Here is a 110,206-nt window from a genome sequence, read left to right on the forward strand (position 1 = left end):
GGAATAATCCTTCCGCGGGCCGGTGACCTCCCACGTCGCGCGCCAGTCGGGCCAGAGGGTGAAGTCATAGGCCACGCGGTAATCGTCCGGGTCGCACCAATGCTGCGCGACCGGGGCCTGATCGGGTCCGATCCGGTGAAAGAAGCGCCCGTCCTCGAAGTAGACTTCGATCCCCCGGTCGCCCTGCCGCCACAGATAGGTGCGGGTCGCGGCGAACGGCGTGCCGCCCTTGAAGGTCAGTTCGCCCACTTCGCGGCAGGTCAGCCCTTCGCCGTCCGGCGCGAAGGTCACGACGCCCTCGAACCGGCCCGCCCTGCCCGCCATCCGGTCGTCGATCCGGCGCGCCACGCGCCAGCGGCCCTCGAAGTCGAAAAGCGTAGCCATGCTCACCTTGCCCCTTCCGGAACGTCAGTCTATGACGCGCGCGACCCGCCCACAAACCGAAAGGCCGCCCCATGATCCCGCGTTATGCCCGCAAAGAAATGACCGACATCTGGGAGCCGGCCACCAAGTTCAAAATCTGGTACGAGATCGAGGCCCACGCCTGCGACGCGCAAGCCGACCTTGGCGTGATCCCGCGTGAAAACGCAGATGCGGTCTGGAAGGCCAAGGACGTGGATTTCGACGTGGCCCGGATCGACGAGATCGAAGCGGTGACGAAGCATGACGTGATCGCGTTCCTCACCCATCTGGCCGAGCATGTCGGGTCGGACGAGGCGCGCTTCGTCCATCAGGGGATGACGTCTTCGGACGTGCTCGATACCTGCCTCAACGTCCAGCTCGTGCGCGCCGCCGACATCCTGATCGAGGATGTGGAAAAGGTGCTCGCCGCGCTGAAAAAGCGCGCGATGGAGCACAAGATGACCGTCCGCGTCGGTCGCAGCCATGGCATCCATGCCGAGCCGACCACGATGGGCCTGACCTTCGCGCGCTTCTACGCCGAGTTCGACCGCAACCTCGCCCGTCTGAAAGCGGCGCGCGCCGAGGTCGCCACCGGCGCGATTTCCGGCGCGGTCGGCACCTTCGCCAACATCGACCCGGCGGTGGAAGAACACGTTTGCGAAAAGCTGGGCCTCAGCCCCGAACCGATCTCGACGCAGGTGATCCCGCGCGACCGTCACGCCATGTTCTTCGCCACGCTGGGCGTCATCGCCAGTTCCATCGAGAATGTCGCGATCGAGATTCGCCACATGCAGCGCACCGAGGTGCTGGAGGGGGCCGAGTTCTTCTCGATGGGCCAGAAGGGCTCGTCGGCCATGCCGCACAAGAAAAACCCGGTCCTGACCGAGAACCTCACGGGCCTCGCCCGGCTCGTGCGGATGACCGTGATCCCGGCGATGGAGAACGTGGCGCTCTGGCATGAGCGCGACATCTCCCACTCCTCCGTCGAACGCGGCATCGGCCCGGACGCCACCGTAACGCTCGACTTCGCGCTGAACCGTTTGGCGGGCGTGGTCGACAAGATGATTATCTATCCCGAGAACATGCTTGAAAACATGAACAAATTCCCGGGTCTGGTGATGTCGCAGCGCGTGCTTCTGGCGCTGACCCAAGCCGGTGTCAGCCGCGAGGACGCCTATTCCATGGTTCAGCGCAACGCGCTCAAGGTCTGGGAAGAACGCCTCGATTTCCAAGAGCTTCTGCTGGCCGATGACGAGGTCGTGGCGGCACTTGGCGAGGACGGCATCCGCGCCAAATTCGACATGGATTACCACACCAAGCACGTCGACACGATCTTCGCCCGCGTCTTCGGCGCATGATCGCGGGCGCGTGAAGTCGGGCGGCGAAAAACCGTGATACCCTCCTGTCAGTCGAACAGGAGATCATTCATGAACGCCAAAGCCTTTTTCGCCGCCGCCTGCCTTGCCCTCTTGCCCGTCACGGGCTTCGCCATGTGCGCGGGCCACGAGGAAACCGCCTCGTCCTGCATGGAAGGCTATTCCTGGGACGCCGAAAAGGGCGCCTGCGTCGAAGTCGTTTCCGGCTGATCGAACACTGTTTGCGCACCGCGTCGCCCGCATGGCTGCGCGGTGTTTCCTCGCGTCCACCCCACCCCGGAGTCCAGCCATGAAAGCCAAGACCCTGCTCGCGTCCGCCATCCTCGCCTTTCTTCCCCTTGCCGCCATCGCGCAGGAAAGCCGGTCCTGCGAAGAGGCTCATGCCAATTGCAAGGAAGGCACGATCTACGACGCGGAAACCAAGGCCTGCGTCATCGTTTCCAGCTAGTCGGACCTGTGACACCATCGTGACCGGGCTTGCGCGCGGCGCATGTTAGGCTCGTGTCACGGGATTATTTTTTCGGAGTTAGACATGCGTACCACATTCCTCGCGGCCGCCCTTGCCCTGCCCGCCGCGGCCTTCGCCGCCGGGTCGGACAACGACAGCACGCCGACCACGACCGAAACCACCACCCAATGTTCCGAAGGCATGGTGTGGGATGCGAACCTCGGCCAGTGCGTCGCCCCCAAGGAAAGCTCGCTCACCGATGATGCGCTTTACGAGGCCGTGCGCGAGCTGGCCTATGCCGGGCGCTACGCCGACACGCTGCACGTGCTCGCCGCCATGTCCGACCAGTCTGACGACCGGGTTCTGACCTATCGCGGTTTCGTCGCCCGGAACATGGGCGATCTCGAAGGGGGCGAGGCGTTCTATCGCGCCGCCATCGAAGCCAACCCCGACAACCTGCTCGCCCGGTCCTACATGGGTCAGGGCTATGTCGTGGAAGGTCGCGTGGACGAGGCCTATGCACAGCTCGTCGAAATCCGCGCGCGGGGCGGCGAAGGCTCCTGGCCCGCACGGGCGCTGGAGACGGCGATCCGCACGGGTGTGACCACCAACTACTGATCCGGCGGAACCAACCGTTAACACCTTGACCCTATGGTTTCCGGGGAACCGGGGAAGAGGTGAGACGTGTCGACGGAGATGGCCCTTTCGGATTTCGGCATGGACCCCATGCCGCTGCGCCGCCTGACCAAGCGTCAGAAGGCGGCCGTCATCGTGCGGCTCCTGCTCGCCGAAGGGATCGAACTGAAACTCGCCGACCTGCCGGAAGAATTGCAGACCGAACTGGCGCAGCAGATGTCGTCGATGCGCTTCATCGACCGGGTGACGCTGAAGTCGGTGGTCGACGAATTCGTCGAGGAAATCGAAAGCGTCGGCCTGTCTTTTCCCGGTGGGCTCGAAGGGGCGCTGAACGTGCTCGACGGCACGATCAGCCCCGCGACCGTCGCGCGCATCCGCAAGGCCAAGGGGTTCAACTTCACGGGCGACCCTTGGGAAACCATCGCCGGGCTGGACCCTTCCCGCCTTCTCCCCGTTCTCGAAGAGGAAAGCGTCGAGGTGGGCGCGGTGCTCCTGTCCAAGCTCAAGGTCTCGACCGCCGCCGACCTGCTCGGGCGCCTGCCCGGCCCGCGCGCGCGCAAGCTGGCCTATGCCATATCGCTGACCGGATCGGTCGAACCCGCCGTGGTCGACCGGATCGGGCGCGCCATCGCCGAACAACTCGACGCCCAGCCGCTCAAGGCGTTCAGCGACGGGCCGGTCGAACGGGTCGGCGCGATCCTGAACTTCTCGCCCGCCGCCACCCGCGACGATGTGCTCGAAGGGCTGGATGCCGAGGATCAGGCATTCGCGGAAGAAGTGCGCAAGGCGATCTTCACCTTCGCCAACATTCCCGACCGGATCGACGCGCGCGACGTCCCCAAGATCACGCGCGACGTGGACCCCGCCGTTCTCATCACCGCGCTCGCCGGTGCGATGGGCGGCCCGTTGGCGCCCGCGGCGGAATTCATCCTCGGCGCCATGTCGAAACGCATGGCGGATCAGTTGCGCGAAGAGATCGCCAATGTGGGCAAGGTGAAACCGAAGGAGGCGGAGGAGGCGATGGGCACCATCGTCTCGACGATCCGGGAACTGGAGGCGGCCGGCGAGGTTCTGCTGCTGGCGGGCGACGACGACTGACCCGGAACGCCGCGCGCCATGCCGCCGGTAAGCAATGCCCGAGATTGATGGACGCGCCCCCACAACGGCCTTATGCCCGGTGGGACCAAACTGCGACCGGACCCTTCCCTTGACCGTCACACCCGCGATGCAGCCCGCCAGCCAACCCGGCAAGGGCATCCTGCTTTATATGGCCGCCTTCTTCTTCATGTCGACGATGGAGCTGATGGCGAAGCTGCTCACGCAGGATCTGCACGTCGCACAGGCGGTCTGGGCGCGCTATGCGGGCCAGACCGTGATCGTCGTCGTCTGGCTGTTCCCGCAACTGGGTCAGGTGGTGCGCACCCGCTATCCCGGCCTGCAATTCGCCCGGTCCGTGCTGCTTCTGATCGGGACCGCCGTGTTTTTCACCGCGCTCACCTATCTCGGGCTGGCCGAGGCATCGGCGGTCATGAACATCAACCCCGTGCTCATCACCGTGGGCGGCGCGATCTTTCTGGGCGAGACCTTCGGGGTGAAACGCGCCTTCGGGGTCGGCGCGGCGCTGATCGGCGCGCTCATCGTGATCCGGCCGGGCACGGACGTCTTTTCGCCCGCGACCCTTCTGCCGCTGATCTCGGCCTCCTGCTACGCCGGGTTCATCCTGCTCACCCGTAAGGTGGGCCATGACGAAGACCCGCGCACATCGCTCCTGTACGCGGCCCTTCTCGGGGCGATCATCACGTCCATCGTCGTGCCGTTCTACTGGCAGACCCCGGATTTGCGGCAGGTCGGCCTTATGTGCGCCATCGGCATCCTCGGCGCGTTGGGCCAATTCCTGATGATCCAGTCGGTACGATACGCCGAGGCCAGCGCCATCGCGCCGTTTTCCTACATCGCCCTGCTCGTCGCCGCCTTCTGGGGCTATGTCGCGTTCGGCGACGTTCCCGACCTCGCCACATGGATCGGGGGTGGCATCATCGTGGCCTCGGGCATCTACATCTGGCACCGCGAGCGGTCCGGCGTCGTCCCGATCCGCTGAGACGCCCCGTTGCCAATCCCCGCCCCCGGGCATAGAGCGACGCCATGACCGCGATCGCCTCCCCCCTCAACCAGCCGGGCAAGGGCATCCTGCTTTATATGAGCGGGATCTTCTGCATGGCGACGATGGATCTTCTGGCCAAGATCCTGTCGCAGGAGGTGCATGTCACCCAGACGATCTGGGCGCGCTACGCCGGGCAGACCATCATCGTCACGATCTGGCTCCTGCCCACGCTGAAGACGGTCGCGCGCACCAAATACCCCGGCCTGCAATTCGTGCGCTCCATGTCGCTTCTGATGGGCACCAGCCTGTTCTTCCTGTCGCTCACCTACCTCGGTCTGGCGGAAGCGACGGCGATCATGGACATCAATCCGATCTTCATCACGCTGGGCGCGGCGCTGTTTCTGGGGGAACGCTTCGGGCCGCGCCGGGCCTTCGGCGTGGTCGCGGCACTTGTCGGCGCGCTGGTCATCATCCGACCGGGGACCGAGGTGTTTTCACCGGCAGCCTTTCTGCCCCTGATCGCCGCCACCGGCTATGCCACCTTCATCCTGCTGACACGCAAGGTCGGCCATGACGAAGACCCGCGCACCTCGCTGCTCTATGCCGCCCTGCTCGGCGCCATCGTGACCAGCGTCATCGTGCCGTTTTTCTGGACCGTCCCCGGCCCCAAAGAGATCGCGCTGATGCTGGCCATCGGCGCGCTTGGCGCGTTGGGACAGCTTTTCCTGATACAAGCCGTGCGCTTCGCCGAAGCCTCGGCCATCGCGCCGTTTTCCTACGTCGGCCTTCTGATCGCGGCGATCTGGGGGGCGCTGGTGTTCGGCGAATACCCGGACCTCGCCACATGGATCGGTGGGGCGATCATCGTCGCCTCGGGCCTTTACATCTGGCATCGGGAACGGGCGGCGCCCTGAACGCCTAGTCAGACACTGACGATCAACGAGAAATCCGCCTCGGGACCGTCGGGTTTGCGGTTGAACAGCCGATCGAGCGATTCCTGCGAGGATGACCGCCGGGTGAGGTTGTTGCGGGGGTCGTATTCGGTTTCGACCCGATGGGTCATCCGCTTGGCCGCAGGACGTTCGCCGATCTGCGCACGCCAGCGCGAAAGGTTCGGAAAATCCTCGGGCGCAAACTCATGCCGCTCGAGGTAAAGTGTCCACGGCCAGATCGCGATATCGGCGATGGAATAGCCGTCGCCCGCGATCCAGTCGCGGCTCGCGAGCCGGTCGTCGAGGTGCCGATAGACGGTTTCCGACTGGTTGCGATAGCGTGCCGCGGAATAGGGCTCCGAGCCATGCTTAACGACGAGGTGGTAGTGGTTGTATTGCCCCAGCATCGGCCCCACCAGCGCGGTTTGCACCATGAGCCAGCGCATCACGTCGCGCCGGGCCGCGCCCGCCGCCGGCAGAAAGGCCGGGCCGTAGGTTTCGGCCAGATAGATCAGGATCGCGTTGGATTCGAACAGCGGCTCATCGGCGCCCGGATCGGTCAGGACCGGCACCTTGCCAATCGGGTTCATCGCGAGGAAGTCGGGCTCGAACTGCTCTCCGCTGAAGACCGCCACGTGTTTCATGGCGTAGTCGAGCCCGAGTTCCTCGAGCAAGAGCCCCACCTTGCGCACATTCGGGCTGCCGGTGCCAAAGAGAATACGCTCGGTCGGGTCCGTCATGTCGTCGTCCTTTTCTGAATACCACGTCGCGCGCCGCCGACGCGGCGGTGGGCCGTGGCAAAATCCGACGATATTTTCCCGGACGCCAGCAATACGGCCCATTGCTTCAGGCAATGAGGGCGTGCGGTTGACGAGTCAGTTGATCCGATAGGCGGCCAGCACGCGGCCCGGCCCCGGTTCTTGCAGGATCAGCGCCATCGGCCCATCCCCCGCCATCGCGGTATCGAGTTCAAGCGTTTCGCGGCCGTCCCAGATCGCGACGCGCTCCCAATCCGTCACGATGTTCGTGTAGGCGATCGTTTCACCGGCGTTTTCACCATGCTTGATGTCGACGGTTTCCGACGGGTTGAAGCGCACGATATCGACGTTGATCTTGGTGGGCAGCGTCGTGCCGTCCTTGACGAGACATTTGATCCGCATCTTGCCGTCGACGATCTCGGCCCGGACCTCGACATCCGCAAGCGTCGCCTCATGGGCCTTCATGTAATCGGCGACACGCATCGGTTTGTAGCCGACCACGTGATCGGTGCCGCCCACGACCATCTGCGGCGTATAGATCGTCGAGGCGCCCGCGACATGGGCATAGGCCTTTTGTCGTGCCGTATGTTCGGGCCGAGCGAACTTGTCCTTCCACCCGATGTAATCCCAGTAATCCACGTGAAGCGCGAGCGGCAGAACATCGTCGCGCACCGCAAGCTCGGCCAGAAGGGCGTCGGCGGGCGGACAGGAATTGCACCCTTGCGAGGTGAAAAGTTCGATCAGAACAAGCGGTTTCTCGTCTGCATATCCAGCGCCACCCGTAAGCGCCGCGGCTGCAACGAGCCCTGCCCCGATCCAAGATTTCATCACGCGCTCTCCGTCTGTCCGTGCAAAGCGTGATAGACCACCCCCCTCTCACCCGCCAATCAAGGTTTTGAGAGTGTCCTGCAACGTGGCAGATGTGCCATGTCCGTAGGCAGGCACCCCTCGCGTCCCGACGTGTGTGCAATGGTATACAAAAACTGCTCTCAAACCCTTGCAGGAATCCCTCTACAGTCTCACATGGAGAGTAAACGTTAACCGGATGTCCCCGTTCGAGGGGCACCGCGTGGTCCAGCGAGAGGAGCCAGACATGCCCATCGAAGTCGGCAAAGACACATCCAAAACGCGCAAGACACTGTCGGCGGGCGGATCGACCGTCGCCTATTATTCTATTCCCGCTGCCGAAGAGGCCGGGCTTGGCACGTTTTCCAAGCTCCCCGCCTCGCTCAAGGTGGTTCTGGAAAACATGCTCCGCTTCGAAGACGGCGGGCGCACGGTGTCGACCGACGACATCAAGGCCTTCTCGGAGTGGGCCGACAAGGGCGGGCAGAACCCCCGCGAGATCGCATACCGTCCGGCCCGCGTGCTGATGCAGGATTTCACCGGCGTCCCGGCGGTCGTCGATCTCGCCGCCATGCGCGACGGGATCAAGGCGCTTGGGGGGGATGCGGAAAAGATCAACCCGCTGGTGCCCGTCGACCTCGTCATCGACCACTCGGTGATGATCGACGAATTCGGCAACCCGCGCGCCTTCCAGATGAACGTGGACCGTGAATACGAGCGGAACATGGAGCGGTATCAGTTCCTCAAATGGGGTCAGACCGCGTTCGAGAATTTCCGCGTGGTCCCGCCGGGCACCGGCATCTGCCATCAGGTGAACCTCGAATACCTCGCCCAGACGGTCTGGACCGACAAGGATCAGAACGGCGAAGAGGTCGCCTACCCGGATACGCTTGTCGGCACCGACAGCCACACCACCATGATCAACGGCGTCGCCGTGCTCGGCTGGGGTGTCGGCGGGATCGAGGCCGAGGCGGCCATGCTGGGCCAGCCGATCTCGATGCTCATCCCCGAAGTCGTGGGCTTCAAACTCACCGGCGCGATGGTCGAGGGCACGACCGGGACCGACCTCGTGCTCAAGGTCGTGGAAATGCTGCGCAAGCACGGCGTCGTGGGCAAGTTCGTCGAATTCTACGGCGACGGGCTCGACAACCTGCCGCTGGCACAACGCGCGACCATCGCCAACATGGCCCCCGAATACGGCGCGACCTGCGGCTTCTTCCCCATCGACGGCGAAACCCTGCGCTATCTGGAACAGACCGGGCGCGACAAGGACCGGATCGAACTGGTCGAGGCCTATGCCAAGGAAAACGGCCTGTGGCGCGATGCGGATTACGATCCGGTCTATACCTCGACCCTGCATCTGGACATGGGCGACATCGTTCCGGCGATCTCCGGCCCGAAACGCCCGCAGGATTACGTGGCGCTGGATCAGGCCGCCGGTGCCTTCGACAACGTCGTTGCGGACTACAGGGGCGTGGATATGTCCGACGACGCGCAGGACATGGCCGCCGAAGGCCCCATCGCGACCAAGCCCGCCGTCTATGCCAAGTCGGGCAAGGTCGAGGGCGAGAACTATGAACTCAAGGACGGCAGCGTCGTGATCGCCTCGATCACCTCCTGCACCAACACGTCTAACCCCTATGTGATGATCGGCGCGGGCCTCGTGGCGCGCAAGGCCAACGAACTGGGCCTGAACCGCAAACCCTGGGTCAAGACCTCGCTCGCCCCCGGGTCGCAGGTCGTGACCGAGTATCTCGAAGCCGCCGGGCTTCAGGACGACCTCGACGCCATCGGCTTCGACCTCGTGGGTTACGGCTGCACCACCTGCATCGGCAACTCCGGCCCGCTCCAGCCCGAGATTTCCAAGTCGATCGCGGACAACGACCTGATCGCCGTCTCGGTGCTGTCGGGCAACCGCAACTTCGAGGGCCGGATCAGCCCGGACGTGCGGGCCAACTACCTCGCCTCGCCGCCGCTCGTGGTGGCCTATGCGCTGGCCGGCGACATGAACATCGACATGGCCAACGACCCCATCGCGCAGACGCCGGACGGCAAGGACGTCTACCTCAAGGATCTGTGGCCCAGCGACGCCGAGATCGCCGAACTGGTCGAAAAGGTCGTCACCCGCGAGGCGTTTCAGGAGAAATACGCCGACGTCTTCAAGGGCGACGAGAAATGGCAGGCGGTCGAGGTGTCGGGCGGCGAAACCTATGACTGGCCGCCGCAGTCCACCTACATCCAGAACCCGCCCTATTTCCAAGGCATGTCCAAAGACCCCGGCACCATCGCCGACATCAAGGACGCCCGCGTTCTGGCGCTTCTGGGCGACATGATTACGACCGACCACATCTCGCCCGCCGGGTCGTTCAAGGCTGACTCGCCCGCCGGCAAGTATCTGACCGAACGGCAGGTCGCGCCGCGTGACTTCAACAGCTACGGCTCGCGCCGGGGCAACCACGAGGTCATGATGCGCGGCACCTTCGCCAACATCCGCATCAAGAACGAGATGCTGGATGGCGTCGAAGGCGGCTATACCAAGGGCCCGGACGGCGAACAGACGTCGATCTACGACGCGTCGATGGCCTATCAGGAGGACGGCACGCCCCTCGTCGTCGTCGGTGGTATCGAATACGGCGCAGGCTCGTCGCGCGACTGGGCGGCCAAGGGCACGAACCTGTTGGGCGTGAAGGCGGTGATCGCGGAAAGCTTCGAGCGCATCCACCGCTCGAACCTCGTCGGTATGGGCGTCGTTCCGTTCGAGTTCACCGGGGGCGACACGCGCAAGACGCTGAACCTGACCGGGGAAGAGACCTTCACCATCACCGGGTTGTCGAAGGATCTGAAGCCGCTTGCGGTGCTGCCCTGCACGATCACCTACCCGGACGGCACAACCAAGGACATCGAGCTGAAATGCCGGATCGATACCGAGGTCGAGATCGATTACGTGGCCAACGGCGGCGTGCTGCACTACGTGCTGCGCAACCTCGCCAAGAGCTGACAACCGCTTGAATCGACTGGAAAGCCCCGGGTTCGCGCCCGGGGCTTTTTCGCGTCGGGGGCTATTCGCCCAGCATCCAGTCCCCGTCCGGGTAAAAGGCGTGGAAGGCGAAGGCGAACATCAGGTCGTGGGGCAGATCGTCGCCCGCCGCATCGCGCACCCGGATCGCTCCGACCGGCGCTGCCTCGCCCATCACCGCGGCGCCGAGCGCCGAGGCCTGCTCATGCTCCCACGTCAGGGTCACCCCGGCTTCGGTGATCGTACCCGCCTCGGCCAGCCGTGCCATCGGCCAGGCCCGCTCTCCGACCCGCACCACGCGGGCGAGCGCCGGGATGTCATGCGGCGGCATCTCGCCCGTGAAGAACGGATAGGGTCGCGCCCGGTCGTCGTAGCCCGCATATGGGTTCTGGCCATAGGGGCGGCGGTGGTCCGGTTCGGCCATGACCAGCCCGTCCGGGTTGCGCGCGGCGAAGACCGACCAAGCCTCCATCCATGACGGCAGGGGCGCCAACTCGTCGCCCGCATAGTCGCCGACGATCCCCTGACCCAGCGCCTGCTGCCACCAGCTTTCGGTTTCGCGGTCATACATGATCATGTCGCTGTTTCTGAGCTTGCCCGACACGCCGAAGGTCAGCACGCGGCCATCATGCCGCCGGTCGAAGGTCAGCGCCGAATTGCACAGCGGGCAAAAGGTCACCGCGACCGGCACGTCGCCCACGGTATCGTTCACGATCTCATGCCAGATGAGGTAGCGGATCGGATAGGCGCGCGGGGTTTCCCCGTCGAGCTCCAGCGCGATGATCGGCTCCCGCTCCGGCAAGGATGCGTCGGCCACGCCGATCATGTCGGGGTCGCTCAGGGCCGGGATACCGTCGCGCGGCGGCCCGCCCGACAGCACTTCGGACCAGCTTTCGATGGTGCGGTTCGAGAAGTCGGTGAGCGGAAATTCGTTTTTCCAGAACTTCGGGTCGGCAAGCGCCAGACCGGGAAGGACGATCAGGAACAGGATCAGGCGTGTCATGGGGTCAGCATGGCATCGCCGGGGGCACCTGTCACGCGGCGGCGTAGGTCTCGTCGCTCATCGGAACGAGGTCGATGTCCTCAGCGCCGATCCCCGCATCGCCGTCGAGCTCCGCCACCGCCGCACCGTCCAGCGCGATGGTCGTCTGGTCGAAGTCCGGGTCGTAAGCCACTGAAACCACAGGCTCCACCGGCTCTCCCGTTTCGGGGTCGAAGCTCGGCAGGTATTCGATACGGACCATTTCGGCCTCCGCATCGAAGTCGTCCCAATGCGGCACGTCGGCCTCGGGATCGGTCAGGTCGTAGACCGCGATCGGTGCGGTCATCCTTGCCTCCTCGGCCGCTTCGTAAAGCGAATCCTCCGCCGTCGCGGTCACGTCGCCGAATATGTTGTCGTCTTCGAACCCCGTGTCGTCCGCCTGCGCGAGATCGGGCGCGGCGGCCTCCTCCGAGGCTTCGGCCTGGACCAACTCGGTGTCCCCGGAGTCATCGTCTCGCCCGGAGACGAGGTTTTCGTGTTCTTCGTCGAGGAAGAAGGCGAGTGTCGATTGGTATTCGTTCTGGATCGGGTTGACCTGTTCCGCCTCGGCCTTGTGTGCGTCGGCCTCTTGCGGCGTCGCCCCGTCCTCGGATTTGCCTCCGAAAAGGCCGCTGAAATCCACAAGCCCCGACACGCCCACCACGACGGCGGCGCCCAACCCGTAGAAAATCACATCACTCAACTGCATCGATCCGTCCTTTGTGGCGGTTTCCGACACAATTCACGCGGATCGGGGGGTTTTTATGATCTTTTGAGGGTATTTCGAGGCAATTTCACCAAAACGCACGAAAACGCTTTGTTTACCGGGTATGGATTACCATAGTGCCTGTCGACCTGGGGAGGCACACATGATTTCGACGCTCAAACGATACCGGACTCCGGCCTTGGAATGGCTATTGTTCCTCGGCTTCATTCTGATGCTGGCCGGGGCGTGACGGCCCGCGCAGGGGCGGGCCACCACGATTATTTTACGACATCCACGTTGGTCATGACGTCCGGCTGACCGATGACGGCGCCGTTCGGCCCTTCGCCGCGCTTGATGTCCATGACCACGTCCATGCCTTCGATCACCCGCCCGACGACGGTGTATTCGCCGTCGAGGAACGGGGCTTCGTCGAACATGATGAAGAACTGGCTGTTGCCGCTGTCCGGGTTCGACGACCGCGCCATGCCGACGACACCGCGCACGAACGGCTCGTTCGAGAATTCGGCGGGCAGATCGGGGTAATCCGATCCGCCGATGCCCGCGCGGCTCATGTCACCGCCTTCGAGGCCAAAGGCCACGTCGCCGGTCTGCGCCATGAATCCGTCGATCACGCGGTGAAAGACGACGCCGTCATAGGCCCCCTCGTCGGCCAGACGGGTGATCCGCTCGGCGTGCTGCGGGGCGAGGTTGTCGAACAGTTCGATCAGCACCTTCCCGTTCGCTTCGCCCGCGACGGTGATCTCGATCTGCGGACCGCCAGCCTGACCGGGCGCATCGTTCACGACCGCCGGGTCAGACCCCGGCACGGTCGCGAAGTAGTACCAGACGACCAGCCCGACCCCCGCAAGAAACAGGAGCCAGGCGACCAACGTGGCCTTACGCATCGGCGGCGACCTTGACGGAAATCATCTTGTCCGGGTTCGCAGGCGGCTCGCCCCGCGTGATCGCATCGACATGCTCCATGCCTTCGATGACCTGACCGTAGACCGTGTATTGCCCGTTCAGGAAATCGTTGTCCTTGAAGTTGATGAAGAACTGGCTGTTCGCGCTGTTCGGGTTCTGGGTGCGGGCCGCACCGATGGAGCCACGCGCGTGCGGGATCTTCGAGAATTCGGCCGGCAGGTCCGGCAGGTCCGAACCGCCCGTGCCCGCGCGGCGGACGTTGCCGCCATCGGCCTGACCGTGCTCGACATCGCCGGTCTGCGCCATGAAGCCCTCGATCACGCGGTGGAACACGACGCCGTCGTATTTCCCGGCCCGCGCCAGCTCTTTCATCCGCTCGACATGCTTGGGGGCCACGTCGGGCAGCAGTTCGATCACGACGGTCCCATCCTTCAGTTCCATGAGGATGGTGTTCTCGGGGTCCTTGATATCGGCCATCTGGCGCTCCTTTGACTGTTTGGCGGGGAAACTAGGCGCCGCCCCCCGCCCCCGCAAGAGCGGAAATCCCGGGCGGGCCAGCGGCAAATCGCCATTGAATTCCCGAACACGAGCGTGTTTGTGGAGTTGAGGCACGAAGGAGAGACCGATGAGCTGGAAGACACTCGACGACATGGACCTTGACGGCAAGACCGTGCTGGTCCGCGTGGACATCAACGTGCCGCTCGACGATCAGGGCAACGTCACCGACGCGACCCGGATCGAACGTATCGTGCCGACCGTGAAGGACATTCTCGACAAGGGCGGCAAGCCCGTGCTCATGGCCCATTTCGGGCGGCCCAAGGGCAAGGTGGTGCCCGAGATGTCGCTGAAACCGCTGGTGCCCGCGCTCTCCGCCGCCTTCGACGCCCCGGTGAAATTCGCGGACAACTGCATCGGCGGACCCGCCAAGATCGCCGTGTCGAAGCTGGAGCCGGGCGAAGTGCTGCTGCTCGAAAACACGCGCTTCCACCCGGAAGAGACCGACAACGAAGCCTCGTTCGCCGCCGCACTGGCCGCGCTTGGCGAGGTCTATGTCAACGACGCCTTCTCGGCCTCGCACCGCGCCCATGCCTCGACCGAAGGCGTGGCCCGGATCATGACGAACTGCGCCGGACGGCTGATGGAAGCCGAGCTCAAGGCGCTCGAAGCCGCACTATCGAACCCGGTGCGCCCGGTGGTCGCGGTGGTCGGCGGCGCCAAGGTGTCAACCAAGCTGGAACTGCTCGGCAACCTCGTGGAAAAGGTCGACAACCTCGTGATCGGGGGCGGCATGGCGAATACCTTCCTCGCCGCTCAAGGCATCGACGTGGGCAAATCGCTGTGCGAGCACGACATGGCCGACACGGCGCGCGAGATCATGGAAAAGGCCGACGAGGCGGGGTGCAAGATCATCCTGCCGACGGATGTGGTCGTGGCCCGCGAATTCAAAGCGGGGGCCGAGAACGAAACCGTCGCGGCCGACGCATGCCCGTCCGACGCCATGATCCTCGATGCCGGTCCCGACACGGTCGACACCATCGCAAAGGCGTTCGAGAACGCCTCGACCCTGATCTGGAACGGCCCGCTCGGCGCGTTCGAGATCGAGCCGTTCGACGCCGCTACCAACGCCGCCGCGCAGAAAGCGGGCGCGTTGTCGAAAGAGGGTCGCCTGACCTCGGTCGCGGGCGGTGGCGATACGGTGGCCGCGCTGAACAAGGCGGGCGTGGCCGATGATTTCACCTACATCTCCACCGCTGGCGGGGCATTCCTCGAATGGATGGAGGGCAAGACCCTGCCCGGCGTCGCCGCGCTCGAGGGCTGAACGGTGGGCTGGGCGCTCATCACCGGCGCGTCCTCGGGCCTTGGCCTCGAGTTCGCCAAGCTCGCCGCCGCCGATGGCTGGAACCTCGTGATTTCGGCCCGTCGCGAAGACGAGTTGCGCGCGCTCGCCGACACCCTTCCGACCGAAGTGGTGGTGGTGACGGCCGATCTGGCCGAACCCGGCGCCGCCGACAGGCTCTGGCAGGCTGCGAACGACGGGCGTTCCATCGACCTCTTGGTGAACAACGCGGGCTTCGGCGTGCATGGGCGTTTCGCCACCTGCGGCGACGATCGCGAACGCGGATCGGTGACCGTGAACATGGTCGCCGTCACCGAGCTGATGCAGAACGCCCTCAAACAGTTCCGCGCGACGGGCACGAAAGGCAAGGTTCTGAACGTCGCCTCGCTCGCCGGCTACATGCCCTCGCCCAACATGGCGATCTATCACGCGACGAAATCCTACGTCCTGACCCTGTCCGAAGCGGCGCACTACGAATGCAAACGCGACGGCATCACCGTCACCGCGCTCTGCCCCGGCCCGTCCAAGACCAACTTCTTCGGCGCGGCGGGCATCGACAGCGCGTGGCTCACCAGTTTCCTGCCGATGCTCGCCCCCGATGTGATCGCCCGCGCCGGCTGGCGTGCCCTCGAGGCCGGGAAGCGGGTCGAGGTGCCCGGCTTCGTCACCAAGCTCGTCGTGCTGTCGGCCAAGATCACGCCCCGCGGTCTACTGGCCCGCATGAACGGTTTTTTCTGGTCCGGTCGCGGCTGACCCGCGCAATCGCGATGCGTTAGCGCGACCAGAATTGCGCAGCGCCGCGCGACACCTTACCAAGTGGCGGACACGCGACCACGGAGGGAATTGAGATGTCGGATTCGAAACAACGCGAGCAGATGACAAGCGGCAAGGGCTTCATCGCCGCGCTCGACCAATCCGGCGGTTCGACCCCCAAGGCACTGCGCCTCTACGGCGTCGATGAAAGCGCCTATTCGTCCGAGGACGAGATGTTCGACCTGATCCACGGGATGCGCGCCCGGATCGCGCAGGCCCCGGCTTTCACCCGCGAAAAGGTGATCGGCGCGATCCTGTTCGAGATGACGATGGACCGCGAGATCGGCGGCAAGCCCTCGGCCCGGTTCCTGTGGGAAGAGCGCGGCGTGGTCCCGTTCCTCAAGGTGGACAAGGGACTCGAGGCCGAGGCGAACGGCGTGCAGCTCATGAAACCTATGCCGGACCTCGACGCGCTGCTCGACCGTGCGGTCGCCGCCGGGATTTTCGGCACCAAGATGCGCTCGGTCGTCTCGGCAGCCAACCGCGAAGGGATCGCGGCGATCGTCGATCAGCAGTTCGAGGTGGGCAAACAGATCCTCGCCAAGGGTCTGGTCCCGATCCTCGAACCCGAGGTGACTATCTCGATCGACGACAAGGCCGAGGCTGAGGACATCCTGCTCGAAGAGATCACCAAGCACCTGGACGCGCTGGACGAGGGGCAGGAGATCATGCTGAAGCTCTCGCTTCCGACCAAGGCGAACCAGTATGCCAGCCTCATCGCCCACCCCCGCGTGATCCGCGTCGTGGCGCTGTCGGGCGGCTATGCGCGCGACGAGGCGAACGCGCTCCTCGCCAAGAACGAGGGCATGATCGCCAGCTTTTCGCGCGCCTTGACCGAGGGGCTTTCGGCCCAGCAATCCGACGACGAATTCAACGCGACCATCGCCGAGGCCATCGACGGCATCTATCGGGCCTCGATCACCTGATCGCCGCCCCCTCCTCTGAAACGGGCCGTCCGACCGGGCGGCCCGTTCTCGTTTGGCGGTGGCCCGCTTCATGTTACCCTTCCATCACAACACCTGGACATTTTGGGAGGAAACCATGTTCACAAGATCCATTGCCGCAGCCATCGCCCTTGGATTGGCCATCGCCAGCCCCGCCGCCGCCCAGATGATGGCGCCCGAGGGGGCCGGGGTCTATTTCGTCAACCTGTCGGACGGCGACACCGTGTCGTCCCCGGTCAAGGTCGTCTTCGGCCTGTCCGGCATGGGCGTGGCCCCGGCGGGCACCGAAAAGGAAAACACCGGCCACCACCACATCCTGATCGACCGCCCACCGCTGGGGGAAGGCCAAGAGGGCGAATTGACCTATGGCCTGCCCGCCGACGACAACCACAAGCACTTCGGCGGCGGCCAGACCGAAACCATGCTGGAACTCGCCCCGGGCGAACACACGCTGCAACTCGTGCTGGGCGACATGAACCACGTGCCGTTCGATCCGCCGGTCGCCTCGGACGTCATCACGATCACCGTGGAATAAGACCTGGCGCGCGGGTCTGTCCGGTCAGATCCGCGCGATCAAGGCGGCCGTGTCCAGACCGCTGACCGCGCCCGGCACCATGCCGCGCGCGCCGTCCACCTTGGTCGCGATCCAGCCGTCGGAAACCGCCGCGTTTCCGGCCCGCAGAAGGACCGAGGCGGCCAGCAGCACCGCAAGCCGTTCGGCAAACCACCGCGCCTCGCCCTCCTCCGGCACCGCAGGCCAGCGGTCGAAATGCGCCGCGAGCGCCGCGTCATAGCGACGGTCTGCGCCTTTCGCGGCCTCCAGCTCGGCCCGCAACGCCGCACCCGCCATCGGCTCGCGCGCCAGCGTGCGGAGAATGTCGAGGCAGATCACGTTCCCCGACCCTTCCCAGATCGAGTTGAGCGGCGCTTCGCGATACAGCATCGGCATCGGCGTCTCTTCGACGTATCCCATTCCGCCAAGGCACTCCATCGCCTCGAGGATCACCGGACCGCACCGCTTGTTCGACAGGAACTTGGCCAGCGCGACCGAGATCCGTGCGAAGGCCCGATCCTCGGGCGCGTCGCCGTCAAAGGCCCGTGCCGCCCGCATCCCGAGCGCCAGCGCCCCTTCCCATTCCAGCGCCAGATCGGCCAGAACCGACCGCATCAGCGGCTGGTCGATCAGCCGCTTCTGAAACGCGGACCGGCCCTCGACCCAGTGTTTCGCCTCGACCAGCGCCGCCCGCATCAGCCCGGCGGGCGCCATGGCGGTGTCGAGCCGAGTGTGATGCACCATCTCGATGATCGTCGCGACCCCGCGCCCGTCCTCGCCCAGCTTGTGCGCCAGCGCGCCGTGATACTCGATCTCGGACGAGGCATTGGCCCGGTTGCCCAGCTTGTCCTTCAACCGCTGGATCTGGATCGGGTTGCGCCCCTCGTCGGTCCAGCGCGGAACGAGGAAACAGGTGAGCCCGGCCTCGGTATAGGCCAGCGTCAGGAACCCGTCCGACATCGGCGCCGAACAGAACCACTTGTGCCCGGTAAGCCGCCACATCCCACCCGCCGGTTCCGCCCGCGTCGTATTCGCCCGCACGTCCGAGCCGCCCTGCTTCTCGGTCATGGCCATGCCCATCGTGGCCGCGCGTTTCCGACCCACAGGGGCGATGGACGGGTCGTAATCGGCCCCGGTCAGCTTCGGCGCCCAGACCGCCTCCAGCGCCGGATCGGCGGCAAGCGCGGGCACGGCGGCATAGGTCATGGTCAACGGGCAGCAGATCCCCGGCTCGACCTGACTGAGCATATAGACCATCGCGGCATGGGTCGCGTGCCCACCGGGCGCCCCGTCCCAAGCAAGGGCGGCATATCCGGCGGCCATGCCCACCTGCATGACCTCGTGATACCCCGGATGAAAACGCACCTCGTCCAACCGTCGCCCCGCCCGGTCGAAGAGCTTCAACTCCGGCGGGTTCGCCCGCGCCGCCTCGCCCGCCGCACGCAGGGCTTCGGTACCGAAAGATGCCCCGGCCTCGGCCGCCGCATCTTCGCGCCCCCCTGCCGCCAGCACGTGATCGCGCAGCGTGGCATCCGACGCCCAAAGGTCGCGCGCCGCCGGTGCGCCCGGCTGGTTCTCGACCTCATGGGTGGCAAGCGTGCTTCGTGGCTCCACCGTCATCGCAAGTCCTCCTCGCCCCCAGCCTAGCGCCCAGCCCCCGCGCAGGAAAAGCCATCCCGTCGCGGCATCCGCCGAAAATCGCCCAACCGAATCATTGGGGATTCACAGAGCGAATCACCTGTGTCATAAAGAGTTACAGCGCCCGGCAGAGGCGCATGAGGCAGACGTTCATACCGAGGGGTTTCCCTTGCGCGGTCCACGCAGACAATCCGGCTTTGGCGGCGTGCTCTATCTTCTGGGGCTGATTTCCGCTGGCACCTATTTCACCTTCGCCTCCGTGCAGGGGGATTACGGGCTGTTTCGTCGCGTGCGTATCGACGCCGAGGCACAGACACTCGCGAAAGAGCGCGACCGCCTCGCCGCCGAAATCGCGACGCTCGAAAACAAGACCCGCCGCATCTCGGACGATTTCCTCGATCTCGACCTGCTCGACCAGCAGGCCCGCGACGTTCTGGGCCTCGTGCGCGCGGACGAGGTCGTGCTGCGCTAACACCTTCTTCGTTTCAGGAAACCTCGGGGTGGACGTGTTTGCCTGCAAACGCGTCCGAAGGGGCAGCGCCCCTTTCCGCTTGGCCGCGCCCTGCGCGGACAAGCTTGACATGCGCGGCGCAAGCCGCACGATTTGACAACCTTCACGACGCCTCCATACTCGTGCGCATCGACGATGTGACGCACCGTCAAATCGATACTCGCAATCTTCGCCAGAATGGTTTATGAGATAGTTTAACACTAAACTATCTTTAGGACCGCGGAGGATAACGCCCATGGCGACCGCCAAAAGCGCCAAGAAATCAAACACATCCAAGGAAGAATTGCTCGAGCATTACCGCGAGATGCTGCTCATCCGCCGATTCGAAGAAAAGGCAGGCCAGCTTTACGGCATGGGTCTGATCGGGGGCTTCTGCCACCTCTACATCGGGCAGGAAGCCGTGGTCGTCGGGCTCGAAGCCGCCGCGGAAGAGGGCGACAAGCGCGTCACATCCTACCGCGATCACGGTCACATGCTGGCCTGCGGGATGGACCCCAAGGGCGTCATGGCCGAGCTGACGGGCCGCGAAGGCGGGTATTCCAAGGGCAAGGGCGGGTCGATGCACATGTTCTCGACCGAAAAGCATTTCTACGGCGGCCACGGCATCGTCGGCGCGCAGGTGCCGATCGGCGCGGGCCTCGCCTTCGCCGACAAATACCTCGGCAACGACCGCGTGACCTTCACCTATTTCGGCGATGGCGCCGCCAACCAGGGTCAGGTCGCCGAGACCTATAACATGGCCGAACTCTGGGACCTCCCGGTGATCTTCGTCATCGAGAACAACCAGTACGCCATGGGCACTTCGATGAAGCGCGCGACCAAGTCGCCGTCGCTGTGGGAACGCGGCGCGGCCTACGGGATCGAAGGCGAAGAGGTCGACGGGATGGACGTGCTCGCGGTCAAGGCCGCCGGGGAAAAGGCCATCGCGCACTGCCGCGCGGGCAAGGGCCCCTACATCCTCGAGATGAAGACCTACCGCTACCGCGGCCACTCCATGTCGGACCCGGCGAAATACCGGACCCGCGAAGAGGTTCAGAAAATGCGCGACGAGAAGGACCCGATCGAACACGTCCGCGACCTGCTGATCCAGGGCAAGCACGCCTCGGAAGACGACCTCAAGGCGGTCGACAAAGAGATCAAACAGATCGTCAACGACGCGGCCGACTTCGCCCGCGAAAGCCCGGAACCGGCGCTCGACGAGCTCTGGACCGATATTTACGCATAAGACCGAGGGACGGAGACTAAAGACATGGCAACCGAAATTCTCATGCCGGCCCTCAGCCCCACGATGGAAGAGGGCACGCTGGGGAAATGGCTCGTCAAGGAAGGCGACGAAGTCAAATCCGGCGACATTCTGGCCGAGATCGAAACCGACAAGGCGACGATGGAATTCGAAGCGGTGGACGAAGGCACCGTGGGCAAGATCCTGATCGAAGCCGGGACTGAAGGCGTGAAGGTGAACACCCCCATCGCCGTGCTGGTGGAAGACGGCGAAAGCGCCGACGACATCGACACCGGATCGAACAAGACCGCCGCCGAGGCGGATGCGCCGTCCCCCTCCGGCGACGCGCTCGACGACACCGACACCGCCAAACCGATGTCGACCCAGCCCGGCGCATCCGTGCCCGAGCCTGAGCCGGTCGAAGACCCCGAAGTGCCAGAAGGCACCACCTTCAAGACCCAGACGGTCCGCGAAGCCCTGCGCGACGCGATGGCCGAGGAAATGCGCGCCGACGAGGCCGTATTCGTCATGGGCGAGGAAGTGGCCGAGTATCAGGGCGCCTACAAGGTGACCCAAGGCCTTCTGGACGAATTCGGCGAGCGCCGCGTGATCGACACCCCGATCACCGAGCATGGCTTCGCCGGTCTCGCCACCGGGGCCGCGATGGGCACCTTGCGCCCGATCGTCGAATTCATGACCTTCAACTTCGCGATGCAGGCCATCGACCACATCCTCAACACCGCCGCCAAGACGCGCTATATGTCCGGCGGCCAGATGAGCGTGCCGGTCGTGTTCCGTGGCCCCAACGGCGCCGCCGCCCGCGTCGCCGCCCAGCACAGTCAGGACTATGCGGCATGGTATGCCCAGATCCCCGGCCTGCACGTGGCGATGCCCTACTCCGCCGCCGACGCCAAGGGTCTGCTCAAGACGGCGATCCGGGGTGACACGCCGGTCGTCTTCCTCGAGAACGAACTGCTCTACGGCCAGTCGTTCGAGGTGCCGGAGCTGGATGACTACGCCATCCCCTTCGGCAAGGCGCGCATCTGGCAGAAGGGCGACGACGTGACCATCGTATCCTTCGGGATCGGCATGAAATACGCGCTCGAAGCCGCCGAGGTTCTGGCGGGCGAAGGCATTTCCGCCGAGGTCATCGACCTGCGCACCCTGCGCCCGATGGACACCAAGACCGTCATCGAAAGCGTCAAGAAAACGAACCGCTGCGTGACCGTCGAAGAGGGCTGGCCCACACCGTCGATCGGCAGCTACCTGTCCGCGACGATCATGAAGGAAGCCTTTGACTACCTCGACGCCCCGGTTCTCAACATGACCGGCAAGGACGTGCCCATGCCCTATGCCGCCAACCTCGAAAAACTGGCGCTGGTCACCACCGACGAGGTGGTCGAGGCGGTCAAGTCGGTCTGCTACAAGTAAGGAGAGAGCGCGATGCCTACGGAAATCCTGATGCCCGCCCTCTCGCCCACGATGGAAGAGGGCACGCTGGCCAAATGGCTGGTGAAAGAGGGCGACACCGTTTCGTCCGGTGACCTGCTGGCCGAGATCGAAACCGACAAGGCGACGATGGAGTTCGAAGCCGTCGACGAAGGCGTGATCGGCAAGATCCTCGTCGAAGCGGGCAGCGAGGGCGTGAAGGTCAACACGCCCATCGCCGTTTTGCTGGAAGAGGGCGAAAGCGCCGACGACATCGGTGAGGCCTCATCCGGGGCCCCGGCACCGTCTTCGGACAAGGCCGACGCGGCGCCGAAGGCGACCGAGGAGGCCGCACCTACCCCGAAATCCACCGGACCGATCCCCGCACCCAAAGACGACAAGGGCGGGCGCATCTTCGCCTCGCCGCTCGCCCGCCGGATCGCCAAGGACAAGGGGCTCGACCTGTCGCAGATCAAGGGCTCCGGCCCCAAGGGCCGGATCGTCAAGGCCGACGTGCTGGACGCCAAGCCCTCGGCCGCCCCGGCCAAGGACGACGCGAAACCCGCTGCGGCACCGGCTGGTGGCGGCGGCGGAGCGATGCCTGCGGGACCGTCCACCGATGCCGTGCTTAAGATGTACGAAGGGCGCGAGTTCGAAGAGGTCAAGTTGGACGGGATGCGCAAGACCATCGCCGCGCGACTCACCGAAGCCAAGCAGACCATTCCGCACTTCTACCTGCGCCGCGACATCAAGCTGGACGCGCTGATGAAGTTCCGTTCGCAGCTCAACAAACAGCTCGAAGCGCGCGGCGTGAAGCTGTCGGTCAACGACTTCATCATCAAGGCCTCGGCGCTGGCGCTTCAGGCCGTGCCGGATGCCAATGCCGTCTGGGCCGGTGACCGGGTGCTGAAGCTGAAGCCGTCCGACGTGGCCGTGGCCGTCGCCATCGAGGGTGGGTTGTTCACGCCTGTGCTCAAAGACGCGGACATGAAGTCGCTCTCGGCCCTCTCCGCCGAGATGAAAGACCTCGCCGCCCGCGCCCGCGACCGCAAGCTTGCGCCGCATGAATATCAGGGCGGCAGCTTCGCGATCTCGAACCTCGGGATGTTCGGCATCGACAACTTCGACGCGGTCATCAACCCGCCGCATGGCGGGATCCTCGCGGTCGGGTCCGGGGTGAAGAAGCCCATCGTGAACGCCGAGGGCGAGATCGAGGTGGCCACGATCATGTCGGTGACCCTCAGCGTAGATCACCGGGTGATCGACGGGGCGCTGGGTGCCCAGTTTCTTGAGCAGATCGTCCAGAACCTCGAGAACCCGATGATGATGCTGGCCTGATCGGGCCATCTTGCCGGAATTGGGGCCGCGCGGGCGACTGCGCGGCCTTTTTCATTGAGCGGGGCCGCCCGCAACGGCAGGATCGCAGGCAGGAGGAACCTGTCATGTGGTCACTTGTCGGAGTATTCTTCGCAGCCGCCTTCGCCGTGAACGCGATCCCGCATTTCGTGGCGGGCGTTCAGGGGCGCGCGTTCCCTTCGCCCTTTGCGTCGCCGCCCGGCGTGGGCATGTCCGCCCCGCCCGTGAATGTCCTGTGGGGGGCGGCGAATGCGCTGGCCGCATGGGCGCTCTTCTGTCCCGTGGCGGGCTTCGACCCGGCGCGCACCGGACATCTGATCGCGGGCGCCGCCGGTGGCCTTGTCATGGCGCTCTTCCTCTCGCGCCATTTCGGTCGGGTGATGAAACAGGCCGGGCGGGACTGACCCAAAAAGAAAGGAGCGCGGGACTGCCATCCCAGCGCTCCATTTTCCTTGATCGGTGCTGCCCGGTTCAGGCCGCGATGGCAACCGCGTAAAGAGCCGCGAAACCGAGTACTGTGGCGATCCACAAACGAAGCATGGTGTTGTCCCCTGTCCTTTTCGTTGTGGCCACACTTTTAGACAAAATGATCCGCGTGTCATTGACACAGATCACGGGTGCGCGAGGTTTCGCCTATGAGACTCGACGACTCGTCTGTCGGCGCGTCTCGCGCGGCGCGGCGTTGCGGCTGGTTATCGGAAAATCACGAAGACTCAATCGCTTGCCGGACCCTACGCAGGCGGAGGGGCAAGGCCGGTGTGCCGGTCGAACGCAACCAGTCGCGCCTTCACCTGCTCCGCCCACTCACGACCCATGGTCCGCTGTCGGGGCACAGCGATCGCCGTTCTCGGTGATGTTCCTCTGCCTGCCCCGAACAGCCCCTCGGATATAGAAAGACCCGCGCATCGGCCTGCGCGGGTCTTTCCATTTAAGTCAGGTTTCGTCCGATCAGATGATGATCGCCAGCGCACCGCTGGCTGCGATCCAACCGATGGTGATGAGGGCAAAGGGCTTCATGACTTGGTCTCCCAGGGTTTCGAATGCCCGATCCTGCCGGGCTGTCCCTGAAGAAACGGTAAACGCAGCGCGAAAGTTCCCGTCCGATCCGACTATATGTTGTAAAAATGAAAGCGGCCTCCACAAAGGAGGCCGCATCCGGTCAACTTTAAGGTCGCGGTCACTCTGCGCCGCGGGTGCCCAGAAGCTGGTTCATCGAAACCGACGGGTGGTCGCAACCCGCCGTGCCCACCACCTTGGCCGGCACGCCCGCCACGGTGGTCGCGGGCGGCACGTCGGCCAGCACGACCGAACCGGCCGCGATGCGCGAGCAGCAGCCGACCTTGATGTTGCCCAAAACCTTGGCCCCGGCCCCGATCAGAACCTCGTCCGCAATCTTGGGATGCCGGTCCTCTTCCTCTTTCCCGGTGCCGCCCAGCGTGACCGAGTGCAGCATCGACACGTTGTCGCCCACCACCGCCGTCTCGCCGATGACGATGGAATGGGCGTGGTCGATCATGATCCCCTTGCCCATCCGGGCCGCCGGGTGAATGTCGATCCCGTAGACCTCGGAACAGCGCATTTGCAGGAAATAGGCCAGATCGGTGCGCCCCTTGGCCCAAAGCCAATGGGCCAGACGATGCGCCTGCATCCCCTGAAAGCCCTTGTAGTAAAGGATCGGCTGCAACATCCGCAGCGTCGCCGGGTCGCGTTCCAGCACCGCGTTCAGGTCGGCGCGCGCCGCCTCGACCAGCGTCGGGTCGTCGTCATAGGCCTCGTTCGCGACTTCGCGCAGGACCATCATCGACATTTCGTTGGAACACAGCTTGGCCGCGATGCGGTAACTCAACGCCCGTTCCAGCGTCTTGTGGTGCAGGATACAGGCATGAACCAGCCCGCCCATGAGCGGCTCTTTCGCCACGGCCTCATGCGCTTCCGAGGTGATCCGGTCCCAGACTGGGTCGATCGCCCGGGGTTTCGTTCGCGTTTCGGCCATGCGGGCCTCCATCATGTTGCTGGCTCGTCTTACCCCAGATAGGCTCGCAATTCCAAACGCAAAGAGGTGATGCAAAGGTTCACCGAGATGGATGAGACCACCCTCGCCCGTTACCGCGACGCCCTGATCGCAGCGCTCGACGCGCTGGACGCCGAGGATCGGCTTGGCACGGACGGGCAAAAGACCGTGACGCTGGACCAGCAGTCCGTGGGCCGCCTCAGCCGGATGGACGCGCTTCAGGGTCAGGCGATGGCGCGGGCGACCGCCGCCCGCCGCGAGGCCCAGCGCAGTCGGATCGCCGCCGCATTCGCACGGATGGAGGACGGCGAATATGGATACTGCACCGAATGTGGAGAGGAGATCGCGAAGGGCCGGCTCGATTTCGACCCTGCCGTGCCGACCTGTATTTCCTGCGCAACAGGCGGCTGAACACGACACGCCCCTTGGCCGGAACGCCGCGTGACGCTTGACCTTCCGGTCAGAAAAAAGGCACCTAGCGCCAAATTTGCCCGGGGGTTCCGAAACGCGGTCGCCACGTCCGCCCCTCAGCCCCGCCCACTCGGAAGGCTCGTCACATAAACGCGATTGTCGAACATATCGGCGCGGACCATCTGATCCCCGTCTACCCAAGGCCCGCGCCCGCGCAGCCCCGCCCGTCCGAATTCATTCGTCTGGCCCGGCGCGACCTTCTGAGCCTGTGGTGGAACGAGGCCTACGACTACAAGATCATGCCGACCCGCATTTTCGGGCGTCAGGTCACGATCCTGAACAACCCCCATGCCATTCAGCATGTGATGGTGAAGAACCACGACAACTACGAACGCAAAGCCCCGCAGCAACGCCGCGCGCTGGAGCAGCTTCTGGGCGACGGCCTGTTCATCTCCGACGGCGAGACGTGGCAGTTCCGGCGGCGCGAGGTCGCGGCGACCGTTCACCGCCGGAAACTCGACATCTTCGCGCCGGTCATGGTCGACGCGACCGAGGAATTGGCGCAGCACTGGCACCAGATGGGCGACGGGGCACAAGTGGACGCGCTGGTGGAAATGGCCGATCTGACGGCTGAAATCATCGCGCGCGCCGTGTTCGGCAGCAAGCTGGGGCGCGACAAGACGCTCGAAGTGATCCAAGGCTTCACCGACTACCAGAAGGTCGTGAACCAGATCAACGTCGCCTATTTCCTTGGTGCGGACGATGGCTGGCCGCTGTTTCCCGGCCCCCGCCGCCGCGCCTCGATCGCGCGTGTGCACCGGGTGATCGACGAGCTGATCGCGCATCACCTGTCGGGTCGCGGCGACCCGAATTCCATGATCGCCATGCTGATGAAGTCGGTCGATCCGCGCACGGACAAGCCGATGACCCCGGTCGAACTGCGCAACGAGGCCGCGACGATCTTCATGGCCGGGCACGAAACCACGGCGGCCACCCTGACATGGGCCTGGTATCTGCTGTCGCGCGCCGAATGGGCCGAAGACCAGCTTCACCGCGAGTTGGACGAGGTTCTGGGCGGGCGCGCCCCGACGCTGGCCGACGTGCCCCGGCTGAAATATACCCGCGCCATCATCGACGAAACGCTAAGGCTCTATCCCCCCGTCCCGATCCTCGGGCGGCAGGCGAAGGAAGCCGACATGATCGGCGAGTTCCCGATCGACGCCAAAAGCCTCGTCCTCGTGATCCCGTGGCTTCTGCATCGGCATGAGGAGTTCTGGGAGCGCCCGCATAATTTCGAGCCGGACCGGTTCCTCGACAAGCGGCCCAAGTTCCCCTTCGCCTACACGCCCTTCGCCGTCGGCCCGCGGGTCTGCGCCGGGACCGCCTTCGGTCAGGTCGAGGCGGTTCTGTGCCTCGCCACCCTCGCCCAGCAATTCCGGGTGCGTGTGCCCGAGGGTGCCGATGTGGTGCCCCAGTGCCGTCTGACCCTGCGTCCGCGCGGCGGTCTGCCCGTGACCATCCATCCGCGCCGGGACCGTGGCTAAGCCGGTCAAGAAAGCCGCCCGCCGGTGGCGCCCGGAAACGCCGCCGACCTGGGAAGACTTCAAGGCAGGCGGCGGCAGACGCGCGCGTTGGCGGCGCTATTGGCTGCGCGACACGCGGGACGGGATCGTCGATTACATCATGCACTACGGCCTGCGCCTCGCCCCGCTCGAACTGTGCTCGAGCGTCGGTGACACGCTTGGGCGCACCGTCGGGATGCGCAACTACGAACTTCCCGTGAACCGGTTCCGCGCGGTGCTGTCCGCGATCCGGCCCGACTGGTCACCCGACGAGGTCGAAGCCAAGGTCAAGGACGGGTTCGGGAACTTCGGGCGCCTGATGACCGAGTTTTCCGTGCTCGACCGCATCTACCCGAAGGGCCGCGTGACGGTTCACGGGCTGGAACATCTCGAAACGGTCAAGGGAGGGCCCCTGATCCTGCTCGGACTGCATCTGGGCAATTTCGAGGTTCTGGGCCCCACCCATATCGCCCACGGTGTGAACATCATGGGGGTCTATGAGCCGCCCGACAGCCGGTTTCGCCACGCGCTCGCCATCACCGCGCGTGAACGCTTCGGCGGCAAGGTGTTTCCGGCCGGTGTCGACGGAACCCGCCCGATGATGAAATGGCTGCGCGAGGGCAACGCGGTCCAGATTTTCGCGGACGAATTCATCCACGGCGGCGTGCGCGGCCCGTCGCTTGGGCGTGGCGTCCGTTTCGACGGCAACATCGCCTTCGCGGTGCGCATGGCGCGCAAGACCGGGGCGCAGATCCTTCTGACCCATGCGAAACGGCTCAAGGGCTGCCGGTTCGAGGTGCATTACATCCACGTCGAAAGCGTCCTGAGCGACGAAAGCCTCGAAGAGGCCGTGACCCGGATCGACCTTATCGCAAGCCGCCGGATCTTCGCGCTGCCCGAGCAATGGTACATGGGGCACGAGGTTCGCAATGCCGAGCCGATTGCCAAGGGGCGCCACCGCATCATCGGCGACGCCTGACCCCGGTCACCCGCCCACCACGATCCGTGCCCCCGGCCCCGGACCGAAGCTTTGCGACACCTGCGCGACCTCGATCTCGAACGGGGCGGTCACGCTGTCCGCCGCCTGCATCGCGGCGGAATAGGTCCACGCGGCGCTCGTCACCACGACTTCCCGCTTCACCGACCCGCCGTCGATGACCCGCAGGACGTAGGATTCGCTTTCCTCGCCCAGCGGCACTTCGACCCCCTGCCAGCTATCACCGTCGATCCGCGTGCGCCGCACCCATGTGACCGCGTAGTCGCCGCCTGATGCCCGCACGGAAACATGCGCGGGCGTATAGGGTCTGAGCCCCACGCCATAGGTGGTGACCACGCTGTGCTCATAGGTCTCGTCGTCGATGGTTTCCGACGCGGGTCCGATCCGGTAGTGCCGTTCCAGCCCGCGTGCCGACAGCGGCAGGTTGAGCGGCGTCACCGCACTGTCGAGGAACACCACCGTCGACCCCACCGGCCATTCGGCGGGCATCGCCCAATCGCTCCCGGCCTGTCCGCGCAGCCGGCCCGACAGCTCGTATACGTCCTCTTCGACCAGCACCGAATCCGAGAACTGGAACACCTCCCACCCGTCCGGGTCGCCGAAACCGATCGCCGCGACGTTGGACCCGCTCAGGATACCGTCCAAACCCATCGAAGACACCGCCCCCTGCGGCAGCCGCACGCGCAGGGCCGGCCCCCGGTCGATCAGGCCGGGGCGTGCCCAGCGCAGCGTGCTTTCGGTGACACCGATCCGGGCCGGCGCGCGGATCACCTGATTGAGCGAATAGCCGTTCTCCGAGGCCGAGGAATAGACCGCCACCGGCCCCGGCCACGGGTCCGACGCCACGGCAAGGCGCGGCAGATGCGGCGTCTCGTCCCCAGTCAGAAGCGGCAGGTCGAGGAACACGGGATAGACCGGCACGGCAGGTGTGAACTCCGCCAGCTCGATCTCGCTCTCGACTCCGTCCGAGGGGGTCAGCACGCCCGGTTCGACCCGCACCGCCTGAATCATCTGGACGCCCGCCTGTTCGACATGGTCGATGCGGAAATACCCGGTGCCGTCGGCGGTCTCCAATTCGACCACGTCGCCCGCCCGCCAACTCAGGTCGGACGGGGCCAGCGCAAACCGCGCCCGGTCCCGCGCCACCCGCGCCTCGGCCAGCCACCGCTCGGTGATCCCCCGCGCCTCGGCTTGCGTCAGGATCATCGGCAGGTCCGAGGACGAGACGGAATGCGTCTCTTCGTCCGGAAAGATCGCCTCGACCGACCGCACCTCATAGGCGGACTCGGATTCCGTGTGATTGAGCCGCACCCGCCCCACCATCTCAGCCTCGGGGGCGCGCGAGAACTCCAGATCGCCCTCGATCTCGTCGGTCGCCACGAACCGTGCCGGGTCAAGCGTGCCGTCAGGCGTGCCCTTGCGGGTGAAAAACTCCAGCACCCCTTCGCGCTCGGCCGCCTCGAACCCATAGGCCAGCATCAGCGGCTGAAGCGCCGTGCGCGCGTCGGTCACCTGATCGACCATGTAGCCGCGCACCAGACCATAGAGCCGCGAGACGTCGAAATGCGTGACGCCGGAGCGCGTGCAGATCTCGGACACGACCGAGGCGAGCGAGCGGTTCGACGCGCGACCGTTCAGCCAATGGCCCCTTTCGTAATTCTCCCAATCCCCCCAGGCGGCCCGCTTTTTCGGGAACCACGGAAACGGGCGCGCATCCCAGGCCCAGACATGGGCGCGATCCATGTCGATCATCTTGACGCCCGTCAGCTGGTGCACGGGGTTGTTCGCGGGGTCTTCCCAGAACTCGCGCACCGCCCGCAGATATTGCATCTGCATGAAATCGTCGCGGTGGCCGTTGGAATAGCGCGGCAGCGAGCTTTCCGAGCTTTTCGGGTCCAGAAACTTGTTCGGCTCGTTCGTACCCTTGTCGATGGCCGCGCAGCCATATTCGGTGAACCAGATCGGTTTCGATCCCGCCACCCAGTCGGTCGACGCGGTTTGGCGCACGCCGCCGATCCGGTTGTGGTGCTCGTTTTCCCACCAGCCCCGGATGTCCTTGTAACGCCAGACCCACGGCTCATTGTGCGCCCCGTCGGTGATCGGGGTGCGAAGCTGCACCTCGCGCGCCTCGGGCGCGTGGTAGTACCAGTCGTATCCCTCGCCCCCCATCACGTTCGATTTCAGGTAGTCGAGGTTGTAGATGGACCCCCAATGCGCGTCCGCGTGATCCCCCCCCTCGCGCCAGTCGGACACGGGCATGTAGTTGTCGATGCCGATGAAATCGATGTTCGGGTCGGACCACAGCGCGTCGAGGTGAAAGAACACGTCGCCCGACCCGTCCTGCGGGTGATATCCGAAGTATTCCGACCAGTCGGCGGCATAGCTGATCTTGACGCTCGGCCCAAGGATCAGGCGGACATCATTCGCCAGCGCCTGCAACTGCTCGACCACCGGAAAGCTGTTCCCTGCCCCCCGGATCTGGGTGAGGCCGCGCAGTTCCGACCCGATCAGGAACGCCTCGACCCCGCCCGCCTGCGCGCAGATCGTGGCGTAGTGCAGGATCATCCGGCGATAGGACCATTCATAGGGGCCGATATAGTTCACCGTGCCCTCGACCGGGATGAAGTGATGCGGCTGGGCATTACCGAAGAACGCCGCAACCTCGGCCTCGGCCGCCGCCGTCCCATCGGGCGAGCCTGCCTGCCCCGACGCCTTCGACGTGGTGATCCGCCCGCGCCACGGCAGTTTCGGCTGGCTTGCCGCACCCGACCACGGATCGGTCAGCCCATTGCCCTCCATCTGCTCCATCAGGATGAAGGGATAGAACGTGACCGCCTTCCCCGCCTCTTTCAGCCGCACGATGGCCTGATAGACCGAGAAATCGGTGGGCGTGCCGCCATAGACCGCGCGGTCCCCCTCATAGGGCACCAGCGACGCCCCGTCCCGGTCCAGTCCCGAGACCTGCCACGGCATCTTGATCCCGTCCCGGTCCTTCTGATCCACGCGCGGCGCGATCTCGCACTGGTCCGCGCGCAGATCGGTCCCGAACCATGACACGACCAGCGACACGGACTCGCAGTTGGGCAATTCGCCCTCGAGCATACCAAGCGACGCCTCGAAATCCGGTTTGCCCAGCGGTGTGTGCTTGTTCGCGGGCGTCCGTCTTGCCGGCTCGCCGCCGAAATGCACCACATCCGTCGCCAGCGCATATTCCCCGCAGCCGGGGATCATCGCGACCGCCTTGGTCCCGCGGGCAAGGTCCGGGGCCTCGCCGGGCTGTTCGGGGCGGAACACCTCGAAATTGAAGACCGGGATGCGATTGCCGTATTGCGTGATGTCGAGGTTTTCGATCACCACATAGGCGGTGCCGCGAAACGCGGGTGTCTTGCCCGCGCCCAGCGCGGCCTCGAGCGCGGGATCGGGCATCTGCGCCTCGTCCCCCGGATAGACGCGCATCGTCAGGTGCTTGGGCTTCACCTCTTTCCCGTCCGCCCAGATCCGGCCGACATGAGTGATCTCGCCCTCGCACAGCGCGATGGCGAGCGACACGGAATAGGAATACTCGGTCACCGTCGGCCCCTTGGGGGCGAGGAAGCCCTTGCCCGACCCCTGCGCCTCGCCATCCGTGATGGTCCGGTTCTCGCGCACCCTGCCCGACCAGATCACCTGACCGCCCGTCCGGTAGCGGCCATAGAGCTGCCCCACGGGCGCGCCTTCGGACACCCCGGTAATGCGCAGGCGGTCGACCTTGCCGGTTTCGACCGGCTCGGACCCGGTGCTCATCAAGCGGTTGTCGATCATGCGCCCGGCGATGGCGCCGACCGCGCGGCCGATCACGACCGAGGACAGGCCCAGAACCGAGCCGCCGATGGATGCGCCAAGGCCCGCGCCGATGGCGGACAGAACGATGGTGGCCATATGCTACCCCCTTTCGGGAAAACGGAACGTGCCGACGATGCGGCGACGCCACGGGGCGGAAAGCGAGCTTTCGACGACCCCGTGACCGGAATAGGCGTGGATGAAGGTCTCGGGCGTCGCGAGCACGCCGAGGTGCTTCGCCACCCCCTTGTCCCGCATCCGGAACAACAGAACGTCGCCGGGTTTGGGGCGCTCGACGCGGGTCAGAAGCGCGGTGGCGGTGCGCATGAGCACCTCGTCACGCGACGGCTCCGACCAGTCGGGCGTGTAGGGCGGGATCGCCACCGGCTCCCCCCCATAAAGCGCGCGCCAAATGCCACGAATGAGGCCAAGACAATCGGTGCCAGCCCCCTTGCAGGAGGCCTGATGGCGATAGGGCGTGCCGATCCATGTCCGCGCCTCGGCCAGCGCATCGGACCGGATCACTTGCCGCCCCCGGTTTCATCCACCGTCGTCCCCTGCACCGGGACCGACAACAGCCGATCCTCGCCGGGAATGTGGGGAAAGCCCCGGAAGTTCACGATATTGTCGAAGCGGTCGCGGCAAGTCTGGTGCCGCTTGTCGCAGCCCGCCTCGATCCGAACGCGGTCGCCCACGCGCATCGGCGCGCGCAGGGCCTGCCACAGTTCGACCACCCGGCCCCCGGCCCCGATCCCATCGTTCTTGATGACACCGACAAGACCCGCCGCGCCTCCGTCCAGCACGGCAAAGCGCCCTTTCTCGAACCACCGCTCAGGCTGTTCGTCCGCCCCGTCGAGGGTGAAACGCACATCGTCTTCGATGGCGACCACCGCCAGCTCCTCGGAAAATCCCGGCTGGTTCGTGTCGAAGCCGCAACGCCCGTTGCCCAGAACCGCCGAGCAGGCCGATTGATAGACCCGACCCTGCGGGCGGTTCAGCGTTTCGGTCAGCCCCAGCAATTCGGCCCGGAACGCCCCGCCCGAGCGTGTGATCTCGCCCAGAGATCCGCGAAACTGCAACAGCCGCTCGTCGGGATTGGCCCAGTTCACCAGCCACGCCTCGACCTCGGCCCCGTCGAAACGGCCCGCGCGAATGTCGGCCTCGGTCACAGAAGCGTCCGACAGAGCGCCCAGCGCCTCGGTGTTGTCGATGGCAAGCCCGGTGGTCTGCATCAGCGCATGCGCCGTCAGCCCCGTGTCGGCGCGAAACGTCACACCGGCAAAGACAACGTCAGTGTCGTGATCGGTGAACCCGCGCACCCAGCCATCCTTGCGACGAAGCAGCCAGCACCGCGCCAACGTGGTCAGCCCGGATTGCAGGTGGTCCAGAAAGTCTTCGGTCAATGCCATCAGACCCGCACCTCCACCACCGGCACGTTCGGCACGTCGCCCGCCTGAAATGAGGCGACCGAGGTCTGGATGCGGTCGGTGTCGAACCGCACGGGCACGTCGAACTCGAACCCCGCCGTGATCTCGGCCCCGATGGGGGGCGGGTTCATGAACGTCACCTCGCCAGTGGCGGTGTTCACGGTGTAATCGATGGTCTCGATCTTGGGATCGCCCGCCAGCCCGATCTTGACGCTGCCCGCCACCGGTTTGCGGATCGGGCGGGCGTAGTTGCTTGCCCCGCTCTCATAGGTCTTGATCACCTGAAAGACGGTCGTCTCGCCGTCGCCTGTGGCCAGACGTTGATCCATGTGCTCGGGGTCTTTCGACGGCAGGCTCGACTTGTAGTCGGACCAGTCTTTCCAGCGGAACCCGAAAAGCTGCCCGCGCCGCGCCTCGAAGAACGCGATCAGCACCTCGATATCGTCGAGCGAACGCATCCCCATCCCCGCGTCATAGCGGCGGCGGCTGTGCGCCCACGGCGTGTTCCGCTCTTCGAACCCGTTGGCGAGCGTGACGACCTCGGTGCGCCGCTCCGGCCCGCCGACCGAGCCGAAACTCAGGTTGGGGGGAAATCTAACCTCGTGGAAACTCATGGCACCCTCCTCAGCTATAGCGACGCCCGCGCCCGAGCATCCGGTTAACCTGTGCGGCGACCTGCCCCTGCGAACGGCGGAAACTTTCCGCATCCGGCGTCGTGATGTTCATGGTGACGTTGACGGATCGGCCACCCTCGGCGCGCACGCCCAGCTTGCCGTCGCGGCCACGGGTCAGCGGCATGATCGCCTCAGGCCCCGCCTCGCCCATGAGGCCCGTGGCCCCGCGCATGGGAAAAGACACCGGGCCGTTCACGATCCCGCCGTTGGCGAAAGGCATGACGCGGCCCTGGGCAAAGGCCCCGCCGTTGGCATAGGGCAGAAAGGCGTTCATCACCGTGCCCAGCCCCTGCCCCAGAATGCCGCCGAAATGGCTGACAAGCGGCGACACGGCGGCGTCGTAGACCGTGTCCAGCATCGACCGGCCCAGCGATTGCAGTGCCTGCTCGGCGTTCATCGACCCATAGACCAGCCCGTCCAGTGACTTGCGCAGCCCCCGTGTCATGCCGGAAGACAGCCCCGACACATCGGTATTGAGCTTGTCGAAGGTCGCGCCCACCCGTTCGATCTCGGCCGAGAAATGCGCGGTCAGCGCGGTCGCCCCCTGAAGCGAGCCTTCCAGCGCCGCCACCTGATCGTCGAATGCATCAAGGCTTTCAATGTCCGCCATCGGTCATCTCTCCTGTATCTGCGGGCGTATCGGGAAAAGCCCGCGCCAGATCTTCCAGCCGCGCCCGGTCAAGCGGCCCCGCCGCCCCGTCCCGGCCCAGCATCAGCGTGAGTTCGGCGGGCGTGAGCGCCCAGAACTCATGGGGGCGCAGGCCCAGCCCGCGCATCCCCAGCCGCATCAGGCCCGACCAGTCGAAGCCGCTCATTCCACCTCCGGCAGGCTGAAGGCGCGCACGATAAGTTGCCCGGCCACGCGGGCGGCCTCCATCGGGCCACCCGCGATTTCGGCGGCGGCAAGATCCATCGCCCCGTGTCCGCCACCGCGCAGGCCGGCGACCAGCACCGCGATCACGTCACGCGCCGAAAACCGCCCGCCCTCGAACCGCTCGACGAGGGCCAGAAGGCTGTCGGCCCCCAGCCGCTCTTCGAGTTCCGCAAGCGCCCCGAGCGTCAGCTTGAGCACCCGCCGCTCCCCGTCGATGGTCAGCGCCACCTCACCCGTCCACGGATTGGCCATGTCAGAGCGCCGTGAAGCTGAGTTCGCCCGCCGAGGCCATCGACATCTCGAACGTCGCCTCCCCGTTGTGGCTCCCGGCGTATTCGATGCCGGTAATCATGAAAGCGCCCTGAAGGATGCCGAAGTCGGGGACGATCACCTGAAAGTCCGGCACTTCGCCGTCGAAGAAGATCTGGCGCGCGCGGGCATCGGTCGCGTCATCCTTGAAGATGCCCGATCCGGCGATCGACGCGGATTTCACCCCCGCGCCGCCAAGCAGCTCACGCCAGCCGCCCTGGCTTTCGAGCGAGGTGACATCGACGCTTTCGGCGTTCAGGCTGATCCGCGTCGCGCGCAGGCCCGCGAGGGTCGAGAAGTTGCCGGTGTCGTCCATGTCGATCTTGATGAGTAGGTCTTTGCCGTTCTGTGCGGTCATGACAGGTCTCCGTTGGTGTGAGGTCAGCTATCTTCGACCCGCGCCCGAAAGCGCAGATCGATGCGCCGCATGTCGGCGTCCTGCACCCGGCGCGCCCGGGCACGGTGGAAATTGAGCGAGACGAGTTTGCCCCGCGACAGGATCAGCGAGGCATCGACAAGCGCGTCGGACACCGCCGCCGCAACCTGTTTCGCCGTGGTGAACCCGGCGGCATCCGAGACGACCGAGATCGTCACCTCGTGCAGCGCGCCGTGGTCAGACCCATCCGCCGCATCGCGCACGTCCTCGGGTCCGAGCGCCACGTAGGTCACCCCGGTCAGTCCCGGCGGCACCGCGTCGTAGATCGCGGTTCCCACGAGGGACGCGAGTGAACTGTCCGCCGTAAGCCTTTGATAAATCGCCTGTTGCAGCGCCAGCGCCGTGCCATAGCTCATACCGACACCTCCTCTTGCGCGAAGCAGGTCAGGTACCGTGCGGAATGATCCGCCTCGGCCACCGCGACGATACGGAAAAGCCGCGCTCCGGCCCGGAACCGCTGCTCCGGCTTGGGTCGGGATGGCGACCCATGCGGGGCGGCGCGCACCGTGATTTTCCACGAGATCGTGGAGGCGGTCATGCTCTCGACCGCGCGTTCGCGCCCGGTGCCCGCCTTGATATTCGCCCAGAGCGCGCCGAGCTCGACCCAGGTGCGGGTGAAGCCCCCGGCCCCGTCGGCCACGTCGACCGGCTCTTCCAGCGTGAGCCTGCGATTGAGAACCGGCGCCTTCATGCCCGCCCCCCGCCGAAGATACGCAGATCGCGGTAGCGTTCGGTCAGCGCGGTCACGTCGCTCGGCAGACGGTCGGCGGCGGGATCTGCGCGGTCCTCGTAATACTGGGCCGCCAACAGGATGATTGCGTGGCACAGATCGCCCGGCAGGTCGCCCCAGGTCGGGCCGAACCCGGCGTCGAACGAGATCAACGCCTTGCCGTTCACCGGGATCGGCGGCAGCAGGAACCCTGTGGACACCAGCCGGGGCCGATGCGTGTCGGGCACAAGCGCATAGCGCGCCGGATCGACCACCTCTTCGTCGCCGTAGCGGTCGACGATGGTCAGCGCATGGATCGCCGAGACCGGCGCGATGGGCAGCGTCTGGGAGGCAAGGTCGCGCCATGCGGTCGTCGTGAACGCGAAGGCCCGCGTCAGCGTCGCCTTGGTCGTGCGCGCCTCGATCGCCGCAATGGCCGCCCGCAGGTAGGACCCGAGCACGCTTTCCTGCACGTCGTCGTCGGCGAACCCTGTGCCGAGCCGAAGGTGCTCCTTGAACGCCCAGACCGGCAGGGCGCTGCTCTCGATCGTGGTCTGCTCGACTAGCATCATGGATTTACTCCGAAATTCGGGCCCCTCGCATCGATGGTAGGGCGCGCGCCTTCCAAGCCGCCCGGACGGAGGGGGAGCAGCAGGACGGCAAGGAGGTTTGGGCGCGCGCCCATCGCCGCACCCGCCCGGTCCGGACGGATGCGACGGTCCGCTGACTTACGAGGTCGCGAATTTGAGCAGCTTGATCGCGGCGAAATCGCTCACGTCGCCGCCGACACGCTTGGTCGCGTAGAACAGCACGTGCGGCTTGGCCGAGAACGGGTCGCGCAGGATGCGGGTGTCGGGGCGTTCGGCCACGGTATAGCCCGCGTGGAAATCCCCGAAGGCGATGGACATGGAGCCCGAGGCGATATCCGGCATGTCCTCGACGATCAGCACCGGATAACCCGCGAGACGCGCAGGCGCCTCGGCGGCCAGACCGTCGGACCACAGGAACCGGCCATCGGCATCCTTGAGTTTGCGCACCGCGCCCGCGGTCTTGGAGTTCATCACGAAGGACGCGCCCGCGCGGTATTCGGCATCCAGCGCGTAGATCAGATCGAACAGGCAATCCGCCGGGTCGATCCCGTTGAACGTGCCGTCCGCGCCGGACACGACATAGCCGATGTTGCCCCAGGTCCAGACATCCTCGTCCACCGTCGGGTGGGTGAGAAAGCCGGTGGGCTTGTCCACCCCGTCGCCCGAAACGAATGCCGCCGCTTCGGCACGCGCGAACTTGTCCGCGATCCGGCTGGCCAGCCAGGTTTCGATGTCGAAGGCGCTGTCGTCCAGCAGCCGCTGCGACGCCTTGGGCAGCGCCGAAAGCTCGTGCAACGGGATGGTGATGCGTTCGATGCTCGGCGTCGCGGTCTCGGACGACGGATCGGTCTCGGTCGCCCAGCCGGAGCCGAGGTCGCCGTGGTCGATCAGCACGTCATAGGACGTGGACTCGACGTTCACCACGTTGGCCACGGCGCGCAGCGAGGCGTTCGAGCGCAGCACGCTCTGGATCACGTCCGCCGTCTTGGGGTCGACCAGATAGCCACCGTCACCCGCAACGGCGGTCGACAGGCTTTTCTCTTCGATCACGATACCGCGCAGGGCATCGTCGTCACCCGAACGCACGTAGGCTTCGAAGGCTTTCTGGTGCGGGGCCTCGGTGTCGGCGGTCCGGGACAGAACCGGGCGCGCGGGGGAAAGGGATTTACGATCCAGCATGGTCAGTCGCTCTTCCTGTTGTTGAAGTCTGGTCTCAATGTCGTCGTTGAACGACCTGATTTCGCTCACGAAACGCGTCAGGGCGGTCTTCACCTCCCCAGCCGGGCCCGCCGTCTGCGGCATGTCCGACGGCGCGTGCGCCTTGGTCTCTTTCGTCATCATTCGGTCCTGTTGCGAGAGAGGGTGTGATCGCCGCCCGAGCTGTGCCGGGTCAGCATCAGGCGCGCATCGTCGATGATGTGCGCCAGTTGGCGAAAGCCGGCATCCTCGGGCGCATCGCCCTTGGCCCCGACCCGCGCACTGGGCAGCATGGGAAAGGTCACGAGAGACACCTCCCACAGCTCCAGTTCGGTGAGGAGCCGTTGGCCCCGGTCGTTCTTGGCGGCCCTGACGGTGCGATAGCCGATGGACAGCCCGTCGATGGCCCCGGCCTCGATCAGTCTCGCCGCCTCGCGCCCCTTGGCGATGTCGGTCAGAATGCGGCCCTTGACGTAAAGCCCGCGCGCATCCTCGCGCACCTCGTCCCAGACCCCGATGGGCTGGGCCGGATCGTGCTGCCAGAGCATCTTGACGTGCCCGCCGTCACGGGCGAGCGCCGTCAGGCAGGCGGCATAGGCGCCTTTCTGGACGATATCGCCACCCCGGTCGGCCTCGCCGAAGAAACTCGCGTAGCCTTCGATGGCGATGCCATCGGTGACCTCCTGCGTCTCGCCAAGGGCGACGAACTTGTGCTCCAACCAGAACGGCATGTGATAATCACTCATCCTCGGTCTCCTCGGTGGGGGGTGTGAGCGGCGGCAGACCCAGAAGGCTGCGTTTCTCGTCGTTCGTCAGGAAATCGGCCTGCGTCACCCGCGCCCATTGCTGGTCGCGCTCGGCGGCAAGCGCGGGCACCTGGTCGAGGTCGGGTTTCAGCGTCACGGTTTCGCCTGCGAAGCCCGACAGCCAATGCGACAGGGTCGCGGCGACCTTGGAGGCGAGCGGCAGCACCGTCAGGCGGTAGAACGCCCGGTTCGCTTCCTGATAATTCGCATAGGTCGCATCGCCGGGGATGCCGAGCAGCATGGGCGGCACGCCGAAAGCGGTCGCGATCTCACGCGCGGCGGCCTCCTTGGTCTTCTGGAATTCCATGTCCGACGGGCTGAACCCCATCGGCTTCCAGTCGAGCCCGCCTTCCAGCAGCATCGGACGCCCGGCATTGCGCGCGCCGATGTGATGCGCCTCCATTTCGTTCAGCAGCCGATCGTATTGATCCGGGGTCAGCGTCCCCTGCCCGTCGCTGCCCGAATAAACGATCGCGCCCGAAGGCCGCGCGGCGTTGTCGAGCAGCGCCTTGGACCAGGCGGTGGCCGAATTGTGCACGTCCAGCGCACTCGCCGCCGCCTGCATCGGGGACAGGCCGTAGTGATCGTCCTGCGGGTGGAACGTGCGCACATGGCAGATGGGCGACAGGCCCTCGCCGATGTTGAACCGATGTTTGCGCGCGCCCACGGTGTAGTCATAGGCCACCGGCCAGCCATCGGCGCCGGGGACGAGGCTCATGCGGTCCGAGCGCAGCACATGCAATTCCATCGGCACGCCGACATCGCCGCCCACCGCCTCGACATAGCCGTTGCCGGACAACAGCACCTGGCCGAACAGCGCCTCCAGCAGCTCGGCGCGGCCCTGCGCCGGGTTCGGCCGGGTCACCAGATCGAGCACCGGGTGCGTCTCGTAGCGTTGGAACGTGTCCTGAAGCACGAGCGGCAGGGCAGCGGCGGCTTCCGCGATCAGCTTGACCGCGCGAAAGCCGACCGGGTTCCCGGTGAAGCCGTTCTTCGTCAGGTTCACGGTGTCGCGCGGGCCCCAGACGACGCGGCCCGAGCCGCGATAGGCGATCACCGGACCGGTGGCCGAAGCCTTGGTCTCGGCGGGCGCAACCGGGCCCTTCTTCAGGAAATCGAATACCGCCATCGGCGCGTGCTCCTCGTTCCGTTCGCGGGTCTTGCCCGCACATCTGTCCCGTCCGCGTGGGGCGCTTGCCCCGTCACGGCGGATCGTTCCCTTTTAAGATCAGCACCTTACCCGGCGCGGCGTCGGCGAATTCCGACTTTGGACACCCTCGCAGAAAGGGTTAAAGAAGGGTTTAAAGCAGCGTACGCACCTGCGGCCGCCGCCATTTCGCGCCCGGTTCGACGACAAGATCGGTCAGCGCCCAGACCAGCGCATCTACCCGGTCCGGGCTGCCTTTGCCCTCGAAGCCCTGCACGGTCATCAGGCACATCTGGTCCTCGAGATCGCCCAGTCCCCGCAGATGCGACACGCGCCCCTGCTCATATAGCGCGGCCACGGGTTCGGCCCGCGCCGACTTACCCTTTGCCGCCCGCACACCGCGATAGGGCACCAGCGGGTCGATCTGGCGGATCACCGTCTCGACCAGATCGCCGCCCTGATTGACCTCGGCCACCAGCCGGTCCGCGCCATATCGCTCCATCGCGTCCAGCGCGGCGCGCGCCCAGTCGATGGGCTTCGCGGCCTTCACGCTCGCGTCTTCCAGCACCACCGCGCGCCACGCGCCCGGTGCGCCCTCGGTCACAGCACCGGCCACCACGATTCCGCATTCGTCCGATCCCGCGTGACCCGTGACAGGCGGGTCCACCGCCACCACGATCCGCGACAGCGGCGGCGGCCCGTCGATCCGGCAATCCTCCAGCATCGCGGTCGACCAGAACGCCCCCTCGCGGTCGTCGAGCAGAACGCCCTCCAGTTCCTGCCGCCCCAGCCGGGTGCCGCCATAGCGGGCCTCGATCTCTTCCAGAAAGCTTTTCGCCAGATTGGCCCTGTTCGCCGTCGTCGGCGCATGGGTCGTCACCGTCGAGGACAGGGTGAGCAGGCGCCGCAGAATCGGCACGTCGCGCGGCGTGGTCGTAACGACCTGCCGGGGATGGTCCCCCAGCCTGAGCGCGAATTGCAGCATGTCCCAGGCGTCATCGACCTTTTTCCACTTCGCCAATTCGTCGGCCCAAGCGGCATCGAACTGCGGCCCTCGCAGCCCCTCGGGTTCCGAGGCGGAAAAGGACGTCGCGGTCGCGCCGTTCGGCCACACGAGCCGCCGTTTCGTCGCTTCCCACGCCGGGCGGCGGTCGGGCGGCGCGCAGGCCACGATCCCGCTGTCGCCGAACACCATCACGTCGCGCACCTGATCGAAGGTCTCGCCGATCAGGGCCACGCGTCCGGCCCGCCCCGGCGACAGGGGCGCAGGCCCCTCGACCTGCGCGCGCACCCATTCGGCCCCGGCGCGCGTCTTGCCCGCACCGCGCCCGCCCAGGATGACCCAGGTGCGCCAATCCCCTTCGGGCGGCAGCTGATGATCCAGCGCCCAGAACTCGAACACGTAAGGCAACGCGACCAGCGCCGCGTCGTTCAACGTCTCCAGAAACTCAATCTGTTTCGAGGGAGTCAGCGATGCGAGCCAATTGGCGTTGAAGGTCGGTTCGGACCTTGTCGAGGTCGATTTCGGAAAGGTCATCGGCGGTATCCTTGAACAGGGCATCGAGACGGGCGCTTTCATCGCGCAGCGCAACCGCCGCCTTGGTCAGCAACTTCGACCAATCCACCGTGTCGTTGGCCGCCGTCACCTCGCCCGTCTTCAACGCTTCGGTCAGGTCGTTCATCGTTTTCAGCGCCCGCGCGAACTGGTCCGACGCGATCTTGTGGATCGCAACCGGGTCGGACGGATCGTCCGGGTCTGGCACATATCGCGTATTGTCGTCGGTCATGGACGGCTCCGGCATCGGCGCAGGTTCGGTCGGTTGCGCTCTGGACCGGCAGTCTGGCGAATTCGGGTGACGCTTGGGGAAACCCGCCGCACGGCGAATTAGGACGTATACAAGTGATTCTCTCCCCGACGCTCGTTTCGCGCCCGGAAAATCGCCGACAATCAGGCACATATCGGCGAAAACCCGCGTTCGGACACCAAATCCGCCGACCGCCTGACCCATCCCCGTGCTTTCCCTTCCCAAGCCCGCGCTCCTGCGATAGTTTCCCAAAAACTCCGGGGACTTGGCCCCGAGATCGACTGACATTGCACCGGGCACACCACAGGCCATGAAGCCGAATTTCGCGCTTGATTTCACCCATGACGGCATCCGCCTTCTGTTTCGCGCAGCGGGCGGCTGGGGCTATGTCGGGGAAGTGGCGCTGGACGATCCGAAGATGTCTGAGCATCTCAAGGCCCTGCGCGCGGTGGCCGAAGAGCTGGGCGAAGGCACCGTCACCTCCAAGCTCATCATCCCCGACAGCCAGATCCTCTATACGACGCTCGAAGCGCCCGGCCCCGACGATGCGGCGCGCGAAGTGCAGATCCGCGTCGCGCTCGAAGGGCGCACGCCCTACCCGGTGTCCGAGCTTGTGTTCGACTGGCGGGCCGAGGGCGATGTCGCCCGCGTCGCCGTTCTGGCCCATGAGACGATGGAAGAGGCCGAAGGCTTCGCGTCGCAATTCGGGTTCAACCCGGTCAGCTTCGTCGCGCGCCCCGCCAATGGGGCGTTCTCGGGTGAGCCGTTCTTCGGCAAGACCAAATCCGCGCCGCGCATTCTGGGTGGCAACGTGCGCGTCACGCCCGATGCGACCCCGGTGCCGCGCAATCCGCGCCAGATCGACTTGCCGGGCGGCATGTCCGTGCCCGCGCCGACGACGCGCCCCGAACCCGTCACGGCGCAGCCCGAACCCGAACCCGCGCCCCCCGAACCCGAGCAATCCGCACCCGCGCGCCCGATGCCGGACCCGACGCCCGCGTCGCGCCCTTCGGACCGTCCGGCGCTGGATGCCTTCCCGCGCGATCCCGGTGCGGACGAAACCGGAGAGGCCACCGCCCCCCGTGCGCCGGCGACGGCGCGCAAGCCCCGTGCAACCTCGGCCCCGCCCGTGCTCGCGCCGTTCCCGCCGACGCCGGACGACCCCACGGAAATCAGCGCCAAGCCGGCCTACAAACCGATCCAGCGGTCGCAGCCCGCCCCCGCACCGGACCGGCCAAAGGCGCCCGCCCCGGCGCGCGATCCCGAACCGGCCAAGACGGCGCCGACCCCCGCGCCCAGCGTCGCCGCGCCGGCCACCGAGCCCGAAACGCCGTCGTTCACGTCCCGCCGTGGCGCTCCGGCACCGGCGGCTCCTGCCCCGCGCCCCGCGCCGACCGCATCGGTCGGAGTGACCGAGCCGCGCATCTCGGACATCGACGACAGCGCATCGACCCCCGCCAAAGGCGACGATGCCGCCCAGAAGCCAAAGCCCCTCGTCATCGACGACACCCGCCCTGCCCCGCGCGGCCTGTCGGGCGAGGCCGAGACGCGCCGACAGGCGATGGCCCGTGCCATCAGCGCACCGACACCGACGCCGGGCGAGGAAAAGCCGGGCTTGTTGTCGCGGGTGTCCTCCGGCATCAGCGGCCTGTCCTCATCTGCCGGGTCGCGCCTGCGCCGCCCGACGAAGGACGAGGCGACGACACCGCTCGCCCCGCTCCCGGCACCGCCAGCGGACCTCGGCGACCCCGCCCCGGCCCCCGCCGCGAAAACACCCGATCCGGGCCCTGCAAAGCCTGCCAAGGCGGAGAAGCCGAAGCGTGCGCGCAAGGAAAAGCCGAAGGACAAGGAACTCGACGCGCGCTCGAAAGAGGCGGAATCGCTGACCGTCTTCGGCGCGCGCCGCAACCAGTCCACGCAACGCGGACGCCCGCGCTACATGGGCCTGATCCTGACCCTCGTCCTGCTGCTTCTCATGGCGGCCGCCGCGCTCTGGTCCACCGTCTTCCTCGACGACCAAGAGGTGACGCTGTTCAACCCGGACCCGGCCACGACACCGGCGGAAACCCCGGTGGCGACGGAAGACCCCGCTGCCACGACCGAAGCCGCCGTCGACCCTGAGCCAGAGCCTGAGCCGACCGTCGACACCGCCAGCGTTCTCACCGCCGAAGAGGCCGAAGCCCAATATGCGGTCACAGGCGTCTATCAGCGCGCGCCCGATCCGTTGGGCGAACCCGAGACGGCACGCGGCGACGATGTCTATGTCGCCTCCATCGACCCCGAGATTTCGGCAAGTGACGCATTGGCCCTGCCCGATCCGGGCACCGTGGCAGAAGCTCCGACCGATGCGCCGATACCGCCACCGCCCCCCGGAACATCCTTCGACCTCAACGAAGATGGGCTCGTCATTGCCACGCCGGAAGGGGCCGTTTCCCCCACCGGCGTGATCGTCATTCAGGGCCGCCCCTCCGTGGTGCCCGTGCCGCGCCCCGAAGGCATCGTGCCCGAAACGCAGGACGATGCGGCCCTCGACCTGCCGGCCGAGACCCCGACGATCTCCCCGCAGGCCCGGCCCGACAACCTCGCGGAACTCACCGAACGCGCCCAGTTGGGCGGGTTGAGCCGGGACGAACTGGCCGAACTGCGCCCCCGCGCCCGGCCTGACGGGCTCGACACGCAAGCCGCGCCCGACACGCGCACCGCCGCGCTCGACGACGCCGTGGAAGAGGCGCTGGACACGCCCGAGACGACGGCAGAGGCCGAGCAGACCGCCGTGATCGAAAACGCGACCGAACTCGCCGTGCTCACCTCCATGCGTCCGGGCCAGCGCCCGTCGAATTTCGCGGCCCTCGTGGAACAGGCCGTGCAGAGCGCCCAGAACGACGAAGAAGCGGCGGACGAGGCCGAGGACCACTCCGACGGCACCACCGTCGTGGCCGCCGCCGTGCAATCGAACCAGCCGATCATCCCGTCGTCGGCCTCGGTCGCGCGCACCGCTACGATGAAGAACGCCCTCAACCTCGGTCGGGTCAACCTGATCGGCGTGTACGGCTCGTCCTCATCGCGCCGCGCACTCGTGCGGATGGGCAACGGGCGCTACGTGAAGGTGTCGGTCGGTGACCGGCTCGACGGCGGACAGGTCGTCGCGATCTCGGACACCCGGCTCGTGTACCAGAAAGGCGGGCGTCAGTTCGCGCTCGACGTTCTGCCGCTGGGCTGACCCGGATTAACCGCCCGACAACTCTTCACGGATAAGACCGACATGACAGCCGGACTGGCGCGTGTTGGAGCTTTGGGCCGTGACAATTCAGGATAGACGACAGGAGTTCCGCCCCACCTCGGGTGAGGCTCCTTTCAATCTGGACGAGGTGTTCCTTTCGCGCACCGATGCCCGCGGCGTGATCGAATCCGGCAACTACGTGTTCCGCCGCGTGGCCCATTATGAATGGGACCGCCTGCTGGGCGCTCCGCACAAGATCATCCGCCACCCCGACATGCCCCGCGCGGTCTTCTGGCTCCTGTGGGACACGATCAAACAGGGCCGGCCCATCGGGGCTTATGTGAAGAACCGGGCCGAGGACGGGCTTTACTACTGGGTGTTCGCCGTCGTGATGCCGAATGGCGACGGCTATCTTTCGGCCCGCATAAAACCCACGAGCCCGCTCTTTCGTACGGTCGAGAAAGAATATGCCGCGCTGCGCGAGGTCGAGCTCACTGAAAAGATCGAGCCAGAGGAAAGCGCGCGCCGCCTGCTGGCCCGACTGGCCGAACACGGCTTTCCGACCTATGCCGAATTCGCGGCCCATGCGCTGTCCGAGGAGCTGACCGCGCGCGACACCGGCCTCGGTCGTCCGACCGACCCCCGCATGGATGCGCTGCGCGACACGATGGGCCATGCCGAGGCGCTCAAGACCGAGACCGAGGGGCTGATCCGCGACTTCAACGCCATGCGCACCGTGCCCCACAACCTGCGCGTCATCGCCTCGCGGATGGAACCCACGGGCGGGCCGATCTCGACCCTGTCCAAGAACTACGGGATCATGTCGCGCGACATGTTCGAATGGTTCGAGGCACATGTTCTGGGCGAAGACAGCAACTTTTCGTCGATCCAGTCCTCGGTGATCCAGACCCTGCTGATTCAGGGGCTTTCGCGCCTTCTGAACGCCTGCGACCTGCAACTGACCTTCGAACGGCGCAAGCTGGGCCACACCGACCTTGAAACCGAGCGCGAGATTCTTCGAAACCTCGTCGACGCCTACAAGGTCGAGGCGAGCAAGGCCATCTCGCTCGTGCAGGACGAGGCGCGGCGCATCCTGTCGGCCTGCGACACCATGGAACGTCATGTGCTCGGCCTGTCGACCACCCGCGTCATGTGCAAGATCGAGGGAGCGCGCCTGCCGAAATCGGGCGAAAGCCTGACGGATATCATCGGTCAGTTGAAGGTGTTCCAAGACAGGATCAGCACAAGACTTGATCGCATCATGCACCTCGGAAACGAAATACGCGACAGGCTGGGCTGAACGCGCTTTTCCGCCTGTCCGCCGCGCGCTGTGCATTGCCAATGTTACAGGCGGTTGCAAATATCGGCCCATGGAAACCTTTCTCCTCAATGCCACGATTTACCTCGGTGCCGCCGTCGTCGCCGTTCCCATCGCCATCCGTCTCGGGCTCGGCTCAGTTCTGGGCTACCTCGTCGCGGGCCTCCTGATCGGGCCGATCACGGGGATCGACGGGGGCGAGACCGAGGGGCTGATGCACTTCGCCGAATTCGGCGTGGTGATGATGCTGTTCATCATCGGTCTCGAACTCGACCCCGGCGCGCTGTGGGACATGCGACACAGGCTCATGGGGCTTGGCGGCCTTCAGGTGCTGCTCACAACCGGGGTCGTCACGGCGGGCGTCATGGTGCTTGGCGAAGGGTGGCAGGTCGCGCTCGCCGTCGGCCTCATGCTCGCTTTAAGTTCGACCGCTATCGTCCTGCAAACGCTGACGGAAAAAGGTTTGATGCAATCGCCGGGCGGGCGATCCAGTTTTTCGGTTCTGCTCACGCAGGATATCGCGGTCATCCCGATGTTGCTCATCCTCCCGTTCCTCGCCTCCAGCGGCGCGCACCACGGCGGGGAAGAGCATTCCAGCGTGTCCATCGTCGAGAACCTGCCAAGCTGGGGCGTCGCCCTCGTCACGCTCGGGGCCATCGCGGCGATCATCCTCGGCGGCCGCTACCTCGTGCGTCCGGTGTTCAACTTCATCGGCCGCGCTCGCCTGCGCGAAATGTTCACCGCCGTCGCCCTGCTGATCGTCGTGGGCATCGCCACGCTCATGAACATGGTCGGCCTGTCCCCCGCACTCGGCGCGTTCCTTGCGGGTGTCATGCTGGCGAACTCGGAATTCCGGCATCAGCTTGAAACCGACATCGAGCCCTTCAAGGGCCTGCTGCTGGGCCTGTTCTTCATCACCGTCGGCGCCGGGATGGACGTGCGCGGCTTCATCGCCGACCCCGCCCGCCTGATCGGCCTCGCGGTCCTGCTCATGGCGGCCAAGGCGGCGGTGCTCGCGCCGCTCGGCTACTTCTTCCACCTGCGCGGGCGGAACCTCTGGCTTTTCACTCTGGGCCTTGCGCAGGCCGGTGAATTCGGCTTCCTGATGGTGACGTTCTCGGCCCAGCAGGGCGTCATCACCAATGCCATCGGGCAGGACGTGCTAACGGTCATCGCGCTGTCCATGCTGCTGACGCCTCTCGCCTTCATCGCCTACGATTTCTACGACCGACGCGCGTCGGAAAAGACCGAGCACCATGAAGAGGATGAGATCGACCATACCTCCGACGTCATCATCGTGGGCATCGGCCGGTTCGGTCAGGTGGTGAACCGGCTCGTCCGGTCGGTGGGATACGAAACCACGGTCCTCGACAACAACCTGCAAACCATTCAGATGATGCGCAAATTCGGCGTGAAAGGGTTCTTCGGCGACCCGACCCGACCGGACCTGCTCAAGGCCGCGGGGCTGCTGTCGGCCAAGGTCCTCGTCGTCGCCGTCAACAGCCCGGAAGCCTGCATGAAAATCGTGGCGCACGCCCGCGCGCAACGCCCCGACATCCACATCATCGCCCGCGCCCGCGACCGGACGCATGTCTACGGGTTGTATCAGGCCGGGGCCAACGACATCGTGCGCGAGATGTTCGACTCCTCGCTGCGCGTCGGGCGCTATGTGCTGGAAAACATCGGCCTGTCCGAATTCGAGGCACACGAGGCCGAGCGCATGTTCTACAAGCACGACCGTCACATCATCCGCGAACTCGCGAACTATTGGGATCCCAAGCTGCGCGCCGACGAGAATGAGGCCTACCGCGAACGCGCCATGGCGCTCGATAAGGACATGGAAAGCGCGATGCTGACACAGCTCATGGCGCTGGATCAGGACCCCAAGCCTTCGCGTGACGACGACTTCGACGAGGATGACGAGGACGAGGCGAAAGCCTCCTAACCCTCGGACACGCCCGCCTCGGCGAAGGTCGCCATACCGCTGTGCGTGGCGACCGCACCCTTGAGCACGCCGATCGCCAATGCGGCGCCCGACCCCTCGCCGAGCCGCATTCCCAGCGAAAGAAGCGGCGTTTTGCCCAGCAGCGCTAGAAGCCGCCCGTGCGCGGCCTCTGCCGAGGCGTGACCGGCGACGGTATGATCCAACGCACCCTTCGCGGCCTGCTCAAGACAGGCCGCCGCCGCGGTGCAGATGAACCCGTCGAGGATCACCGGAATGCCCAGCACCCGCGCCCGCGCAATCGCCCCGGCCATCGCCGCGACCTCGCGCCCCCCGAGGCACCTGAGCGCCTCCAGCCCGTCCGAGGACGCGCCGGGGTTGGCTTTCAGCCCCTCGCGCACGACGCGCGCCTTGTTGGCAAGCCCCGCGTCGTCGACCCCGGTGCCGCGCCCCACCCAATCCTCGGCCATATCGCCGAACAGGGCATGGGCGATGGCCGCCGCCGAGGTGGTGTTGCCGATGCCCATTTCACCCGTCACCAACAGATCGGCCTGCGGGTCGACCGCGTTCCAGCCAACCTGCAAGGCCTCGATGACCTCGGCCTCGCTCATGGCCGGGCCTTGCGTGAAATCCGCCGTGGGGGTGTCGAGCGACAGGGCGTGAACGTCCATCTTCGCGCCGAATGCCTTGGCGAGCTGGTTGATCGCCGCGCCGCCCGCCTCGAAATTCGCGACCATCTGCACGGTCACGTCCGCCGGAAACGCCGACACGTCCTGTGCCGTCACCCCATGGTTGCCCGCGAAGACGATGACCTGCGGCGCGTTCAGGCCGGGCCGCGCGTCACCGCGCCATCCCGCATACCAGATCGCCAGATCCTCGAGCTGCCCCAGTGCCCCCGGCGGCTTCGTCAGTTGCCCATTGCGCGCCTGCGCCCCGGCGACGGCCTCGGCGTCCGGCTGCGGCAGGTCCGCGAGGATGGCGCGAAAGGCGTCGAGCGTCTCGAAGGGGGCGGTCATGGGCGTCTCCTGTTGATGTGTCGCGGGCGAAGGCTTACCGAGGTTTCATCAACGAGAACAAGGCGAAAGTCATGGCCCGTTCCGACCCCCTTGCCACCCCCGGCGACATCGCCGCTGCGCTGGCGCTTCTGACCCGGCTTCCGGTCCCGGCGGACCACGCCCGTGGCGCGCGTGCGTCTTGGGCCTGGCCCCTCGCCGGCGCCGTAACGGGCGCTGTCGCGGCGGGCGTTGGCGGAATCGCCCTGTGGCTGGGCCTGCCCGCCGCGCTCGCCGCCGCGCTGGTTCTGGCGACCCAGATCGTCCTGACCGGCGCATTGCACGAGGACGGGCTGGCCGATGTGGCCGACGGCTTCTGGGGCGGGCATGACATCGCGCGACGCCTCGACATCATGAAGGACAGTCGCGTCGGCAGTTACGGGGTGATCGCGCTGGTGCTCTCGCTCATCGCACGCTGGGCCGCGCTTGCCGCGCTCATGCCTTTCGGCGGTCTGTTTTGGGTTCTGGTCGCCACGGGCGCCCTTAGCCGCGCCCCGATGGCCGTGCTGATGGCCGCCATGCCGAATGCGCGGGGCGCGGGACTGTCGCAAAGCGTCGGCCGCCCGTCGCAGGCCACCGCGACCCTCGGCGTGCTCGTCGCGCTTTTCGCGGGCTTCCTGTGCCTCGGCACGAGTGCCCTCGCCCTGATCCTTTGGGTGTCGCTCGCAACACTCGCGATCGCCGCCATCGCGAAAGCCAAGATCGGGGGGCAGACCGGCGATGTCCTCGGCTCGGCTCAACAGCTTTGCGAAATTGCAGCCCTTGGCGCGCTGGTCGCCGTCAGCACATGAAAAAACGCCGCCCCAAGCGGAGCGGCGTTTTTTCAAATCATGCGGGTCTTGCGCGGATCAGGCGGCGCGCGAGGTCAGAACGCCGTCGACCTTTTCCTGCGCGGCAGCTTCGTCACCACCGGACACCGCAGCCACTTCGCGCGTCAGACGCTCCAACGCCGCTTCGTAAAGCTGACGCTCGGAATAGGACTGCTCGCGCTGGTCGTCGTTGCGGTGCAGGTCGCGCACGACCTCGGCAATCGAGATCAGATCGCCCGAGTTGATCTTCTGTTCGTATTCCTGCGCCCGGCGCGACCACATCGCACGCTTCACGCGGGCCTTGCCCTTAAGCGTGTCCATGGCTTTGGACACGACATCCGGCGACGAGAGCGAGCGCATACCCACTTCGGTCGCCTTGTTGGTCGGAACGCGCAGCGTCATCTTGTCCTTCTCGAACGAGATCACGAACAGTTCCAGCGTAAGCCCGGCGACTTCCTGTTCCTCGATGGATACGATCTGTCCGACGCCATGCGCGGGATAGACGACGTATTCGTTCGGGCGGAAATCAAGCTTCTTGGCTTTGCTCATCTTCAAGTACTTCCTTTCAGCACCTCGCGACCTGGGCGACAAAAACGCACGGTGCAAGGAAAGCTTCCTTACATCGTCGCGATTGTTTTTCGCAATTCAGGCACGCCCAGATTTGGCCCCCAATGGGCGCTGGTCAGGTGTCATGGTTCACAGCGAAGTTCTATATAGCGCAGAATCGCCGAATTTCAAAGGGTTCACGGCGGATTCGGGTGAATCCCCCCTGAATCCGCAGAGTTTGGCCTATGAAAGCCGCTGTTTTCGCCGCGCCGCAGCGCGGATCGGGCGAATCAGCCGCCCGGCGCTTCGGAGAAGTACTTCTCCAGTTTGCCCTCTTCCCCGTCGCGCTCTTCGGCTTCGGGGAGCGGGTCTTTCTTCTCGATGATGACCGGCCAGAGTTCCGAGTACTTGCGGTTGAACTCGACCCATTTCTCCGCTTCCGGTTCGGTGTCCGGGCGAATGGCGTCCGCCGGGCATTCCGGCTCGCACACACCGCAGTCGATGCATTCGTCGGGGTGGATCACCAGCATGTTCTCCCCCTCGTAGAAGCAATCCACGGGGCAGACTTCGACGCAGTCGGTGTATTTGCAGGCGATGCACTTGTCGTTGACGATATATGTCATGTCAGGTCCAGATACCGGTCGTTTCGGCTGTGCCTACCGCCCCCGGCGCAATCATTCAAGCCGGGACGGATCGTAAAGACGTGCGTTGCGTCTATCTTTCGCACTGGGACGACCCTTTCCTTCGAAACCGGGATTCGCCGGAACGTGCGTTTCCTGCGGGCTCAGATCGTCGTACAGCGCCTGCGCCTCGGGGGCCGGTCCGCGCCGTTCGGACAAGGCCTTGAGCCGGACCACGCGCACGCGCCGGGCCTGCGGAAAGGTCAGCACATCCCCCGCCCCGATCCCGTGCGATGCTTTGGCGACCTTGGTCCCGTTCACCCGCAGGTGGCCGGCGGCGATCAGTTTCGTCGCCAGTCCACGTGTCTTGAAGAACCGTGCGTGCCAGAGCCATTTGTCCGCCCGCATCGTGGCGCGCGGCCCGTTCGCGGACGGCTGGCCCTCCGGCGCCCCGGTCATTTCTTGTCTTTGAGCCCCATGAGCGCCTGCGCGAAGGGGTTGTCCGGGTCGATCGGCTTGTCCTTCTTCGGCGGTCGGGACGAGAAGGTCTTGGCCTTGCCGCCCTGCCCGCCTTTGCCCCGGTCGCCGTCGCGACGCGGCCCCTTGCCCTTGGGCTTGCCACCCTGCGGCTTGCCGCCCTGCCCACGGCGTTCGCCGCCGCGCGGGGCGCCGCCGCCTTTGCGGGCGAACCCGGCCCAGGTGAAGGTATAGTAGACTTCGACCTCCGGCTCGGCCGACGGCTCGGCATCCGGCGTGGCCTCGGCCTCGGATGCGCCCTCGGTTTCGGGAATCGGTTGCGGCTCGGCTTCGCCAGCCTCCGGCGTCGCCTCGGCCTCGCTCACCGGCTTGGCCTTGGGCCGCTCGCCCTTCTCGGCCTTGTACCCGAGACCGGACATAAGGTCCGCGAACTGCTCCAGCGTCATGCCTGTGATCGAAAGCATATCGGGGTTCGCTTCGAACCCGGCCTTGGAATCCTGTGCGCGAAGCTGGTCGGCCAGCCGTTCCAGCATGTCGATCCGGATCGCGCGGGCCCCGGCCTTGTGATAGCCGGACAGCGTATAAACCTCGTCGCCCACGCCTTCGATCACGGGGATCGTGACCAGACCCGGCGGCGGCGCTTCGGGAAATTCGTCCAGCCCATTGAACAGGCTCCACAGCACCAGACGCAGGCGCGTCGGCGCGGGCTTCAGCAGAAGCGGCATGAAGATCGTGAACTGCCCGAACCGGACGCCATGCTTGCGCAGGCTACCGCGCGCGTCCTGATCCAGCTCCTTGACCTCTCCCGCCACGTTTCCACGCGGGATGATGCCCAAAGCCTCGATCAGACGGAATGCGAAGCCACGGGCCAGCCCGGTCAGCGCCTCGTCCTTCTGCATGCCCAGCATCGGCTCGAACAGGCCTGCCACCTTGCGGTCGATGAAATGCTGCAAGCGGCGTGTGACCTTTTCGGCCACCTCCGTCCCCGCCTCGTCATCGACGAAGGCCTGCACGCGCGGGCGCAGAATGTCGTCGCCCTTGACCAGCTTGCCGACGGCGCTGTCGCCCCACATCAGCCCGCCCTGCTCGGTGAAATCGAGCTCGGTGTCGGGCGCGTTGTAGAACCGGTCCGCCCTTAGATGGAACTCGGGGGCCAGCGCGGCGACGGATGCCTGACGCAAAGTCTTGGCCTCGTCGGGCGACGACGACGTGTCCTGCCGGAACCTGAACCCTTCCAGCCGACCGACGAATTCGCCCTCGACGCTCACTTCACCCTTGTCGTTCACCTCGGCCACAAGGCCCTCCTTCTGCTTCAACCGGCGCAAAAGCACGGATGTGCGCCGATCGACAAATCGCTTGGTCAGTGCGGCGTGAAGCGCATCCGACAGGCGGTCTTCTACCGCACGGGTTTCGCCGCGCCAATGGCCTTCGTCGGCAAGCCACCCATTTCGCTGCGCCACATAGGTCCATGTGCGGATATACGCCAACCTTTTGGACAGGGTGTCGATTTCGCCATCAGTCCGATCAATCCGTTTGACCTGCCGCGCGAACCAATCTTCGTTCACCCGGCCATATTCGTGCAGGTCTGTGAAAAGCCTGTGAAGCAGCGTCACGTGCTCGGTCTGGCTGATGCCCCGAAAATCCGGCACCCGGCACACGTCCCAAAGCAGGCGCACGCTTTTGCCGTCATGCGCCCGCGCACTGACGACGGGATCGTCCGCCAGATCCCGCAGCGCAATCAGGTCGTCCGCCTCCCGCGCCTTCATCAGCCATTCGTCATCCGTGCCGACCTCGAGCGAGGCGATGAGCGCCTGCGCCGTGCCGTATTGCAGGTCCGAGTTGCGCCAGTTGAGCTTTCGGAGCGGCGTGAAGGAATGGTTGGTGATCGCCTCGACCACCTCGTCCTCAAGCGGCTGCGCCTCACCCGTCACGCCGAACGACCCGTCGGACATATACCGCCCGGCCCGCCCCGCGATCTGCGCCAGCTCATTGGGCGCAAGCCGCCGCATGCGCCGCCCGTCGAACTTCGACAGCGCCGAGAACGCCACGTGATTCACGTCGAGGTTCAGGCCCATCCCGATGGCGTCGGTGGCGACAAGGTAATCCACGTCGCCGTTCTGATACATCGCCACCTGAGCATTCCGGGTCCGGGGCGACAGCGCCCCCATGACCACGGCCACCCCGCCCTTCTGCCGCCGCATCAACTCGGCCAGCGCATAGAGGTTGTCGACGGAAAAGCCGACGATAGCCGAGCGCCCCGGCATCCGGCTGATCTTTTTCGACCCGGCGTAGGTGAGCGACGAGAAGCGCTCGCGCCGCATGAACTGCACCTTCGGCACCAGTGCGGCAATCGCCCCGCGCATGGTGTCGGACCCCATGAACAGGGTCTCATGCAGCCCCCGCGCGTTCAGCAGGCGTTCGGTGAACACATGGCCGCGTTCGGGGTCGGCGCAAAGCTGTATCTCGTCGATGGCGACGAAATCCGCGCCCAGCCCCTCCGGCATCGCCTCGACCGTGCAGACCCAGTATTGCGTCCGCTCCGGCACGATCCGCTCTTCGCCCGTAACCAGCGCCACCACGGAGGGGCCGCGCAGGGCGACGATCCGGTCATAAACCTCGCGCGCCAAAAGGCGCAGCGGCAGCCCGATGACTCCCGTGCGATGCGCCAGCATCCGTTCGATGGCGTAGTGAGTCTTGCCCGTATTCGTCGGGCCGAGAACGGCCGTGATGCCCGGCATCCACGCTCCCCGTCGCGCAAGTCGGCGCGCTAGATGGACTTTCCTTCGAGCGCGCCCTCAAGCCGCTCCACGGCCCTGATTAGCGACGGTCGGTGGGGATGTATAGACAGCGCCTCGGAATAGGCTTCGAGCGCGGCAGGATCGTTGCCGGTTTCCTCGAGGATACGGCCAAGCCCGGACAGCGCCCCGAAATGGCGCGGCTCCAGTTCCAGCGTGCGCGCGATGTCGTGCAGCGACGGGCCGATCAGCCCGGCCGCGTAATAGGCCGTGGCCCGCGCGTTCCAGCCCTCGGCGAAGTCTGGCGCGTTTTCGACCAGCGCGGTCAGATGCTCGATCGCCTCCTCGTACCGCTCTTCGGTCGTCGCCTCGCGACCCCGTTGCAGCAACAGGTCCATCGCGGGCGAGCCGGATTCGGACCATTCCGACCAGATCTTGTTCTCGATCTGCTCCCAACTGGTCTCATCCGCGTTTTCGAGCGAAGTGAACAACTCGTTCAACCGCTCGGCATCCGCGGCGAATGCGGGGCTGGCCAACAGGCAAAGCGTCAGGATCATGCGTCTCATGCCCACAGCCTAGCGCCGGACGCGCGCGGCTGTCATCACCATGTCGCGACCGCACGCCATATATGGCGCTAACCGCACGTCATTTGGCGCGATCCCCTGTTTCGCGCCCTGCGTGTGCCTGCTAACCTGACGGGGACGTAAACTTGGCATCTCAACCAATATTCGGAGGACCCTGAGGTGAGCGACGTGATCGACGCGGCAGTGACCGCACTCAACGAAAAGATGGAAGGTCAGGATTTCGACTCGACGGCGAAATTCGTGATCGAAGGCGAAGGTTCGGTCGTGGTCGACGGCAACGGCGCCCATGCCGGCGACGAGGACACCGACGTGACCCTGACCGCCAGCGCCGAAACCTTCGAATCCATGATGTCGGGCGACCTGAACCCGACGGCGGCCTTCATGGGCGGCAAGCTTGCCGTGGACGGCGACATGGGCACCGCCATGAAGCTGGGCGCGATCCTCGCCTGATGGATGACGCGCCGCTCTTCGACGATGTGGCCGAGGGGCCGAAAGGCGGGCGGGCCTATTGGCTCACCTGCCCCGACGGGGTGAAGATCCGTCTGGCCCATTGGCCGAAATCGGGACGGCGCAAGGCGCGGGGAACGGTGCTCCTGTTCCCCGGCCGCACGGAATACGCGGAAAAATACGGGCCCGCCGCCGCCGAATTCGCGACACAGGGCTATCACATGATTGCGGTGGACTGGCGCGGTCAGGGCATCGCCGACCGGGTGGCCGAGGATAAGCTTCTGGGCCACGTCGCGGATTTCGACGATTATCAGGTCGATGTCGACACGGTCATGGCGGCCGTGGCCGAGCTCGACCTGCCCAAGCCCTACTATCTCATCGGTCACTCCATGGGCGGCTGCATCGGCCTGCGCGCGCTGCATCGCAACCTGCCCGTGAACGCGGCGGTGTTTTCGGCGCCGATGTGGGGCATCGGTCTCGCCACATGGCTGCGGCCCGTGGCCTGGTCGCTGTCGTGGCTCACCCATTCCTTCGGCGACGGCACCAAGCTGTCGCCCGCGACCAAGCGCGAAGGCTACGTGCAGATCGCCCCGTTCGAGGACAACCAGCTGACCAAAGACCCCGAGATGTGGGCCTTCATGCAGCGCCAACTCGTCGCGCACCCGGAGCTTGCCTTGGGCGGCCCCTCGGTCACGTGGCTCTACCTCGCCCTGCGCGAAACCGCCTCGCTCGCCCGCACGCCGCCGCCCGCGATCCCGACGCTCACCTTTCTGGGGGCAGACGAACGGATCGTGGCGACGGAGCCTGTTCACAAGGTGATGGAACACTGGAAAAACGGCGAACTCGTCGTCGTCCCCAAGGCCGAGCACGAGATCATGATGGAAGTGCCGGACACGCGGGCGATGTTCTACCGGCGCACCGTGGAACACTTCCAAGCCCACGCGTAACTCTTTCCGGTCGTAAAATATCCCGGGGGAGATCTGGAGGGGGTAGAACCCCCTCCAGCGGATCGACGCGGGCCAAAGCCCGCGGCGAAACCCTTCACCGTCTCAGTGCGCCGGACGAATGAACGTCCCGTTGCGCAGATCCTGCATCGCCTGCATCAGTTCTTCGCGCGTGTTCATCACGATCGGCCCGTGCCACGCCACCGGCTCGGAAATCGGCGCGCCGGAGATCAGAAGGAACCGAACCCCCTCTTCACCCGCCTGCACGGTGACCTCGTCGCCCGAGCCGAAGCGCACGACCGTGCGGTTGCCCGACATGTCGCGGATGTTAACCTCCTGCCCGAACACCTCTTTCTCGAGCAGCACGCCCGACGGTTTCGACGCGTCGACGAACGCCGCCGCCCCTTGGAACACATAGGCGAAAGCCCGGCGATAGGTGTCGATCTTGAAGGTCTTCTTCACCCCCGCCGGGATCGTCACGTCCAGATACTGCGGGTCCGCCGCGATCCCGTCGACCGGGCCGCGTTTGCCCCAGAACTCGCCCGCGACCACACGAACCACCGTGCCATCGTCATCGGTGACTTCGGGGATCTCCTTGGACGCGATGTCCTGATAGCGCGGATCGGTCATCTTGAGCGAGGACGGCAGGTTGCCCCAAAGCTGGAACCCGTGCATCTGGCCCTTGGCGTTCCCGGTCGGCATTTCCTGATGCATGATGCCGGAGCCTGCGGTCATCCACTGGATGTCGCCCGCGCCCAGCGTGCCACGGTTGCCAAGGCTGTCGCCATGCTCGACCGTGCCTTCGAGCACGTAGGTGATCGTCTCGATCCCCCGGTGCGGGTGCCACGGGAAGCCCTTGATGTAATCCGAAGGCATCTCGCCCCGGAAATCGTCGAACAGAAGAAACGGATCGAAGGCCTCGGGATCGCCGAAGCCGAAACCGCGATGAAGTTTGACCCCGGCACCTTCCATCGTGGGTTGGGCGGGGGTCTGGGAGATAACGGGACGAATGGACATGAGCGTCTCCTTTCGACCCGTAACTTAGGGTTGCACGTGGCCCGCAACAATCCGCCGCCACGCTTCGAGGCGGCGCAGTTTCTGTGCACGCAGGCACAGATCCGGGCAGATCAGGACCGCGCCGGGCAGCTGTTCACGTATTCCCAGCACAATTGCGGGCCGAAGCGCGGCTCGGTGAACACGGTGTCGATGAAGGTGTTGTTCTTCATGAACCCCCAGCCCGACTCGTAGTTCTCCGTCGATACGGTCTTCAGCATCGGCGGGATGAAGGGCGCGACATAGTCGACGCTGGTTTCGACCATGACGATCCGCTCGCCGAAGCCCAGAAGCGGCACCACGGCATTCAACGCGTCGAGGTCGTCGGATTCGTAGGTGTCCACGCCATTGGTCGCGCGCGACCAGTCCAGAACCAGCACCCGGTTGTCGGCATCGCCGCAATCGCCGTTGCAGTAAAGCTGGGTGACGCGCACCCATGTGTCGTTGTCGCCCTGCGTCAGATAGCGAAAGACCGAGCGCACGCCGTTGAGATAGGTCGTGTTGATCGACGCGGTTTCGCGCGACATCAGGTCCGAGATCGCGTAGTTGCCCTTCAGCGCCAGATTGCGGGCGCGGAACACGTCGAAGATCGTGTAGACCGTCAGAAAGCCCCAGATCAGCAGCGGCAGGATCAGCACCATCTCGACGGTGAGCGAGGCGTCTTCGTCCCGAACGAACCGGCGGATCGAAAAATGTGGTTCCATCTGTCGCCCTCCCCTCACGGTTCGTTCACGAAGGTCGAGGCGGCGACGACGGCGTATTGACCGGCTTCGTCCAGCGGGGCGAGGTCCAGAACCCATTTCGACGGGGCGAAGAACGGGTCGACCTTGGCGCAGGCGCGCACGATCATGATGTCGTTGGCCAGCCCGAAGGTGACGTTGACGACCGGCTGGATTTCAGCCGACTGGTCGGTGCAGGTCGTGTTGCCCGCCGGGAAAGACCACGTATCGGTCGAGATCGGGGTCAGTTCGACCAGCAGGTTCGAATTGCAATTCGAGATGATCGGCGCCCGATTGCACAGTGTCGTCTTGAGCGCCCCCTGGGTCTGCGTATCGACCAGCCCGAGGCGCAGTTCGCGCACCGTCGTGTCGAGCGACTTGTCCAGCATGACCGACCTGAGAAGCAGGACGGACATTTCGAACGACGATAGGAACAGCGTCATCAGCGCGGGGAAGAGGATGACGAACTCGATCGAGGCCGTTCCGTCTTCCCGTCTGATTGCCTGTTTTATTCTTTTTAGTATGCCTGCCCGATGTGTCATTTCAGAACACTAGCCTCAGTTTCGAGATTTCCCTTGCGATGGCCGCGAAGGCCGCCGAGATATCCAGACCGTCGACGTCGAAGTAATAGGCCGGTGCCGACGCGCAGCTGCGCATGATGTCGTGCTGGCTGCCGCTCACCTCGAACCCGATCGTGAAGACGACCATGCCCGCGTTCTTCGCCGCCGTGCAGATCTCGTCCAGATTGTCGTTCTTTTCGCTATAGTTGAAATAGTCGTGCGCATCCGCGAGGAAGTTCCACTGGTCATACCAGTTGGCGGTCTTCTGAAGCCACAATTGCGGGAAGGTCAGCTGCGTGGCGCCGTTGCCTTCGTACACCATCTCGCATTCTTCGACCCAGTTGTACTGCCACCACCAGTACCCCCAGTATTGCCGGACCGAATGGCATTCCTCGTACTCGCCCTCGCCGTACGGGTGGTCGAGCCACTGACCACCGTTCACCCAGTAATAGCGATCGTCGTCGGCGTCGTAGACCGACCAGTCGTTCGAGCTGTTGGCTTTGTAAACGCCCGACGGCCCGCTGTGATACCCGCGCCGCAGATAGTCCTGCGAGGTGTTTTCGCCGTCCGTCATCAGCACGATGACCTTTTCGATCCCGCGCTGGGTGTATTCGAACGGGCGGCCATCGAAGGCCTCGTTCACTTCGTTCGCGGCCACGAGGTCCGAGATCGCGGGCTGCGCCGCCGGGTCCAGAAGGGCCGCGCCCCATTTCATCCCGAGGTCGATCGAGGTGTTGCCGCTCGCGCCCAGATCGTCGATCTCGTCGCGCAGAGCCTCGGCGGAGAAGCCCATCGGGTAAATCTCGCGCCAGTAGTCGTTCGTGCTGCCGGAATAATCGTTGTAGCAGGGCGAATTCGAGCCGGGGTTCGGCGTGCTGTTGGTGCCGCCCGACGGGTCGAAATAGCCGGTAAGCTGGATCGGATCGCCGTAAAGCGCGGGCAGCGGGCGCCCGTTCGTCACGAAGGTGTCGAGCGAGAAGGTCGGAACGGCGACGGTGTCGAACTCGTCCTCGTAGAAGGTGATGCACCGGCTTTCGGTGTGCTCGCTCGTATGGTTGAACCGCTGCAGCAGGTTCGACGGCAGCAGCACCTGTTCGGCGTAGGGCACGATGTTGATCGAGATGTCGCCCTCGGTCAGCGTGCAATCCTCGGTCTCGTCCGCATCGGCGGGGTTGCACAGCATGACGTTGACGAACCGTTTGGCGGCCCGACGAAGTTCATAGATCTTGGAATAGCCGGAACTGGACGAGTTGCCCATCGAACCGGACACGTCGAGCACCAGTGAGATCTCGGACAGCGACAGCGCCTCTTCGGCGCCGCCTTCGGTGTAGAGGCCCAGATCGTACATATGCGCCAGACGCAGGAAAGTGGTCGGCATGAGCGCGCTGACCGAGGCCTCGACCCGCCGTGTGGTCACGGCCACGTCGTCGGCCACCTCGCCGTTCGTCTGGTTCTCGAAGACGTCGATGTCGTCCTGACTGATGACATGGCCCAGACCGGCCTTGGTGAAGTAGTCCAGTACCACCTCTTCCGGGTCCAGATCCTGATCCAGCGACGCGGCGGCAAGGATCGCACGGTCGAGCGTGCCCTGCACATGCACCCTGTGGGTTTCATAGCGCATCGTGTCGACCGCGATACCGCCCGCCAGACACATCAGCATGAAAACGGCGATCCCGAATATGATGAACGACCCGCGCTCGTCACGCAGGAACCCCTCGGGATTGTCCACCCGTTGCGTGGTCTTCCGATCTTTCAGGCCGTGATCCGTCATCGTCCCGTCTCCCGCGTCAAAACGCATCATCCGCGTTCGAAACACGGATTTCACCGCGATCCAGAGACCTCAGAACCACGGCGGAATTGAGGCGAATGTTTGATATTTGAAACTCACCATGCAGCTTTCCGGGACAGTGAGCCGCCGCTGCGCTCCAGCGTTTCCCGGTCGCGCACAATCCGCCACGAAAATTCCGCGTGGGTTAGCGAACCATGACCTGAATACGGACGTGACCGGACCGGTTGTTGTGGCCCACCCGCCCACGTCCTATGTCTTGACCGACACACGAACAGGAGACTTCATGCGCATCCCGACCAAGCCCAGCCCCGTCTTCGACGCCGCCACCGACCCCGCAGGGTCCGGCAAGGATTTGGGAAATCTGCCCGACTGGGATCTGAGCGACCTCTACGCGGCCCCCGACGCGCCGGAAGTGACCCGCGACCTCGACCGGCTGAAAACGCTCTGCGCCGACTTCGCCGAACGCTACGAAGGCAAACTGGCCGATCTGGACGCCCAGGGCATGCTCACCTGCGTCACGGCGCATGAGGAGATCGACCGCATCGCCGGGCGGCTCATGTCCTACGCGGGTCTGCGGTATTATCAGGTCACCACCGATGGCGAACGGGCGCAGTTCCTGCAAAACTGTCAGGAAAAGCTGACGGACTACACCACGCCGCTGGTGTTCTTCTCGCTCGAAATCAACCGTATTCCGGACGCCAAGCTGGACGCGCTGTTCGAGGCCAATGCCGATCTGGCCCGCTACAAACCGATCTTCGACCGCCTGCGGGCGATGCGGCCCTACCAGCTGTCCGACGAGTTGGAAAAATTCCTGCACGACCAGTCCGCCGTCGGCTCCGCCGCGTGGAACAAGCTGTTCGACGAAACGATGGCCCGCCTCACCTTCTCGCCCGAAGGCGAGGACGAAGACCTGTCGCTCGAGGCCACCCTGAACCTTTTGTCCGAGCAGAAACGCTCCCGCCGCGAAGCGGGCGCGCGCGAACTGGCCCGCGTGTTCGGCGAAAACCTCCCCCTCTTCGCCCGCGTGCACAACACGCTCGCCAAGGAGAAAGAGATCGAGGACCGCTGGCGCAAGATGCCCTCGGCCCAGACCGCGCGCCACCTGTCGAACCATGTCGAACCCGAGGTGGTCGAGGCGCTCAGAAACGCCGTGGTCGACGCCTATCCGAAGCTGTCGCACCGTTACTATGCGCTCAAGGCCAAATGGCTCGGGCTCGAAACAATGGAGGTCTGGGACCGCAACGCGCCGCTCCCGATGGAGGAGGAGCGGGTCATCGACTGGCCCAAGGCACGCGAGATGGTACTGTCGGCCTATGCAGGCTTCGACCCGGAAATGGCCGCCATCGCCGAGCCGTTCTTCGACCGCGGCTGGATCGACGCCGGCGTGAAACCCGGCAAGGCCCCCGGCGCCTTCGCCCACCCCACCGTGACGGACGCGCATCCTTACGTTCTGCTCAACTACCTCGGCAAACCGCGCGACGTGATGACGCTGGCGCACGAACTGGGCCACGGCGTGCATCAGGTGCTGGCCGCCGGTCAGGGCGAGCTTCTGGCCGACACGCCTCTTACGCTGGCCGAGACCGCAAGCGTCTTCGGCGAGATGCTCACCTTCCGCAAACTGCTGGCCGAAGCGCCCGATGCGGCCCAGAAAAAGGTGCTGCTCGCGGGCAAGGTCGAGGATATGATCAACACGGTCGTGCGCCAGATCGCGTTCTACGACTTCGAATGCAAACTGCACGAAGCGCGCCGCACCCGGGGCGAACTCACCACAAACCAGATCAACGAGCTGTGGATGAGCGTGCAGGGCGAAAGCCTCGGCCCGGCGTTCACCTTCATGGACGGCTACGAAACCTTCTGGTCCTACATCCCCCACTTCGTCCACTCGCCGTTCTACGTCTACGCCTATGCCTTCGGCGACGGCCTCGTGAACGCGCTTTACGCCGTCTACGAAGAGGGCGATCCGGACTTCCAGAAGAAGTATTTCGAAATGCTGAAGGCCGGCGGGTCCAAGCACCATTCCGAACTGCTCAAACCTTTCGGTCTCGACGCCTCGGACCCGAAATTCTGGGACAAGGGCCTGAGCATGATTTCGGGCTTCATCGACGAACTCGAAGCGATGGAAGACTGAGGTTTCGACGCGGGCTTGCGCCCGCGTCGACCCGTTGGAGGGGGCTGCCTGCCCCCTCCAAACCTCCCCCGGGGATATTTTCCGACCGGAAAGAGAATGGGCGCGGCACCCTGCTTTCCGGTCCGAAAATATCCTGCAGGGGGTCCGGGGGATGCAAAATCCCCCGGCGCTTGCCACGCGTGCCGCGGCTATTTCAGTTGACTGTCCTTTGAGCCGCGCCGATTGAAACCCGGGCGCACTTTGAAGGTCTGGTCACGCTCCTGCTGACAATCGATGCAGATCTTGACGCCGGGCAAGGCCTCGCGCCGCGCCTCGGGGATCGCTTCGCCGCATTCCGCGCAGTCCGCAAGGCTTTCGCCCACGGGCGCGCGCCGGGCGCGCAGACGCTCCAGCTCCTCCGAAATCGACGCGTCGATCTGTTCCTGCACTGCGCCGTCGCGGCTCCATCCACCGGCCATGACCACCTTCCGTCGGGTTGGGTCTGTTCACCATAGGTAGTGTGCCATAGCCTGCCCGCAAGAACGAGGGAGGAGCGGATGCGCATCGTGAAATGGATCCTTGGAATCGTGCTGACCGTCCTGGTGGTCGGGCTTCTGGGGTTCTTCATCTTCGCGCCGGGGATCGCCGAGCGGGACATGAACGTGGTCGTCGAACACGACCCCTACCCGGTCACCGCCGAGGGTGCCGCGTTTCACGATACGCTCCTCATCGGTGACTGGCATGCCGACACCCTGTTGTGGAAGCGCGATCCGCTGGAGCGGTCCGACCGGGGACATGTGGACATTCCGCGTCTGATCGAGGGCAACGTGACGCTTCAGGTCTTCACCGCCGTCACAAAATCGCCGTCCGGCCAAAATTACGAAGAGAACTCCGCCGAGACCTTCGACAACATCACCCTTCTCGCCGTGGGTCAGCTCTGGCCGCCACGCACCTGGAACAGCCTTCTGGAGCGTGCGCTTTATCAGGCCCAGCGGCTCAGGGACGCGGCGAACAGATCGGGCGGCCATCTGCGCCTCATCCGCACCGAAAAGGATCTCGACGCCGTGCTCGCGCTGCGCGACGCCGGGGAAGAGGTCGTGGGCGGTGTTCTCGGGATCGAGGGCGCCCATCCGCTCGAGGGCGAGATCGCCAATCTCGACCGGCTCGAGGCGGCGGGATACCGGCTGATCGGGCTGCACCATTTCTTCGACAACGAACTGGGTGGATCGCTGCATGGGGTCGGCGATGCCGGCCTAACCGATTTCGGGCGTCAGGTCGTGAAGGAGGTCGCGGCGCGGGGCATGATATTAGACCTCGCCCATTCCTCGCCCCAGGTGGCGCGCGACGTGATCGAGATGACCGATATGCCGCTTGTGGTCAGCCACACCGGGATCCGGTCGCATTGCGACACGAAGCGAAATTACCCGGACGACCTGATGCACGCCATCGCCGCCACGGGCGGGGTGATCGGCATCGGCTACTGGGAGGACGTGACCTGCGACGACAGCCCTTTGGGCGTGGCCCGCACCATTGAGGCGGCCATCGACCTTGTCGGTGAGGATCACGTGGCCCTCGGCTCCGACTACGACGGCACGGTGACCACCGGCTTCGACACCGCCGAGCTTGCCGCCCTGACGCAGGCGATGCTGGACATCGGCCTGACCGAGGCGCAGATCCGCAAGGTCGCGGGCGGCAACATGGTCAGGGTTCTGCGCGACCGGCTGAACTGAGGCGCCCGTCGCGGTGTCCCGGCGAAGCCGGGGCGGCGCTTGCCCTGCGCGCGCCCTTGGCGCGCTCCGCAAGGCCGCGGATCAGTCGGGAATGCCCCAGCGGTCGAAGGGGAACGGGCGATCTTCGGTGACGCCGGTGACGAACAGCGTGGCGCGCGCCATCCAGTCGGCCAGATCCTCACCGAACTCGGCGACATAGTGGTTCTTTTCGCTGCCGAACAGCATCCAGAAGAACTGGATCAGGCCCGCGATGATGACAAGCCCGCGTGCCACCCAGAGCGCGATAACGAAGAACACCATCCACAGCCCGCGCAGCCAGATGTTGTCCGGCTCGCGCTCGTCGATCTCTGCTCCCGGCTTTTCCAGCACGGTCGGATCGACATCCTCATCAGGTGTTTCAGCTTCCTTGGCCATCCCGTCGTCTCCCAGTTCTGTCCCTATTCAAGTAATATCGGTCGCCTGCGAAAACACCATGTCAATCATGGCCTGCGTGCCCCGGCTGAATTCGAGCGGCGCGGGATATGGCACGCCTTCGCGCACCGTCGCCGCGAAATTCTCCACCTGCAGAACGTATTGGTTCACGCCCGGCCAGCGTTCCACCGCGACCGAGTGATCCGGGCGCAAAAGATGGGCCTGCGCTTCGGCGAAAACGCCGCCGTTGAACGGCGCGGTGAGCTTCAAAAGGCCGTCCGAGCCGTGGAACGTGACGGATTGGTGGCGCATGAGCCGGGTCGAGGTGAGACCGGAATAGGTGAAGCGGCCTTTCGGCCCGGCCATCGTGCCCGTTGTATGAGCCCAGACATCGACCCCGTCCTCCCACCGGATGCGGGTCGATATCTCGTCGGGTTCCGCGCCCGTGGCGAAGCGCGCCGAGCCATAGGTATAGACGCCCACGTCGCGGATACCGCCGCCGCCCGTGCCGCGCTGGTTGCGGAAGTTCGCGCGATCCGGGTTATTGTAGGTGAACACGGCGTCGACATGGCCCAGCGTGCCGAGCGCACCCGCGTCCAGCAGCGCCCTGACGCGCCCCCACTGCGGGTGGTGCAGGATCATGTAGGCTTCGGCGACGTGCAGCCCGCTCGCATCCCGCGCGGCGATGATGCGATCCACCTCGCCCGCGTCGAGCGCGATGGGTTTTTCGCACAACACATGCTTGCCCGCCTCGATCGCGCGCAGGGTCCAGTCTACGTGCAGGTGATTGGCAAGCGGGATATAGATGGCGTCGATCCCATCGTCGTCCAGCAGCGCCGCGTAGCTGTCATAGATCGTCAGATCGTCGGTGATCGCCCGGAACGGCGCGACCTTGTCCGGCGATGTCGTGGCAAGTGCGGCCAGCCGGTTGCCGCGCGCCGCGTGGATCGCCGGTGCCATGTCTTTGGCGGCGAACCGCGCCGCCCCGAGAATGCCCCACCGCAGGTCGTTGGCCATTGGTTTCCCCCTACAAAAAGCCCGGGCGCTTGGCCCGGGCGTCCTGAGTCGTCGTTAGCGCAATCAGGCCGTTTCGGCCATGCCCTTTTCCGAGGCGAGCTCCTGCATCCGCTTCTGGAGCTTCTCGAAGGCGCGCACTTCGATCTGGCGGATGCGTTCGCGGCTGACGTCGTATTGACCGGACAGGTCTTCCAGCGTCACCGTCTCGTCCGACAGGCGGCGCTGGGTCAGGATGTCCTTCTCGCGGTCGTTCAGCACGTCCATCGCCTGTGCCAGCATTTCGCGGCGCACGGTCAGTTCGTCTCGCTGTTCGTAGTCGCCCGCCTGATCGGCATCCTCGTCTTCCAGCCAGTCCTGCCACTGCATCGTGGAATCGCCGTCGTTCGTGATCGTGGCGTTGAGCGAGGCATCGCCACCCGACATGCGCCGGTTCATCGAGATCACTTCTTCCTCGGTGACGTTCAGGTCATGGGCGATCTGGGCCACGTTCTCGGGCCGCAGGTCGCCGTCTTCCAGCGCACCGATGCGGGCCTTGGCCTTGCGCAGGTTGAAGAACAGCTTCTTCTGGGCCGAGGTCGTGCCAAGTTTGACCAGCGACCACGAGCGCAGGATGTATTCCTGGATTGAGGCACGGATCCACCACATCGCATAGGTTGCGAGGCGGAAGCCCTTTTCGGGGTCGAAGCGTTTGACAGCCTGCATGAGGCCCACGTTGGCTTCGGAAATCACCTCGGCCTGCGGCAGGCCATAGCCGCGATAGCCCATCGCGATCTTGGCTGCGAGCCGCAGGTGACTGGTCACAAGCTGGTGCGCGGCGTCGGTGTCCTGATGGTCCACCCACCGCTTGGCCAGCATGTATTCCTCCTCCGGCTCCAGCATCGGGAACTTCCGGATGTCCTGAAGGTAGCGGTTCAGGCCACCTTCCGGCGTCGGAGCAGGCAAAGTCGAATAATTGGCCATCTGTTTACATCTCCACTGTCGCGCCCCAATGTTTCGGGGATTAACATTCTATTTAGGGCGCGTGTACCACCATTCAAGAGCATTGAGCCCTTGAACACTTAACGAAGTATGAACCCATCTCCGTCGGTTTTGGTAGCGGGCTCACGCCTTTGTGCTGAGTATTTCAGTCGGGTTTAGCGCCCAACACCTCGATCAGCCCCGCCATGTCATCAGGCAAACGCGCCTCGAACCGCAGCTGTTCCTTGGTCACCGGATGCTCGAACCCGAGCGTGGCGGCATGAAGCGCCTGTCGCTCGAACCCCCACAACGCCTTGGCCGCCTCGGCCCCCAGAGCGGATTCAGAGGGTTTACGCCGCCCGCCGTAGACCGGATCACCGACAAGCCCGTGACCGGCATGGGCCATGTGCACGCGGATCTGATGCGTGCGCCCGGTCTCGAGCCAGCAATCGAGCAATGAGACGGAAGGAGGGTGCCCGAATGTTTCAACCACGCGGGCCCGCGTGATGGCGTGACGCCCGCCGGACCACGTGACCGCCTGTTTCTGGCGGTCGGTCTTGTGGCGGGCGAGCTGAGTCGTGATCTTCACGATCCCCCCCTGTTCGAAACTCACGCCACGCACGCCCTTGAGCCGCGGATCGGCAAGGTCGGGCATGCCGTAGACCAGCGCGCGGTAATGCCGCTCGACCGTGTGCTTTTCAAACTGGGCCGCCAGCCCGTGATGGGCCGCATCGGTCTTGGCCACCACGAGCAGGCCCGAGGTGTCCTTGTCGATCCGGTGGACGATGCCGGGGCGTTTCTCACCCCCAACGCCCGACAGATCGTCGCCGCAATGGTGCAAAAGCGCGTTGACCAACGTGCCCGACGGCGTGCCGGGCGCCGGATGCACCACCATGCCCGCAGGCTTGTTCACGACGATCAGGTCGTGATCCTCCCACACCACGTCGAGCGCGATCGCCTCGGGCAGCATGTGGGTGTCCTCGGCCACCGGCACGGTGATCTCGATCACCTCGCCCTCGGCGACCTTGGCCTTGGCGTCGGTCAGCACCTCGCCCGCCCGCACCACGGCACCCTCTGCGATCAACTTGGCCAGACGCGAACGCGACAGGTTCGCCGCCTCTGGCACATCGCGGGCCAGTGCCTTATCAAGCCGGTTGGGCGGATTGGCCCCGATCTCGACGAGGACGGACGTGGACGACATGGACGAGGCTCCCCTGACCGGCCCGGATGCCGGTCTCGTGCGTTACCTGAAATGGCTGGTGACGACGCTGACGGTCACCATGATCGTGGGGCTTGTAGTCCTGATCGCCGTCGTTGTCATGCGGTTGAACGAAACGCCCGGACAAAGTTTCCCGGACGAGATCGCACTGCCCGACGGCGCCGCCGCCACCGCGATCACGCGGGGGTCCGACTGGATCGCCGTGGTGACCGATGACGACCGCATCCTGATCTATGACACGACCGGCCAGACGCTCAGACAGGAAATCGCGGTCGACTAATTCCCGACGAAGCCACCGGCGAAGACGATCTGGCCATTGTTGCCGTGGAACGCACCGATCACGCCCTGATCGCCGACGAGCCCTTCGAGATCGCCGTCATGGCCCGCATAGACCACCCCGCCCTCGAACGCGCGGCCGGTGATCGCGCCATCGACGACGAGCGCGCCGTCAGACCCGGTCACCGTGCCCTGATCGAAATCCGCGACGATCGAAATCTTGCCGTCATCGAGGCTCGACACCCCGCGCAGCTCGGTCTCGTAGTAGCGCAGGTTGGAAATCACGGCGACTTCATAGTCGGCGAGGTAGACCGCCTGACCCGAGGTCGGCGTCGTGCCCGTGTCGGACCCGGCGAGGATCGCGGAATAGGCTTCGGCGCGACCGTTGCCGAGGGTCGAGAAATACTCGATGCCGCCGATGGATGCGTCGTAGATATCGCCGGACTCCTGAATGGTGTCGGTGGTGGTCACGGTCGATGACACGGTGCCGCCCGTGTAGAACCCGGAGCGCGTGTTCACGTCGACCAGAAGGCAGCCCGACAGCGGGAAGGCGAGAAGCGGGAGGAGGAGCGCGGTGCGAAGCATGGCGTCAGTCCTGCGGCCCGATGAAGCCGCCCGCGAACACCGTGTCCGCGCCGCTGCCGTGGAACGCGCCCGCGACGCCCTTGTCGCCGATGTTGCCGCCCAGAATGCCGTCCGTGCTGCGATAGGTCACCGCGCCGCCCAGATTGTCGCCCGCGATTGTGCCCGCGACCACAAGGTCCTTATCGGTGCCGGTCAGCCCGCCGGTGTCGAAATCCGCGGTCAGCACGATCTGGCCGGAATCGCGGATCAGGTCGCCCGACAGGTTGGTTCCGTCGCTGGTGAGGTTGTCGAGTTGAAGCACCGTGTAATCGGTGGTGTAGGTCGCCGTGCCGGTCGCGATCGTGACCCCGATGTCGGTGCCCGCGCGAACGCCGGTATAGCCCCGCGCCGTTTCGCGCTGCGTCCCGACCACGAAATCGACACCGCCGAGCGTCGTGTCGTTCACCGCCCCGAACTCCACGTTCGACCAGGCCAGCGTGCGCCGCGCTTCGGCGTTCGGCAATTCCCGCGAGTCGAACAGGACGACTTCGGACGAGGTCGTGGTCACGCTGCCCGATCCGCTGGTCGTCGTCGTCGTTGTCGTGGTGGTCGTGGTCACGCCCGTCGTGCTGGTCGCACAGGCCGAAAGAGCCAGTGCCGTCACCAGGAGACCGCTGAGTTTCAGCTTCATTTTTTCTGCCCTTCTAGCCCCTTGATCGGACGCTATGGGACGTTTGGGAACGGGGCAAGCCCTGCCCGCGCGAAATGACGCGGGCTGTCGCAGCTTGACCACGGCACTGGCCCGCTCGGCGCGAACATCGAAAAGGGAAGGATGGTACCGACACCCCGGCTCGAACGGGGGACCTCTTGATCCACAATCAAGCGCTCTAACCAACTGAGCTATGTCGGCACTGGAGCGCCGTTTAGCGCCCCCATCGGTGCAATGCAATAGCCCGGGCTTGAAAAACGAAGGGGCACGGCGTAACTCACCCGCATCCTTGAAGGAGCGCAGCCATGGGCATCAATTCCGAGACCGAAGTTTCCGCCAACATCCAGATCGGGCCGACCACGCTCGGCATGGTGCGCATCTATGTCGAAGGCAACGGCATCGACCTGCCGATGGATTTCGAGCCGGACGAAGCCCTTGAGATCGCCGAGGAAATTCGCGCCGCCGCGATGCAGGCGCAGAAGATGGGCGACAAGGGCGCTAAAAAGTCGAAGGGTCCGAAAAAGGGCTGACGCCGGGATCGCGGTAGCCGTGCAGGCGCCGCGCCGCATCACGCGCGAATTTGAGCGTCAGTTTCTTGCGCCGCGCCGGGGCGAGCTTCGTTTCCGGCCCCATGCGCACGATCTCGGCATCGTATGGATCGGCGATGATAAGCCCGGTCTCGTCCGGCAGAAGGTCGAGCGGGAAGTCGCAATCGACCGCCCAGAAGAACCTGTCGCAGAACTCGAGATAGCCCTGCCACTTGTGATCCGCCATGAAATCGGCGCGGCAGGACTTGCACTCCACGACCCAGATTTCCCCTTTGGGGCCAACGGCATAGACATCCGTCCGCAACCCGCGCGCAGGCACGAATTCCTCCACGCAGGCGAAATCGTGCAGGCTCAGGTGCCGCGCCACGCCACGGGCGAGCAACTGGCCGGGTTGAAGCATTGCGGTGTCCATGTGCCCAGAATGAACAATTCGTGAACATTTCGCAAGTCGCCCGCGCGAAATTCCCCCGATCATTCCCCTTGCGCGAACCCACTGCCGGGCCTATCTCGGGTCTTGGCGGTCTGCCCTTCTCGTCTACACGGGAACATTCCGGTGGCCTTAAGCAAATCCGAGGGAGCTGGCTCTGTCGCGGCCGTGGCCGAGTTACCCGGCGCCCACCTGAATATCAGGTCCTCGGGAATGCGCTTCCCTGACGGTTGCAGGTGGTCCCGCCACTACCTAGGCTCCTTCCGGCAACACCGGGAGGAGCCTCATGTTTTCCAAGTCCAACCTGCCGCACGATCCCCTGCCCCTGCCCGACCGTTTCGACTGGACGGATGACGAGGCACGCGCCCGCGTGACCGGCTTTTTCGACCTGATGGCGCGGCGCCACACGGTGCGCGACTTCTCGGACCGCTCGGTGCCGCAGGACATCATCGAGACCGCCGTCGCCACTGCGGGCCGCGCGCCCTCGGGGGCCAATCACCAGCCGTGGTTCTTCGCCGCCGTGCAGGACGCGGGGCTGAAGGCCCGCATCCGGGCCGAGGCCGAGGCGGAGGAGGAAAAGTTCTACGACGGCGGCGCGGGCGACGAATGGCTCAAGGCGCTCGAACCCATCGGCACCGACGCCTCCAAGCCGCATCTCGAGATCGCGCCGTGGCTCATCGTGATTTTCGCCCAGCGTTGGGGCGAATTCGACGATGGCACCCGGTTCAAGAATTATTACGTGCCCGAAAGCGTAGGCATCGCGACCGGGTTCCTGATCGCGGCGCTGCATCAGGCGGGCCTCGCCTGCCTGACCCACACGCCGAACCCGATGAAGTTCCTGAACGGCGCCTTGGGGCGGCCCGGTTCGGAAAAGCCGGTGATGATCCTCGCCGTCGGCCACCCGGCCGAGGACGCCACGGTGCCCGCAGTCGCGAAACTGAAAAAGCCGCTGGGCGAAATTCTAAAGGTTTACTGACGCTTACGCGGTGCGTTCGCCGTCGCTTCGATCCGCGCCGGGATATTGGTCGCGACCGGAATACGCCTGCCCCCGCGCGGTTCGTCATCTTCGCCCATCCGCATGATGGTGATGGCGAACTGCACGCCCGAGAACACGATCCCGTTGCCGAAGAACAGCATGATGACGGCCATGATCCCGACATCCGAGGTCGACACGAGGTGCCACAGGTTGCCCACGTTCATCCACAGAAGCGCCGCGACGAACACGGCGGCAAGGCCGAACCCGATCAGAACGTGACGAATGTAGAGCGAGATCAGTTTGGGCATGTCAGCACCTCCTGCTCCGAATGTAGGCACGGGCTGCCGCAGCCGCAAAGGCCCATTTGTCGCAGGGTCGCGGTCGGCGCGTTCAGGCCGATCGGGCGTTCAGGTTCGGTGGCGATGGAGCGCGAACTCGCGCGTGCAGACGACAGCCTGACGGAAGCTCAGAACGCTTCAGGCCGCGCCTCGCGCGCCATGTGGTCGAGCACGGCGTTGGTGAACTTGGGTTCCTGACCTTCGGGGAAGAACGCCTTGGCGACCTCGACGAATTCGACGATGACGACCTTGGGCGGCGTGTCGCCCAGAACCAGCTCGGCCCCGGCGGCCCGAAACAGCGCGCGCAGCGTCGGGTCGATCCGCGCGATGGGCCATTTGGCGACCAGCGCCCGGTCGGTCATCTGGTCGATCTTGGCCTGCCGGTCCACCGCTTCGCCCAGAATGGCGCGGAAGAGGTCCACGTTCCCCTCTTCGAATTCGCCCTCTTCGTATTCGGCCCCGAAGCGATGGTCCTCGAATTCCTTGCGCACGCGGTCATAGCCCTGCCCCGCCGCCTCCATCTGGAACAGCGCCTGCACGGCATAAAGCCGCGACGCGGATTTCATCCGGCGCTTCAACTCGGGCGTCATCTTGCGCTTGGGGCGGTCGGTGTCTTGCGGGGTCTCGTCGGTCATGTCGGCTCTCGGGCAAACTCAGGCCGCGTCCTTAGATCAAGGCCGGACCAAGGGAAACCGTTTTCCGCGAAAAGCGTGAAAATTCGCTCACGCTCCGACGGGACGAAAGCCGACCTGCTTCTCGCCGCCCGTCCATTTCCGACCGAGCGCGATAAGGTGAAGCGCGGCGGCAGCCGCCCCGCCCCCCTTGTTCTGCTGGTCCACGGCGGCGCGAACCACGGCCTGATCGCGGTTCTCGACGGTCAGGATGCCGTTGCCGATGCACAGGCCCGCCAGCCCCAGCGTCGAGAGCGCGCGCGAGCTGTCGTTGCACACCGTCTCGTAATGCGTGGTCTCGCCCCGGATCACGCAGCCGAGGGCGACGTAGCCGTCGAAATCAGCGGTGCGGTCGGCGATGCGGATCGCGGTCGGCACTTCCAGCGCGCCGGGCACCTCGACGATCTCCCACGTCGCACCCGCGGCCTCGATCTCGGCCTTGGCGCCCGCGATCAGGTCGTCGGCGATGTCCTTGTAATAAGGCGCCACGACGATCAGCAGCTTGGGCGCCTCGTCGAAGGTCGGGCGCGGCAGGGTGTAATGCGTCTCGGTTCCGGCCATCACTTCTCTCCCCGGATCGGATGGGTGCCTTCGATGGTCAGGTCGTAGGCGTCCAGCCCCACCACCTTGGGCAGCGGGCTGTCGGTCAGCAGATGCATCCGGTGGATGCCCAGCGCCGACAGGATCTGCGCGCCGAGGCCGTATTGGCGCAGCACCTGCGGGCTGACCTCGCCCTCGGCGGTGGCGAGCTTCATCGACGGATCGCGCAGCAGAACCACGGCCCCACGCCCCTTGTCGGCGATGATCTGCATCGCGCGGGGCAATTCGTCATGCGGGTTCGGGCCAAGGCCCAGCGCATCCTCCAAGGGGTTCAGCGCGTGCATACGCACCAGCACCGGCTCGTCCGTGGTCAGGTCGCCCTTGGTCAGCACGATATGCTCGGCCCCCTGCGTCTCGTCGGTGAAGATGCGCAGCATCCAGTCGCCGCCATAGGCCGAGGTGACCTGCTTCACCGCGCTTTCGTTCACGAGGTTGTCGTGGCGATGGCGGTAGGCGATCAGGTCGCTGATCGTCCCGATCTTCAGCCCGTGCTTCTGCGCGAAGGCCACGAGATCGGGCAGCCGGGCCATCGACCCGTCCTCGTTCATGATCTCGCAGATCACGCCGGCCGGGTTCAGACCCGCAAGGCGCGAAATGTCCACGGCCGCCTCGGTATGGCCGGCCCGCACAAGGACACCTCCGTCCTTGGCGCGCAGCGGAAAGACGTGGCCGGGGGTCGCGATGTCGGCGGCCCCCTTGGTCGGGTCGATGGCGACCGAAACGGTGCGCGCACGGTCATGCGCCGAAATGCCGGTGGTCACGCCTTCGCGCGCCTCGATGGAAATGGTGAACGCGGTCTCGTGGCGCGACGAGTTCTGCGAGGCCATGAGCGACAGGCCCAGCGCATCGACCCGCTCGCCGGTCAGCGACAGGCAGATCAGGCCGCGCCCGTGGGTCGCCATGAAGTTGATCGCATCCGGCGTCGCCATCTGCGCGGGGATCACCAGGTCGCCCTCGTTCTCGCGGTCCTCGTGATCGACGAGGATGAACATGCGGCCGTTGCGCGCGTCCTCGATGATCTCCTCGATCGAGGAGATCACATCGCCCCACTCGCGTTCCACCGGTCCGGGTGCGTCATAGATCTTGGCGTCCGACATCTGGGCATTCCTTCCAATTGCCCCCGCGAGATAACGCGACCCGCCCCCCGATGCCAGAGGAACGTCGCGCACAGAGGCTGTGAAGATCGCAACGTCGCAATGAATGCCGACCGCCCGCCCCTTCTCTGTTTCAGGAAACCTCGGAGGGGGGTCTGGGGGGAGGCAGCGCCTCCCCCCAGCGGGTCGACCGGGCTTCAGCCCGGGCGAAACCCCTCAGAACCGCCAGAGCGCCGGGACGAAGGCATAGGCCTCGCCCTCGGCCTTCACATGGCCCACGCCGGGGAACGGGAAATGGTAGCCCACGACCGGGATGCGATCCGCCGCGGCCATGTCGAGGATGCGGCGGCGTGTGGCCACTGTCGCCTCGGGGTCGCTGTCCATCGAGCCGTACCAGTCGGGATGCGCGAAATGCCCGAAGGCGTGGGTGATCGCGTCGCCCAGCACCAGAAGCTGATCGTCGCCGCTTTCCAGCAGGATCGACATATGCCCGGGCGTGTGCCCGTTGGTCGACATCAGCCGCACGCCCGGCGCCACCTCATGCCCGTCGCCCGCAAGCGTCCATTCCGCCCCGTCGACATTGATCGAATTGACCGCGCCCAGCACGAATTGCTGCGCCTCCGGGGCCACCCGGTCGACGAGGCCGTCCTGCAACCAGTAATCGTGTTCGGCCTCGCCGATCACGTATTCGGCGTCGGGGATGATCGCCTCGTCGAAATCGTCGCGCACGCCCCAGATATGATCCGGGTGGGCATGGGTGACGACGACATGCGTCGTGGCGAAAGGGTCGATCCCGGCGGCTTCCATGTTCGACATGAGCCGCCCGGCGGTGTCGAAGAACCGGTTGCCGGAGCCGACGTCGATCAGCACCTTCGCCTCGCCGGTCTCGATATAGACGTGGTTCGTGTGCCCGACGAGTTCATCGGTCGGCAGGAAATGCGCTTCGAGAAACGCCAGCTTTTCGGCCTCGTCGGCGTTCATGCCCAGCGCCGTCAGAGGCTGCGGGAACCAGCCGTCCGAGACGATGGTGATCTTCATATCCCCCAGCGTGAAGCGAAAGTGCGCGGGGTTCTCACCGTCCGGCGGGCCAAGCTCGGCGCGAAGGGCCGCGGGCATGGCGAAGGCGGGCATGGCTGCGGCGAGCGCGAGCATCTCGCGGCGAGTGGGGCGCAATAGCGGCATCGATTCCTCCCTGTTCGATCCGGGAATCATATGCACGATTTCGAATGATTTAAAGCGTCGTGAAATATCTCTCGGCCGGCAGGTATCCCGCCATCCGGCCCGCCACCGACCATTCGGCCTCCAGCATCGTGGCGCCGACGACTAGGACCGCGTCCGTGGGCACCCCCCGGCGCGCTGTCAGGTCGGCGAGCTTTTCGCGCGTGGCGGACCAACCGTCGGCCAATGTGGGCGCCTGCATGGCTGCGTCGATAAGCGCGGCGTTGGCGCCGTGAAAGCCGGGCGCGTCGAGCGGTCGGTGCACGGCGGCAAGGCGTTCTGCGCGGGCCACGCCCCGCAGTTTTGTGGCCTCGGCCTCAGGCACCGCAACCAGTTTCGGCCCGCATTTCAATGCGTTCGACGAGAACAGGAGCGCGATCACGTCGCGCCCCGTCGCCGCCCGGATCGAGGCGTAGCTTTTGTAATCGATCCCAAGTTCCTTGGCCCGGCGCACCCGCATCCGCACCACTTCCAGCGGCAGGGTCGGCACCAGATCGGCCCGCGCCCTTCGCCACGCATAACCGTGCCAGCCGGTATTGCCGATCCCCGGCCCGCCGTTGTGACCGATCAGGGTCATGCCGCGTATTCGCCGAGCCGCGCCACGTAGCGCGCCAGCGTGTCGATCTCGAGGTTGACCTTGTCGCCCACGCGCACGTCGCCCCAGGTCGTCACCTCTTTCGTGTGGGTGATGAGGTTCACGCCGAACGTGTCGCCGTCGACCTCGTTCACGGTCAGAGAGGTGCCGTTCAGCGCGACCGAGCCCTTTGGCGCGATGAAGCGCGCCAGATCGCCCGGCACCTTGAAGGAAATGCGCGTCGAGTCGCCCTCGTCATGCACATCCGTCACCTCGGCCACGCCATCGACATGGCCCGAGACGATATGCCCGCCCAGTTCGTCGCCCACCTTCAGGGCGCGTTCGAGGTTCAGGCGCTTGCCAACCTCCCATCCGCCGAGGTTGGTCTTGTTCAGCGTCTCGCCCGACACGAAGACCTCGTACCAGTCCGGGCCGAGCCGGGTCACCGTCAGACACACCCCATCCGACGCGATGGACGCGCCCAGCTCGATGCGCGACGTGTCGTATCCGGTCGCGATCCGCGCGCGCAGATCCTCGGTCCGGGTGACCTCGGCGATCCGGCCGATATCGGTGATGATCCCAGTGAACATGGCTGACTCCTTTCCCCAATGGCTACGCCCAAACCCACCCCTTGCCAAGCAGGGCGCGGGACAAGCCAAACCCCGAGCGTCACAAAAAAGCCCGGTTCGGGTGTTTTGTGTCTTGCGCAAGGACAATGGCAAGGTTTTCCTTGAAGAAACGCGGCATCAGTTCGCGACAGAGGCCAGAAAAACGGGTAAAATCAGGCGCATGAAAGCCATCGACGGAACCGACCGGACATTCCTGTTCCTGCAAGGGCCACACGGCCCCTATGTCCGCCGTCTGGCCCGGATGCTCTCGGCCTCGGGCGCTCAGGTCTGGCGCGTCGGGTTCAACATGGGCGATCAGGTGTTCTGGCACGATGCGCGGACCTACATTCCCTTCACCGACAGCCAGGACGCGTGGCCGGAACGCATCCGCGCCATCCTGACCGAAAAGGGCGTGACCGATCTGGTGCTCTACGGCGACACACGGTTCATCCATGCCGAGGCCGTGCGCGCCGCGCAGGACGCGGGCGTCATGGTCCACGTGTTCGAAGAGGGTTACCTGCGCCCCTACTGGATCAGCTACGAGCGTGGCGGATCGAACGGCCACTCCCGCCTGATGGACATGGACGTGCCGCAGATGCAGCAGGTGCTGGCCGACGTGCAACTCGACATCCCAGAGCCGCCCGCCCATTGGGGCGATATGCGCCACCACATCTTCTATGGCGCGCTCTACCACTGGTTCGTCATGTTCGCGAACCGGCGCTATCGCGGTTTCCGCCCCCACCGCGCGCTCACGGTCGGCAAGGAATTCCAGCTTTACCTCAAGCGCCTGATCCTGATGCCGTTTCAGGCGCTGGGACGGATCATCGCGACGCGCCGTATCCGAAACGGCGGCTTTCCTTATCACCTTGCGCTTCTGCAACTGGCCCATGACGCGAGTTTCCTCGACCATTCCCCGTTCAAAAGCGTGACCGAGTTCCTCGACCTCGTGATCGAAGGCTTCGCGAACGGCGCGGCCCGTCACCATCACCTCGTGTTCAAGGCGCATCCGCTGGAGGATGGCCGCGTGCCCCTGCGCCGCGAAATCCGTCGTCTGGCCGCCCAGCATGGCGTGGAAGGGCGCGTGCATTACGTGCGCGGCGGCAAGCTTGCCCGGCTGCTCGATCATGCCCGCAGCGCCGTGACCGTGAACTCGACGGCGGCCCAACAGGTGCTGTGGCGCGGACTTCCGCTCAAGGTTTTCGGCGCTGCCGTCTATGACAAGCCGGAGTTCGTTTCGACCCAGCCCCTGCCCGAATTCTTCGCCCAGCCGACCCGCCCCGACAGCCGCGCCTACCGCGATTATCGTCATTACCTGCTGGAAACCTCGCAAATCCCCGGCGGGTTCTATTCGGCCCGTGGCCGGCGACAGCTTCTGCGCCAGATCGTCGACATGATGCTCGCCCCGGACGACCCCTACGATGCCCTCGCCAAGGGCACCGCGGCCCCCCGGCAACAGTTGAGACTCGTGAAGTAACCCTTGGAATCGCGTCTGGATTTTTATCCACAGCCCGAGTAGTCTGCCAAAAAAAGAAACTGAGGCAGAACTCCAAAAAGGAGCCCGGGCAGTGAAAAATCAGGGCATTACGTGGGCGCGCATCGCGCTCCTTTTCGCGCTTGTGATGGGTGTAGCCGCATGTGACGTGCTCCCCAGAAGCGGCCCGAACAAGCAGGAAATCTACTCCGGTTCGGTGCAGAGACAGGGCGACGCCTTCGTCGTCTCGGTCAACGATCACGTGACGCGGGCGACCGCCGTCACCCCGGCGCTCGGGTTCGGCGAGAACTTCCTCTCGGCCGGACAGGTCGGGTCCGACACGATCCGGCCCGGCGACGTGCTGGGCGTGGCGATCTGGGAAAACGTCGAACAAGGCATCCTCGCCTCGGCGGGCGCGCCCGCCGCGCTCGAAGAGGTGCAGGTCGACGGCTCCGGCTTCATCTTCATCCCCTATGCAGGACGGATCAAGGCCGCGGGCAACTCGCCCGAAGCCGTGCGCCGCATCATCACCGAACAACTCGCCACCCAGACCCCGGACCCGCAGGTCTTGGTCACCCGGATCGCTGGCGACGGCGCCACCGTGTCGATCACGGGCGCGGTCAACGGTCAGGGCGTCTACCCGATCGAACGCCCCACCCGCACGCTGGGTGCCATGCTCGCCGCCGCAGGCGGTGTGGCCGTGAACCCCGAGGTGGCCGTGGTCAAGATCATCCGTGGCGGTCAGACCGGGCAGATCTGGTATCAGGATCTGTTCGAAGACCCGCGTCTCGACATCGCCCTGCGCAACGGCGACCGCATTCTGGTCGAGGCCGACACCCGCGCCTTCACCGCTCTCGGCGCCACCGGCACCCAGACCCGCGTGAACTTCCAGACCCAGAACCTCTCGGCCCTCGAAGCCATCGCGCAGGTCGGCGGTCTGAACCCGACACTGGCCGACCCCACGGGCATCTTCGTGTTCCGCAACGAGCCTGCCGAGATCGCGAATGTCGTGCTGGCACGGGGCGATCTGGTCGGTGCGCAGCGCCTGATCTACGTGCTGAACCTGACCGAACCCAACGGGATGTTCATGGCCCGCGACTTCGTGATCCGCGACGGCGATACCGTCTATGTGACCGAAGCGCCCTACGTCCAGTGGGCCAAGGTCATCACGGCGCTCACCGGTGCCCTCGGCGCGGCCGAGTCGCTGGCCAACGCAGGCAGCACCTTCGGCCTCGTCGGCGCGACGCCGTAAGGTCCGGGGCGCATGACCCCCTACGACAGGATCACAGCCGCCGCGACGGAGCCCCCCTCCTCGCGGCGGCTTTACGTTTACTCGGGCGGTTTCCTGCGTGAGCGCCGGGTGCGGCGTATCCTGAAGCTGGCCGGGTGGGACATTCGCATCGGCCTGCCGCGCGCCGAGGATACCGTCGCGGTCTGGGGCGTCTCGCCCACCGCGCACCGGGGCGAGGGTGTCGCGAAACGGCGGGGGGCGACCCTGATGCGCGTCGAAGACCCGTTCCTGCGCTCGGTCGGTCTGGGACGTGACGGCGAGCCGCCTCTGGGCCTCCTCCTCGACCGCTCCGGCGTGCATTTCGACCCCGCCGTGCCCTCGGACCTCGAACGAATGCTCGCGGATGCGCCGCTGGACAACTACGCGCTTCTCAGCCGTGCGCGCGACGCGGTGGACCGTATCCGCCACGCCCATTTGTCAAAATACAACGGCTTCGACGCGAAGGCCCCCGTGCCCCGCGCGCCCTACGTGCTGGTGATCGACCAGACCCGTGACGACGCTTCGGTGCTGGCGTCGAAGGCCACCCCGCAGACCTTCCGCGAAATGCTGGTCATCGCGCAGGAGGAAAATCCGGGCCTGCGCGTCGTCATCAAGTCCCACCCGGACAGCACCGCAGGCCATCGGCCGGGCTACTACGGACCGGAACACGCGGGCGGCAAGGTCACGCTTCTGACCGATCCCGTCAGCCCCTGGGCGCTGATGGAGGGCGCGGTTGCGGTCTACACCGTCTCGTCCGGCATGGGGTTCGAAGCGATCTTCGCCGGCCACAAGCCCCGCGTCTTCGGCCAGCCGTTCTACGCCGGCTGGGGCCTGACCAAGGACGAAAACCCCGTGCCGCGCCGCGAACGTCAACTGACGCGCGCGCAATTGTTCGCCGCGGCCATGCTCGAATATCCGACGTGGTACGACCCCTACCGCGACAGACTGTGCGAGATCGAAGACGTGATCGGCACGTTGGAGGCGCGCGCCCGCGCGATGCGCGAAGACGGGCCGGGCTACGTCGCCGCCGGAATGCGGCTGTGGAAGCGCAAGCCGTTGTCGCAGTTCTACGGAAGCGGCGCGGGCGTGATCTTCGAAGACGGCCCCAAGGCCGAAGCGAAAGCGGCGAAGACGGGTCGCCCGATGATGGTCTGGGCGGGAAAAGCCGACACGCTCACCGCCCCCGCCATCCGCATCGAAGACGGCTTCATCCGCTCGCGGGGCCTTGGCGCCAAACTGACCCCGCCCCTGTCGCTCGTGCGCGACGACCTCGGCATCTACTACGATCCGAACGCCGAAAGCCGCCTCGAACGGCTCGTCTCCGCCGCCGAAACCCTCGCCCCCGGCCCGCTTCACCGTGCCGAGGCCCTGATGCATCGGCTCACCGCTTCCGGTATCTCGAAATACAACCTCGATCGCGCCGCGCCGGTCGATCTGCCGCCGGGCCACCGCATCCTCGTCCCCGGTCAGGTCGAAGACGATGCCTCGGTCCGCCTCGGCACGCGCGAGGTCACCCACAACCGGGGCCTGCTCCGCGGCGTGCGCGCGGCCAACCCGGAGGCCGTCATCATCTACAAACCCCACCCGGACGTGGAAGCGGGCCTGCGCGACGGCGACATGCCGCTGGACGAGGCCGCGCGCCATGCCGACGTGGTCGCCACCGAAACCGACGCCGTGGCGCTGATCGAAGCGGTGGACGAAGTCTGGACCATGACCTCCACCCTCGGGTTCGAGGCGCTCATCCGTGGCAAGACCGTCTCCTGCCTCGGCGCCCCGTTCTACGCGGGCTGGGGTCTCACCCGCGATCTGGGCACGATACCGGACCGACGCAGGGCGCGCCCCAGCCTCGTAGGCCTCGTCCACGCGATCCTCATCGACTACCCGCGCTACCACGACCCGGTCACGAACACGCCCTGCCCGGTCGAGGTCATCCTCGATCGCATCGACGCGCAGGAAACCGGCCCCGGCACACCGTCCCTGCGCCTCGTCTCAAAGCTGCAAGGCCTGCTCGCGCCCTACACCACCTTCTGGCGCTGACGCGGTCCCCTTCTCTGTTTCGAAAATACTTCGGGAGGTTTGGAGGGCTGGCCCTCCAAACGCGCCGCAAGGCGCGTCCACCGCGACGACCTTCCAACGGCAGGGCGGCGCAAATCCAGCGCGGGCGTCAGCCCGCACCGCTAGGATACGGCGCGCCACCTGTGCAGGACGTCGCCCCCGATGGCGCGCAGCTCGACCAGCTCCAGCCGCGGCGCATCCGAAAGCGCACCCACGCCCATCGCGGCGATCGAAGGCCAGCCTTCGGCACCAAGAGCGATCCCGGCGGTGAAGCCCACGTATTCGTCGACCAGCCCCTCGGCCAGAAGCGATGCGGCCAGCCCGCCGCCGCCCTCGCAGAACACGCGCGTCAGCCCCGCCGCGCCCAAGGCGGCCAGCGCCGCCGCCACGTCGATGCGACCCAGCACGACGGGCACCGCGATACAACGTGCGCCCAGCCCTTCCCAGGCCGCGACCACGCCGTCCGGCGCCCGGTCGCCGTGGATCAGCCAGACCGGAACCTCCTCCGCCGTGCGCGCGAGTGTGCTGTCGAGAGGAATGTCCAGATGCCGCGACAGCACCACGCGCACCGGCTGGCGCCGCGCCCCCAGCCCGCGCACGGTCAACGACGGATCATCCGCACGCGCCGTGCCCGCGCCGACCATAACCGCGTCATGGCGCATCCGCTCGGCGTGAACATGTCGTCGTGCGTCCGGCCCCGTGATCCACTGGCTTTCCCCCGTCGCCGTGGCGATGCGCCCGTCCAGCGACGCGGCGAGTTTCAGCGTCACCATAGGGCGCCCGCGCTCCACCCGGCTCAGGAATCCGACCTGATCGGCGCGTGCCTCGGCCTCGCCCAGCCCCGTCACGACCTCAATCCCGGCCGCGCGCAACATCGCGATCCCGCGTCCGTTCACCCGGTCGTCGGGGTCGCCCAAAGCGACGACCACCCGTGCGATCCCCGCCGAAATCAGCGCCTCGGCACAGGGCGGGGTCTGTCCATGGTGGGAACAGGGCTCGAGCGTCACATAGGCCGTCGCCCCCCGCGCCGCCTCACCCGCCTGCGCCAAGGCGACGATTTCGGCATGGGGCCGCCCGCCGGGCTGGGTCCAGCCGCGCCCGACGATCCGGCCGCCCTGCACGACTACGCAGCCCACCGCCGGGTTCGGCCAGACAGACCCAAGGCCCCGCCGCCCGAGCGACAGGGCCAGATCCATGAACCTTTCGTCGGTCACGCCTGTTCTTCAGGCGGAATGTCGGGGCGCAACTCGCTCATGAACTTCTCGAAATCGTCCGCCGCCTGGAAGTTCTTGTAGACGCTCGCGAAGCGCACATAGGCGACCGTGTCGATCCGGGCCAGACTTTCCATCACGATCTCACCGATGGTCTTGGACGGAATGTCCGTCTCGCCCATCGATTCCAGCCGCCGCACGATGCCCGAGATCATCTGATCGATGCGCTCCGGCTCCACGGGCCGTTTCTGCATCGAAATCCGGATCGAACGCTCCAGCTTCTCGCGGTCGAAATCCTCGCGCCGACCGTTCGACTTGATGACCACGAGGTCGCGCAACTGCACGCGTTCATAGGTGGTGAAGCGCCCGCCGCAGGCCGGACAGAACCGCCGCCGCCGGATCGCGACATGATCCTCGGCCGGGCGTGAATCCTTCACTTGAGTGTCAATATTTCCGCAGAACGGGCACCGCATCCCACTTCCTTTTCTTTGCCTGTCACCTCTGATCGTGGGTCTTTGCCCACTTATCCACAGGCACTATAGGAAGAGTGCCGCATTTTGGGTAGGTTCAAAGCGTCGCGCCCAGATATAGCAGGGCCCGTTTGTGGCCCCTATGCCGCAATCACCGGATGAGCGCCGCGACTTTTCGGCGGTGCGGCCGGTCGCGATGTTCGAAAAGGTAAATTCCCTGCCATATTCCGAGCGTCATTGTCCCGTTTATGATTGGAATCTGTAAAGAAATGGGGAGCAGCGCGGCCTTGATATGGGCCGGCATGTCGTCCGGCCCCTCATAGGTGTGGGTCAGGTAGGACATGCTGGGGTCGGTGGTGGGCGGCACGAGCCGCGCGAAGTAGTTGCGCAGGTCGACCTGCACTTCGGGATCGGCATTTTCCTGAATGAGGAGCGAGGCCGACGTGTGCCGCACGAAGAGCGTCAGCAACCCCTCGCCCGTCCCGGTGTCCGCAACCCAGCGCGTCACATCGCGGGTGAACTCATAGGTGCCCTGCCCGCGCGTTTCGATCTCGAATTCGGTGTGCATGACATCAAGCTGCCAAATGCCGGTGAGACGCGCAAGCGACGCCGCCCGGTTCGCGATGATCCGGGCGGGTCGTGTCGGTCATCTGCCAGGAATCACTCGGCGGCGATGGCCTCCGGCGTCGGGGCCGCGACGAGTTGCAGCCCGCCCTTTTCCAGCCGCTTCACCACGCGACGCGCATCGCGCATTCGCTGGCCCTTGGCCGCGCCCCAAGCCGCACGACGGGCTTCCACGTCGGCCTCGGGGTTGTCGCGTTTCCAGTCGGTCAGCCAGCCGTGATAGCCGATCAGCTTGACGGCTTTCTTGCGGGCCATCTCTTCCGGCGTCAGCACCGGTTTCTCTTTCTTTGCTTTGGTCGCCATAATTGCTTCCTCAATGGTTTCGCGCCTTCTTGCCGGGCGCTGGGGCACCATGCCCCGTGGCGGCAGATTACACCGGTTCGTTCATTTCGCGTAGCGGGAAATGATGTGAGCAGGTGGAAACAAAGGGGAGTGAGTCCGGATTGCACAACACAAAATCGGTGGCGGTCGGGTTTTGCTGGCAACTGAACCCCAAAGGTTGAATTCTGGCTCCATTGAGTGGAGACGAAAATGACAACCTTGGATGAATTGATCGACGACCTGAAACGGATCAGGGACAAAATCGGCCAGGACTCACCGGTCCGCATACGCATCGAAATGGCAACACTATTTTCACATCGAGCGGTGACCGGGATGGAAGAGGTCGAGTACGACGACGATACCCACATGGTGCTCATCCGCGCGGGAGACGAGGTCGCGCAGGAGCTCAAATAGTGACCGATTTGACTATGAAGCAATTTCGCATTCGATATCAGCGTCTGCTCGACCCGGCACCTCGGCCGCGCTTCAAGATAAAGGCGGAGTCGAACGATGCTTGGATCGTGGTGACGTCCGGGGCGCTTTCATTCATTCATGTCGGGCACAAACTAAATCTCAATGCGGTTGATCTCGCGTTGTTCGACAAAAACTTCGGTTGGGTCGGAGATGCTGTCCCTCCGGATGCGATAGATATCAGCACACCCAAGACGAACCAGTTCAGGTGGATGGTTTCTCAAGTCGATCCAACAAAGGAACCTTCCTCTCAAGCTGGGGTCGGAGAAGCGATCGAGCGCATCAAATGGGCGTTCGGTTGGGTTAGAGAGAACCGGGTCTCATGAGACCGAAAAGGGCGCCCGAAGGCGCCCTCTCGTTTACTGATCCAAGAAACTCCGCAGCTTCCGGCTCCGGCTCGGGTGCTTCAGCTTCCTGAGCGCCTTCGCCTCGATCTGGCGGATGCGTTCGCGGGTGACGCTGAACTGCTGGCCCACCTCTTCGAGCGTGTGGTCGGTGTTCATGCCGATGCCGAAGCGCATGCGCAGAACCCGTTCCTCACGCGGCGTCAAAGACGCCAGCACGCGGGTCGTGGTTTCCTTCAGGTTCTCCTGAATGGCCGAGTCGAGCGGCAGGACGGCGTTCTTGTCCTCGATGAAATCGCCAAGCTGCGAGTCCTCCTCGTCGCCAATCGGCGTTTCGAGCGAGATCGGCTCCTTGGCGATCTTCATCACCTTGCGGACCTTTTCCAGCGGCATTTGCAGCTTCTCGGCCAGTTCTTCCGGCGTCGGCTCGCGGCCGATTTCGTGAAGCATCTGGCGGCCCGTGCGCACCAGCTTGTTGATCGTTTCGATCATGTGGACCGGGATACGGATCGTGCGGGCTTGGTCGGCAATCGACCGGGTGATCGCCTGACGAATCCACCACGTCGCGTAGGTCGAGAACTTGTAGCCCCGGCGATACTCGAACTTGTCCACGGCCTTCATCAGGCCGATGTTGCCTTCCTGAATGAGATCAAGGAATTGCAGGCCGCGGTTCGTGTATTTCTTGGCGATCGAGATCACCAGACGCAGGTTCGCCTCGACCATTTCCTTTTTGGCCTGACGCGCCTCTTTCTCGCCCTTCTGGACCTGAGACACGATGCGGCGGAATTCGGAGATGTCGACGCCGACATACTGACCGACCTGGGCCATGTCGCCACGCAGTTCGGCCACCTTGTCGGACGAGCGTTCGATGAACGCCTGCCAACCGCGACCGGGCTTTTCGGCCATCCGTTCCAGCCAGTTCGGGTCAAGTTCCTCGCCCCGGTAGGCATCGACGAATTCGCGGCGGTTGATGCGCGCCTGATCGGCGAGCTTCACCATGGCCGAGTCGATCGACATGATGCGGCGGTTGATGCCGTAAAGCTGGTCGACAAGCGCCTCGATCCGGTTGTTGTGCAGGTGCAGTTCGTTCACCAGCAGCACGATTTCCGAGCGCAGCTTCTGGTACTCGGCTTCCGCCTTGTCCGAGAACGACCCATCCTCGTTCAGCGTGGCGGACATCCGAAGATCCTGCATTTCGCTGAGTTTGGTGTAATCGCGCGCGATCAGTTCCAGCGTTTCGAGCACGCGGGGCTTAAGGGCGGCCTCCATCGCGGCGAGCGACATGTTGGCCTGATCGTCCTCATCCTCGTCGTCGTCGTCCTTGGCGATCGGGTTGCCGTCGGCGTCAAGCTCGGGGCCGTCGTCCTTTTTCTGGCTTTCGGTGTTCGTGGCCGCGGCTTCGCCCAGCCCTTGCACCACATCCTCGTCCTCGCCGTCCTCGCCCATCTGACGCCCGAAGGTGGCGTCGAGGTCGATGACGTCGCGCAGCAGAATGTCTTCGTTCAGAAGTTCGTCGCGCCAGATCGTGATGGCCTGGAAGGTGAGCGGGCTTTCGCAGAGCCCCGCGATCATCGTGTTCCGGCCCGCTTCGATCCGCTTGGCGATGGCGATCTCGCCCTCGCGGGAGAGGAGTTCCACCGACCCCATTTCGCGCAGGTACATGCGCACCGGGTCGTCGGTGCGGTCGAGCTTCTCGGTATCGCCGGACGACACGGCGACCGCGCCGCCCTGATTCTTGGCGACGACTTCGGTCGAGCCCTTGGCGTCGTCGTTGTCGTCCTCGGCCTCTTCGTCCTCGATGATGTTGATGCCCATTTCCGAGAGCATCGACATCACGTCTTCGATCTGTTCCGACGAGACCTGATCGGGCGGGAGCACGTTGTTGAGCTGATCGTAGGTGATGTAGCCCTTCTCACGGGCCTCGGCGATCATCTTCTTGACGGCGGCCTGGTCCATATCCCCCATCGGGTTGGAGCCGTCGTCCTGCTCGTCCTTGTTCTGGTCGTCGTTTGCGTCTTTCGCGGCCATGCGTGTTCCCTTCGCTCGGGTCGGTCTCGGATCGAATCTGGCGGATCGAGACTGATTCGGCTGATTCGCTTTTGCGAATCTTCGACTCGAATCACTGATTCGCCAACCCGTGTAGCCCTGAAACCTTTGTGTTTTCTCAAAATGTGATGGATCAGGGTCTCTTGCGTCCGCCCTGTTGATCCTCGATCTGCTTCAAGAGCGCATCCAGCGCGTCTTTCTCCTCGCGCGCGACCATGACGCCGTTGTCGGCGCGGTCGAACAGTCCTTTGTCGTCGCCCTGCCCCCGCCGCGCCTCGTCAAGCAAGCGCACGGCCTCGGACAGGCGGAATGTAAGCCCCTCGTCGCTCAAGGCGCCGATCTCGGCCACCGCGTCGTCCAGTTCGTGTCTGGCGCCACGGGCGGCATCGAGTTTGGCAAGCTCCTCGGCCAGACACAGCGCCGCGAGCTCCGGATCGTCCTTGCGGCGTATCGGGGGTGCGATCTGCACATGGTTCAGGGCGAAGAGTTTTTCAAGGGCGCGCGTACCGACTTCGGCGTCGATTTTCGCGCACAGGTCTTCCGTCGCCTCGCCGTCGAAGGACAGGATCGCCCGTTGCATCGCCGCATGTTCATCGGTGGCCATTTCGACCCGCTCAAAGGCACTCTCGAAGCTTTCGATCAGGTGCGGATGGGTGACGAGGGTGGCAAGGATCACGGCCTCGCGCAGCACCTCTTCGACCTGCCCCGACGCAGCCGCCAGAAGCGACCCTTTGGTGGCGGGCTGGAACGCCGGCCCGGCGGGTTTCCACGGGCCACGCCGCCCGCCGCCACCCTGCCAGCCTCCGCTTTGCCGCGGGGCGCTGTCTCGGCGCGGATTGAAGAGCTCGTAGCGCAGGCGTTTGATCTCTTCGCCGTAGTGCTGGCGGATCGACTGGTCTTGGATTTTGGCGATGGCTTGGCGCAAGTCGCGGTCCAGCGCCGCGCGCCGCTCCGGGCTGTCGAAGACCTTGCCCTCGGTTTCTCGCTGCCACAGCAGGCTCACCATGGGCCGCGCCCCATCCAGCACCTTCTGCATCGCGCCCGCGCCCTGCGCCTTGATGAGATCGTCGGGGTCCAGCCCCTCGGGCATGATCGCAAAGCGCAGGGACTGCCCGGCTTCGAGCATCGGCAGCGCGGTGTCGATGACCCGCATGGCCGCGCGCAGCCCTGCGGTGTCGCCGTCGAGCGCGATGATCGGTTCCGGGGCGATGCGCCACAGAAGGCGCAGCTGATCCTCGGTGATCGCGGTACCGAGCGGGGCCACGGTCGCCCCGAACCCGGCCTCGGACAATGCGATCACATCCATATAGCCCTCGGCCACCACCAGCGGCGTGCCCTTCCCCGCCGCCTCGCGCGCAGGCCCGTGATTGTAAAGCGAACGGCCCTTGTCAAAGAGGTCGGTCTCGGGGCTGTTCAAGTATTTCGCGTTGTCGTTCGGGTCCATCGCCCGGCCCCCGAAGGCGATGCAGCGCCCGCGCGCGTCACGGATCGGGAACATGATCCGGTTGCGGAACGTGTCATAGGGCTGCTTGCCCTTGGACGAGGCTTTGGCGAGCCCTGCCCCGAGGATCAGGTCTTCGGCCACGCCCTTGCCGCGCAGATGATCCCAAAGACCCTGCCATCCGTCCGGCGCAAAGCCGATGTCCCAGCGGTCCTGCGCGGCCTCCTTCAGCCCCCGACGGTCGAGATACTCCCGCGCGCCGACGCCCGAGTTGGTCTTGAGTTGCAGGCGGAAGAACTGCACCGCCTGCTCCATCACCTCGGCCAGTTGCGTGCGCCGGTCGGCCTTTTCCTGCGCCTTCGGGTCACGCTCCGGCATCTGCATCCCGGCTTCGCGGGCGAGGATTTCGACCGCCTCCATGAAGCCGACGTTCTCGGTTTCCTTCACGAAGGACAGCGCGTCGCCCTTCGCATGGCAGCCGAAGCAGTAGTAGAATCCCTTGCGGTCATCGACATGGAAACTGGCGGTCTTTTCCTGATGGAACGGGCACGGGGCCCAAAGATCGCCCTTGCCCTGATTGGATTTTCGCTGGTCCCACATGACCTTGCGCCCGACCACCTGCGCAAGCGAGGTGCGGGTGCGAAGTTCATCCAAGAATCCGGGGGGCAACGACATGGCGTCAATATAGGCCGCCCGCGCGCCCGCCTCAATTGACCACGCAGGCCTCGGGCGGAGATTTGTACAGACGGTAGACGACCGGCTCGCCGGACACCTCGGCGATGTCCACCGCGCCCCCGCATTCTTCGGTGTCGCCGACCCACAGGTATGTCAGCGTCAGGTCGATGCTGTCGCCGGTGTCGCGCGTGACCTCGAAAAACCCGCCGTCGCAGTCGACCGAACAGGTCACCTCGCCGCGTTCGTTCCAGCACAGAAGCCCCTGCTCGAACGTCCTGAGTGCAAGCTCCGTGTCCTTCACATGCCCGCCGTTCGACGTGCTGACTGAGACGGAGGCGGAATACTGGTCGTACTCGTCGATCCCGAAGGCGACCGAGATCGCCGAGACGACCTGTTCGGGATGGGCTGCGATGTGGGCGTCGGAATAGGTGCGGTGGTAGCAGCCCATAGGTTCGGCAAGGGCCGGCGCGGCGGTAAGGGCTGCGACAAGGGCAAGGCGCATGGCAAAACTCCTGAAACTGAATGGCGTCAGGTTAACGCGCGCGGCCTCACGCGGCCACGGATTTGCGCAGCATGTCCCAATAGATCGTTTCGACCGTTTCGCGGCTGAGGCGGCCGCCATCACGAAACCACGTGGTCACCCCGTTCAGCATGGAAATCGCGGCCATCGCGGCGAGTTTCGGGTCCGGCACGGCAAAATCGCCGCTGGCGTTCCCTGCCTCCAGAATGTCGATCAGACCCTGTTCGTAGCGGCGCCGCAGCACCTCGATCTCGGCGAAATTCGCGTCGTCCAGATTGCGCAACTCCATGTAGGCGATGAAGATATTGTCGGGCCGGTCGAGGTGATAATGGATGTGGAAGCGCGCGAAGGCCTCTAGCCGTTCAGGCGGCGTGCCGCCCGTGTCGGCCTCGCCCCAAGCCTCCAATAGCTCCTCCATATGGACCTTCATCAGGTCGTAGAGCAGTGATTGCTTGTCGGGTGTGTAGAGATAGAGCGCCCCGGCCTGCACGCCGACCTCCGCCGCGATCTTGCGCATCGAGACCGCCGCATAGCCGTCGCGAGCGAAGAGCTTCAATGCCGCCTCGCGCACCTTGGGGCCAGTGATGTCGGCGTGGGAGCCGGATTTTCGCGCCATGGGTGAAGATTAACTGAACATTCGTTCAGATCAAGCGATTGCGCGCCCGGCATGCGGGTCCGGGCGCGCGAATGGTTCAGGCGGTCAGCCCCTCGGGTTCCGGCAGGCCGTTGGCCCGGCAGGTCGCCGTCAGCGTATTGGCCAGAAGGCAGGCGATGGTCATGGGCCCGACACCGCCCGGCACCGGGGTGATCGCGCCCGCCACCTCGGAAGCGGAGGCGAAATCGACGTCGCCCACAAGCTTGCCTTTCTCGCCCTCTTCGGCAGGCGGCAGTCGGTTGATGCCCACGTCGATGACCACGGCGCCGGGCTTGAGCCAGTCACCCGTCACCATCTCGGGCCGGCCCACGGCGGCGACCACGATATCGGCCCCGCGCACCACGTCCTCGATGTCTTTCGTGCGGCTGTGGGCGATGGTCACCGTGCAGCTGTCACGCAGCAAAAGCTGTGCCATCGGCTTGCCCACGATGTTCGACCGCCCCACAACAACCGCCGGCTTGCCCGAGAGCGATCCGAAATGGTCGCGCAGCAGCATCAGGCATCCAAGCGGGGTGCAGGGCACCATCGCCTTTTGCCCCGTCGCCAGCAGCCCAACGTTCGAGATGTGGAACCCGTCCACATCCTTGGCCGGGTCGATCGCGCCGATGACCTTGTCCTCGTCGATGTGGTCGGGCAGCGGCAGTTGCACCAAGATCCCGTTCACCGCCGGGTCGTTGTTCAGCTTTTCGACCAGCGCCAGCAGATCGGCCTCGGAAGTCGAAGCGTCCAGCTTGTGCTCGAAGCTTTCCATCCCGGCCTCGACCGTCTGCTTGCCCTTGGAGCGGACATAGACCTGACTGGCGGGGTCTTCGCCCACCAGCACCACGGCCAGTCCCGGCTTGATGCCCTTCTTGGCAAGCTCCGCCACATGCTCGGCCACCTTGCCGCGCACCTCGGCGGCGAAAGCCTTGCCGTCTATGATCGTCGCGCTCATCCGCTCTCTCCTCGTCTGTGGGAAGGGGCGCGCTCGCCCGCTTCTCTGGTCCAAAAATACCTTCGCCGAAGGCACCGTGCGACCGGGCTCGATGCCCGGTCGCGCGGCCTCCGCCTCAGAACAGCCCCTGCACGTCGCCGTTGTCGTCCAGCCCGATGGTCAATGCGGCGGGTTTCGACGGCAGGCCCGGCATGGTCATGATTTCCCCGCAGATCACCACGACGAAGCCCGCGCCCGCCGACAGCCGGACCTCGCGCACCGGCACCGAATGGCCCGTGGGGGCACCGCGCCGGGTGGGGTCGGTGGTAAAGGAATACTGGGTCTTGGCCATGCAGACCGGCAGGTTGCCATAGCCCGCCGCCTCCCACGCGCGCAGCTGGTCGCGGATCTTCTTGTCTGCCAGCACCTCATCCGCGCGGTAGATGCGCTTGGCCACCGTCTCGATCTTCTCGAACAGGCTCAAATCGTCGTTGTAGAGCGGGGCGAAGCTGCCCATGCCGGCATCCGCGATCTCGGCGACGCGGGTGGCCAGCGCCTCGGTCCCTTCCGATCCCTTGGCCCAATGCTGGCACAGGATCGCCTCGGTCCCGTGTTCGGCGACGTAATCCTTCACCGCCTGCACTTCGGCGTCGGTGTCGGTGACGAAATGGTTGATCGCGACGACCACCGGAACGCCGAACCCTTTGAGGTTCTCGATATGGCGGCCAAGGTTCGGGCAGCCCGCCTTGACCGCATCGACGTTCTCGGCCCCCAGATCGGCCTTGGCCACACCGCCGTTCATCTTCATCGCGCGCACGGTGGCGACGAGCACGACGGCGGCGGGGGCCAGCCCGCCCTTGCGGCACTTGATGTTCATGAACTTCTCGGCCCCCAGATCGGCGCCGAACCCGGCCTCGGTCACCACATAGTCGGCCAGCTTCAGCGCAGTGCGCGTCGCGATCAGGCTGTTGCAGCCGTGGGCGATGTTGGCGAAGGGGCCGCCGTGGACGAAGGCCGGGTTGTTTTCAAGCGTCTGGACGAGGTTGGGCTGCATCGCGTCCTTCAAAAGCACGGTCATCGCGCCCTCAGCCCCGACATCGCGGCAGGTGATCGGATCGCGGTCGCGGGTGTAGGCCACGATGATGTCGCCCAGACGGCGCTCAAGGTCGGCCAGATCGCGGGCAAGACATAGGATCGCCATGACCTCGGAAGCCACGGTGATGTCGAACCCGGTCTGGCGCGGGAACCCGTTGGCGACACCGCCGAGCGAGGTCACCACATCGCGCAGCGCCCGGTCGTTGAGGTCCACGACCCGGCGCCATGTCACCCGGCGCTCGTCGATGCCCAACTCGTTGCCCCAGTAGATGTGGTTGTCGATCATCGCCGACAGCAGATTGTGCGCGCTGGTGATCGCGTGGAAATCGCCGGTGAAGTGGAGGTTCATGTCCTCCATCGGCACGACCTGCGCGTAGCCGCCGCCCGCAGCCCCGCCTTTCATCCCGAAGTTCGGCCCGAGCGAGGCTTCGCGAATGCAGATCATCGCCTTCTTGCCGATCCGGTTCAGCCCGTCGCCAAGGCCCACCGTGGTCGTCGTCTTGCCCTCGCCCGCAGGGGTCGGGTTGATCGCGGTCACGAGGATGAGCTTTCCGTCCGGGCGATCCTCGACCGAATTGATGAAGTCCTGACTGATCTTGGCCTTGTCGTGGCCGTAGGGCAGCAGATGGTCGGACGGAATGCCAAGCTTGTCGCCAATCTCCCCGATCGGGCGTTTCTTCGCGGCGCGCGCGATTTCGATATCGGATTTATGGCTCATGGTGTCCTCCCCGGACCAAGTGGCTGAATTCGCCCGGAATGTGCGCAGGGATAGCCGATCGGACAACGCGATACGCGACGAAAATGCGCGGGTTTGCGGCACCGGGCCGGAAACTCGGTGACCTTTCGGAAACCTGCGCCCCCGTTCGGAGACGTCCGGTCAGGCGTCCGGCCGCCAGCCTCGCTGTTTCGGGACGAAAAGGCGGATCTCGTCGCCAACGGTCAGCGTGCCTTCGCGCTCGACCCACGCCGTGACGCCGCGCAGATCGACGGCCGCCGGTTTGAACTTGGGCCCATAGCCCGGCGCGAAGCGTTCGACCGAACGGCCCGAGAGCGTGCAGGGATGGTTGACCATGTCGATGGTCAGCGTCGCCCCATCGGGGGTCTGGAGGCGCGAGGACGGGGGAACGTAGCTGAAGTCCGGGATGCCCTCGACGACCATGGACACGCCGATCCACGCCGGGTCGAAATGGTCGAGCCCCATGTTCTGCGCGATCTCGTCGATCTGTTCGGCGGCGAGGATGGTCAGTTGGCGGGTATTGCGGATCTGCGTGTCGCGCGGATGCAGGATCGACACGCGGCTGCACGCTGGCCGCGTCACGCCGCCATGGTCCTCGCCCTCGATGCCGCCATAGGTCAGGACCGCCTGCGCCTGCCCTTCAGAGGCCAGCGCCGCCGCCCGATCCGCGACATGGCCGAGCCACGTGATCCGGGCCGCATAGGGCGCTTCGTCGAAATATTCGCTCATGGTCATCCGGTCCTGTGCTGCGGTCGCGGCACTCGACCCCAATCACCGGGCGGCGTCAAGCGAGGAGCCCCGCAGGCGCGCGTTCGACGTGGCAAGCTTCGCCTGCCCCGAGAGGGCGAAGACGAAGCTGAGTTGACGGAGCAGTTCGCCGTTGCGGTCCCCCAGCGTTTCCAGTGCATCCGCCGTGATGCGAAAGGCGCGCGCGGGCCGGGTGATTTCGACCGTCGCGCTGGCCGGGGCGCGCGTGAGCACGCCGAATTCGCCGATGAGAGCGCCCTCGCCCAGTCGCGCGACCTCCTGCGATCCCGCCATCACGCGCGCCTCGCCGCCTGCCAGAAAGAACAGCGCCTCGACCGGCGCGCCTTCGGTCGTCAGACCCTCGCCCACCGCGAGGTCCACCCATTCGCCCGCGTCCAAGAACCGGCGCGCGTCGATGTGGCGGAGCGCCCCGAGGTGGGTGTCGTAGAACACCTGTTCGGCATCGTCGAACCGGAGCCGCCGCCGAAGCAGCCAGAGCCGCGTCAGCCCGACGATCGAAATCACGACCCAGCTTGTCTGGATGACGGCGGAACTCAGGTTCCACTGTGAGAACAGCGAGGTGAGGACCGCAAGCGACGCGGCCAGATTGAGGATAGTGTAGAGCGCCGAGTTGCCCCGGATCACCCCGAACTGCAATCCGGCGTAGGAGCCAAGATAAAGCGCGGCACCCAGCAGGCCGAGACCGTCGAGGAACAGGCTCCCCTGCATCAACGCGCGGTCCTTTTCGCCCCGTTCAAGGCCCGACAACGGACATTCGGCCGCGGGCGGTCACGCCGGGCTGGGTCGCGGCGGGCCACGGTCACGCCCCACGTGTCAGCACGAAGAACACCCGTCTGAACGGGAAATGAACGTGGCCATCGGCGCGCGCGGGATAGTGCTTGCCGAGCAGCGTTTCATAGGCCGCGACATAGCGCGCGGCCTCTTCTTCCGACAGCTCGGCCACGAACGGCCGCATCACCGTGGACTGGGTGAAGTGGCGCACCGGATGCCCCTCGGCCACCGGGGCGAGGTTTTGGACATAGGTCGTTTCCCACGCCCGGATGTCACCCAAAGGCGCGAGGATGTCGGCATAGACCTGCGGCGGGGCGACGGGGGGTGTCCACTCCGCGAAATCGAAGCGGTCGGGAAACATATCCTCCGCCAGCTCGCGCAGCAGCCGGTGCGAAGGTTCGTCATACTGGCGCGGCATCTGCACGGCGAGCGCACCGCGTTCCGGCAGAACCGAGGCCCAGCGGGCAAAGAGCGTGGCATGATCGGGAAGCCAGTTGGCCAGCGCGTTGGAAAAGATCAGCGCGGGGGTATAGCCGGGGGTCCAGTCGTTCGCGTCGTCGCGGGTCAGCCGGGCATAAAGGCCCATCGCCTCGGCCTCGGCCAGCATGGTGGCGGAACTGTCGATCCCATAGAGATCGCGGTTCGGGTAGCGCGTCGACAGCGCCTCGGCCACCGCACCTGCACCGCAACCCATGTCGACCACCGGCCCGTCGGGCAGGTCGCGGACCTGTGCCAGAAGCTCCAGCGCCGGGCGCAGGCGCAACCCGCGAAAGCGTTGGTAGGCTTCGGGATTCCAGTCGGCGGTGGTCATCTGCGCGTCCCTTTCCTTGTCCCTTCGATCCTATGCGCAATTGCTCGGTCTGGATACCATGCGCAAAAGAAAAAGGCCGGGGCTTGGACCCCGGCCTCGTGTTCTTGTGGTGCTGGCGTTACGCCGACGGTTCCGGCTCCAGCCCGCCGTCGCCCTTGGGCTTCTTGCGCGGCTTGGTCTTGGGGATCGCGGCGACCGACGGCTTGTCGTCGGCTTTCTCGCCCGCGCCGCCATCTTCGTCTTCGTCGATATGCGGCGGGTCACCGGCCATGACGCGCTTGATCTCTTCGCCCGTCAGGGTCTCGTATTCCAGCAGACCTTCGGCCAGACGCTCCCACTCCACCTTGCGCTCTTCGAGGATGCGGCGGGCGGTTTCATACCCGTCCTGCACGAAGCGGCGCACCTCTTCCTCGATGAGTTCCTTGGTGTGGGCCGAGACCGAGAAGCCCCCGGTGTTGCCCTGATAGCCTTCGGCGGCTTCGGCGTAGTCGATGTTGCCGACCTTTTCCGACATGCCCCAGCGCATCACCATGGCGCGGGCCAGTTGGCTGGCCTGCATGATGTCGCCGGCGGGGCCGTTCGACACCTCGTCCTCGCCCCAGCGCATGATCTCGGCGGCCTTGCCGGCCATGGTCATGGCAAGCTGCTGGACGCACTGATCCTTGTGCCAGTTCAGGCGGTCGATCTCGGGCAGGCTGACCACCATACCCAACGCACCACCGCGCGGGATGATCGTCGCCTTGTAGACCGGATCGCATTTCGGCAGCGACAGGCCCACGACCGCGTGACCGGCTTCGTGGTAGGCGGTGTGTTCCTTCTGCTCGTCGGTCAGGACCATCGACCGGCGCTCGGCGCCCATCATGACCTTGTCCTTGGCGTTCTCGAAGTCCTCCATCACGACGAACCGTCGGCCCACGCGGGCGGCCATCAGCGCCGCCTCGTTCACGAGGTTGGCGAGGTCGGCACCCGAGAAGCCGGGCGTGCCGCGCGCGATGATGCGCAGGTCCACATCGGGGCCGAGCGGCACCTTGCGCGAGTGCACGCCGAGGATCTTTTCGCGGCCCTTGATGTCGGGGTTCGGCACGGTGACCTGACGGTCGAAACGGCCGGGGCGCAGAAGCGCGGGGTCCAGAACGTCCTTGCGGTTGGTCGCGGCGATGATGATGACGCCCTCGTTCGACTCGAACCCGTCCATTTCGACGAGAAGCTGGTTCAGCGTCTGCTCACGCTCGTCGTTGCCGCCGCCATAACCCGCGCCACGATGGCGGCCCACGGCGTCGATTTCGTCGATGAAGACGATACAGGGCGCGTTCTTCTTGGCCTGCTCGAACATGTCACGGACACGGGATGCACCCACGCCGACGAACATCTCGACGAAGTCGGAGCCCGAGATGGTGAAGAACGGCACGCCCGCCTCACCCGCGACCGAGCGCGCCAGAAGCGTCTTACCCGTGCCCGGAGGGCCGACCAGAAGCGCACCCTTGGGGATCTGCCCGCCGAGGCGCGAGAATTTCTGCGGGTTGCGCAGGAATTCCACGATCTCTTGCAGTTCTTCCTTGGCTTCGTCGATGCCCGCCACGTCGTCGAAGGTCACGCGACCCTCACGCTCGGTCAAAAGCTTGGCGCGGCTCTTGCCGAAGCCCATGGCCCCGCCCCGTCCGCCGCCCTGCATCCGGTTCATCATGAAGAACCAGAAACCGATCAGGATGATGACGGGCAAAAGCAGCGACAGGAGCGACAGGAAGCCCGACTGCTCCTGCTTCTTGGCCTCGACGTTGACGCCCTCGGCCAGAAGCCGTTCGGACACGTCCGCGTCACGCGGCACGACGGTCGAATAGACGGTGCCGCCGGACCCGACGTAGGTGACGTTCTCGCCATCCAGCGTGGCCTTGGTCACTTCGCCGTTCTCGACGTCTTCGATGAAATCTGAATAGCTCACCGCGGTCGAGGCGATGGAGCCCTGACCATTGGAGAACAGGTTGAAGAGGGCCAGGATCAGCAGGAAGAGCACGATCCAAAAGGCGAAATTTCGCGCGTTACCCAAGGTTATCTCCTCACGATGCCGGATGGGGGTCCGGGTCTGCCCGGGCGTGACGGCGCACCGTCACACTGGTTTCCTTCTAAAATAGGGAACGTGACCATATGTTCAATGCGATAAAAGCGATGTGAAGAAATCGCCGCGCGGCGGACAAAGCTCGGCGCGCCAGCCTGCGGGATGTCCGGCGAGCGGTGCGGCGACCAGCCTGTCGCCCGCGAACACCGCCGGGCTTGCCAAAAGCGTCTCGCGCGGAAGGCCGGTTTCGCGCCAGTCCGGGCAGTCCGACAGCCCCCCGGCCCCAAGCGCGCGGACGGCAAGAACATGCCCAGAGGGCGCGTCCGGGCCACTCAGACGCCAGCGATTGTCCCAGATCGACGGGGGCGACGCCCGCAGATCGGCCACCGCCTTGGGTTCGCGCCCGACCCGCAGCGTGTCGCCTTTCGCGGTGAGCAGGCAACCGCCCAGCGTGGCGCGGCCGGTCTCGGTCACATCGCGCACCGCTTGCATCAGCGCGGCCCGGCGCGGACGATATGCCGCGCTGGCGACCCAGCCGATCGCGTGGGCGATCAGCCTATCATGCGTCTCGCGCGGCAAAGCCTGCACCTTGGCCCGGTCGAAGAGGACATCGCCCGCCTCGGTCCACGCCGTACAGCGCGCCGCCTGTTCGGCCCAGTGCTCGAGCGCCTGCCGCGCCTCGGTCATCGCCTGCGCGGTCATGGTCAGCCGCTCAGCGTCGATGCCGAGGGGGGCGAGCAGGTCCAGCGCCTGCCGCATCCGCACCCGGTCATACTGCGTGTCGTCATTGGTCGGGTCGTCGATCCAGCCGATTTCGCGGTCGTGAAGCCAATCGCGCAGCGCGGCCCGACGCACGGTCAGGAACGGACGCAGCCAGAGGTGGCCCCGGTCCGTCCACGTTGAACGCATCCGCGACAGCCCATCGACACCGGAGCCACGCGCCAGACGCATGAGAAAGGTTTCGGCTGCATCGTCCATCGTATGCCCGATCAGGATCGCCGCCCCGGCAGGTGCGGCATCGGCGATGAGGTCGTAACGCGCGGCGCGCGCCATCGCCTGTAGATTGCCCTGCCCGTCCCAGTCGGGCCAGTCGAGCGTTCGGTGCGCGACACCGAGGTCCGCGCAGATCTCGGCCACGCGGGCGGCCTCGGTCGCCGCCTCATCACGCAACCCGTGGTCTACGGTCAGCGCCGAGACGGCCTTGCCCTGCGCCCGCCCCCACGCCTGCGCGACGTGAAGCAGCGCCATGCTGTCGCCGCCGCCGGAAACGGCGACGACCAGATTGTCGATGGTGTGATCGGTCTGGGCGGCGGCCAGCGCCGCCGCGAACGCCTTTTCCGGTGTCACAGACAGCCGAGCTGTTGCCGCTCTGCCTGTGCCTCGGCCGCCGCGTTCGATCCGGGGAAGCGGTTCGGCACCTCGCCCAAGGTCGCGCAGGCTTCGTTCGTCTGGCCAAGCTGGCCCAGCGCCGTGCCAAGCTGCACCAGCGCGTTCGGCGCGGATTGCCCGGTCGGATCGGCCGAGAAGGACGCGAGATAGGCACGGGCCGCATCGGCCACCATGTTCTGCGCGTTCAGCGCCTCGCCCTTCAGAAACAGCGCCTGCCCGGTCATCGGCGTGCCGGGGTAATTGTCGACGAAGGTCTGGAACATGCTCGCGGCACCGGCGAAGTCACCAGCGTCCATCGCGGCCATCGCGGCATCGAAATCCGCCTGCTCGCCCACGGCAAGCTGGGTGTTGTTGGTTTCCGAGAACGTGTCGGATTGCGGCGTGGTCGTGGTCATCGACTGCGACACCGCCGCCGCCTCGACACCGCCCAGAGGCTTGGAAATCCCCTCGTTCATGATGTCGCAATCGCTTTCTAGTTCGCACAGCCGAAACGACAGGTCGCCGATCCGGTTCGCGCCGTCTGTCGCGATGGAATTCAGTTTGAATTCAAGCTCTTCGGTTTTGTTCGTCAGGCGCGTCAACGCCGCCTCGATGGCGTTCACCCGGTCCAGCGTGGACCCCGACGCCACCGGATTCGGCGCGCCGGTCGTGTTGAGTTCGGACCGGACCTTGGCCAGTTCCACGTTCAGCACGGTCAGTTCCTGCCGCACATCCGCAAGCGTCTGCTCGCGGTCCTGTGCAAGACCCGGCGTGGCCAGCGTCATCACGCAGGCCACGGCCATCACACTCGTTCTCAGCCTCATGGCGTCATGTCACCCCGTCAGGCCGGTCGGTCAGGTTCCGGCGCCGGTCGTCAGCACCGTTACCGCCCGGCGGTTTTGCTGGTAGCAGCTTTCGTCCGAACAGATCGCGAGCGGACGCTCCTTGCCGTAGCTTACGGTCTTGAGGCGGCCGGGTGCAACGCCGCGCTCGATCAGGTAGCTCTGAACCGAGCTGGCCCGGCGCGCGCCGAGGGCCACGTTGTATTCGCGGGTGCCCTGCTCGTCCGCGTGACCTTCGATGATCGCGGAATAGGCGGTGTTGGAATTCAGCCACTGGGCCTGCTGGTCGAGGATCCCCTGCGCCTGCGGGCTGAGGGTCGACTGATCCACCATGAACAGCACGCGGTCGCCGATGGTTTGGTTGAAATAGGCGGTCGAGGTCGGGTCGTTCACGCTGCCCGCAACGCCGCTGTTGTTGGCCCCGTCGGTCGCACTGTTGTAGCGGTCCCGCGAACAGGCCGAGAGCGCGACAGCGCCGATCATCAGGAGGGCGATGGTGGTCTTTTTCATGAAATCCTGTCCTTCGTGTTTATCGTTGCTCGAATGCGGCCAGTCTATCAGATCGGGCCGCACAGGTCTTTTCCTTAGTTCTGGAGCGGTCCCCAGCTCGGGTCCGAGGCGGCATCGGGCGTCGGCACGCGGCGCAGATTGCGGCCCGAGATGTCGACCGAGTAAAGACCCGGCGCACCCTCGGCCCCCTGGCTTTCGCGGGTGAACATGATGACACGCCCGTTCGGGGCCCAGGTCGGGCCTTCGTCGAGGAAGGACGCGGTCAGCAGGCGTTCCTCGGACCCGTCCGTGCGCATGACGCCGATATGGAACCGGCCCGCGTTCTGCTTGGTGAAGGCGATCAGGTCGCCGCGCGGCGACCAGACCGGGGTGCCGTAACGACCGGGGCCGAAGCTGATGCGCTGCGGCTCACCGCCGTTGGCGGACATGACATAGATCTGCTGCGTGCCGGAGCGGTCGCTTTCGAACACGATCCGCGACCCGTCTGGCGAGAAGCTGGGCGCGGTGTCGATGGCGGGGGAATTGGTCAATTGCACCAGCCCCCCACCGTTCAGGTCCATCCGGTAGATTTCCGAGTTGCCGCCCTGTTCGAGCGAAAAGATCAGGCCGTTGCCATCGGGCGAGAAGCGCGGCGAGAACGCCATGTTGCCGCCCCCGGTGCCCAGCGCCCGGCGCTGCGCCGATCCGACCTCGAGCACGTAAATCTGCGGCTGCCCGGTCTCGTAGGACGTATAGAGCACCCGGTCGCCCGACTTGGAAAAGCGCGGCGCCAAAAGGAGCGATTCCGAATCCGTCAGGTATTTGACGTTGGCCCCGTCGTAATCCATGACGGCCAGTTGCTTGCGCCGGGCGTTCTTGGGTCCGCTTTCGCTGACGAACACCACGCGGCTGTCGAAATACCCGGTCTCTCCCGTGATCCGGGAATAGACGGTATCGGCCACCTTGTGCGCGATGCGGCGCACGCCGTCGGTGGTGCCGGTATATTGCAGCCCCTGCCCCAGTTCGGTGCCCGAAAACACGTCGTAGACCCGGAACTTGACGTTGATCTGGCCGCCCTGTTCGGACACGGCCCCGGTGATAAGCGCCTGTGCGTTCACCGCTTTCCAGTCTGCATACTGGATCGGCGAGGCGAAGTTGGTGACGTTCGCGATGAACGCCGAGGACGGGATTTCGCGAAACAGCCCGGTGCCCGACAGGTCCGCCGCGATCACGCGGCTGATTTCCTCGGCAATCGCGCCGGCGCTGCCGGTTTCGGCCTGAAAGGTGGGCACGGCGAAGGGCAGCGGTTCGATCACACCCTCGGTGATCTCGATCCGAAGCGGGCCTTGCTGGGCCGTGGCCGTCGTGGCGGAGAAGACGGGCGCAAGCGTCATCAAGACGAGCGCCACAAGCAGGTTCAGTTTGGTCATCGCAGCCTCATATTCTCCGGATTGAAGGTCATTTCAATCTCACGCCACTGTTCGTACTTTTCACTCGGCAGATTATAGCCGTTCGCCCCGCAACGGATAACCGCCCGTCGCGCGGCTTGGAAGGCGGTTTGCACCGCGTCCTGGGTCGGCCCCTCGGACGAGACCAGTTCGATGCCCGATGGCACGCCGTTGGGTTGCATCTGGACGAGCACCACGACGGTCGTCTTCATCGCGTCGGTCGAGGACGAGCCGAGGTTCCAGCATTGCGACACGGCAAGCCGCAGCCCGTCCCGTTCACCCGAGGTGAGCGGCGGCCCAAGGGGCGCGGGCTGGTCGGTCTGACCCTGCGTGTCGCTGGTCAGCGCATCATTCACCGCATCGGCCACGGCATCGGCGATCGGGTCACGCTCTTCGGCAGGCTCCGGCGTCGGGTCGGGCTCGGGCGCGGGGTCCGGCTCGGCGGTTTCGACAGGCGGTTCGGGCCGCTCGGGGCGGGCCTGCGGGCGGATCGAGGTGGTGGGCGCAGAGGATTGCGGCGTCTCGGCCTCGGTCACGATCTCGGTCGTCGCGGCCTCCGGCTGGGTCGCCTCCTGCTCTTCCTCGGGCGGGGTTTCGACCGCCTCTTCCGACGGCGCGACCTCGGGTGCCACCTCCGGCGCGATCTCGGCCTGCGGTTCGGGTTCCGGCGCGATCTCGGGCGCGACGCGGTCGGCCTCAGGCGGCGTCGGCTCGGTCGTCTCGGGCTGAACATCCTCGGTCGGCAGCGACGGCGCCGGAGTGGGCGGCTCCGGCAGCGGGGTCGGCTCGGGCTCCGGCGCGGGTTCGGGCTCCGGTTGCGGTTCGGGTTCCGGCTCCGGCTCGGGTTCCGGCTCCGGTCGCGCGGGCGGGACCGGCGTTTCTGTCGGCGCGGTTTCCTCCGGCTCGGGCGCGCCCTCCGGCGGCGCGGTCAGGGCCGCGAACTCCTCCTCCGAGATGATCGAGACATCGGCTACCGGCACGAACGGCTCCTCCGAGCGAAACTCGAAGATGCCCCCGAACAGGAGCCAGAGGATCAGAAGTCCGTGACCGATCCCCGAGATATAGTAGCCGGTCTTCAAACCCGTGCCCTACCTCGAAGCCCCGTCCATGCTCGGCCCGCCCGTTTCGGTGACGAGGCCGATGTCATTGAACCCTGCGGCGTTCAGCGCCCCCATGATCTGTGCGACCTGCGCATACGGCACGCGCCCGTCGGCGCGCAGGAAGATCTTGTTGTCCGAGCGTTCGGCGGCGACGGCGCGAAGACGCGGGATCAGGTCGTCGCGCGCGATTTCGGTCGTCATGAGCGTGATGGTGCCCTCTTCGGTCAGCGTGACCGTCAGCGGCTCTTCCTCGACCGCAGGCAGCGGCGTGGCGGCGGTTTCGGGCAGTTGCACGGGCACGCCCACGGTCATCAGCGGCGCGGCCACCATGAAGATGATGAGCAGAACCAGCATCACGTCCACGAAGGGGGTGATGTTGATCTCGGCCATCATCGCGCGATGGCGACCCCGGCGACGGCCCCTACGGGCGCGTGGCTTGGCTGAAGTTGCGACGGAGCCTGCCATGTCAGCTGTCCAACTGACGGCTGAGAATGGTCGAGAACTCGTCCGCGAAGCTTTCCCACCCGGCGGCGACATTGTCGCTGTCGGCGGTCAGCTTGTTGTAAAAGATCAGCGCGGGGATCGCGGCGAGCAGGCCCAGCCCGGTCGCCAGCAGCGCCTCGGCGATCCCTGGTGCCACGACGGCGAGGTTGGTGTTCTGCTGCTGCGCGATCTCGGTAAAGGCATGCATGATGCCCCAGACCGTGCCGAACAGCCCGATGAACGGCGCCGACGAGGCGGTGGTGGCCAGAAAGCCCAGACGCGCGTTCAGCCCTTCGGCTTCTTTCGCGATGGCCACGTCCATCGAGCGGTCGATCCGACTTTGGGCGCCTGCGATTAACCCGCCATCGGCGCGGTGCGACCGACGCCATTCCAGCATCCCGGCGGCAAAGACCTTTTCCGACGATCCCGTGGGCGATGGTCCGATCTGTTCGTAAAGCTCGTCCAGCGGCTCGCCCGACCAGAACGCCTGATCGAACATCGCGGCCTCCGCCTTGGCGCGGCGGAATTGCATGAACTTCGTGACGATGATCGCCCAGGAGTAAAACGACATGGCCACCAGAAGCACCATGACCAGTTTCACGATCAGCGTTGCGCGGAAGAAAAGCGCCCAGAAGGAGAAATCCATCTCTCCTGCCAGCGCGAGGGCATCCTGTTCCATATGGGTCCGTTACCTGCCTATGACTGCCTCGACGGCCATCTCTATCGGACGGCTCTATGGAACAGGACGGTAGCCGAATTGAAGCCCGATAGCCAACAAAACCGCGTGTTCGGCATGAAATACGGGCGTTTCAGTGCAGGTTTTGGCGGATATTCGCTGGCAAACGGGCGGGCGCGCCGGTTTCGGTGAGCGCCACGATGGTCACGGTCGAGGAAAACAGAAGCTCGCCATCGCGCTTTATGTCCTGCTTGAGCACGATCCGCACCCCCGTCATCGCCTCGACGCTGGTTTCGACCGTCAGATCGTCGTCGAACTTCGCGGGCTTGTGATAATCCGCCTCGACCCGGCGCACGGCGAAAACGATCCCCTGCTCGTCCTTCACCCGCGTCTGATCCACCCCGATCCCGCGAATCCACTCGGTCCGGGCGCGTTCGATGAACTTCAGGTAATTGGCATAATAGACGATGCCGGCAAGGTCGGTGTCTTCGTAATAGACATGCACGGGGAAGGTATGGGTCATGTGAGCCTCTTTGCGTAACGTCCTATCCGGTCAGCAGAAATTCAGCCAGCGGTTCGTAATCCGCGCCGTCGCCCGTGAGGTGCGAACGATAGAGCGTCACCGTATCCGCCAGTTCGGTCGGCAAGGAATAGGGCGCGTTCAGCGACAGAAACGCGGCCAGCCCCCGCTCGTCCTTGGTGGTCATCACCTTGCCGAAGCGCGCGAGCGTCACATGCGGGCGAAAGCGCCGCCGCTCCATCTCGATCCCGGCGTCCATCGCGATCCGGCGCACCCGGTCCTGCAACGTCACCAGCGCCTGCGTGGGGGCGGCATCCATGACCAGAAGGTTGGGCTTCTTGCCGCCCATGATGTCGATGCCGGTGAGTGTCAGCTCGATCGGCGCATCCGGCAGGTCGGCCAGCCGCGCCGCCAGATCCTGCGCCTTCTGCGGGTCGATCTCGCCCAGAAACGCCAGCGTCAGGTGCAGGTTGTCCTCGTCCACCAGCCGCCCCACGGACAGCCCGGCCTGAAGCCGCGTCAACGGGCGGCGGATCGCCTCGGGCAGGTCCAAAGCGACGAAGGCGCGCATCAGCCCTGTATCCGCGCCGACAGCCTGAGCGCGTGGGACGGATCGTCCGCCGCCACCGGCATCACCGGGTCATAGGCCGCGCGGATCAGGTCCGCGATTTCGGGCCGCAGCATCGTCACCCCGCTCTCGGGGTGCTTGGCGAGCGGCGAGGTCTCGGCGAACGCGCCCTCGCCCCATGTCAGCATGATCTGCGCGGCCTGCATCAGCCCGATGGTGTCGGCGGGCAGCTTCTCCATCCCGCCGCCCATGCGGACAAAGGCGAAAGCGGCCTTGATCGCCCCCGCCTCGTCAAAGCGGAAGGTCCGGTATTGCACCGCGTCGGCCTTGGCGAGCTTGGACACGATCCGGTCGATGTCGGGGATCATCTTGTCGAGGTTGGGCACCCCCGACAGTTCCGACCAGTCGCGCAGGAAGAAGAGCATCAGGTTCGTGCCGATCTCCATGTCCGTCTCGGCCATGGGGTGCCCGGCAAAGGTGGTCACCGCCTCGATACAGCCCTTCAGCATCCTGAGCGTCTCGTCCTCGACGCCGAACACCACGGGCGCGATGGGACGACCCCAGCGCGCGAAACTGTAGCGCCCCTGTCGGGTGAAAAGGCTCTCGATCTCGTCCGGTGTCATGGCAGCACTCCTCACCGGGCGGGATACCCGCTCACATGGCGAATGCCAACTACCGGGCCCCGATCTCTTGGATGGCAGCGGGGAGTGGGCCGTCGGTGTCTCCGTAAATCTCGGCGTCCATATTCTCGTTCGCGATGCCGATCACGATCCGGTCGCCCGCGTCCGACACCGCGACCACCACGTAATTCGTTTCGCATTCCAGCTTTTCGCAGGCGCGTGCCACGATCCAGCCGTCCTGCATTTCGAACGGTCCGCCCAGTTCGGCATTCTTTTCGGCCAGCGCCACCATGTCGGGCGGCATCATGTTGGCCAAGTGCCCCTGAAGCTCGCCCGCGCCGAAGAAGTCGAAGGCATAACGGTCGAGCCAGAAGGCGCCCGCCTCGCCCGGGGTCCAGCCGACCGGCTCCGGGCCTTCCTGCACCCGGCTGATCGCCTCGCCGTCATAGATGAACGACACCGGCCCCGCGCCCACGTCCGCCGACGGGATCGTGACCTTGGCGCCCGCCGGCACTTCGGTCATCTCGAACCCTTCCGCGCAGGTGCCGAAAACCTCGGAAAACGCCACGCCCTCGTCCGAGAGCTTGGCCCAGACGTATTCGGTGGCACAGGCATTCCCGCCTTGCGAGACGGACACGAGCAGCCAGTCGTGAAGCGCCGCTTCGATGAAAGCGTAGTAGGGGTTCGATGGCAGTTCGATCACGTCGCCTTGGAACATCAGGCCCTTTTCCATTTCGCCCAGCGGGGCGATCTCGACCTCCCCGAACCGGGTGTCCATCGCCGCGAGCGGTGCCGCAATCAGGGCCATCAGCCCGGCGAGTATCCAACGCATGTCCTGTCTCCTCACATGGCGCACCGTCCGGCGCGCTGCCGCATCAACGCCGCTGGACCGCGAAGGGTTCAATCGCATGCGCCGGTCCCTCTTCTCTGGTCCGAAAATACCTCGGGGGAGTTTGAGGGGGCAGCGCCCCCTCATGTGAAGGATGCGGAGTTTGAGGGGGCAGCGCCCCCTCATTCCACTAAACAATCGCGGCGGCGCAGCCGACGCGCGGGTCGAACGGGCGCAAGCCCGGGCGAAACCGATCACCGCGCACCCGGATCACGCAAGGACCGCCGCATGATCTTGCCCGTCGCGGTCATCGGCAGATCGTCGACGAATTCCACGATCCGCGGCGCCACGTGGGGCGACACCTTTTCGCGCACCCGCTGGATGAGCCGTTCGGCCAACCCCTCGGTCGCCGCCCCGTCCCTGAGCACCACATAGGCCTTCACCACCTCGCCCCGCGTCTCGTCCGGCACGCCGACGGCGGCGGCCATCACCACGTCGGGGTGGCCCGTCAGACAGGTCTCGATCTCGGTCGGCCCGATGCGGTAGCCGGCCGAGGTGATGACGTCATCGTCGCGGCTGACATAGGTGAAATACCCGTCGTCGTCGCAGACCCCCAGATCGCCCGTGCGCATCCAGTCGCCCGTGAACTTGGCGGCGGTCTTCTCCGGCAGGTTCCAGTAGCCCAGAAACATCACCGGATCGGGCCGCTTCACCGCGATCTCGCCCACCGTGCCCGGCGCCACAACCTGCCCCTCGGCGTCGATCACCGCGACCTCGTGCCCCGGCACCGCCTGCCCCATGCTGCAGGGCTTCACCGCCATCGACCCGGCGCAGGAGGCGAGCACAAGATTGCACTCGGTCTGGCCGTAAAACTCGTTGATCGTCACCCCGAGCGCGTCTTGCGCCCAAGCCAGCAAATCGGCCCCCAGCGCCTCGCCCCCCGACCCGATGGTGCGTATGTCTACGTCCTCCGGCACCTCGGCCTGCCGCATCAGTTTCAGGGCGGTCGGCGGCAGGAACAAATTTCGCACCCGCTGGTCCGCGATCAGCCGATACGCCGCGTCCGCGTCGAACTTGCGCATCCGGCAGGACACAAGCCGGACACCGTGATAAAGGCACGGCATCGCCATATCCATGAGGCCCCCGATCCACGCCCAGTCAGCGGGCGTCCAGCCCACGTCGCCGGGCTGCGGAAACCCCTCGTGATGCAATTCGACGGACGGGAGATGGCCGATCAGGAACCGATGGGCATGAAGCGCGCCCTTGGGCGGCCCCGTTGTGCCGGAGGTGTAGATGATGACCGCCGGATCCTCGGCCCCCACCGGCACGGGATCGACCGGGGTCGCCGCCTCGACCTCACCCCAGAAGTCGCGCCCCGTGCCGCCGCCCACGACGAACACCTCGGCCAGATCTGGCAGTTCACCCCGGACCGCGGCAAGCTTTTCGGCCCCCGCCGTATCCGTGACCACCGCCTTCGTCCCGCTATCGGCGAGCCGGAAGGCCAGCGCATCGGGACCGAAAAGCGAAAACAGCGGGATCGAGATACCGCCCCGCTTCCACGTCGCGAGGTGCGCGATCAGGGTTTCGGGCGACTGGCCCAGAAGCACGCCGACCCGGTCCCCCCGCCCGACGCCCGCATCGGCGAAGGCCCCGGCCAGCCGGTCGGAGGCGTCTTTCAGCTCGCCGAAGGTCCAGTCGCGCGTCTCACGCCCCACATGGGTCACCGCCACGCGCCCGGGTTCGTCGCGCGCCCAGCTGTCGCAGCAGGCGTCGGCCATGTTGAACCCGTCGGGCACGGTCCAGCGGAACGCGCGCCTGAGCGCCGCCCAATCGCCCGGACCCTCGACGACCCGCCGGTTCATTTCGCGTAGACGGACAGCGTGTGAAGCCCAGCAAGCCCCACTTCGAGAAGCCTGAGCGCCGGAAGCGATATCCGGCTCCCGGCCGTGGTCGGCCCGTCGATCGGCCTGAGTTCGAGGTTCACCGACTTGCCGTTCGCGGCCTCGACCCGGCCTTGCGTCACCGACGAGACCAGCGGCGTGTCCATCCAGATCCCCGGATCGGTCGGGCTGCCCAGCGTCGCGACCGTGGTGCCCAGCGACCGCTCGCCCGCCGGCTCCGGCGTCGCGACCGCCGCCGCGCGCTCTTCGTCCGTCGTGGTGTCGAACGCATCCTCGGTCCGCGCATCGGCGGGCGGCGCGACGGTGGTGACCGTCGACCCCTCGGGTTTCACATTCGCGGCAGGTTGCAGAAAGGCCGGGCCGTTCGCACAGCCTGCAAGCCCAAGAAAACCAATGAGAACCAGTCGTTTCATGGGCCGAGCATACGACCAAGGCACTGGCAGGCCAAGCGCCGATACCGCTTGCCCCGACCGCTGCGCGCTCTTACGTTCACGGTATGGCAGATGCACCTCTCATCGACCCGTTCATGCGTCCGATCACCTACCTCAGGCTGTCGGTGACGGACCGCTGCGATTTCCGCTGCACCTATTGCATGGCCGAGAACATGACGTTCCTGCCGAAAAAGGAACTCTTGACGCTCGAGGAACTCGACCGCGTCTCGACGGCCTTCATCGGCCTCGGCGTGCGCAAGCTGCGCATCACGGGGGGCGAGCCGCTCGTGCGGCGCGACATCATGGATTACTTCCGCGCCATGTCACGACACCTGACATCCGGCGCGCTCGACGAACTCACGCTCACCACCAACGGCTCGCAACTCGAACGGTTCGCGGGCGAACTGGCGGATGCGGGCGTGCGCCGCGTGAACATCTCGCTGGACAGCCTCGACCCGCAGAAATTCGCCGACATCACCCGGCGCGGCGACCTGTCGAAGGTGATCCGCGGAATCGACGCGGCGCAGGAGGCGGGGCTTCGCATCAAGATCAACGCGGTGGCGCTGAAGAACTTCAACGATGTCGAACTTTTCGAGCTGACCGAATGGTGCGCCCGCCGCGACATGGACCTGACGTGGATCGAGGTCATGCCGATGGGCGACATCGGCAACGAAAACCGGCTCGACCAATACTGGCCCCTCACCGACCTGCGCGAGCGTCTTGAAGAGCGGTACACGGTGACCCCGCTCGCCGAACGCTCCGGCGGCCCGGCGCGCTACGTGCGGCTTGAGGAAACCGGACAAAAGATCGGCTTCATCACGCCGCTCACGCATAATTTCTGCGAAAGCTGCAACCGGGTGCGCATGACCTGCACCGGCGAACTTTATATGTGTCTGGGGCAAGAGGACCGCGCCGACCTGCGCCAGCCGCTGCGCGATCACCCCGACACCGACGAACCGCTGGTCGCCGCGATCCGCGAAGCGATCACGCGCAAGCCAAAGGGCCACGACTTCGACTATTCCCGTCAGCGCGCGGATGGTCAGGTCTCGCGCCACATGAGCCATACCGGGGGCTAAGAGAACCGAGCCTTTCGCTTCGGAGCCGCCGTC

At 65.5% G+C, this 110,206-nt stretch carries 114 protein-coding genes and 1 tRNA gene (1 of these 115 cut by a window edge); 37 read left to right on the forward strand and 78 right to left on the reverse strand.

The features are described 5' to 3' along the window. Positions 1 to 384, reverse strand: the 5' portion of a protein-coding gene (locus tag FCT00_RS17330; protein ID WP_138424023.1) for a DUF6314 family protein. 33 nt of this gene lie to the left of the window's left edge; only the first 384 of its 417 coding nucleotides appear in the window; the start codon lies at positions 382 to 384; the stop codon falls past the left edge of the window. A gap of 71 nt (positions 385 to 455) precedes the next feature. Between FCT00_RS17330 and purB the strand changes: the two genes are divergently transcribed. The 7 genes from purB (at position 456) to FCT00_RS17360 (ending at position 5,877) form a co-directional block, all read left to right on the forward strand. After that, positions 456 to 1,760 carry an adenylosuccinate lyase gene (gene purB / locus FCT00_RS17335; RefSeq protein ID WP_138424024.1) on the forward strand — a complete coding sequence of 435 codons (1,305 nt, stop codon included), beginning with the start codon at positions 456 to 458 and terminating at the stop codon, positions 1,758 to 1,760. Positions 1,761 to 1,829: 69 nt separating this feature from the next. Then, positions 1,830 to 1,988: an adenylosuccinate lyase gene (locus FCT00_RS17340; RefSeq protein WP_138424025.1), complete on the forward strand. Its 159-nt coding sequence runs from the start codon at positions 1,830 to 1,832 to the stop codon at positions 1,986 to 1,988. Between the two features lie 79 nt (positions 1,989 to 2,067). Further along, positions 2,068 to 2,226 (forward strand): hypothetical protein, encoded by a 159-nt coding sequence (locus tag FCT00_RS21525; protein ID WP_171043030.1) that lies wholly within the window; start codon positions 2,068 to 2,070, stop codon positions 2,224 to 2,226. Positions 2,227 to 2,310: 84 nt separating this feature from the next. Beyond that, positions 2,311 to 2,844, forward strand: a complete 534-nt coding sequence (locus tag FCT00_RS17345) for a tetratricopeptide repeat protein (protein ID WP_138424026.1) — start codon at positions 2,311 to 2,313, stop codon at positions 2,842 to 2,844. Positions 2,845 to 2,910: 66 nt separating this feature from the next. Next, positions 2,911 to 3,960, forward strand: coding sequence for a flagellar motor switch protein FliG (locus FCT00_RS17350; RefSeq protein WP_235889158.1), 1,050 nt, complete (start codon positions 2,911 to 2,913; stop codon positions 3,958 to 3,960). Positions 3,961 to 4,069: 109 nt separating this feature from the next. Continuing rightward, positions 4,070 to 4,960 carry a DMT family transporter gene (locus FCT00_RS17355; RefSeq protein WP_235889160.1) on the forward strand — a complete coding sequence of 297 codons (891 nt, stop codon included), beginning with the start codon at positions 4,070 to 4,072 and terminating at the stop codon, positions 4,958 to 4,960. A gap of 44 nt (positions 4,961 to 5,004) precedes the next feature. Further along, on the forward strand, positions 5,005 to 5,877 hold the full coding sequence (locus tag FCT00_RS17360; protein WP_008329320.1) for a DMT family transporter: 873 nt from the start codon (positions 5,005 to 5,007) through the stop codon (positions 5,875 to 5,877). 8 nt (positions 5,878 to 5,885) lie between these two features. On the opposite strand, the gene FCT00_RS17365 is transcribed toward FCT00_RS17360, so the two are convergent. Next, positions 5,886 to 6,635, reverse strand: coding sequence for a glutathione S-transferase family protein (locus FCT00_RS17365; RefSeq protein WP_171043031.1), 750 nt, complete (start codon positions 6,633 to 6,635; stop codon positions 5,886 to 5,888). A gap of 135 nt (positions 6,636 to 6,770) precedes the next feature. Next, positions 6,771 to 7,481 (reverse strand): DUF1223 domain-containing protein, encoded by a 711-nt coding sequence (locus FCT00_RS17370; protein ID WP_138424028.1) that lies wholly within the window; start codon positions 7,479 to 7,481, stop codon positions 6,771 to 6,773. A gap of 265 nt (positions 7,482 to 7,746) precedes the next feature. On the opposite strand from FCT00_RS17370, the gene acnA reads away from it, so the two are divergent. Next, on the forward strand, positions 7,747 to 10,497 hold the full coding sequence (gene acnA / locus FCT00_RS17375) for an aconitate hydratase AcnA (protein ID WP_138424029.1): 2,751 nt from the start codon (positions 7,747 to 7,749) through the stop codon (positions 10,495 to 10,497). 61 nt (positions 10,498 to 10,558) lie between these two features. On the opposite strand, the gene FCT00_RS17380 is transcribed toward acnA, so the two are convergent. The 4 genes from FCT00_RS17380 to FCT00_RS17395 all read right to left on the reverse strand — a co-directional run bounded on the left by FCT00_RS17380 (position 10,559) and on the right by FCT00_RS17395 (position 13,643). Then, positions 10,559 to 11,518 (reverse strand): DUF3179 domain-containing protein, encoded by a 960-nt coding sequence (locus FCT00_RS17380; RefSeq protein WP_138424030.1) that lies wholly within the window; start codon positions 11,516 to 11,518, stop codon positions 10,559 to 10,561. 31 nt (positions 11,519 to 11,549) lie between these two features. Next, a complete protein-coding gene (locus FCT00_RS17385; RefSeq protein WP_138424031.1) occupies positions 11,550 to 12,245 on the reverse strand; it encodes a hypothetical protein in 696 nt (231 codons plus the stop codon). 275 nt (positions 12,246 to 12,520) lie between these two features. Then, positions 12,521 to 13,147: a peptidylprolyl isomerase gene (locus FCT00_RS17390; protein ID WP_008329327.1), complete on the reverse strand. Its 627-nt coding sequence runs from the start codon at positions 13,145 to 13,147 to the stop codon at positions 12,521 to 12,523. Beyond that, positions 13,140 to 13,643 carry a peptidylprolyl isomerase gene (locus FCT00_RS17395; RefSeq protein WP_008329333.1) on the reverse strand — a complete coding sequence of 168 codons (504 nt, stop codon included), beginning with the start codon at positions 13,641 to 13,643 and terminating at the stop codon, positions 13,140 to 13,142. Before FCT00_RS17395 ends, FCT00_RS17390 begins: the two co-directional genes overlap by 8 nt. Positions 13,644 to 13,791: 148 nt before the next feature. Between FCT00_RS17395 and FCT00_RS17400 the strand changes: the two genes are divergently transcribed. The 4 genes from FCT00_RS17400 (at position 13,792) to FCT00_RS17415 (ending at position 17,295) form a co-directional block, all read left to right on the forward strand. After that, the gene (locus FCT00_RS17400) at positions 13,792 to 14,985 is read left to right on the forward strand and encodes a phosphoglycerate kinase (RefSeq protein WP_138424032.1); all 1,194 of its coding nucleotides are present in this window, start codon (positions 13,792 to 13,794) and stop codon (positions 14,983 to 14,985) included. 3 nt (positions 14,986 to 14,988) lie between these two features. After that, positions 14,989 to 15,756, forward strand: coding sequence for an SDR family NAD(P)-dependent oxidoreductase (locus FCT00_RS17405; RefSeq protein WP_138424033.1), 768 nt, complete (start codon positions 14,989 to 14,991; stop codon positions 15,754 to 15,756). A 95-nt stretch (positions 15,757 to 15,851) separates the two neighbouring features. Further along, positions 15,852 to 16,742 (forward strand): fructose bisphosphate aldolase, encoded by an 891-nt coding sequence (locus FCT00_RS17410; protein ID WP_138424034.1) that lies wholly within the window; start codon positions 15,852 to 15,854, stop codon positions 16,740 to 16,742. A 115-nt stretch (positions 16,743 to 16,857) separates the two neighbouring features. After that, entirely contained in the window at positions 16,858 to 17,295 is a 438-nt protein-coding gene (locus tag FCT00_RS17415) for a DUF4399 domain-containing protein (RefSeq protein ID WP_138424035.1), read from the forward strand. 24 nt (positions 17,296 to 17,319) lie between these two features. On the opposite strand, the gene FCT00_RS17420 is transcribed toward FCT00_RS17415, so the two are convergent. After that, on the reverse strand, positions 17,320 to 18,933 hold the full coding sequence (locus FCT00_RS17420) for an acyl-CoA dehydrogenase family protein (protein WP_138424036.1): 1,614 nt from the start codon (positions 18,931 to 18,933) through the stop codon (positions 17,320 to 17,322). Positions 18,934 to 19,156: 223 nt separating this feature from the next. Between FCT00_RS17420 and FCT00_RS17425 the strand changes: the two genes are divergently transcribed. The 5 genes from FCT00_RS17425 (at position 19,157) to FCT00_RS17445 (ending at position 23,872) form a co-directional block, all read left to right on the forward strand. Beyond that, a complete protein-coding gene (locus tag FCT00_RS17425) occupies positions 19,157 to 19,423 on the forward strand; it encodes an FtsB family cell division protein (RefSeq protein ID WP_138424037.1) in 267 nt (88 codons plus the stop codon). Between the two features lie 274 nt (positions 19,424 to 19,697). Beyond that, on the forward strand, positions 19,698 to 20,687 hold the full coding sequence (gene pdhA / locus FCT00_RS17430) for a pyruvate dehydrogenase (acetyl-transferring) E1 component subunit alpha (RefSeq protein ID WP_008329342.1): 990 nt from the start codon (positions 19,698 to 19,700) through the stop codon (positions 20,685 to 20,687). Between the two features lie 24 nt (positions 20,688 to 20,711). After that, on the forward strand, positions 20,712 to 22,115 hold the full coding sequence (locus FCT00_RS17435; protein ID WP_138424038.1) for a pyruvate dehydrogenase complex E1 component subunit beta: 1,404 nt from the start codon (positions 20,712 to 20,714) through the stop codon (positions 22,113 to 22,115). 12 nt (positions 22,116 to 22,127) lie between these two features. After that, the gene (locus tag FCT00_RS17440) at positions 22,128 to 23,450 is read left to right on the forward strand and encodes a pyruvate dehydrogenase complex dihydrolipoamide acetyltransferase (RefSeq protein WP_138424039.1); all 1,323 of its coding nucleotides are present in this window, start codon (positions 22,128 to 22,130) and stop codon (positions 23,448 to 23,450) included. A 104-nt stretch (positions 23,451 to 23,554) separates the two neighbouring features. Beyond that, the gene (locus FCT00_RS17445) at positions 23,555 to 23,872 is read left to right on the forward strand and encodes a hypothetical protein (RefSeq protein ID WP_008329351.1); all 318 of its coding nucleotides are present in this window, start codon (positions 23,555 to 23,557) and stop codon (positions 23,870 to 23,872) included. 773 nt (positions 23,873 to 24,645) lie between these two features. Here FCT00_RS17445 and cysE read toward each other — a convergent pair. Then, a complete protein-coding gene (cysE, locus tag FCT00_RS17450) occupies positions 24,646 to 25,461 on the reverse strand; it encodes a serine O-acetyltransferase (protein ID WP_040885469.1) in 816 nt (271 codons plus the stop codon). Positions 25,462 to 25,530: 69 nt separating this feature from the next. Here cysE and FCT00_RS17455 point away from each other — a divergent pair, with 69 nt between their 5' ends. From FCT00_RS17455 to FCT00_RS17465, 3 genes are all read left to right on the forward strand, one after another. After that, a complete protein-coding gene (locus FCT00_RS17455) occupies positions 25,531 to 25,890 on the forward strand; it encodes a TraR/DksA family transcriptional regulator (protein ID WP_138424040.1) in 360 nt (119 codons plus the stop codon). Between the two features lie 299 nt (positions 25,891 to 26,189). Beyond that, positions 26,190 to 27,434: a cytochrome P450 gene (locus tag FCT00_RS17460; protein ID WP_008329362.1), complete on the forward strand. Its 1,245-nt coding sequence runs from the start codon at positions 26,190 to 26,192 to the stop codon at positions 27,432 to 27,434. After that, positions 27,427 to 28,431 carry a lysophospholipid acyltransferase family protein gene (locus tag FCT00_RS17465; protein ID WP_138424041.1) on the forward strand — a complete coding sequence of 335 codons (1,005 nt, stop codon included), beginning with the start codon at positions 27,427 to 27,429 and terminating at the stop codon, positions 28,429 to 28,431. The genes FCT00_RS17460 and FCT00_RS17465 overlap by 8 nt, the downstream gene beginning before the upstream one ends. A gap of 6 nt (positions 28,432 to 28,437) precedes the next feature. Here FCT00_RS17465 and FCT00_RS17470 read toward each other — a convergent pair whose 3' ends face one another. From FCT00_RS17470 to FCT00_RS17545, 16 genes are all read right to left on the reverse strand, one after another. Further along, positions 28,438 to 32,367, reverse strand: coding sequence for a baseplate multidomain protein megatron (locus FCT00_RS17470; protein WP_138424042.1), 3,930 nt, complete (start codon positions 32,365 to 32,367; stop codon positions 28,438 to 28,440). Positions 32,368 to 32,370: 3 nt separating this feature from the next. Beyond that, complete coding sequence (locus FCT00_RS17475; protein ID WP_138424043.1) at positions 32,371 to 32,793, reverse strand: NlpC/P60 family protein; 423 nt, start codon at positions 32,791 to 32,793, stop codon at positions 32,371 to 32,373. Beyond that, positions 32,790 to 33,677 carry a DUF2163 domain-containing protein gene (locus FCT00_RS17480; RefSeq protein ID WP_138424044.1) on the reverse strand — a complete coding sequence of 296 codons (888 nt, stop codon included), beginning with the start codon at positions 33,675 to 33,677 and terminating at the stop codon, positions 32,790 to 32,792. The genes FCT00_RS17475 and FCT00_RS17480 overlap by 4 nt, the downstream gene beginning before the upstream one ends. Then, complete coding sequence (locus tag FCT00_RS17485) at positions 33,677 to 34,309, reverse strand: DUF2460 domain-containing protein (RefSeq protein ID WP_138424045.1); 633 nt, start codon at positions 34,307 to 34,309, stop codon at positions 33,677 to 33,679. Before FCT00_RS17485 ends, FCT00_RS17480 begins: the two co-directional genes overlap by 1 nt. Before the next feature lie 10 nt (positions 34,310 to 34,319). After that, a complete protein-coding gene (locus tag FCT00_RS17490) occupies positions 34,320 to 34,979 on the reverse strand; it encodes a phage tail tape measure protein (protein ID WP_008329373.1) in 660 nt (219 codons plus the stop codon). Next, positions 34,966 to 35,184 carry a rcc01693 family protein gene (locus tag FCT00_RS17495; protein WP_008329376.1) on the reverse strand — a complete coding sequence of 73 codons (219 nt, stop codon included), beginning with the start codon at positions 35,182 to 35,184 and terminating at the stop codon, positions 34,966 to 34,968. Before FCT00_RS17495 ends, FCT00_RS17490 begins: the two co-directional genes overlap by 14 nt. After that, the gene (locus tag FCT00_RS17500) at positions 35,181 to 35,495 is read right to left on the reverse strand and encodes a gene transfer agent family protein (protein WP_138424046.1); all 315 of its coding nucleotides are present in this window, start codon (positions 35,493 to 35,495) and stop codon (positions 35,181 to 35,183) included. Before FCT00_RS17500 ends, FCT00_RS17495 begins: the two co-directional genes overlap by 4 nt. A gap of 1 nt (position 35,496) precedes the next feature. Next, positions 35,497 to 35,910 (reverse strand): phage major tail protein, TP901-1 family, encoded by a 414-nt coding sequence (locus tag FCT00_RS17505; protein WP_138424047.1) that lies wholly within the window; start codon positions 35,908 to 35,910, stop codon positions 35,497 to 35,499. 23 nt (positions 35,911 to 35,933) lie between these two features. After that, on the reverse strand, positions 35,934 to 36,344 hold the full coding sequence (locus FCT00_RS17510) for a DUF3168 domain-containing protein (RefSeq protein WP_008329382.1): 411 nt from the start codon (positions 36,342 to 36,344) through the stop codon (positions 35,934 to 35,936). After that, entirely contained in the window at positions 36,341 to 36,679 is a 339-nt protein-coding gene (locus FCT00_RS17515) for a phage head closure protein (protein ID WP_008329384.1), read from the reverse strand. The genes FCT00_RS17510 and FCT00_RS17515 overlap by 4 nt, the downstream gene beginning before the upstream one ends. Continuing rightward, on the reverse strand, positions 36,676 to 37,269 hold the full coding sequence (locus tag FCT00_RS17520; RefSeq protein WP_138424048.1) for a head-tail connector protein: 594 nt from the start codon (positions 37,267 to 37,269) through the stop codon (positions 36,676 to 36,678). Before FCT00_RS17520 ends, FCT00_RS17515 begins: the two co-directional genes overlap by 4 nt. Positions 37,270 to 37,425: 156 nt before the next feature. Continuing rightward, positions 37,426 to 38,628: a phage major capsid protein gene (locus FCT00_RS17525; RefSeq protein WP_008329388.1), complete on the reverse strand. Its 1,203-nt coding sequence runs from the start codon at positions 38,626 to 38,628 to the stop codon at positions 37,426 to 37,428. Beyond that, entirely contained in the window at positions 38,625 to 39,230 is a 606-nt protein-coding gene (locus FCT00_RS17530; RefSeq protein WP_235889162.1) for an HK97 family phage prohead protease, read from the reverse strand. The genes FCT00_RS17525 and FCT00_RS17530 overlap by 4 nt, the downstream gene beginning before the upstream one ends. Further along, on the reverse strand, positions 39,223 to 40,419 hold the full coding sequence (locus tag FCT00_RS17535) for a phage portal protein (protein WP_138424050.1): 1,197 nt from the start codon (positions 40,417 to 40,419) through the stop codon (positions 39,223 to 39,225). Before FCT00_RS17535 ends, FCT00_RS17530 begins: the two co-directional genes overlap by 8 nt. A 172-nt stretch (positions 40,420 to 40,591) precedes the next feature. Next, the gene (locus FCT00_RS17540; RefSeq protein WP_235889163.1) at positions 40,592 to 41,974 is read right to left on the reverse strand and encodes a DNA-packaging protein; all 1,383 of its coding nucleotides are present in this window, start codon (positions 41,972 to 41,974) and stop codon (positions 40,592 to 40,594) included. Next, a complete protein-coding gene (locus FCT00_RS17545; protein ID WP_040884445.1) occupies positions 41,886 to 42,224 on the reverse strand; it encodes a hypothetical protein in 339 nt (112 codons plus the stop codon). The genes FCT00_RS17540 and FCT00_RS17545 overlap by 89 nt, the downstream gene beginning before the upstream one ends. A 328-nt stretch (positions 42,225 to 42,552) precedes the next feature. On the opposite strand from FCT00_RS17545, the gene FCT00_RS17550 reads away from it, so the two are divergent. From FCT00_RS17550 to FCT00_RS17560, 3 genes are all read left to right on the forward strand, one after another. Further along, complete coding sequence (locus tag FCT00_RS17550; protein ID WP_138424051.1) at positions 42,553 to 45,462, forward strand: hypothetical protein; 2,910 nt, start codon at positions 42,553 to 42,555, stop codon at positions 45,460 to 45,462. A gap of 79 nt (positions 45,463 to 45,541) precedes the next feature. Beyond that, positions 45,542 to 46,762 (forward strand): PAS domain-containing protein, encoded by a 1,221-nt coding sequence (locus tag FCT00_RS17555; protein ID WP_138424052.1) that lies wholly within the window; start codon positions 45,542 to 45,544, stop codon positions 46,760 to 46,762. 70 nt (positions 46,763 to 46,832) lie between these two features. Continuing rightward, a complete protein-coding gene (locus FCT00_RS17560) occupies positions 46,833 to 48,725 on the forward strand; it encodes a monovalent cation:proton antiporter-2 (CPA2) family protein (RefSeq protein ID WP_008329405.1) in 1,893 nt (630 codons plus the stop codon). Here the strand turns inward: FCT00_RS17560 and cobT are convergent. Continuing rightward, positions 48,722 to 49,738 (reverse strand): nicotinate-nucleotide--dimethylbenzimidazole phosphoribosyltransferase, encoded by a 1,017-nt coding sequence (gene cobT / locus FCT00_RS17565; protein ID WP_138424053.1) that lies wholly within the window; start codon positions 49,736 to 49,738, stop codon positions 48,722 to 48,724. The genes FCT00_RS17560 and cobT overlap by 4 nt on opposite strands. A 71-nt stretch (positions 49,739 to 49,809) precedes the next feature. Between cobT and cobS the strand changes: the two genes are divergently transcribed. Beyond that, positions 49,810 to 50,565: an adenosylcobinamide-GDP ribazoletransferase gene (gene cobS / locus FCT00_RS17570; protein ID WP_171043032.1), complete on the forward strand. Its 756-nt coding sequence runs from the start codon at positions 49,810 to 49,812 to the stop codon at positions 50,563 to 50,565. Positions 50,566 to 50,622: 57 nt separating this feature from the next. Here the strand turns inward: cobS and FCT00_RS17575 are convergent, their stop codons facing one another. The 5 genes from FCT00_RS17575 to FCT00_RS17595 all read right to left on the reverse strand — a co-directional run bounded on the left by FCT00_RS17575 (position 50,623) and on the right by FCT00_RS17595 (position 55,527). Then, positions 50,623 to 51,132, reverse strand: coding sequence for a CarD family transcriptional regulator (locus tag FCT00_RS17575; protein WP_008329411.1), 510 nt, complete (start codon positions 51,130 to 51,132; stop codon positions 50,623 to 50,625). A 287-nt stretch (positions 51,133 to 51,419) separates the two neighbouring features. Continuing rightward, a complete protein-coding gene (fdxA, locus tag FCT00_RS17580; protein ID WP_008329412.1) occupies positions 51,420 to 51,752 on the reverse strand; it encodes a ferredoxin FdxA in 333 nt (110 codons plus the stop codon). A gap of 51 nt (positions 51,753 to 51,803) precedes the next feature. Beyond that, a complete protein-coding gene (locus FCT00_RS17585; RefSeq protein WP_138424055.1) occupies positions 51,804 to 52,208 on the reverse strand; it encodes an RNA-binding S4 domain-containing protein in 405 nt (134 codons plus the stop codon). Continuing rightward, on the reverse strand, positions 52,205 to 54,964 hold the full coding sequence (locus FCT00_RS17590) for a helicase-related protein (RefSeq protein ID WP_138424056.1): 2,760 nt from the start codon (positions 54,962 to 54,964) through the stop codon (positions 52,205 to 52,207). Before FCT00_RS17590 ends, FCT00_RS17585 begins: the two co-directional genes overlap by 4 nt. Positions 54,965 to 54,993: 29 nt before the next feature. Then, positions 54,994 to 55,527, reverse strand: a complete 534-nt coding sequence (locus FCT00_RS17595; protein ID WP_235889165.1) for a tetratricopeptide repeat protein — start codon at positions 55,525 to 55,527, stop codon at positions 54,994 to 54,996. A gap of 177 nt (positions 55,528 to 55,704) precedes the next feature. Here FCT00_RS17595 and FCT00_RS17600 point away from each other — a divergent pair, with 177 nt between their 5' ends. Both FCT00_RS17600 and FCT00_RS17605 read left to right on the forward strand, forming a co-directional pair. After that, the gene (locus tag FCT00_RS17600; RefSeq protein ID WP_008329421.1) at positions 55,705 to 55,995 is read left to right on the forward strand and encodes an SCP2 sterol-binding domain-containing protein; all 291 of its coding nucleotides are present in this window, start codon (positions 55,705 to 55,707) and stop codon (positions 55,993 to 55,995) included. Beyond that, positions 55,995 to 56,939 carry an alpha/beta fold hydrolase gene (locus FCT00_RS17605; RefSeq protein ID WP_138424057.1) on the forward strand — a complete coding sequence of 315 codons (945 nt, stop codon included), beginning with the start codon at positions 55,995 to 55,997 and terminating at the stop codon, positions 56,937 to 56,939. The genes FCT00_RS17600 and FCT00_RS17605 overlap by 1 nt, the downstream gene beginning before the upstream one ends. Positions 56,940 to 57,041: 102 nt before the next feature. Here the strand turns inward: FCT00_RS17605 and FCT00_RS17610 are convergent, their stop codons facing one another. The 4 genes from FCT00_RS17610 to FCT00_RS17625 form a co-directional block, all read right to left on the reverse strand. After that, positions 57,042 to 57,953 (reverse strand): pirin family protein, encoded by a 912-nt coding sequence (locus FCT00_RS17610; protein ID WP_138424058.1) that lies wholly within the window; start codon positions 57,951 to 57,953, stop codon positions 57,042 to 57,044. A gap of 110 nt (positions 57,954 to 58,063) precedes the next feature. Continuing rightward, the gene (locus FCT00_RS17615; protein WP_138424059.1) at positions 58,064 to 58,693 is read right to left on the reverse strand and encodes a TadE/TadG family type IV pilus assembly protein; all 630 of its coding nucleotides are present in this window, start codon (positions 58,691 to 58,693) and stop codon (positions 58,064 to 58,066) included. 14 nt (positions 58,694 to 58,707) lie between these two features. Further along, on the reverse strand, positions 58,708 to 59,250 hold the full coding sequence (locus tag FCT00_RS17620) for a TadE/TadG family type IV pilus assembly protein (RefSeq protein ID WP_040884450.1): 543 nt from the start codon (positions 59,248 to 59,250) through the stop codon (positions 58,708 to 58,710). A 1-nt stretch (position 59,251) separates the two neighbouring features. After that, positions 59,252 to 61,039: a TadE/TadG family type IV pilus assembly protein gene (locus FCT00_RS17625; RefSeq protein WP_171043033.1), complete on the reverse strand. Its 1,788-nt coding sequence runs from the start codon at positions 61,037 to 61,039 to the stop codon at positions 59,252 to 59,254. A gap of 301 nt (positions 61,040 to 61,340) precedes the next feature. Between FCT00_RS17625 and FCT00_RS17630 the strand changes: the two genes are divergently transcribed. Then, positions 61,341 to 63,185 (forward strand): M3 family oligoendopeptidase, encoded by a 1,845-nt coding sequence (locus FCT00_RS17630; protein ID WP_138424061.1) that lies wholly within the window; start codon positions 61,341 to 61,343, stop codon positions 63,183 to 63,185. A gap of 188 nt (positions 63,186 to 63,373) precedes the next feature. On the opposite strand, the gene FCT00_RS17635 is transcribed toward FCT00_RS17630, so the two are convergent. Next, on the reverse strand, positions 63,374 to 63,643 hold the full coding sequence (locus tag FCT00_RS17635; RefSeq protein ID WP_138424062.1) for a DksA/TraR family C4-type zinc finger protein: 270 nt from the start codon (positions 63,641 to 63,643) through the stop codon (positions 63,374 to 63,376). 78 nt (positions 63,644 to 63,721) lie between these two features. Between FCT00_RS17635 and FCT00_RS17640 the strand changes: the two genes are divergently transcribed. Beyond that, positions 63,722 to 64,894: a dipeptidase gene (locus FCT00_RS17640; protein ID WP_138424063.1), complete on the forward strand. Its 1,173-nt coding sequence runs from the start codon at positions 63,722 to 63,724 to the stop codon at positions 64,892 to 64,894. A gap of 81 nt (positions 64,895 to 64,975) precedes the next feature. On the opposite strand, the gene FCT00_RS17645 is transcribed toward FCT00_RS17640, so the two are convergent. The 4 genes from FCT00_RS17645 to FCT00_RS17660 all read right to left on the reverse strand — a co-directional run bounded on the left by FCT00_RS17645 (position 64,976) and on the right by FCT00_RS17660 (position 68,480). Then, a complete protein-coding gene (locus FCT00_RS17645) occupies positions 64,976 to 65,308 on the reverse strand; it encodes a DUF4389 domain-containing protein (RefSeq protein WP_138424064.1) in 333 nt (110 codons plus the stop codon). A gap of 27 nt (positions 65,309 to 65,335) precedes the next feature. Next, on the reverse strand, positions 65,336 to 66,322 hold the full coding sequence (locus tag FCT00_RS17650; RefSeq protein WP_138424065.1) for a Gfo/Idh/MocA family protein: 987 nt from the start codon (positions 66,320 to 66,322) through the stop codon (positions 65,336 to 65,338). Between the two features lie 63 nt (positions 66,323 to 66,385). Next, positions 66,386 to 67,282 carry an RNA polymerase sigma factor RpoH gene (gene rpoH / locus FCT00_RS17655; RefSeq protein ID WP_138424066.1) on the reverse strand — a complete coding sequence of 299 codons (897 nt, stop codon included), beginning with the start codon at positions 67,280 to 67,282 and terminating at the stop codon, positions 66,386 to 66,388. A 163-nt stretch (positions 67,283 to 67,445) separates the two neighbouring features. Then, complete coding sequence (locus tag FCT00_RS17660) at positions 67,446 to 68,480, reverse strand: RluA family pseudouridine synthase (protein WP_138424067.1); 1,035 nt, start codon at positions 68,478 to 68,480, stop codon at positions 67,446 to 67,448. Here FCT00_RS17660 and FCT00_RS17665 point away from each other — a divergent pair. Continuing rightward, positions 68,479 to 68,778, forward strand: a complete 300-nt coding sequence (locus FCT00_RS17665) for a DUF6476 family protein (RefSeq protein WP_138424068.1) — start codon at positions 68,479 to 68,481, stop codon at positions 68,776 to 68,778. The genes FCT00_RS17660 and FCT00_RS17665 overlap by 2 nt on opposite strands. On the opposite strand, the gene FCT00_RS17670 is transcribed toward FCT00_RS17665, so the two are convergent. The 3 genes from FCT00_RS17670 to FCT00_RS17680 all read right to left on the reverse strand — a co-directional run bounded on the left by FCT00_RS17670 (position 68,775) and on the right by FCT00_RS17680 (position 70,248). After that, complete coding sequence (locus tag FCT00_RS17670) at positions 68,775 to 69,359, reverse strand: hypothetical protein (RefSeq protein WP_008329471.1); 585 nt, start codon at positions 69,357 to 69,359, stop codon at positions 68,775 to 68,777. The genes FCT00_RS17665 and FCT00_RS17670 overlap by 4 nt on opposite strands. Positions 69,360 to 69,363: 4 nt before the next feature. After that, positions 69,364 to 70,029 (reverse strand): hypothetical protein, encoded by a 666-nt coding sequence (locus tag FCT00_RS17675; RefSeq protein ID WP_138424069.1) that lies wholly within the window; start codon positions 70,027 to 70,029, stop codon positions 69,364 to 69,366. Between the two features lie 142 nt (positions 70,030 to 70,171). Beyond that, positions 70,172 to 70,248: transfer RNA gene (locus FCT00_RS17680), tRNA-His, on the reverse strand. A gap of 104 nt (positions 70,249 to 70,352) precedes the next feature. Between FCT00_RS17680 and FCT00_RS17685 the strand changes: the two genes are divergently transcribed. Then, on the forward strand, positions 70,353 to 70,577 hold the full coding sequence (locus tag FCT00_RS17685; RefSeq protein ID WP_008329475.1) for a DUF6324 family protein: 225 nt from the start codon (positions 70,353 to 70,355) through the stop codon (positions 70,575 to 70,577). Here the strand turns inward: FCT00_RS17685 and FCT00_RS17690 are convergent. Next, positions 70,546 to 71,007 (reverse strand): MmcB family DNA repair protein, encoded by a 462-nt coding sequence (locus FCT00_RS17690; RefSeq protein WP_138424070.1) that lies wholly within the window; start codon positions 71,005 to 71,007, stop codon positions 70,546 to 70,548. The two genes, FCT00_RS17685 and FCT00_RS17690, sit on opposite strands and share 32 nt — an antisense overlap. A gap of 301 nt (positions 71,008 to 71,308) precedes the next feature. Here FCT00_RS17690 and FCT00_RS17695 point away from each other — a divergent pair, with 301 nt between their 5' ends. Next, entirely contained in the window at positions 71,309 to 71,998 is a 690-nt protein-coding gene (locus FCT00_RS17695) for a nitroreductase family protein (protein ID WP_138424071.1), read from the forward strand. Here FCT00_RS17695 and FCT00_RS17700 read toward each other — a convergent pair. The 7 genes from FCT00_RS17700 to FCT00_RS17730 form a co-directional block, all read right to left on the reverse strand. Continuing rightward, a complete protein-coding gene (locus tag FCT00_RS17700; RefSeq protein WP_138424072.1) occupies positions 71,992 to 72,306 on the reverse strand; it encodes a hypothetical protein in 315 nt (104 codons plus the stop codon). The two genes, FCT00_RS17695 and FCT00_RS17700, sit on opposite strands and share 7 nt — an antisense overlap. 158 nt (positions 72,307 to 72,464) lie before the next feature. Beyond that, positions 72,465 to 72,971 (reverse strand): transcription antitermination factor NusB, encoded by a 507-nt coding sequence (nusB, locus tag FCT00_RS17705; protein WP_138424073.1) that lies wholly within the window; start codon positions 72,969 to 72,971, stop codon positions 72,465 to 72,467. 87 nt (positions 72,972 to 73,058) lie between these two features. Further along, a complete protein-coding gene (locus FCT00_RS17710; protein ID WP_008329486.1) occupies positions 73,059 to 73,568 on the reverse strand; it encodes a 6,7-dimethyl-8-ribityllumazine synthase in 510 nt (169 codons plus the stop codon). Beyond that, positions 73,568 to 74,704 (reverse strand): 3,4-dihydroxy-2-butanone-4-phosphate synthase, encoded by a 1,137-nt coding sequence (gene ribB / locus FCT00_RS17715; RefSeq protein WP_040884452.1) that lies wholly within the window; start codon positions 74,702 to 74,704, stop codon positions 73,568 to 73,570. Before ribB ends, FCT00_RS17710 begins: the two co-directional genes overlap by 1 nt. A 213-nt stretch (positions 74,705 to 74,917) precedes the next feature. Beyond that, the gene (locus FCT00_RS17720) at positions 74,918 to 75,883 is read right to left on the reverse strand and encodes an MBL fold metallo-hydrolase (protein WP_171043034.1); all 966 of its coding nucleotides are present in this window, start codon (positions 75,881 to 75,883) and stop codon (positions 74,918 to 74,920) included. A gap of 49 nt (positions 75,884 to 75,932) precedes the next feature. Next, complete coding sequence (locus FCT00_RS17725; RefSeq protein WP_138424074.1) at positions 75,933 to 76,496, reverse strand: hypothetical protein; 564 nt, start codon at positions 76,494 to 76,496, stop codon at positions 75,933 to 75,935. After that, the gene (locus tag FCT00_RS17730) at positions 76,493 to 77,083 is read right to left on the reverse strand and encodes a riboflavin synthase (RefSeq protein WP_138424075.1); all 591 of its coding nucleotides are present in this window, start codon (positions 77,081 to 77,083) and stop codon (positions 76,493 to 76,495) included. Before FCT00_RS17730 ends, FCT00_RS17725 begins: the two co-directional genes overlap by 4 nt. 199 nt (positions 77,084 to 77,282) lie before the next feature. On the opposite strand from FCT00_RS17730, the gene FCT00_RS17735 reads away from it, so the two are divergent. From FCT00_RS17735 to FCT00_RS17745, 3 genes are all read left to right on the forward strand, one after another. Continuing rightward, positions 77,283 to 78,575: a capsule biosynthesis protein gene (locus FCT00_RS17735; protein ID WP_171043035.1), complete on the forward strand. Its 1,293-nt coding sequence runs from the start codon at positions 77,283 to 77,285 to the stop codon at positions 78,573 to 78,575. 145 nt (positions 78,576 to 78,720) lie between these two features. Then, positions 78,721 to 79,824, forward strand: a complete 1,104-nt coding sequence (locus FCT00_RS17740; protein WP_138424223.1) for a polysaccharide biosynthesis/export family protein — start codon at positions 78,721 to 78,723, stop codon at positions 79,822 to 79,824. A 12-nt stretch (positions 79,825 to 79,836) separates the two neighbouring features. Then, positions 79,837 to 81,879: a capsular polysaccharide biosynthesis protein gene (locus FCT00_RS17745; RefSeq protein ID WP_138424077.1), complete on the forward strand. Its 2,043-nt coding sequence runs from the start codon at positions 79,837 to 79,839 to the stop codon at positions 81,877 to 81,879. A 140-nt stretch (positions 81,880 to 82,019) separates the two neighbouring features. On the opposite strand, the gene ribD is transcribed toward FCT00_RS17745, so the two are convergent. From ribD to FCT00_RS17765, 4 genes are all read right to left on the reverse strand, one after another. Then, positions 82,020 to 83,093 carry a bifunctional diaminohydroxyphosphoribosylaminopyrimidine deaminase/5-amino-6-(5-phosphoribosylamino)uracil reductase RibD gene (ribD, locus tag FCT00_RS17750; protein ID WP_138424224.1) on the reverse strand — a complete coding sequence of 358 codons (1,074 nt, stop codon included), beginning with the start codon at positions 83,091 to 83,093 and terminating at the stop codon, positions 82,020 to 82,022. A 14-nt stretch (positions 83,094 to 83,107) separates the two neighbouring features. Next, the gene (gene nrdR / locus FCT00_RS17755; protein ID WP_040884456.1) at positions 83,108 to 83,581 is read right to left on the reverse strand and encodes a transcriptional regulator NrdR; all 474 of its coding nucleotides are present in this window, start codon (positions 83,579 to 83,581) and stop codon (positions 83,108 to 83,110) included. 148 nt (positions 83,582 to 83,729) lie between these two features. Next, on the reverse strand, positions 83,730 to 84,146 hold the full coding sequence (locus FCT00_RS17760; RefSeq protein ID WP_138424078.1) for a secondary thiamine-phosphate synthase enzyme YjbQ: 417 nt from the start codon (positions 84,144 to 84,146) through the stop codon (positions 83,730 to 83,732). A gap of 92 nt (positions 84,147 to 84,238) precedes the next feature. Further along, positions 84,239 to 84,505, reverse strand: coding sequence for a hypothetical protein (locus tag FCT00_RS17765; RefSeq protein WP_138424079.1), 267 nt, complete (start codon positions 84,503 to 84,505; stop codon positions 84,239 to 84,241). A gap of 228 nt (positions 84,506 to 84,733) precedes the next feature. On the opposite strand from FCT00_RS17765, the gene FCT00_RS17770 reads away from it, so the two are divergent. Together FCT00_RS17770 and FCT00_RS17775 are read left to right on the forward strand one after the other, a co-directional pair. Continuing rightward, positions 84,734 to 84,937 carry a hypothetical protein gene (locus FCT00_RS17770; RefSeq protein ID WP_138424080.1) on the forward strand — a complete coding sequence of 68 codons (204 nt, stop codon included), beginning with the start codon at positions 84,734 to 84,736 and terminating at the stop codon, positions 84,935 to 84,937. Further along, positions 84,937 to 85,320 (forward strand): hypothetical protein, encoded by a 384-nt coding sequence (locus tag FCT00_RS17775; protein ID WP_138424081.1) that lies wholly within the window; start codon positions 84,937 to 84,939, stop codon positions 85,318 to 85,320. Before FCT00_RS17770 ends, FCT00_RS17775 begins: the two co-directional genes overlap by 1 nt. A gap of 33 nt (positions 85,321 to 85,353) precedes the next feature. On the opposite strand, the gene rpoD is transcribed toward FCT00_RS17775, so the two are convergent. From rpoD to FCT00_RS17890, 23 genes are all read right to left on the reverse strand, one after another. Further along, positions 85,354 to 87,366: an RNA polymerase sigma factor RpoD gene (gene rpoD / locus FCT00_RS17780; protein ID WP_008329526.1), complete on the reverse strand. Its 2,013-nt coding sequence runs from the start codon at positions 87,364 to 87,366 to the stop codon at positions 85,354 to 85,356. Between the two features lie 151 nt (positions 87,367 to 87,517). Further along, positions 87,518 to 89,500, reverse strand: coding sequence for a DNA primase (dnaG, locus tag FCT00_RS17785; RefSeq protein WP_138424082.1), 1,983 nt, complete (start codon positions 89,498 to 89,500; stop codon positions 87,518 to 87,520). A gap of 31 nt (positions 89,501 to 89,531) precedes the next feature. Further along, a complete protein-coding gene (locus FCT00_RS17790) occupies positions 89,532 to 90,002 on the reverse strand; it encodes a hypothetical protein (protein WP_138424083.1) in 471 nt (156 codons plus the stop codon). 46 nt (positions 90,003 to 90,048) lie between these two features. Continuing rightward, complete coding sequence (locus FCT00_RS17795; protein WP_138424084.1) at positions 90,049 to 90,636, reverse strand: TetR/AcrR family transcriptional regulator; 588 nt, start codon at positions 90,634 to 90,636, stop codon at positions 90,049 to 90,051. A gap of 76 nt (positions 90,637 to 90,712) precedes the next feature. Then, positions 90,713 to 91,609, reverse strand: coding sequence for a bifunctional methylenetetrahydrofolate dehydrogenase/methenyltetrahydrofolate cyclohydrolase FolD (gene folD, locus FCT00_RS17800; RefSeq protein WP_138424085.1), 897 nt, complete (start codon positions 91,607 to 91,609; stop codon positions 90,713 to 90,715). Positions 91,610 to 91,724: 115 nt separating this feature from the next. Then, positions 91,725 to 93,401: a formate--tetrahydrofolate ligase gene (locus FCT00_RS17805; protein WP_138424086.1), complete on the reverse strand. Its 1,677-nt coding sequence runs from the start codon at positions 93,399 to 93,401 to the stop codon at positions 91,725 to 91,727. 159 nt (positions 93,402 to 93,560) lie between these two features. Next, positions 93,561 to 94,154: an MOSC domain-containing protein gene (locus FCT00_RS17810; RefSeq protein ID WP_138424087.1), complete on the reverse strand. Its 594-nt coding sequence runs from the start codon at positions 94,152 to 94,154 to the stop codon at positions 93,561 to 93,563. A gap of 36 nt (positions 94,155 to 94,190) precedes the next feature. Beyond that, entirely contained in the window at positions 94,191 to 94,895 is a 705-nt protein-coding gene (locus tag FCT00_RS17815) for a Crp/Fnr family transcriptional regulator (RefSeq protein ID WP_138424088.1), read from the reverse strand. A 91-nt stretch (positions 94,896 to 94,986) separates the two neighbouring features. Next, positions 94,987 to 95,769 (reverse strand): methyltransferase domain-containing protein, encoded by a 783-nt coding sequence (locus FCT00_RS17820; RefSeq protein ID WP_138424089.1) that lies wholly within the window; start codon positions 95,767 to 95,769, stop codon positions 94,987 to 94,989. A gap of 118 nt (positions 95,770 to 95,887) precedes the next feature. Further along, positions 95,888 to 97,813: an ATP-dependent zinc metalloprotease FtsH gene (gene ftsH / locus FCT00_RS17825; RefSeq protein ID WP_040884462.1), complete on the reverse strand. Its 1,926-nt coding sequence runs from the start codon at positions 97,811 to 97,813 to the stop codon at positions 95,888 to 95,890. Between the two features lie 102 nt (positions 97,814 to 97,915). After that, on the reverse strand, positions 97,916 to 99,169 hold the full coding sequence (tilS, locus tag FCT00_RS17830; RefSeq protein WP_235889167.1) for a tRNA lysidine(34) synthetase TilS: 1,254 nt from the start codon (positions 99,167 to 99,169) through the stop codon (positions 97,916 to 97,918). Then, positions 99,166 to 100,014 (reverse strand): tol-pal system protein YbgF, encoded by an 849-nt coding sequence (ybgF, locus tag FCT00_RS17835; protein WP_235889169.1) that lies wholly within the window; start codon positions 100,012 to 100,014, stop codon positions 99,166 to 99,168. The genes tilS and ybgF overlap by 4 nt, the downstream gene beginning before the upstream one ends. Positions 100,015 to 100,044: 30 nt before the next feature. Beyond that, positions 100,045 to 100,542 carry a peptidoglycan-associated lipoprotein Pal gene (pal, locus tag FCT00_RS17840; RefSeq protein ID WP_008329565.1) on the reverse strand — a complete coding sequence of 166 codons (498 nt, stop codon included), beginning with the start codon at positions 100,540 to 100,542 and terminating at the stop codon, positions 100,045 to 100,047. 74 nt (positions 100,543 to 100,616) lie between these two features. Next, the gene (tolB, locus tag FCT00_RS17845) at positions 100,617 to 101,915 is read right to left on the reverse strand and encodes a Tol-Pal system beta propeller repeat protein TolB (protein ID WP_235889186.1); all 1,299 of its coding nucleotides are present in this window, start codon (positions 101,913 to 101,915) and stop codon (positions 100,617 to 100,619) included. Between the two features lie 32 nt (positions 101,916 to 101,947). Further along, positions 101,948 to 103,048, reverse strand: a complete 1,101-nt coding sequence (locus FCT00_RS17850; RefSeq protein ID WP_138424090.1) for a hypothetical protein — start codon at positions 103,046 to 103,048, stop codon at positions 101,948 to 101,950. 9 nt (positions 103,049 to 103,057) lie between these two features. Beyond that, entirely contained in the window at positions 103,058 to 103,462 is a 405-nt protein-coding gene (tolR, locus tag FCT00_RS17855) for a protein TolR (RefSeq protein ID WP_008329568.1), read from the reverse strand. Between the two features lie 73 nt (positions 103,463 to 103,535). Further along, positions 103,536 to 104,231: a protein TolQ gene (gene tolQ, locus FCT00_RS17860; protein ID WP_008329569.1), complete on the reverse strand. Its 696-nt coding sequence runs from the start codon at positions 104,229 to 104,231 to the stop codon at positions 103,536 to 103,538. 130 nt (positions 104,232 to 104,361) lie between these two features. Then, the gene (gene ybgC / locus FCT00_RS17865; RefSeq protein WP_138424091.1) at positions 104,362 to 104,751 is read right to left on the reverse strand and encodes a tol-pal system-associated acyl-CoA thioesterase; all 390 of its coding nucleotides are present in this window, start codon (positions 104,749 to 104,751) and stop codon (positions 104,362 to 104,364) included. A 22-nt stretch (positions 104,752 to 104,773) separates the two neighbouring features. After that, the gene (gene thpR / locus FCT00_RS17870) at positions 104,774 to 105,319 is read right to left on the reverse strand and encodes an RNA 2',3'-cyclic phosphodiesterase (protein WP_138424092.1); all 546 of its coding nucleotides are present in this window, start codon (positions 105,317 to 105,319) and stop codon (positions 104,774 to 104,776) included. Beyond that, positions 105,319 to 105,939 (reverse strand): hypothetical protein, encoded by a 621-nt coding sequence (locus FCT00_RS17875; protein ID WP_138424093.1) that lies wholly within the window; start codon positions 105,937 to 105,939, stop codon positions 105,319 to 105,321. Before FCT00_RS17875 ends, thpR begins: the two co-directional genes overlap by 1 nt. Positions 105,940 to 105,988: 49 nt before the next feature. Beyond that, complete coding sequence (locus FCT00_RS17880) at positions 105,989 to 106,768, reverse strand: hypothetical protein (protein WP_138424094.1); 780 nt, start codon at positions 106,766 to 106,768, stop codon at positions 105,989 to 105,991. A gap of 251 nt (positions 106,769 to 107,019) precedes the next feature. After that, positions 107,020 to 108,627 carry an AMP-binding protein gene (locus FCT00_RS17885; RefSeq protein WP_138424095.1) on the reverse strand — a complete coding sequence of 536 codons (1,608 nt, stop codon included), beginning with the start codon at positions 108,625 to 108,627 and terminating at the stop codon, positions 107,020 to 107,022. Beyond that, positions 108,624 to 109,079, reverse strand: a complete 456-nt coding sequence (locus FCT00_RS17890) for a D-galactarate dehydratase (RefSeq protein ID WP_138424096.1) — start codon at positions 109,077 to 109,079, stop codon at positions 108,624 to 108,626. The genes FCT00_RS17885 and FCT00_RS17890 overlap by 4 nt, the downstream gene beginning before the upstream one ends. A gap of 83 nt (positions 109,080 to 109,162) precedes the next feature. Here FCT00_RS17890 and moaA point away from each other — a divergent pair, with 83 nt between their 5' ends. After that, positions 109,163 to 110,173, forward strand: a complete 1,011-nt coding sequence (gene moaA / locus FCT00_RS17895) for a GTP 3',8-cyclase MoaA (RefSeq protein ID WP_138424097.1) — start codon at positions 109,163 to 109,165, stop codon at positions 110,171 to 110,173. Positions 110,174 to 110,206 lie beyond the last annotated feature (33 nt).

It is taken from the genome of Maritimibacter alexandrii (assembly GCF_005871115.1).
Classification (GTDB): Bacteria; Pseudomonadota; Alphaproteobacteria; order Rhodobacterales; family Rhodobacteraceae; genus Maritimibacter; species Maritimibacter alkaliphilus.

Bases quoted from the DNA above. Each gene is read 5' to 3' on its own strand.
- FCT00_RS17535 (WP_138424050.1), bottom strand. From the start codon at position 40,419: ATGGCGGTATTCGATTTCCTGAAGAAGGGCCCGGTTGCGCCCGCCGAG.
- FCT00_RS17445 (WP_008329351.1), top strand. From the start codon at position 23,555: ATGTGGTCACTTGTCGGAGTATTCTTCGCAGCCGCCTTCGCCGTGAAC.
- ribD (WP_138424224.1), bottom strand. From the start codon at position 83,093: ATGGATCTGGCCCTGTCGCTCGGGCGGCGGGGCCTTGGGTCTGTCTGG.
- FCT00_RS17795 (WP_138424084.1), bottom strand. From the start codon at position 90,636: ATGGCGCGAAAATCCGGCTCCCACGCCGACATCACTGGCCCCAAGGTG.
- FCT00_RS17435 (WP_138424038.1), top strand. From the start codon at position 20,712: ATGGCAACCGAAATTCTCATGCCGGCCCTCAGCCCCACGATGGAAGAG.
- FCT00_RS17455 (WP_138424040.1), top strand. From the start codon at position 25,531: ATGCAAAGGTTCACCGAGATGGATGAGACCACCCTCGCCCGTTACCGC.
- FCT00_RS17360 (WP_008329320.1), top strand. From the start codon at position 5,005: ATGACCGCGATCGCCTCCCCCCTCAACCAGCCGGGCAAGGGCATCCTG.
- FCT00_RS17365 (WP_171043031.1), bottom strand. From the start codon at position 6,635: ATGACGGACCCGACCGAGCGTATTCTCTTTGGCACCGGCAGCCCGAAT.
- FCT00_RS17540 (WP_235889163.1), bottom strand. From the start codon at position 41,974: ATGACCTTTCCGAAATCGACCTCGACAAGGTCCGAACCGACCTTCAAC.
- FCT00_RS17815 (WP_138424088.1), bottom strand. From the start codon at position 94,895: ATGCAGGGGAGCCTGTTCCTCGACGGTCTCGGCCTGCTGGGTGCCGCG.
- FCT00_RS17420 (WP_138424036.1), bottom strand. From the start codon at position 18,933: ATGACGGTGGAGCCACGAAGCACGCTTGCCACCCATGAGGTCGAGAAC.
- FCT00_RS17810 (WP_138424087.1), bottom strand. From the start codon at position 94,154: ATGACCATGAGCGAATATTTCGACGAAGCGCCCTATGCGGCCCGGATC.
- FCT00_RS17495 (WP_008329376.1), bottom strand. From the start codon at position 35,184: ATGAGCGGCTTCGACTGGTCGGGCCTGATGCGGCTGGGGATGCGCGGG.
- FCT00_RS17890 (WP_138424096.1), bottom strand. From the start codon at position 109,079: ATGAAACGACTGGTTCTCATTGGTTTTCTTGGGCTTGCAGGCTGTGCG.
- FCT00_RS17480 (WP_138424044.1), bottom strand. From the start codon at position 33,677: ATGGCATTGACCGAAGACTTTCTGGACCACCTGCAATCCGGGCTGACC.
- FCT00_RS17885 (WP_138424095.1), bottom strand. From the start codon at position 108,627: ATGAACCGGCGGGTCGTCGAGGGTCCGGGCGATTGGGCGGCGCTCAGG.
- FCT00_RS17670 (WP_008329471.1), bottom strand. From the start codon at position 69,359: ATGCTTCGCACCGCGCTCCTCCTCCCGCTTCTCGCCTTCCCGCTGTCG.
- FCT00_RS17370 (WP_138424028.1), bottom strand. From the start codon at position 7,481: ATGAAATCTTGGATCGGGGCAGGGCTCGTTGCAGCCGCGGCGCTTACG.
- FCT00_RS17720 (WP_171043034.1), bottom strand. From the start codon at position 75,883: ATGCCGCTATTGCGCCCCACTCGCCGCGAGATGCTCGCGCTCGCCGCA.
- FCT00_RS17340 (WP_138424025.1), top strand. From the start codon at position 1,830: ATGAACGCCAAAGCCTTTTTCGCCGCCGCCTGCCTTGCCCTCTTGCCC.
- fdxA (WP_008329412.1), bottom strand. From the start codon at position 51,752: ATGACATATATCGTCAACGACAAGTGCATCGCCTGCAAATACACCGAC.
- FCT00_RS17560 (WP_008329405.1), top strand. From the start codon at position 46,833: ATGGAAACCTTTCTCCTCAATGCCACGATTTACCTCGGTGCCGCCGTC.
- FCT00_RS17525 (WP_008329388.1), bottom strand. From the start codon at position 38,628: ATGATGACGAAAGAGACCAAGGCGCACGCGCCGTCGGACATGCCGCAG.
- FCT00_RS17765 (WP_138424079.1), bottom strand. From the start codon at position 84,505: ATGGCGACCAAAGCAAAGAAAGAGAAACCGGTGCTGACGCCGGAAGAG.
- FCT00_RS17500 (WP_138424046.1), bottom strand. From the start codon at position 35,495: ATGGCCAATCCGTGGACGGGTGAGGTGGCGCTGACCATCGACGGGGAG.
- FCT00_RS17665 (WP_138424068.1), top strand. From the start codon at position 68,479: ATGGACGAGGCTCCCCTGACCGGCCCGGATGCCGGTCTCGTGCGTTAC.
- tolR (WP_008329568.1), bottom strand. From the start codon at position 103,462: ATGATGGCCGAGATCAACATCACCCCCTTCGTGGACGTGATGCTGGTT.
- FCT00_RS17485 (WP_138424045.1), bottom strand. From the start codon at position 34,309: ATGAGTTTCCACGAGGTTAGATTTCCCCCCAACCTGAGTTTCGGCTCG.
- FCT00_RS17470 (WP_138424042.1), bottom strand. From the start codon at position 32,367: ATGGCCACCATCGTTCTGTCCGCCATCGGCGCGGGCCTTGGCGCATCC.
- FCT00_RS17590 (WP_138424056.1), bottom strand. From the start codon at position 54,964: ATGCCGGGCATCACGGCCGTTCTCGGCCCGACGAATACGGGCAAGACT.
- FCT00_RS17530 (WP_235889162.1), bottom strand. From the start codon at position 39,230: ATGAGTGATTATCACATGCCGTTCTGGTTGGAGCACAAGTTCGTCGCC.
- FCT00_RS17490 (WP_008329373.1), bottom strand. From the start codon at position 34,979: ATGGCGGACATTGAAAGCCTTGATGCATTCGACGATCAGGTGGCGGCG.
- FCT00_RS17415 (WP_138424035.1), top strand. From the start codon at position 16,858: ATGTTCACAAGATCCATTGCCGCAGCCATCGCCCTTGGATTGGCCATC.
- purB (WP_138424024.1), top strand. From the start codon at position 456: ATGATCCCGCGTTATGCCCGCAAAGAAATGACCGACATCTGGGAGCCG.
- FCT00_RS17410 (WP_138424034.1), top strand. From the start codon at position 15,852: ATGTCGGATTCGAAACAACGCGAGCAGATGACAAGCGGCAAGGGCTTC.
- FCT00_RS17515 (WP_008329384.1), bottom strand. From the start codon at position 36,679: ATGAAGGCGCCGGTTCTCAATCGCAGGCTCACGCTGGAAGAGCCGGTC.
- folD (WP_138424085.1), bottom strand. From the start codon at position 91,609: ATGAGCGCGACGATCATAGACGGCAAGGCTTTCGCCGCCGAGGTGCGC.
- FCT00_RS17510 (WP_008329382.1), bottom strand. From the start codon at position 36,344: ATGAGCTATGGCACGGCGCTGGCGCTGCAACAGGCGATTTATCAAAGG.
- dnaG (WP_138424082.1), bottom strand. From the start codon at position 89,500: ATGTCGTTGCCCCCCGGATTCTTGGATGAACTTCGCACCCGCACCTCG.
- FCT00_RS17595 (WP_235889165.1), bottom strand. From the start codon at position 55,527: ATGAGACGCATGATCCTGACGCTTTGCCTGTTGGCCAGCCCCGCATTC.
- acnA (WP_138424029.1), top strand. From the start codon at position 7,747: ATGCCCATCGAAGTCGGCAAAGACACATCCAAAACGCGCAAGACACTG.
- FCT00_RS17695 (WP_138424071.1), top strand. From the start codon at position 71,309: ATGTTTTCCAAGTCCAACCTGCCGCACGATCCCCTGCCCCTGCCCGAC.
- FCT00_RS17635 (WP_138424062.1), bottom strand. From the start codon at position 63,643: ATGGCCGGTGGATGGAGCCGCGACGGCGCAGTGCAGGAACAGATCGAC.
- FCT00_RS17770 (WP_138424080.1), top strand. From the start codon at position 84,734: ATGACAACCTTGGATGAATTGATCGACGACCTGAAACGGATCAGGGAC.
- moaA (WP_138424097.1), top strand. From the start codon at position 109,163: ATGGCAGATGCACCTCTCATCGACCCGTTCATGCGTCCGATCACCTAC.
- FCT00_RS17610 (WP_138424058.1), bottom strand. From the start codon at position 57,953: ATGTCCATTCGTCCCGTTATCTCCCAGACCCCCGCCCAACCCACGATG.
- FCT00_RS17745 (WP_138424077.1), top strand. From the start codon at position 79,837: ATGACCCCCTACGACAGGATCACAGCCGCCGCGACGGAGCCCCCCTCC.
- FCT00_RS17710 (WP_008329486.1), bottom strand. From the start codon at position 73,568: ATGGCCGGAACCGAGACGCATTACACCCTGCCGCGCCCGACCTTCGAC.
- FCT00_RS17735 (WP_171043035.1), top strand. From the start codon at position 77,283: ATGAAAGCCATCGACGGAACCGACCGGACATTCCTGTTCCTGCAAGGG.
- cobS (WP_171043032.1), top strand. From the start codon at position 49,810: ATGGCCCGTTCCGACCCCCTTGCCACCCCCGGCGACATCGCCGCTGCG.
- FCT00_RS17730 (WP_138424075.1), bottom strand. From the start codon at position 77,083: ATGTTCACTGGGATCATCACCGATATCGGCCGGATCGCCGAGGTCACC.
- FCT00_RS17875 (WP_138424093.1), bottom strand. From the start codon at position 105,939: ATGACACCGGACGAGATCGAGAGCCTTTTCACCCGACAGGGGCGCTAC.
- FCT00_RS17675 (WP_138424069.1), bottom strand. From the start codon at position 70,029: ATGAAGCTGAAACTCAGCGGTCTCCTGGTGACGGCACTGGCTCTTTCG.
- tolQ (WP_008329569.1), bottom strand. From the start codon at position 104,231: ATGGAACAGGATGCCCTCGCGCTGGCAGGAGAGATGGATTTCTCCTTC.
- cysE (WP_040885469.1), bottom strand. From the start codon at position 25,461: ATGGCCGAAACGCGAACGAAACCCCGGGCGATCGACCCAGTCTGGGAC.
- nusB (WP_138424073.1), bottom strand. From the start codon at position 72,971: ATGACCGACGAGACCCCGCAAGACACCGACCGCCCCAAGCGCAAGATG.
- ybgC (WP_138424091.1), bottom strand. From the start codon at position 104,751: ATGACCCATACCTTCCCCGTGCATGTCTATTACGAAGACACCGACCTT.
- FCT00_RS17650 (WP_138424065.1), bottom strand. From the start codon at position 66,322: ATGGCCAACGACCTGCGGTGGGGCATTCTCGGGGCGGCGCGGTTCGCC.
- FCT00_RS17630 (WP_138424061.1), top strand. From the start codon at position 61,341: ATGCGCATCCCGACCAAGCCCAGCCCCGTCTTCGACGCCGCCACCGAC.
- pal (WP_008329565.1), bottom strand. From the start codon at position 100,542: ATGAAAAAGACCACCATCGCCCTCCTGATGATCGGCGCTGTCGCGCTC.
- FCT00_RS17880 (WP_138424094.1), bottom strand. From the start codon at position 106,768: ATGCGTTGGATACTCGCCGGGCTGATGGCCCTGATTGCGGCACCGCTC.
- thpR (WP_138424092.1), bottom strand. From the start codon at position 105,319: ATGCGCGCCTTCGTCGCTTTGGACCTGCCCGAGGCGATCCGCCGCCCG.
- FCT00_RS17440 (WP_138424039.1), top strand. From the start codon at position 22,128: ATGCCTACGGAAATCCTGATGCCCGCCCTCTCGCCCACGATGGAAGAG.
- FCT00_RS17460 (WP_008329362.1), top strand. From the start codon at position 26,190: ATGCCGACCCGCATTTTCGGGCGTCAGGTCACGATCCTGAACAACCCC.
- FCT00_RS17820 (WP_138424089.1), bottom strand. From the start codon at position 95,769: ATGACCACCGCCGACTGGAATCCCGAAGCCTACCAACGCTTTCGCGGG.
- FCT00_RS21525 (WP_171043030.1), top strand. From the start codon at position 2,068: ATGAAAGCCAAGACCCTGCTCGCGTCCGCCATCCTCGCCTTTCTTCCC.
- FCT00_RS17725 (WP_138424074.1), bottom strand. From the start codon at position 76,496: ATGACCCTGATCGGTCACAACGGCGGGCCGGGGATCGGCAATACCGGC.
- FCT00_RS17505 (WP_138424047.1), bottom strand. From the start codon at position 35,910: ATGACCGCACAGAACGGCAAAGACCTACTCATCAAGATCGACATGGAC.
- FCT00_RS17400 (WP_138424032.1), top strand. From the start codon at position 13,792: ATGAGCTGGAAGACACTCGACGACATGGACCTTGACGGCAAGACCGTG.
- FCT00_RS17645 (WP_138424064.1), bottom strand. From the start codon at position 65,308: ATGGCCAAGGAAGCTGAAACACCTGATGAGGATGTCGATCCGACCGTG.
- FCT00_RS17690 (WP_138424070.1), bottom strand. From the start codon at position 71,007: ATGGACACCGCAATGCTTCAACCCGGCCAGTTGCTCGCCCGTGGCGTG.
- nrdR (WP_040884456.1), bottom strand. From the start codon at position 83,581: ATGCGGTGCCCGTTCTGCGGAAATATTGACACTCAAGTGAAGGATTCA.
- ribB (WP_040884452.1), bottom strand. From the start codon at position 74,704: ATGTCGGACGCCAAGATCTATGACGCACCCGGACCGGTGGAACGCGAG.
- FCT00_RS17760 (WP_138424078.1), bottom strand. From the start codon at position 84,146: ATGCACACCGAATTCGAGATCGAAACGCGCGGGCAGGGCACCTATGAG.
- FCT00_RS17740 (WP_138424223.1), top strand. From the start codon at position 78,721: ATGGGTGTAGCCGCATGTGACGTGCTCCCCAGAAGCGGCCCGAACAAG.
- FCT00_RS17390 (WP_008329327.1), bottom strand. From the start codon at position 13,147: ATGCGTAAGGCCACGTTGGTCGCCTGGCTCCTGTTTCTTGCGGGGGTC.
- FCT00_RS17660 (WP_138424067.1), bottom strand. From the start codon at position 68,480: ATGTCGTCCACGTCCGTCCTCGTCGAGATCGGGGCCAATCCGCCCAAC.
- rpoD (WP_008329526.1), bottom strand. From the start codon at position 87,366: ATGGCCGCGAAAGACGCAAACGACGACCAGAACAAGGACGAGCAGGAC.
- FCT00_RS17550 (WP_138424051.1), top strand. From the start codon at position 42,553: ATGAAGCCGAATTTCGCGCTTGATTTCACCCATGACGGCATCCGCCTT.
- FCT00_RS17685 (WP_008329475.1), top strand. From the start codon at position 70,353: ATGGGCATCAATTCCGAGACCGAAGTTTCCGCCAACATCCAGATCGGG.
- FCT00_RS17395 (WP_008329333.1), bottom strand. From the start codon at position 13,643: ATGGCCGATATCAAGGACCCCGAGAACACCATCCTCATGGAACTGAAG.
- FCT00_RS17585 (WP_138424055.1), bottom strand. From the start codon at position 52,208: ATGACCGGGGCGCCGGAGGGCCAGCCGTCCGCGAACGGGCCGCGCGCC.
- FCT00_RS17620 (WP_040884450.1), bottom strand. From the start codon at position 59,250: ATGACACATCGGGCAGGCATACTAAAAAGAATAAAACAGGCAATCAGA.
- FCT00_RS17615 (WP_138424059.1), bottom strand. From the start codon at position 58,693: ATGGAACCACATTTTTCGATCCGCCGGTTCGTTCGGGACGAAGACGCC.
- FCT00_RS17545 (WP_040884445.1), bottom strand. From the start codon at position 42,224: ATGACCGACGACAATACGCGATATGTGCCAGACCCGGACGATCCGTCC.
- FCT00_RS17640 (WP_138424063.1), top strand. From the start codon at position 63,722: ATGCGCATCGTGAAATGGATCCTTGGAATCGTGCTGACCGTCCTGGTG.
- FCT00_RS17790 (WP_138424083.1), bottom strand. From the start codon at position 90,002: ATGCGCCTTGCCCTTGTCGCAGCCCTTACCGCCGCGCCGGCCCTTGCC.
- FCT00_RS17805 (WP_138424086.1), bottom strand. From the start codon at position 93,401: ATGAGCCATAAATCCGATATCGAAATCGCGCGCGCCGCGAAGAAACGC.
- tolB (WP_235889186.1), bottom strand. From the start codon at position 101,915: ATGACGCTTGCGCCCGTCTTCTCCGCCACGACGGCCACGGCCCAGCAA.
- FCT00_RS17520 (WP_138424048.1), bottom strand. From the start codon at position 37,269: ATGATGCTAGTCGAGCAGACCACGATCGAGAGCAGCGCCCTGCCGGTC.
- cobT (WP_138424053.1), bottom strand. From the start codon at position 49,738: ATGACCGCCCCCTTCGAGACGCTCGACGCCTTTCGCGCCATCCTCGCG.
- FCT00_RS17575 (WP_008329411.1), bottom strand. From the start codon at position 51,132: ATGAGCAAAGCCAAGAAGCTTGATTTCCGCCCGAACGAATACGTCGTC.
- pdhA (WP_008329342.1), top strand. From the start codon at position 19,698: ATGGCGACCGCCAAAAGCGCCAAGAAATCAAACACATCCAAGGAAGAA.
- FCT00_RS17385 (WP_138424031.1), bottom strand. From the start codon at position 12,245: ATGCAGTTGAGTGATGTGATTTTCTACGGGTTGGGCGCCGCCGTCGTG.
- ybgF (WP_235889169.1), bottom strand. From the start codon at position 100,014: ATGAGGCTGAGAACGAGTGTGATGGCCGTGGCCTGCGTGATGACGCTG.
- FCT00_RS17700 (WP_138424072.1), bottom strand. From the start codon at position 72,306: ATGCCCAAACTGATCTCGCTCTACATTCGTCACGTTCTGATCGGGTTC.
- rpoH (WP_138424066.1), bottom strand. From the start codon at position 67,282: ATGGCCAATTATTCGACTTTGCCTGCTCCGACGCCGGAAGGTGGCCTG.
- FCT00_RS17605 (WP_138424057.1), top strand. From the start codon at position 55,995: ATGGATGACGCGCCGCTCTTCGACGATGTGGCCGAGGGGCCGAAAGGC.
- FCT00_RS17345 (WP_138424026.1), top strand. From the start codon at position 2,311: ATGCGTACCACATTCCTCGCGGCCGCCCTTGCCCTGCCCGCCGCGGCC.
- FCT00_RS17625 (WP_171043033.1), bottom strand. From the start codon at position 61,039: ATGACGGATCACGGCCTGAAAGATCGGAAGACCACGCAACGGGTGGAC.
- FCT00_RS17380 (WP_138424030.1), bottom strand. From the start codon at position 11,518: ATGACACGCCTGATCCTGTTCCTGATCGTCCTTCCCGGTCTGGCGCTT.